Genomic DNA, 113,418 nt, shown 5'->3' on the forward strand with positions numbered 1-113,418 from the left:
AAGGGTTTTTGGTGAAAAAAGGGTGTAAGGAGGGTGGGGTTAGCTTATAGAGAGCTTATAGGAAGCTTATACGAATCTTGGACGATTGGTATAGGAAGGGTATATAAGTAATTGACTCATAGTACAATACAACAGTGCTAAAAATGGTAAAAACGGGGTTTCGAGGCGAAAGAAAGAGGAATAGGCAATAGGCCTTAGGCCATAGGCACTAGGGGGTATATGACGGAAAAGGGAAGGGATAATTAGAGAATTAGCTACATTGGGTGCTTATATCTTCATATTTAAAAAGTTGGGAATCACGGTGTCGGCGGCTTTAAGGACTTCGGGATTGCCGACTCCTATTACTTTCATTCCGGCACTTTTGGCGGCTTGTACGCCTGCGGGAGCGTCTTCGAATACGCAACAATCAGCAGGGGGAAGCCCTAAACCTTCGGCGGCTTTGAGGAATACTTCGGGGTCGGGTTTGGCTTTGCTTACCATTGTGCCATCGACAATAGCATCGAATAGGGGGAGAATGCCGGTGCGCTCCAACACTAAACGGGCATTACGGCTTGCAGAGCCCAAGGCTATCTTTTTGTGATGGGCTTTGAGGAGCTGTAAGAAGTTTAACACACCAGGGAGTAACTCGGAGCTATCGATACTACTGATTTGCTCTAAGTACAATTTGTTTTTGCGCAAGGCGGTATCGGTAAAGTCGGTTTCGGAGAGTGTTTTGCCTGCCCATTGAAGGATTTGGTGCAAGGAGACTTCGCGCCCGATGCCTTTCAGCTGTTCGTTATGCTGAGGAGTGAGCTCAAAATTGAATTCTTTGGCAATGGTTTTCCACGCGATATAGTGGTATTTTGCGGTGTCGACGAGCACACCATCTAAGTCGAAAATATATCCTTTCATTTTTTTAGTTACTTGTTACGTCGGTCTTCACCCCAGAGTAGTTTATAGCGCAGGGTGTTTATAAAACTGTCTCCGTCGAGGCGTATCATTTTCACGACAAAGGGAGCTTTACGGACTATAATGGAGTGTTTGTTAGCAATGGGCTTGATATGTGAGTCGAGCGACATTAAAAACTTCTTTTCTCTGCCTGACACAGTGAGTTTTACTTCGGTATCTTCGGGGATTACCAGTGGGCGTGCGTTGAGGTTGTGAGGGGCGATGGGGGTAATCACAAAGTTTTTGGCGGTAGGGAGTATTACAGGTCCGCCACAGCTAAGAGAGTAGCCTGTGGAGCCTGTGGGGGTGGAGATGATGAGCCCGTCAGCCCAATAGGAGGAGAGGAAATCGCCGTTGAGTTCAGTATCGATAGTAATCATAGAGGCGGTATCCTTACGAGTAAAGGTTATTTCGTTCAGAGCGAAGTTCACAGGGGCTACGGGTTCGCCTGTATCGGCATAAACGGCTTCGATAACAGAGCGTTCTACTACTTTGTAATTTCGTTCGCGGAGTTGTGTTAGTACGTTTTTCAGGTCGTCTTTATGGGCATTTGCCAAGAAGCCCAAGCGTCCTGCATTAATACCGAGAATGGGGATTTGCAGGTTTCGTACATAAGTAACCCCTTTGAGCAATGTGCCGTCGCCACCAATAGTGAGCATTACATCGTAAGAGGAGTTGAGGTCTTCGAAAGAAGCAAAAGATTTTGCTTTGAGGAATTGCTCGGAGCGATCGTTGAGGTCGCTGAGGATTTCGCGTTCTATAAACACCTTATCGGAGGGCAATAGAAGGGTAAAAAGCTCATTGAGAATGGCTTCGTTTTCCTCGGAGTACTGACGTATGTAAATAGCAATCTTCATTTTAAGCAGAAAACTAAGAATTTTTGGCAAAGATAGGGATAATTAGTGAATTAGCAAATACGAGAATTAGCGAATGGGGAGGAGCGGACTGTATAGGTAGGTAGAAGTTGTATAAAGAAATAATGAATGATGGTGAGGTAAAAGAAAAGAGCAAGATAGCGGAGGTTGTGATATGCGAATGCTATACTTTATCGGATGTCAATAAAAGAATGATAAATCTTTTACCACTTCTTTATTATTATTCTAAATAATATTTGTATCTTTGTCCCCAAAATTTTAAATCAATTCGTTTTAACAAACACATTTAATACATTTTATCGTATGAAAAATTATATCCAACATTCAGTAAAAGTGATGATAGCTATAGCGTTCATCGCTTTGGGCAGTGCTTGCAAGAAAAGCGATAGCCCAGAACCTCCAAAACCAGAAAATGGCAAAGTAACTATTGAAAACCCTGCTTTGGTAACTGCCTTAAAAGAACAAGGGTTCACTTTTGAAGGCAATACCCTTGTAGTAAACGACAAGGTGCGCACCACTACTTCTCTTAACCTCAGTGGCAAACAGCTCACCGATGTAAAAGGCTTGGAGGCGTTTCCTGCACTTAGCGAGGTAAACCTCAGCAACAACAAGTTTGCACAAACATTCGATTTTGGTACATTGCCTGCAACGGTAAAGAGTGTAAACCTCAGTGGTAATGAGCTGTACGACTTTAAGAACCTCGCTACTACCGACTATAGCGACAATGCCCAAGAGCCTTATAAACTGATTCGCAGTTTTGATAAGCTGGTATTGCCTGCAACCGCTAAGTACAATATGGACGTATTGCCTGCCTACGTAAAACTTGCGCCTAAGAGTGATGTACAGATGCTCAACGCACAGGGTACAGCTGAGAAATATACTACCTTGCGCGAGGTAGCAGACCCTGTGTTGTTGCAATATTTGAAAGCTAATTTTGCAAGTGTGTTTAGTGGTGATAAGATTGATATTAGCAAGAGTATAAAAGTAGATGAAAGAGCTAATGCTGTAAAAATATTAAAAGGTGAAGAAGGTTATAATGAGCCTGAATTTGCTAACCTTAAAAACTTAGAGGGGGTTGAGTATATTATAAATAGTCCTTTGTTTAGTGGAAGTGTAGAAGTATGGTTATTAGCCAATGAGAATTTCAACCTACCTAAGCTAAAAATATCAAAGAAAACAGCAAGTGTAAAACTTATTAATTTGACCACTTCTGTACTTGATTTATCAGAGGCAGAAAATTTATCCCAAATAGTTTCTATTGGTAATAAGGAAGTGAAAGACATAGATGTTTCTTCTACAAAAATAATGAAAAGAGGTACTATAGGGTATGACGGTTTTGCAGGTGATTATTTATTTTTTTCCAAATGTCCTAACTTAGAGAATATAGTATTCCCTAATCTTTCTAAAGGAGTTGTTACTCCTACTGTAGTTGGTCTTTTCGGGCTTTTAGAGCTTCCTAAACTAAAATCAGCTGTAGATATAAGTAAAATAGAAGCTGCGGGAATCATAGAATTAGCAGGACTTCCACTCGTTCCCAAAATCACTTATCCTAACGAAATTAAATACTTTTCATATGAAGAATTAGATGGAGAGGAACCCGAATTCCCAGGACAGTTAAATTTTGATATAGGCAGAGATATATTTGATAGAGCTGAGACCAAAGCGTTTATCAATAAATACCTTCCTAAAGAACGCTTGTACTTTTTTGGAGGAATAGGAGAATTTTCAAAAGATATAGAGTTTTATGACTATACTGCTACAGAAAATAAAAGTGGTAGGAATATTATCCGTAAAACAAAAGGGTATACTTTAAAAGATTTAGCGGAATCTAATAGAGCTAAAAGAAAAAAGTAGTAACTAAATCAATTTTATATGTATCATTTTTTTAAATCGGTAGCTTTTGTAGCTATCACAGGAATGGCATTAGTAGGATGCCAAAAAGAAGAGTTGAACATTGCTGATAATCCAGCCAATGGAGGGAACTCACAAAAAGCTAATACAGTGGCAGTGGTTAGCGAACGTGCCTCTGTTACATCTAACTTTACTGTAGATGGTGTAGTGGGAAATTACAAAGGAGAAATTAACCAAGTAAAAATGAATGGAGAAAACAAAGCCTCTGTTTCTGATAGAACGGTAAAAATCACCAAAAACAGTAATAATAAATTTAACTTAACTGTCGATGGTTTTAGTGTAGGAAAAATGCCTGCCAACTTATACATTAATGTTGAAGGTATTACCCTAAATAGTGATGGAACTTTTTCAGGGCGTTTTAACAAAGGAGTATCATTACTTCTTACAAATTATCCTGCCATCATCAATGGTAAATTCTTTAAGAGTGGTAATGATACCAAAATAGAGTTTACTTTGCAAAGTTACGGAAGATACTTGATTTTCAAAAAATTCACAGCTTCTGTACACTTTGACTCTTACTAAAAAGTAGTAACTTTAAGCCTAAGGAGAAGCGCTAACTTTCTCCTTAGGCATTTATTATCGAATTGATAGGATTGGGGGTAAATCAAAAAAAATCTTACCTTTGCAGGAGCTAAATAATTATTAATAACGTTATGGAAACTTCCTTTCTAAAAACCAAAGGAGGATATAGGCACTTGCGTTGCTACCAAGTAACGGAAGTTATTTACGATATTACTTTCTTCTTTACCAAGCATTTTCTAGAAAAAGGAGACCGTACTATTGACCAAATGGTGCAAGCTGCACGCTCTGGAAAACAAAATATTGCCGAAGGGAGTGAAGCAGCAAGTACTTCTTATGAAACACAAATTAAACTCACGAATGTTGCAAAAGCCAGTTTGGAGGAGCTCCTAATAGACTATGAAGATTACTTGCGCGTGCGCAATATTCCACAGTGGAATGCAGGACACCCTCGCTTTAACAAGATGCGAGCTTTTGCTCGTAGTGAACAAATATTCTCACAATACTGTTCACTACTTGATAAGTGTGGTGATGAAGAAATAGCAAACTTGTGTATTACTCTTATTCATCAGGCTACTTATATGCTCCGCCGATTGCTCGAAAAACAACAAGAAATATTCTTGAAAAAAGGAGGCATTAGGGAGCAAATGAGGAATGCAAGGCTAAGCTATAGAGCGGGAAGTTAAATCATAAATTATCGGATTAATCTGATAAGTCAGACAAATCGGATTGATCAGAAAAAATAACCTTACTATGAAAAAAATACTTTTATTATTTATAGGGCTTGCTATTTTGGCTTGCAAAAAAGAAGAACAAAATAAGCCTATTGAAAATACCGACCCTAAACTACAAACGGCTATCAATATCCTAAAAGGCGATATGGTATTAGGACAACACGTAAAAATGGCGGGTACGGACAGATCATTATTACCTTCGGGCGTACCTACCAAATTTACTTTTACTTGGGACGATGCCAGCAAACGCCTCAAAATGCACCTCGAAAAAATACAACCGGGCACTATGCCTTTTGCCGTAACAATGCATGCCTCCTTGGAGGCAATGGAACTCAGCTATTGGGACAAACAGGAATACGTAGGCAATTGGATAAAATTCTACGATAAAGCTGCCGTAACTACCCCTTATATACCTGACAATTACCAAGGTCCCACTATCACTAAAGAAGGGAGTACCATTGTTACGGGCTTCTTCAACGTAGATACACACGAGGTGTATTTCTTAATCCAGTACAATATGGTGAACGTAGTGGGCACGGTGTTTAAACAAAAAATTGACCGCTCTCGCTTAGCTCACTTTCAAGAAGAACTCGATGCCTACGAAGAGGCATTGGCTGAAACAAAATTAGACACAGGGACTAAATTCTACAATGATAACAACCAGAAAGCTATTACGCTTTTGGGTGCTACTCAAACTATTACGGCTAAGCTCACCTACGAGGGTAAAACTACAGAGGTAGCCTTGCCTATCACCTTTGTGTGGGACGGTAAAGAGCCTAACAATGTAACAGGGCGTATGCAACTATCGCTTGCCAAAACGGCAGTGAGTGGAGTGAACTTGCAATTGGGTTTCAGTGGCAAAGCGCGTTTTATAGATGTGCTTACTAAAAGTGAAGAAGCTATCTACGGACAAGGCAATACCGATAAAACCAAACTCAAAGCAGCGGAAGTAACCACTACCCTTTGGGATGCTACGGGTACACAAACGCTTAAAACTTCTGCTAAAGGCGAAGTGCGAATGATTGTGAATGTAGAGAAAAAAATAACCTCCTTCTCTTACCTTAACAAAGAATTGGGGCTTACCATTTATGCCAAAGAAGTAGCTATAAGACCTTAAGTTAATGAGAATCACTATATCCATTTTACTATTTCTATTAGGAGGAATCCTCTCAGCCCAACAGGTGCGTATGCGGGTGCTCGACAAGGGTACCCGCTTGCCTATAGCTGCTGCTGTGGTGAGTTATACCGAGCCTGCTTATAGTGATAAACTACAACACAGTATTGCCGATGACAATGGCATTGCCCTCCTGAAAAGGCGCAAGGGGGGTGTGCTGCATTACACGGTGCAGTCGCTGGGCTACACACTGCTAAAAGGTACGCTAAACGCAGAAAACGAGCTCACGGTATACCTCAGCGAGGAAACTACTCAATTGGCGGGCACTACGCTCACAGGTAGAACGACAGGTGCTACCGTGCGCCCCACCAAAGAAACACCTACGGTGGTGCAGGTCATTACGGGGCAGGAGTTAGTGAAAGCGGGGTATAGCAATATCCAGCAGGCGCTGATGCAGGAAACCCCTGGGATGAATATCCAAAAGGTGGGTTTCGGCAACGAGATAAGTATGCAGGGCTTGGATGCACGCCATATCCTCTTTTTGATGGACGGCGAGCGTATGACGGGTGAAATGGCAGGCAACCTTGATTATGAGCGCTTCAACCTGCACGCTGTGGAACGTATTGAGGTGATGAAAGGAGCATCGTCTACCCTCTACGGTTCAAGGGCAGCAGGAGCAGTCATCAACATTATCACCAAGAAAACGGATAAGCCTTTTGCTATTACGGTAGGTTCGCGACACGCCGAGATGAATGAGCGCAATTACCACAACCCTGAGCGGCGCGATTTTCTCTATATGTTTGAAAAGAATGCCGATAAGCCCAATCTGCAATCGTGGATATCGGCAGGGGCAAAGATAGGGAAGTTCACTACTCAGACAGATGTGTGGTTCAGCAGTCAGGATGCGTATTACCTTTACCAAAAAGAACCCGATCGCAAGTTGTATACCAAAGAAGCCAATCCGTTTCTCAGTAAAGATACCGTAGTGCAAGCCACCTTTTTGCGTCCGCCAATGGGTATTGAGGGGGTTGAGCACCTATCGGCTTCACAAAAACTGTATTACGACAGCAAAAACTTAAGCGTACAGCTATATGGCACGGGCTTTTTGATGAACTCGTATGATATGGTACAAGACCTCTATTTTTCGCAAACCAAAGACTTCACCGGAGGGCTAAAACTCTCCTACGGCCTTAAAAACTATTTCGCACTACACGGCACTCTCCATACGGACTTTTACGAGCGCTACAAGCGTCACGAACGCCGTGATGTAGATAAAAAGGTGTATGACTCTAAGATTATGCAACCGCGCCTCACGCTCACTTCGCAATACTTCAAAAAGCACGACCTCATTTTTGGGATTGACTATTTTCAAGACGACCTCACCAGCGACCGCTTTGCAGCCAATCGTATGCTCACACGAGGGTTGAAGGAATGGGAGTTCTTCTTTCAGGACACCTATACCATAAGTCCTAAGTGGCAAGTGGAAGCCGGATTGCGCACCAATTACAGTCTGCAATTTGGTACGATGGCACTGCCGAAAGTAGCCATAAAATTCTCGCCTACCGAAGCCCTTTCGTACCGCTTGAATTACGCCAAAGGCTATCGTTCGCCTTCTATTAAAGAGTTGTTTTTTAATTGGGATCACTTGGGAATGTTTCAAATTATAGGCAATGAGATGTTACAACCTGAGAAGAACCATTACTTTTCGGTAGGAGCTGAATATGCGGTGCCTAAATTCTTTATTTCGGGGAATGCCTTTATCAATCAGTTTCAGGATAAGATAGAGGGGGTGTGGAAAATCTACGAGTTTCAGTATAACTTTGAGTATATGAACCTCAGCCAGCAACGGCTCTTAGGCTTTGACCTGCTCACCCGCTGGAAAATAGTGCCCGCCCTTACGCTCAACGCTTCCTATTCGTATGTAGATGTAAGTAAAACAGAAGGCTTGCGCATCAACACTACCTCGCCTCACGCCGCTACCGCAGGGCTTGAATACAAATGGTATCGCGACAACTACGACCTATCGGCAAACCTGACGATGAGTATGATGGGTAAGAAAACTTTTGATGTGCAAGATCGCATCACGGTGCAGGAAGAAGTACCTTTATACGGTGGTGGCACGCAACGGCGCCCTGTGAGCAAAGAGGCGTATTTTCGTTGTGAATTACCTGCTTACGCACTCTTCAACTTTAATGTACAACAGCGCTTTTTGAAACATTACAAGCTGAACGTCGGGGCAAATAATATTTTCGATTATAAACCTTCAACCTTGGGCTCTGGCGTAACGATGTTCAACATTCCTGCTACTGCAGGGCGTAGGTTTTTTGTGCAGGTAGAGATCGATTTTTAAATTAGCAAATATGAAAAGAATCTTATATAGTGTGCTGATAGCTTTGTTGAGTACGGCTTGTGTGAAATATGAAGCTCTGCCTTTTACAGGCAAAGTGCTACCGCGTCGTTCGGGGTACATCAATAATGTCACCAACGATTGGATATACTATAACCTCCGTACAGGTGAGATATTCAATGCCTATCAAGTGAATGCCGATATTATAGAAGGCAATCAGAAAAATAGATTAGATTGGGATTTAGCATTCTGTGGTAATAAACTCCGCACCAATAGTGGCACCAGTGGCAACGGACACGGAGGAGCTGCCGATATGGGCTTTCAGGGGTATGACCGCTGGACGAGTGTTTCACAATTGCCTCACGACCTGCAATGGGTAGTAGATACCGACAACGTATCTATCACTATGTCACAACGCGAGTGGATAAGCTATACCGTAGCCCATAATATCACAGGTATCCCTTGGTTTGACCCCAATAAAGGCCCCCAACAAACCAAAACCAATGCTAATCCGTTACTCAATAAGGCATTGGTATTCTCAGGGCCACCCCCCTCTTATACCCCCTCGTTTCACACTTATATCATCCGCACAGCCGATGGGTTGCGCTATTTTAAGTTACAAGTAGTGAGTTGGTATGACGAGAGTATTGAAATAGGCGACACAGGGGGACGTATTAGTTTTTATTACGATGAGTTGAAGTAAGTTTGTTTGTGTAGTATTTCAATAGAAAGTAGTATATTTGCACTCGTGATTCGTTATACTAAAATAAATTAAATGGATTTTGAACGTATCAAAGAAAAGCTAGCTATCCTTGCTGATGCTGCCAAATACGACGTGTCTTGCTCGAGTAGTGGGAGCACTCGTAAGGCGGTGAAAGGTGAATTGGGCAACGCTGCGAACTTCGGTATCTGCCACTCGTTTACTGAGGACGGCAGGTGTATTTCTTTGCTCAAAATCTTACTTACGAACCACTGTATCTACGATTGTATTTATTGTGTGTCGCGACGCAGTAACGATATACAGCGCGCTGCTTTTAGTGTGCAGGAAGTGGTAGACCTTACTATTAATTTCTACCGACGGAATTACATCGAGGGGCTGTTTTTGAGTTCGGGAGTGTTCAAAGACCCTAATACTACGATGGAACGATTGGTGCGTGTGGCTAAGAAGTTGCGGACAGAAGAGCGCTTTAACGGTTATATTCACCTGAAAACAATACCTGGGGCAAGCGAAGAACTGATTCACGAAGCAGGACTTTATGCCGACCGTCTGTCCGTTAATCTTGAAATACCTACCAAAGAGGGGTTGAAACTGCTTGCGCCAGAGAAAGACCACCGGCAGATGCTTACCCCGATGCAACAGGTGAAAAACGAGTTGGCAATGCATTCGCTTGAGAAGAAGAAGTTTAAGCATACGCCTAAGTTTGCGCCTGCCGGACAGACCACCCAAATGATTATAGGCGCGACTGACGAAACCGACCATAAGATTATAAAGGTTGCCAGCTATATGTATGACAAGCTTGAAATGAAGCGAGTGTATTATTCAGGTTATGTGCCGGTATTGCAGGACAGTAGGTTACCGTCTATCCACAGCCAAGTGCCCATAGTGAGAGAAAACCGCCTATACCAAGCCGATTGGCTGATGCGTTACTACGGCTTTGCTCCTGATGAGATTTTAGATGCTCGGCAACCGTTCCTCGATTTGGAGATAGACCCTAAATTAGCGTGGGCATTGCGTCACCCTCATCTTTTTCCCGTAGATGTGAACACGGCTCCTCGTGAAATGCTCTTGCGCGTTCCAGGGGTGGGAGTACGGTCAGTACAGAAGATACTAGCGGCGCGTACTTTTCAGAAGCTCACGTATTACTCGCTCAAACAGATAGGAGTAACCTTAAACAGAGCAAAATACTTCATCACTTGTAGCGGGGCTACGCCGTTGGCAGGCAGTATGGAACCCGCCAAACTTCGCCATTTGCTTATCGCCAATAGCTACAACAAGCATAAGGAGCTTTTCGGTGGACAGTTGTCGTTATTTTGATTAATAATTCTGTGTAAGCGATGGGTTCTTCTCCATTACGTCCTTAGGAAACGGAACGATGTACATAGGCGAATTAGGAGGCAGGGTATAGGTGCGTTGCGGTACGGTGGTATTCACCAGAGGGAAGGTGCGTTGCAAGGTTTTGGCATAAGCACTCTCGGTGTTCAATCGTTTTAAATCGAAAAAGCGATTAAAGCCCATAGCGAGCTCTCTACGGCGCTCGTCGATGATGAGTTTTACGGTCTCCTCAGTAGTAGCAGGGGTAGCGAGGGTTGCACCACTGCCTTTTATGCGTTTGCTACGGAGGATATTTACGGTTTGCATCGCCCCACTGAGGTTGCCCAAGCGCGCTTTGCACTCGGCTAAAGTAAGGTACATCTCACCTGTTTTCATTCCTACGGTAGGGTAGAAGAACTTAGTGGCGAGCATATCCCAGTTGGCAGTACCCGAACCTTTATCGTTATAACGGTGGTTCTTATTGAAGAAGAGCTTGAAGCGCATATCGTTTTCGGTATCAAAAAGGTTGCAAAATTCAGGACTCACGGGGTAGATGTACCAAATATTCATTTCGGTATGTCCGTTCATATAGGCTAAGTTGAGTACTTCGGGGTTTTTATCTACCGTGATAGGGGTAGGACTTGCCTCATAAGCCACCATATCTATCAGTTGGTTGTTGTACGACAGACTTTTTTGGGCTGCCACTAACGCCTGCTGATATTCTCTTCTGAATAGGTGCACTCTGGCTTTCAAGGCATAGCCAAAAGCTAATGAGGGGTGATATACATTCACAGGGTGTTCTTGCAAAAGGGGCAATGCCGCCTCGATATCTTCTTGAATAAAGTCATACACTTCTTTTACGGTAGCTTTTTTAGGGTGAGCTTCTAAGTCGAATTCACGCATTAGGCACACGCCACCATCGGTAGCTGCTGTGGTAGGGTCGTAGCCTTTGGCGTAAACGTTTACCAGCATAAAATAATCAAAAGCTCTTAGCAAGCGGGCTTCGGCTTTGGCACGTGCTTTTAGCGAGGCATCGCCTTTGGCATTATCAACGGTAGTGATAATCATATTCCACCTACCTATATAGCTGTATACATTGTTATAAAAGGGAGACGAATCGATGTAATCGGCACGTGGGGCACTTTCTTCGTAATAGAAGTTGATGCTGTTCAAGTCGGGTGTCTTACCGATGATACTACTCTCCTTCACCCAATTGTCGTCTACCAGAGTGCGGAAGTTAAAAGGAGGGTAGTTTTTAGTGGGGAGTACTACCAAATCGTAGTATTCCTCGGCGGTGTTGATAATCTTTTCACCTTTGGGAGTGAGGTCGGTGTATTTGTCACAAGCGCTGAAAGTCAACGCTATGAATATTATTGTGCTTATGATTCTTTTCATTGTAAAATAATTAAGGTATACAAACTGCCTACTAGCTACGACTAACTGCCTGCCGTGCTACGGCCGACTAAAAACTAAATGATATACCGAAAAACGCTGCTGTTGCTACGGGCAGAGCGCGACTTCCAGAGTTGAGGTGATAGGTTTCGGGGTCTATATCGTCGCCAGCAACACACCAAGTGAGTAGGTTGTTGAGCTGAGCGGTGATTTTAGCTTCTTGTAAGCGCAATTTCTCGCAAATGTTTTTAGGAATATAACACGAAAATAACACATTGCGCCATTTGATATAATCGGCGTTTACCACGTGATTGTCGCCGAGTTGCCAAAGAGTATTCACCGTATTAGCAGTGCGTCTCAAAGTCGCTGGATAGTCGAACGACATACGGGGCATATCGGTGGGGTTCGCAGCTGTCCAACGTTGGGTAATATCGCGATGGGTTTCGCTTTCTTGATTGATGGAATAAGTGTCTTTGCGAAGTTTATGTCCACCCGCATATATAAACATCGTACCGAGCTCAAAAGCCTTATAGCGCAGTTGCAAGCTAAGAGCTCCGTTAAAGGTGGGGTTCATCGTTCCTAATCTTACGAGGGCATCTTCGTTTATGATATCTTTAATAGTGGGCACACCATTGGCGTCGAAAGTGGTATTAGGGTTGCCGTTTTCGTCTAAATAAATAGGGTAGCCATTGGTGGTTTCCTTGTACCGATAGGCATAAAGCGAGTTAAAGTCGTCTCCTTGTTTGTAATAACGCAAGGGGTTCCGAGCGTATTCCACAGCATTAGTAGGCTTGCTACTCACTTTCTCAATGGTATTTTTGTTGTAGGCAAAAGTAGTTCTTACAGTAAGTTGCAAATCTTTGGCTAACTCACGCGTAGCATTCAAACTCACTTCTATTCCTTTGTTCAGTAAAGCTCCGTTGTTGATGAGTCGTCTTTGAGCACCTACGGTAGGGTCGAGTTCGGTCAGTACCAACAGGTCGGAACTGTAACGACGATAAAGGTCGATGCTTCCTGAGAGCCAATACCACATACCGAAGTCAATACCTAAATTGGTGGTTTCAGTCTTTTCCCAACGTAATTTAGGGTTAGGTAAATCGGTATCGTTGAACTGTAAATACTGTTGGCTAGGGTAAGCGCCTCGCACATCGGTAAGCAAACGTCCGCGTAAGAAAGGGGTAGTAGTTTGGTCTACATTACCACTTACACCATAGGTAAGGCGCAGTTTTAGCAAGTTTACCACATTACCATAGAAGAAATCTTCGCGATGCAAATTCCAGCTACCGCCTACTGACCATAGGGGACGGTATTTGTACTTAGGGTCTGCCCCAAACATATCAGCTTGGTCTACGCGCACACTCCCTGTGAGGTTGTATTTCTGATGGTATGAATAGCCCAACGTGCTATAAAAAGAGATAAAGCGGTGTTTGGTTTCGCTTTGCTGATTACGGCTCAGCGATAGCGACTGCCTGCCGTAGAGATAGCTAGTAACACCAGGATTGTAGAGGTCTTTCCAGTTCAGGGTAGGGAAGGAGAGCGTTTGCTCGTCGTAACCATATTGCATTTCCTTAGTATTGCGCGGGGTGTAGTGCTGACGCATCTCGAAGCCCAATAGCGCTGTCACATTGTGTGCCTCCGCAAAAGTGCGATTGAAATCCAACTGCTGACGGAAGGTATAATGCTGTGTCTGCCCTTTCTCCTGTTCGTAATAACCGCCTTCGGGCAGTTCAGAAGAGAATTTTTGAGTAGTAGCGTCTTGTTTTACCAATTGGTTGTGGCGCAAACGCATATAATAAGTGTCTTTACCAAAGAAAGTTTCACTGTTGTGAGTGTTTAATTCATATTGAAAATAGCTTTGGTATTGCAAACCTTTGAGGATAGATACTTGCAGATTTGCAAACGGACGCAAACTGAGGTTGTACTGTTTTTGATGTTCTTGCGCTATCGATTCCAATAAATTGAAGCTATACGAGCGGAAAGCGTCGTTGCCCGCAATTTGTTCTAAAATATGTCCGTTTATGGGGGCTGCTAAATTAAAACCTGCATACGGATTCGTTCCCAACAGCCGAGTGTAACGTGGTTGCTTTAAGTAATCGGCATACAAATTCCGTACTTGTTCAGCCACGGCATCAACAGCGGTATATCTGCCGTTCACTCCTATGGTGCTTTTTAGCCAAGGTGTGAGCTGGTAAGTGTTTTTTAAGTAGAGGTTGAGAGCGCGGGTCTTTTCGGTAACGATGCGCTCATCGGTGTCTTCATATTGTAGCGAAGCGTAATTCTGACTGCGGTTATTACCACTTTCTACGCTTATATTGTAGCGTTTGCTGATGATAGGTTGCCACACATAACGCTTGAAGTCGCGAAGGTAATCGCGGTTGCGCCACTCGTTAAGCGTGCTGTTCACCTCTTGCTGGCTGAGTTTTCCTTTGGCTTGGTCGCGGTATAGCTGGAAGAGAGGCGAATAATACCTCACTGTTTGCCTGCCCCCAATTTCTCCGTAGGAAGCAAAAAGGTCATCTACATTGCCATTGCTATCAGCCAATTTGCTTTGGTAGAAAGCCGTTTCGAGGTCAATAAGGTCGGACGTCGAAGCGTAGCGCATACGGCTCATATTGGGTTTGAAAGTATAGAACAGGTCGGTATGCACGTTGATACGCAAACCATTCTGCAAGCCCTTTTTGGTAACAATCACAATCACCCCATTAGCAGCGCGCACCCCGTAGATAGCCGTCGCAGCAGCGTCTTTCAGTACCGTTACCGACTCGATATCTTTGGGGTTGATATCCTCTAATGGCGTATCGGTAGGGATATTGTCAATCACCACCAAAGGCGAATAGCCCACATTGCCCGAAAAAGTACCTACCCCGCGCAGTATAGGTACCTCTTTCCCTGTAAAAGGGTCTTTTGTAAAGCGCACACCTGCTATTTGTCCCTCAATAGCTTCTTGTACGGTTCTATTAAGCTGACGGTTGAGCTGGTCTGTCCTTATTTTGGTATAAGCCGAAGTAGTTTGCTCTTTGTGAAGATTTTGGTAGCCCGTAGCCACTACATCGGTAGAACTTAAAGTGATAATCTCCGGTTCCAAATGCACTTTTAAGAAAGGTTGTTCAGCCGAAACGGTAAATTCACGAGATTTCATACCTAAGTACGAAATCCTTATCACTTCTCCTGCTTTTGCAGAAATCCGAAATTCCCCTTTGATATCGGTAAGGGTTCCCATAGATAGCAGTATATTGTCGTTTTTAACCACTACTGCGGCACCTTCCAAAGGGTGGTTTGTCACATCGGTTACTTTGCCCGATACACTAATCATTTGGGCGAAAGCGCCCACAAAACAGCAGAGGAAGAACCCCCACGCTATTACATATTTTTTCATAAACGGTCTTATTGGTAAACAATACCTCTTATAAATATTTTATATACATTAATAAAGTCATCACTCTCGTCCCACTCCTCCCATAAGTCCAGCAGGTCAAGAAACTATCTTTCAATCGCTTTTCCACCACCACTTTCCCCCTCAGAGAGGGGGCTAGGGGGAGGTTTATACAATACCAAGAGGATATTTTCATCACATTTTCTTCGATATTCGCCTCTCGTTCATTCGTCATTAGTTCTCTTTTCCGTCGCTACATTCCCCCTCAGAGAGGGGGCAAGGGGGAGGTTTCTTTTGATTTTCCGTCCCCACACTTCCACTAAACTCCTCTCACAAATTTCCTAATCTCCAAATTTGCTAATTTGCTAATTCTCTTTCCCGTCACACTTCCTCCTAGTGCCTATGGCCTAAGTTCTATCACCTCTTCCCTTTTCTTTCGCCTCGAAACCCTGTTTTTAACATTTTTAGCGTTGTTGTATTATAGTAAAAATCAACTATTTATATACCCTTTCTATACCAATCGTCCAAGATTCGTATAAGCTTCCTATAAGCTCTCTATAAGCTAACCCCACCCATCTCATAGCCTTTTTTCATCAAAAACCCTTCCTCTCCTCTTCCGAACTTTTCCGTTTCCTTCCGAATCCTCCTATGCGTCACTTTTAGGGGTACACACTTTGCCAAAGTTTCAAACTTTGGCAAAGTTGAATAAACTGACAATATTTACTCATTTCCTAATTCTATAATTTTCTCCGCCTGTCGTGCTACAACCTCCCTAAACATTCTCTCATTTTCTCATTTGCTAATTTTCTCATTCTCTCATTTGCTAATTTTCTCATTCTCTCATTCCCCCGTCCGTATGCCCTCAAACACTTTTTTAACGGCGACAAAAGTAGTAAATAGAGTCGAACTACGCAAATTATTTTGAAAGAAACTAAATTACACTTCTGGTAAGTACTGCCAATAGCGTTTCGGCATATTCCTCATTTGGTATTTCGCATTCTTGCGCTCGGCTATGTTAATATGCTGAAAATAAGTCTTCCAAAGCGTTTGATAAGCATCAGCAGTAGCCGGAGTAAGCGCTCCAAAATGCTTATCCGCAGGAGTAAAAGGCAACACCTCGTGCAGATTGTAAATAAAGCCATAACCCCTTTCAGGGTCGTAAAGCACCCATTGTTGGTCAGAAAAACGCGTTTTGAAATGAGGAACAACCAGTGGCAACACGTCATACTCAGGTACTATTTTGGCAAAGTAAAGTTCGCCTACCTTTTTAAAGCGCACAAACTCTTTCATTCGGTGCACTTCACGTCCCACACTCTTAGCCGCTTTGTGTATAGAGGCAATAGCCCTATGGGCAAAGTTCTCCAACACTTTTCCCTCAGGGTATTTCACCATCAGCCTAATAGCCTCCAATAAGTAGTCTTCCATATGTGTTTCTTCCGATAAGAAAGCCCTTAGCACAATCGCTACCCCTTCTTTACCCCAACACTGTTCTATTTTGGTAAGTACCCGTTGCGCTTTCTTAGCATCGGTATACACCGTTTCCTCCTCGCCAAAAAGCAAAGGTGCAAACCGATGTCTCGCTACAATAGTCACCTCGTTGTAACGATACTCAAAAACAGCAAATACCGCTGTGAGGAACCCCTCAAAAGTACTGTCGTATACCAAATATTTCAAAGCCAAATACAGTTAAATACGCAAAAGCCCGCAAATATACTTCTTTTTTTATTTTAAAGAGAGAATATTACAAAAACATTCGTGTACAATCACCGTCCCCACATTCCTCCTTTGTAGCTTGTCCCCCTCGCCTTTGGAGAGGGGGAACGGGGGTGAGGACGTAATGCCTCACACCCCCTAGTGCCTAAGGCCTATGGCCTGTGGCCTCTCTCTCATTATATCCATTTCAAAAAATATTTATACCTTTGCACTACGCATTAATACTTTATTATGAAAGACGATTTGTTGTATCTTATTGCCTTAAAGAAAATCCCTCTCATAGGCGATATAACTGCCAAGAAACTCATCTCACACTTTGGAAGTGCTCAAAACGTATTCGCTCAACCCAAAAGTGCCTTAGAGAAGGTAGCAGGTATTGGCTCTAAGATTACTCAAAACATACTCAGTGCTCGGTGTTTGCACGAAGCAGAAACCGAATTGCAATTCACTCAAAAGCAAAACATCAGTATTATAACTTATACCGATGAACAGTATCCCTCCTCTCTCAAGCAATGTGTAGACAGCCCTATACTGTTTTACCAAAAAGGAAATATCCACTTGCAAAATAAACGACTGCTCAGTATTGTAGGCACTCGCAATATTACCAGCTATGGCACAGTTTTTTGCGAAAAACTCATCGAAGAACTCGCCTCGTTAGATGTGGTAATTGTCAGTGGGTATGCCTACGGAGTAGATATTACCGCCCATAAGGCAGCGATGAAACACCGCCTACAAACGGTGGCTTGTCTTGCCCACGGACTCAATACCATCTACCCCGCTGCTCATAGTAAGTATTGTGAGGCAATGGAAGAAAACGGCGGTTTCATCACCGATTTTAGTAGCCAGAGTCCGTTCGATAGAAAGAATTTCCTCAGCCGTAATCGCATTATCGCAGGGCTTTCACAGGCGACCGTAGTTGTTGAGTCCGGACTAAAAGGCGGTAGCTTAGTCACTGCCGATATAGCTTTTTCCTACAACCGCGAAGTATTTGCCGTGCCAGGGCGCACCACCGACCCGTATAGTATGGGGTGCAATGAACTGATACGCAACGGTAAAGCAACCCTACTCACCTCAGCCAAAGACCTCATTTACCAATTAGGTTGGGATACCCCAGCCCCAAAAGCCGTACAGCAAGAGCTCTTTGTATCTCTTTCCCCTGAGGAAGAAACTATTAGCGCATTTCTCAAAGCCAATGGCAAACAAAGTTTAGACGAGCTCGCCTTGGGTTGCCAAATGCCCATCTACCAACTCTCCAATCTCCTCTTTCAAATGGAAATCAAAGGAGTGATAAAACCCCTCCCAGGCAAGATGTTTGAAGCAATCTAATTACTAAATCCTAATCCCTTGAACAGAAAAATCATACATATCGATATGGACGCCTTCTATGCTTCGGTAGAACAACTCGACTACCCCGAACTGCGCGGAAAAGCAATTGCAGTAGGCGGAGGGGAACCGCGCGGTGTGGTAGCTACCGCCAGCTACGAGGCACGCAAGTTCGGGGTGCGCAGTGCTATCAGCGGGGCGCAAGCGCGCAAACTGTGTCCACATCTTATTTTTGTAAAACCTCGATTCGAGCGCTACAAGCAAATATCGATGCAAATACGCGCCATTTTCCACGAATATACTGATTTGGTCGAACCTCTTTCCCTTGATGAAGCTTACTTAGACGTGACCGTAAACAAAAAGGGCAACCCTTCGGCTACCCTTATCGCCCAAGAGATTCGCCAACGCATCTTCCAACAAACCGGACTCACGGCTTCGGCAGGCATTTCGGTAAATAAGTTTATCGCTAAAATCGCCAGCGACTACCGTAAGCCCAACGGACAAACCACCATCACCGAAGCCGAAGTGCAAGATTTTTTAGACAGACTCGATGTGCGCAAGTTCTACGGCATAGGTAAAGTAACAACCGAGAAGATGTACCAGCTGGGGATATTTAAAGGGAAGGACTTGCGCGAGAAATCATTGGAGTTCTTAGAGCGGAATTTTGGCAATAGTGGTCATTATTACTACGAACTCTCACGAGGCATTCACCGCAGTGAGGTACAACCTTTCAGAATACGCAAATCAGTAGGTGCAGAAGAAACTTTTGCCGAGAACCTCACCAGCGAGGTGTATATGCTACGCGAACTCGACCATATAGCCGAAGACGTAGTCCGTCGTCTCGACAAACAGCAGGTAGCCGGCAAAACCGTTACCCTGAAAATTAAATACAGTAACTTTACGGTGCAAACGCGCAGTAAAACCCTTAAAGATTTCATAAGTAGTAAAGACGACATACTCTTGCACATCAAAGAACTGCTCTATCAAGAACGCCCTGCCGAATCAGTACGACTCTTAGGTATCTCGCTTTCTCACCTCAACAACGAACCCGAAAAAGAAGAAGCAAAGAAGCCGATGTACATACAACTAAAACTAGAATTCCCAGATTGATAAGAAAGAGTTATCACTATACCTCTAACTTGTCCGATTTGCTCAATAAGTCTGACTTATCAAAAAAACATTTTTTCACTACTCATTTGCTAATTCTCTCACTTGTTAATTTCCCGCCCGTCGTGCTACGACTGCCTGTACGGCTCGTATCTAATTCTCTAATTTTCTAATTTCCTAATTATTTCATACCTTTGCGTCCTAAAATAAAATCATTTATGGAACAAACTTTACCCGCAGGACACCCCGTGCATACCTATATGCTTGAAGCTGAACTTATTTACTCACTTATGGACGAGTTGCTCAGCATAGACCCTCATACCGATTATCAGAAATTCTACAACGTGTTTAATCATTTGGCAACGGTAGAAAAACACTTTGCTCGCAAAGAAAACCAGCTCTTCCCTTTCTTGGAAAAACGCGGTTGGACGAATCCTTCACAGAATATGTGGTCTTTCCACGATACCATTCGCGATATCTTCCGTTTGGTACGCAAAAACTTAGAAGAAAAAGACCTTGATGCGGCGCAAACCAATGTGCGCTATATCGAAGATAACTTAGGTCGTTTGCTAAATGTAGAAGCGAATATCCTGTTCCCAAGCGCCTTGCAATTACTCACCGAAGAAGATTGGATTGAAATGCGCAAAGGCGAAGAGGAAATAGGTTGGATGCTGAAAGAAGAACCTGCCCCTTACCCTAATAGCAACCCCGGCGAACCGGTGTACGTACACCCTTCAATGGATACGGAACCCCGCACCGATGTCCAGTTTAGCGACGATGCTACGCATTACGACGAGGGTTATATGACGGTTGAACAGGTAAACCTCTTGCTCAAAACCCTCCCTATTGATATCACTTTTGTAGATGAACACGACCGCGTGATTTTCTACAACCGTGGCGAAGAACGCGTATTCCCTCGCAGCGCGGGTATTATAGGGCGCGAAGTGAAGTTCTGTCACCCGCCTAAGAGTGTGGGCACAGTGCTTAAAATCGTAGAGAACTTCAAAGCAGGTACTCAAAACGAAGCTAATTTCTGGTTCAATTATCGCGGTCGCCTTATCTATGTGCGTTATTTTGCAGTGCGCGATAAAGAAAAGAACTACAAAGGCGTGATTGAAATGTCACAAGATATTACCGATATTCAAAAAATAGAAGGCGAACGCCGTTTATTGGAGTGGGATAACTAATGAAAGACTTATTCGGACAAGCTATTTTAGATTATCAGCAAGGGCAATACACCGAAGATATCAAAACGGAAACTACCATTTCCGAAGAAGATGTATTGCCCTTGCCTTATTTGTTTCGTTCCTTTGAACAGATGCCTGCGTTAGAGCAAAAAGCCCTACAAATGGCAAAAGGAAAAGTATTGGAAGTAGGCTGTGGAGCAGGCTCTCACGGACTCTATTTGCAGAACAAACGCAAGCTTGAAGTACATTCTATCGACCTATCACCTAAGGCTATTGAAGCGTGCCTGTTGAGAGGTTTACGCAACGCCAAAGTGCAGAATGTATTGAAAACAACAGGGCAGTACGACACTATTCTCTTACTGATGAATGGCGCAGGTATGTGTGGACGATTGAAACAAATGGGTGCTTTTTATGCTCATCTGAAAACACTCTTAGCTCCACACGGACAAATCCTCACCGATTCTTCTGATATTATCTATATGTTCGATGAGAACCCCGATGGCAGTTATGATGTACCGCTCTATTTCGATTATTATGGAGAGGTAGATTATGTGGTGAAGTATAAAGGTCGAAAAGAAAAGCCCTTCCCCTGGATGTATGTAGATTACAACACTTTACAAAACGTAGCAATTTCAGTAGGCTTACAATGCGAACTCATCGCCGAAGGAGAGCATTTTGATTACCTTGCAAAATTAGCAAATTAGCAATCTGATACCTATCACCTGATGCCTGACCCCCTATCTATCACCTAATGTCAAGGTATTTATGCATTTGTAAAGAGGCTTTCCACTGAGGGTGAGCCATTACATAATCTACAATTTTAGGCATTACCTCAGTGCGTTTGCTCCACTCGGGTTGGAGGTAAAGTAAGCACTCAGGCGATACTTGTGTTGCCATTTCTTCGGCAAAAATAAAATCGTGATTGTTATAGATTACCATTTTGAGCTCATTAGCTTTTTGAAGAACGTCTCCTACGGGACGTTTTATTTTTTTAGGCGATAGGCATATCCAATCCCAAGTGCCTGATAACGGGTGTGCTCCTGAGGTCTCTATATGAGTGCGTGCACCTCCTGCTCTCAGCTTTTCGGTAAGTAAAGTTAAGTTCCACATCAGTGGTTCACCCCCTGTAATAATGATAGTTTTGGAGTGTGCTAAGGCTTCGGCTACAATGGTATCTACGGGTACTAAGGGGTGAGCTTCGGCTTGCCAACTTTCCTTTACATCACACCAATGACAGCCTACATCACAACCGCCTAAGCGAATGAAATAAGCGGCTGTGCCTTTGTAGAAACCTTCGCCTTGTAAGGTATAAAAAACCTCCATCAGGGGGAGGAGTTCCCCCTTTTGCAAGGCTATCTGTGTATCTTTGTTTAGCATTTATTATTCGTAATTAGCCACATCTAATATCCACGGGTCGGGGATTTCGGTGTTTTCGCGTACTTCTTCTACCTTTTTCATAGCTTCGTCATAGGTATTATAACGGGCTATATAAATGTAGTTCAGTACTTGGTCTTTATTGTAATACACTTGGGCATCATACCCCCATTTCTTCATTTCTTCTACCCGTTTGTTTACATTATTGAAGTTTAAGAAGACTCCCACTACTACATAATACCCCTGCTGAGTATCGGTGACTTTCAGTTTGCTTATTCTCGTTGAACGGTGTAATTGGGTAATCTCCTTCGGATTATTTTCTATCTCCAAAGCAGTAAGGAACAAATAATAGCGGTCGCGACTACGTGTATAACTCAAATCTAATGAATTGGTGTTGTTAGGAATCAGGTATTGATTGTCGTTTTTGATATCCATACGGAAGATATCAAAGCCTAAGGTGTTTTCGCTGTTAGGGGTGCGTGTTTTTACTATCTCATCGTTATTTGTAATAGCACTGCTAAAAAAGTTTTGATTAGGGCGCCATTTGCTTTCCAAAGAGGAGGTTTTACCGCTGGCAGGTACGCCAACAGCTACGTTATCACCTGCCATATTAAAGTCGCCTTCGAGGGCTACTCCCATAATACGCGTTTTAAAGTCGCCTGCCTCAGGGGTTTTAAATCCACTAAAAGTAAAGGTTTTGGAAGCCTCATTGGTAATAGCTGAAAAGCCATCGTAAGTAATGATTTTCTTTACATTGCTATCGGGGTTTTCGTATACTATTACTAACGCCCAGCCTGCTGCCGAACCGCCTTCAATTTGCCCCAAAGCAGCTTTTACATTGGCTACGGTATAATCGCCTTCTATTTTAGTTGCCGGAGCTAAAAGATTGGTGATATTGGCGTAATACACATAAGGCGCTGAGTTTTTTAGCTCATCGTCGGTGCGTCCGTCGTAAATGAGTTCACCAGCGATAGGGGTATAGGTATTGGTTTCGGGTATTTTCAGTAGTATACTACTGGCGTCTTCTCTATTGGAATCAACAGGGATATTTTTATTGCCTCTTAGGGTGCCCTTAGCATATGGATAGGTAGCCGACCAATACAAACCTGCATAAGCTACCTTTCCGCCTGTTCCTTCGTAAGAGAAATTGGCACTACTAGATGAAAACGTATTAGGGTCAGCATCGATATCGATGTATTGCATATCGAACTCGTCGTTGAGTTTAGCCTTCGGGCTACGGTCGTTATAAGGGTCGTTAGGGCTATTGCGTTTTTCTTTACGGTTAAGAATGTTATTCCCTATAATTTTGATATCCCCTTTGATAAAGGTTTCGTACCTAATGTTAAAATCGGTAGTAGATTGTGCTTTTAGGGAGAAAGCGAGTCCCACAGAAGCGAGCAATGTGATGATATGTTTCATAAACTTACTATTTTCTTGGCAATTCGGAGGGCTTCGGTGCCTTGTTCGAGAGTGACCATAGGGGTCGTATCGTTTACAATGGCATTGGCAAAGCTTTCGAGCTCGTCTAAGATAGCGTTGTTATTATGTATTTCGGGATATTCGAAATAGATTTGACGGCGCTCTCCTTCTGCATTTTGGAGTATCATATCGAAGTCACCAGGTACTTCTGGGGCGTCTTTCATCTTCACTACTTCTACTTTTTTCTCCAAAAAGTCTACGGATATATAAGCGTCTTTCTGGAAGAAACGGCTTTTGCGCATATTCTTCATAGAGATACGACTGGCAGTGATATTGGCTACACAACCGTTCTCAAACTCCAAGCGGGCATTAGTAATATCGGGGGAATGACTAATAACCATTGCACTACTTGCCGAAATGTGTTTTACCTTAGACTTTACGACGCTTAGGATTACATCGATATCGTGAATCATCAGGTCGAGCACTACGGGCACATCGGTACCACGAGGGTTAAACTCAGCTAAGCGGTGTGCCTCGATGAACATAGGGTTGTGAATTTGGTCGCGTACGGCAATAAAAGCCGGATTGAAGCGCTCTACGTGTCCTACTTGTCCTTTCACGTGGTGTTCTTTGGCAAGAGCGATAATCGCTTCGGCCTCTTCTACCGTAGTAGCGATAGGTTTTTCGATAAAGAGATGCTTGCCCGCTTTGATAATCTTTTCGGCACACATAAAATGGTTGAGGGTAGGGGTTACGACATCTACCATATCACATTCGGTGATGAGCGCATCTATACTATCGAAACGCTTGTAGCCAAACTCTTCGCTTACTTTTTTAGCGTTTGCTTCATCGGGGTCGTAGAATCCTACGAGTTCGTATTTTTCGGATTGGTTGAGCAATCGCAAATGTATCTTTCCTAAATGTCCTGCACCGAGGACGCCAGCTTTTAATTTTGTCATTTTAATATCCTATTTTGGCGCGTACCCTGCGCAAAGTTTCATCGGCTACACGGTGTGCTTTGGCAGCACCTTCTTTTAATATAGCATCGAGTTCGCTTAGATGCTCCATATAGTAAACGTAGCGCTCGCGTGGGGTCGCAAATTTTTCTAATATGAGTTCGTAAAGGGTTTGTTTGGCTTGACCGAAGCCATAACCTCCTGCGCGATAAGCTTCTTCCATCGTTAGTATTTGCTCAGGAGAAGCTAACAGGCGGTAGAGCCTCATCACGTTGCAAGTATTGGGGTCTTTGGGTGCTTCCAAAGGTGTACTATCGGTTTGGATTGCCATTATTTGCTTGCGGAGTTGTTTTTCGGGCAAGAAAATATTGATGAAATTGTTGCGTGACTTGCTCATCTTTTCGCCGTCGGTACCTGGTATAATCATTATTTTCTCCTCTATTTTAGCTTGTGGCAATACAAAGGTTTCGCCCATTTGGTGATTGAAACGAGAAGCTACATCGCGGGTAATTTCGAGGTGTTGTAACTGGTCTTTGCCCACAGGTACGACCTCAGCATCATACAAGAGTATGTCGGCTGCCATTAGCATAGGGTAAGTGAAGAGCCCAGCATTTACGTCTTGCAGGTAGTCCATTTTGTCTTTAAACGAATGGGCGAGGGTGAGGCGTTGGTAAGGGAAAAAACAAGCCAAGTACCACGAGAGTTCAGCGGTTTGGGGTATATCGCTCTGGCGGTAGAAGGTTACTTTATCAGTATCTAAACCGAAAGCTAACCAAGTGGCAGCAACGCTATAAGTGTTGGCGCGGAGTTGCGCACCGTCTTTTATTTGAGTAAGGGAGTGCATATCGGCGATGAACAGAAACGATTCGTTAGAAGGGTCTGATGCCATTTGCACTGCGGGGAGGATTGCTCCGAGGATATTTCCTAAGTGGGGAGTACCTGTACTTTGAATGCCTGTTAATACACGAGCCATTGTTTTATTAAAATAATAAGTTAAGAAAGTGCAAAGATAGGGAATAATTAGGAAATGAGAAAATTTGGGAATGAGGAAATGAGGTGAAGGCTACAAGAGAAGCGCCAGAGGAGAGAATTAACTTTGGCAAAGTTTTAAACTTTGCCAAAGTGTATACCGCAAAAATGACGTATAGGAGTTTTCGGAAGATATCGGAGAAGTTCGGAAGAGGAGAGGAAGAGGTTTTGGTGAAAAAAGGGTGTAAGAAGGGTGGGGGTAGCTTATAGAGAGCTTATAGGAAGCTTATACGAATCTTGGACGATTGGTATAGAAAGGGTATATAAGTAGTTGATTCATAATATAATACAACAAGGCTAAAAATGTTAAAAACGGGGTTTCGAGGCGAAAGAAAGAGGAATCCTCACCCCGTTCACATACTCTCCTATTCGGAGACTTCTCCCAAGGAGAGGGAGAATGTAGAGACAGTAAAGGGGAAGAAAAATTAGAGAATTAGCAAATTTGGAAATGAGAAAATGGGGTGGTGCGAGCCGCACGGGCAGTTAAATTAGTAAATTTAGAAATGAGAAAATGAGGTGGTGTGGGGTCTTAGGGCATAGGCAATAGGGGGGAGTGTGGTGGAAGATCAAAAGAAACCTCCCCCTTCTCACATACTCCGCTCTCGCGGACTTCCTCCAAAGGGGGAATGTAGTGACGGAAAAGGGAAGAAATGACGAGGGACGAATGACGAGTGACGAATGACAAGGGGAATATGAGGTTGTGGCACGAGACGCAGTATAACTTTGGTAAAGTGTAGGACAAAAAAATTCGCAAACCAATTCTGATAGGCTAAATAGGTTTGTTGTGATGTTCTAATTGTTCTACACGTTCGGTTAGGAACTGAACATTCGCTTCTAAATCGGCGATTTTTTGGTACTCAGGGATAGGGTCGAGGAACTCGAAAGAGAGGTGCATTTTACATTCCCATACTTCTTTAATATCTTCAGCTCTAACGGTAATATGCGGGTAGTCGCGATTATCGGATTTGCAATACAGACTACCATACTTTCTTATTTTGTTTAAAACCCGTTTTACAATCACTCCGTCGCGCTCTGTAACTACTACGCACACCCTGTTATCTGAGAGCCACTCCCAATTTTCGACGAATTGCCCTACCACATAACTGCCGTCTTGCAGGGTGGGGAACATAGAGAGTCCGTTTACTTGAAACATTCTGAAAGTGCCGTTTCGCATTTCGGGAAGGTTGTACATAGGGAGTTCTTTTATGTATTCGGGGTCTTCATAACCATTGAGATAGCCGGCTTGAGCGTATATAGGCACTAAGGGTATGGGGTTAAAAAGTTCGTCTTCTTCAACCACTACCACCTTGGGAGTTAAATCTCTTCCTTCTATTTTTAAAGGTTTGATAATTTCTACACGAGGAGTTTCGACAATCTCCTTGTTTTTTAACATAGGACCTTTACCTGTGAGCAACCATTCGTAATTTACTTCGAAAGTAGTAACAATTTTTTCTAAAACATTAAATTTAGGTTCTGTTCCAGCTATGTAATTTCTAATATTTGCCTCATTAACCCCTATTTTATTTGCAAAATCACTATTATTACCGTTGGAAAAATGGTCTACCAGTTCTTTTATACGAAAATTAATTGCACTCATAATCAATAATTTAAAAAATAATACGAAAAATAATTCGAAAAAAATTTGCGTATGTCGAAAATTTATTCGAATTTTGCACCGTAAAACAAAATGAATAGAATAATGAGCAAAAGTACAAAAATTTTATGGATAATCGACCTTATGGCAGTAGAAAAATTATTGTTGAGGGGAGGTTAGTTAAAAAATGTAGGACAGGAGGGAATTAGCAAATTAGCAGATTTGGAAATTAGAAATTGAAAACAAATTAGTTTCAGAATAAAAAAATCAGGGCTTCGCCTTGTAGAGTGGCAATTAAACGTAAGAAGACGTAAGAATTTTAAGGGATTATTAAAAAGAAATCCTGTAAAGTCGGCAAGTTAGTGTTGCTGAGAATGTGACGATTGATTATTAGGGTTATAAATTGAATTAATATTAAAAATTAAAAACAATGAGAATACATTTAAATGAAGTCAGTGACTATGAGTATGTACAGCGCAAGCTCCGCGAGCAAGCGGTTGTGTTGTTAGAAAAAGCCAAAAGTTATCATCAACCTGTGCGCTATTTGCCTAGAAGAGTTAGTGGGCATAAGGTGAACTGGTGGAGTGAACTGAAAAAATATGGACGGCTTGTAGTGAATAGGCAATAGGCCTCAGGCCTCAGGCATTAGGAATAGCGATGCAAAGGCAATAGGACTTAGGCCTTAGGCATTAGGGAAAGCGATGCAAAAGTGAATAGTAAAGTGAAAAATAACAAATAACAAAAAAAATTACAATGAATAGATTTTTAGAATATACCCAAGCGCTTGCTCTTGATAGTTTTTTGCAGGTGCTTACTTTTGAGGAACGACTACAAACCTCACAATACCGCGCAGGACGTACGGATGAGGTACCTGCTCGCGTGCAAGAACTACAAACGTGGGTGGAACAGAATGGTTGGCGTGCCCCCATCTTTAAATACGACGAAGAGCGACACCTGCTTTGGCTAGACGAGCAAAGGGAGTGGCAACCAGTAAGGAAACACCCGCTTTATAAGGTAAAAGATAAAAGGTAAAACTGGCGATGGGCTAAAGGTAGGGTAGGGGGGAGAATTTTAGAATTAGTAATACCAATGAAGGGTTGGATTAACAAATAGATTATGAACCTCTTTCTATTTACATTTAAAATTAACGATTAAAAAACAATACAAAAATGGCAAGAACAAAAAGAATAATCCCTACTGGGGTAACTAAAACACAAATGGAGAATGCTTTTTCTACTTATGCAAAGGCAGAGGCGCGAATGACTAAAATAAATGCGTTGATAGAGAAGCAAATTGCAGCTATACGCAATAAATACACGAATGAATTGGCGACTCTTAAAGAAATAAAAGACACCAATTTTGATGTGTTACAAGCCTATGCATTAGCAAATAAAGACAGTTTATTTATCAAGAAGAAATCACTTGACAGTTTGCACGGTACCATAGGGTTCCGCACAGGTACGCCGAAACTGAAAACGCTAAAAGGTTTTACGTGGAATACGGTAACAAACCTACTGAAAGAATTTTTGCCTGCTTATGTGCGTATAGCCGAAGAACCAGCTAAAGATAAGCTACTTGCCGAACGCAACAATGAGCAAATAGCTGATTTCTTTCCAAAAATAGGAGTTGTGGTGACTCAAGATGAGACTTTTTTTGTGGAAGTGAAGGGGGAGCTTAGGTAATAGGTCCCAGGCCTCAGGCAATAGGGAGTGAGATGCAAAGGTAAAAAAAACTTTGGTAGAGTTTAAAAAAGCTCTACCAAAGTTGGCAAAAAGTTTAACATTTAAAAAATGAAACATATGAAATGTGATAATAATACACAACAGCGCAAAGAACGCTTGCAAAAACGCAATGAAAAAGTGCGTCAACTTTTTGAAGAACTGAGTGCCAAGCACCCTCAGTGGAAGGTAGATGCTCTTGTAGAGGAGGTGGCGAACATTATGTTTTTATCACCTCGTACTATTGTAGCAATACTTTCTTTTCAGGGCGGTTATGCCGAAAGATAGTCCCCACAAAAGGGAGAACTATTACTCTATCAGCAGTGAGCCCTGAGGGGTAAGAGTTACGTTTTTCACGGGTATACCGTCGTACTCCAATTGCTTTTTTACCTCAATAAGCATTTCGGTATAAAGGTCGTCGGCGAGCATTTGGGCAATACCCACCCCCACTTCGGGGTGCTCTTTCCACTGTCCTTTTTCGGCAGTAAGAATAGCTTTTTGATGTTGGGGCTCAGATAAGCCTACTTGAAAATCACCTTCAGCAAGGTGCAAATCGTTTTTGATTAAGAGTAAATCTTTCATTTTACACATTTGTTATTTGTTGATGGTGCAAAGGTCGTACATATAGATGAGGTAAGGAAAAAGACGTTCAACGCTTGTACCAAATTAGTACAATGGTTGGTGAAAATAAGTACAAGGCTTGTTTGCCGATTTTCAGAACTGAAAAAACCGCCGGAATTTTGCACCGTAAAACAAACGATAGAAGTGCACTTACAATTAAAATAATGTATAACAAAAAAAATTAAAGAAATGGGAAAAAGTAAATCAAACTATGCCATTACAGGGCTTAGTGGTAAAGTAGGGAAAGTGTTTGTATTTCGCCAACGCGGAGGAGAAACTATTGTCGCTACCCCTCCTTCACACACCAAAGCTCCCAGTGCTTCTCAGAAAGCACAACAAGAGAGATTTATACGCGCTTCGGCATATGCCAAAAACGCTTTGCAAGACCCTTCGCTAAAAGAGGATTATACAGCAGAGGCTAAAAAGCGCAGGAATGTATCGGCTTATAATATGGCGATGACTGACTATTTGCGCGCTCCTAAAATTACCCATATAGACCATTCAGGCTATACAGGTAGTGCCACAGGAGAGAAAATAATGATAGAGGCGGGCGATGCTTTTAAGGTCGTAGCTGTGAAAGTGCGTATTGAAGACCACGATGCTACTCTTGTGGAAGAAGGTAGCGCCACTCTTGTACAGGGCAAATGGGTGTACACCACTACGGTTACTAATCCTTCGCTTACAGGTGATAAAATAATAGTAACCGCTACTGACCGCCCTGGTAACAATTCTAAAAAAGAGGAAAGCCTTTAACGATTGAGAGTTAATAGAGAACAGTTGTTTTTAACTATTTTGCCTTTTTATTAGTAGAGTTACAATTAAGGATATAATAAGGGAGGGGTAGGGGGACATTTATTAAATAATTAACAAAAACACATAATTAAAAAATGGGATTACCAAAAGTATTATTTAACATTGCCAAGGATGGTATGAACCGTACAGGCAATAACATTCAAAAAGTTACTGGTCTTATTATTACAGGCAGTGGAGTAGCCAGTAAGGTAGAACTCGGGAAATCGTACCAAGTATTTTCCTTAAACGAAGTCGTAGCATTGGGTATTTCGGAGGCTGAAAATGCTTTTGCTTACAAGCATATTAAAGCATTTTACGACCAAGCTCCTACGGGTACACCTCTGTGGGTAATGCTCGTATCGGACGCTACGACTATGACTGCAATGCTTGACAAAGACGGTGCTTTTGCTCCAACTCTCATAGCTGATGCCAAAGGTGCTATTAGGGTATTGGGTGTGGTGAAAAAAGCAACTGGTAGCGAAACTATTGCTGCCGGCTTAGACACTGATGTACAAACAGCCGTAGTGAAAGCACAAGCTATTGCTGAGCATTTTGAAAAGAAGTATATGCCTTTTAGAGTAGTGGTATCGGGCAATAGCTGGAACGGCAAAGTAGCTGACCTTACTAATTTCTCGGAAAACGAACTCAACAAAGTGGCTTGCTTTATCGGTAATGACGATAAGGAGAAAGAAGCATCAGTAGGTTTGTTCTTAGGAAAAATGAGTGCTATACCCGTACAGCGCAAAATTCACCGCGTGAAGGACGGTAGTGTATTGCCATTGGTGGCTTATTTTACTGACGGAACTACTATTGACAGCAAAGCTGACCAGTGGGACACCCTAGACGACAAAGGGTATATTTTCTTTCGCACCTTCGTAGGGCGTTCAGGCTACTATTTTTCAGGAGATAATACGCTTACCAAACCTACTGATGATTTTAAGAGTCTCAGCAGTGGATTGGTAATGGACAAGGCGTTACTTCTTGCTTATGGGGCTTTGGTAGAGGAATTAAGCGATGAGGTCTTGCTTTCAGAAGAGGGAAGCATTCACCCTGCTATTATCAAGAGTTGGCAGACCAAGTTGGAGAACACTTTGCAGAGCGAAATGGTTTCGAAAGGGGAGCTATCGGCAGTGAACATCAATATAGACCCTGAACAGAAGGTGTTGCAAACAGGTAAAGTGGTAGTAGGGCTAAAACTCCTCCCTGTGGGTTATGCTGATTTTATTGAGGTGAATATTGGTTTTACCACAAAGAAAGAAGAAAATTAGGTGTGAGGTCGTAGCACGACAGGTAGAGAATTAGCAAATTAGTCGTAGCACGACGGGCAGAGAATTAGCAAATTAGTCGTAGCACGACAGGCAGAAAATTAGCAAATTAGTCGTAGCACGACAGGCAGAAAATTAGCAAATAAATAAATTAGTAGATTAATAAATTAGAAAAAAATGGGAACATTTAGTAGTAAACAGTATGCGTGGAGCGATATTTCGATTGCCTTTGGAGGGCGTATTATTGCTGGGGTGACAGAAGTAGAATACACTGAGAAAAAAGAAAAATCGGCGCTTTACGGACGTGGGAGTAAACCTTTGAGCATTGTAAGAGGTAATCACAGTTTTGAAGGGAAGTTGAGCATTTGGCAAAGTGAATTGGAAGCAATGACGCGTGATGCCAAAAACAACGACATTTTGAACCTTAACTTCGACTTGGTTGTTGCTTACGTTCCCTCAGAAGGTGGACAAATAGTAACCGATATTCTCAAGAATGTGGAATTTACCGAAGTGAAAAAGGCAATGAAGCAGGGGGATAAAAATATGGTTGTAGAGCTTCCTATTATCTTCACTGATGTAAAACGCCAATCGTAAGTGTGAGCCACAGTCATAGCACGACAAGCGAGTGCGAGCCAGACAGGCGGGGAAATTAGAAAATTAGCAAATTGATAAAAAATGGACGTAACAAAAGAACAAATCAAACAATGGAAAGCGAAGTACAAGGAAGTATTTGTATTGCGAGTAGATGACAAAGTGGCATACTTGAGAACGCCTGACCGCGCTACCCTGAGTTATGCTTCGACATTGGCAACGAAAGACCCGATGAAGTTTAATGAGGCTATTCTTACCAACTGTTGGTTGGGAGGAGATGAAGAGATTAAGACTGATGATGCACTTTTCCTTTCGGCAAGCAGTAAGCTTGGCGAATTGATACAAATTAAGGAAGCTACCTTGGAAAAGCTTTAAGCAGTGCGGAAATTGACGAGCCTCGGGATTGGTTGCGTATTACCAATGCCTCACTGCGTTACTATATGCACATTGCCAATCCCGATGCCCTCAATGATACTGAGTGGGCTATGCGAGTGAAAGAGCTGGAATGGATTCGCCAAAAGGAGAGCGAATCGTACGGAGAATAAAAAAGTAAAGAAAAAAGTTTATAAATGGCAGAAAATCCAAAAAACACGATATCTTCTTTCTTTGATCAGACTAAAAGGTTAAAGGAAGTGGTTAATAACATTATAGACCCTATCTCGTCTTTACAGAAAATATTTAAGCAAGGTTTTACGGCAGACACCCAAAAGATGAGTCTGGCTACTTTTGTGCAAGGTAATATGCAAAAGGCACAAGAAATACATCAGAATCTCACACAATACAGTGGGCAAACGGCTTATGAAGTACCATCGCTTGTGAAGGCTCAAGAGAGTTTGATGGGAGCAGGGTTGGTTCCTGAAGGAGCATTAGGAATGCTCAAACAAATAGGAGATATTGCCTTGGGGGATAGCAAAAAGATAGAAACCTTGGCTACTGCCTTTGCCAAAGTGACCACACAAGGGAAGTTGCAAGAAGCGACACTCACACAGATGCAACAGGCAGGATTTAATCCTTTGCAAGTGATAAGTGAGCGGACGGGCGAGACTATGACCTCTCTGCAAGAGCGAATGGACAAAGGAGGAATTTCGGCAAGAGAGTTGGCTGAGGCTTTCCGATGGGCAACTGACGCACAAGGAGATTTTTATCAAGGAGCTGAGAATGTGAACAGCACACTACAAGGCAGGTTTACAGTTTTAATGGCTTCGATACAATCTATAGCTGTAAAAGTATATGAGGTTATAAGTCCGTTGCTGATTCCGTTGGTAGCACTTTCTACGATGGTATTTGGTGCTTTGAATGACGGATTGAGTTGGTTTATTCAAAAACTTCAAGAGGGAAACCCCATAATCCTTGGTATTGCAGGAGTGTTAGGAGTATTTATTACAGCTATCACATTGCATAACACTTATATGGCTATTGCTGCGGCGTGGCAGAACCGACTATCGTGGGCAGTGATTAAAACGAACTTAGCTTTTTTAGCTAATCCTGTTGTATTGATTATAGCAGGCATCGTGGCTCTTATTGCTATCATCACTTATTGTATTGTAGGCGTGAGCGGTTGGGGCAAAGCGTGGGATAACACTGTGCAAGGAATGAAATACTTGTGGGAAGCCTTTATTCTCACCTACAAAGCCCATTGGAATACGGCGGTCAATGCTTTTATGGCAGGTATAGACCTCTGTAAGTTGGCTTGGTATAAGTTTAAAGAGGCTGTAGGTTTGGGAGATAGTAAAGAGAACCAAGCGATGATAAGCCAAATACAAAACGACTTGCAAGAACGTGCTAAATCGGTAGCAGAAGGCTATAAAAAAGCAGGTGAGGCAGGAGCTAAAGCAAAAGAATATTTTGGTAAAGCGTGGAACTCTTTGGAGTTTAAGAGCCTTTCGAGTGTGAAAGACGGGCTAATGGGCAAGTTAGGCATAGGACAAACGGGACAAAAAACAAGTCCGTTAGCAACACCTATTGCCAGCACACCTTTTTCAGAGATGGGTAATAAAACCAAAGATAATATTGTAACAGGAGGTGCCCGTCAAACGCATATCAACATACAGATAGGCAACTTGGGCACGGATACCAAAGTGTACGTATCATCGGTACGGGAAGGAGTGGAAAACTTTGGGGTGCAACTGAAAGAAGAGCTTCTGAGAATTGTGAACAGTGTAAACCAAATGCAAACAGTGTAATTTATGGAATTTGATATAAAAGAACTCACCGCACGGGCTTTTTTGGACTATGTAGGTCCAGCATTTCCGCAGTGGTGGGCAAACAATAAGACAAAATTTGTACTGCCGAGTTTGTTTAACATTAGTGAGGCACGCAGTAATGGCAGTCAGTATTTTATGACGTTAAAAGTGGCTGATAAATCGGGGGACCAGACTGTTTTCCCCAATGAGCCTTTGGTGAGTTTTTCGCTTACTAAAACCATTGTAGAAACGGCAACGGTAGGCAAACAACGCAAAGGTAAGGTCAAGGAATATATCACTACTGAAGATTGGCAAATTACCATAAGAGGACTGTGTATAGACCCAGAAAATCCCGATCAATATCCTACGGCACAAGTACAAAGCCTTAACAAATTGTTTGAAAAGAATGAGAGTTTGGAGGTGATAGGCAATAAGCTCTTTACTCTTTTTGATATTCGTAACATCGTGCTCAAAGATATTAGCTTTGAGGAAATGGAAGGCAAAGAGGGTATACAGAAGTACACCATTAAAGCTGTATCGGATATGGACTTTTATGCGGAATTAGACGAGAAACGAACCCAACTTAACAAGATATACTAATGTTTGTATTACAAGCGATTATAAAGATAGGTGATTACACTTTTAGAGCAGTACACAACGTTAAAATCACCAAATCGGTAGACGAATTAGCGGACACCTGTACAATTGAACTGCCAACCCATTTTAAAGTAGCCAAAGGGGGCGAAAGCCTTTATACTGAAAAGGCTATCAAGGTGGGTGACAAAGTGAGCGTTACTCTTGCTTATGAGGGTGTGTATAGCGGAGTGGAGTTTGAAGGTTATGTAAAGAAGGTTAAACCGAGCGTTCCTGTAAGCATAGAGTGTGAAGACGCTATGTACTTACTTAGACGTAAAAATATCAGCAAATCGTGGCAAAAAACAACACTTAGAGAAGTATTGCAGGAAGTTGTGAAGGACACGCCTATTGTGCTGGCGGACAATATTCCAGAAATGCAGTTAGACCAGTGGATTATTCGCAATGCGAACGGTACGCAGGTATTGGAGAAGCTGAAAGAAGAGTTTAGGCTAAGCGTGTTTATCAATGATGAAGGCAAGCTGTACGCAGGACTTTCGGAGCTTACCAATATAGGGCAAACAGCACGCTATGACCTCAATTACAATATTGTTGCCAATGATTTGGAGTATAGGACTAAGGAGGAACGCAAACTGAAAGTACGTTACACTTATATCGACAAAAACAATAAAAAGAAGACAGTGGAAGAGGGTGATCCTGATGGTGAGCTAAGAACCTTTCATACTTCGGTAGTGAGTGAGGAACCTAAGCTACGAGAAATGGCAAGAGCCGAGATGGAAAGGCTGAAATATGATGGCTTTGACGGCTCTATAACGAGTTTCTTGGTCCCTTTTGCGACGAGGGGTATGCAAGCTCATATGATAGATAATGAATTGAAAGAGATAGACGAACGTTACTTTATTAAGAAAGTAGAAATTACCTTCGGACGTAATGGCGCACGTCGACAAGTAACCATAGGAGCAAAATTATGAGTATAGACAGAGAATTAGCAGAAGGGCTTAGGCAGATAGGAAGACGCAAAACACCTACCATAGCCGTAGAAGTGGTATCGGTAGACAAAGCACAAGGCACGTGTGAGGTGAAGGACGACGAGCTACAATATACCGTGCGCTTAGCTTCGGTGATTAACGATAATGCTGAGCGGTTTTATCTCTTCCCCAAGGAGGGGAGTAGTGTGTTGATAGCTTCGATTGGGGAAGATGAGAACCGCTACTACGTGGTGGCTTATAGTGAGATAGAGAGCGTGAGCTTACGTATAGAAGAAACACAGCTTACAATAGACAAAGCAGGCTTGCACTTGCAACGCGGGGAAGTGGATTTAAAAAGTCTTTTAAACGAGCTTCTAACGGAACTTAAAAACGCGGTGATACAAACACCTTCGGGTGTAGGAAATTTTTCTCCGAACAATGTGATGAAGTTTGAGAAGATTAATAATAAGATAAACAAATTATTACAGTAATCAGTAGTTAGTAGTCAGTTGCAAGTTCTTGCAACTGACTACTAAAAACTAAGCACTAAACTTATGGCATTAGATAAACAAGCACTAAAAGCAGGGATTATAAGCCTGCAACAAGAAATGCTTACTAAAACAGAAGCAGGAATGGAAGAATATGCCGAACGACTTGCCTCTCTCATTGAAGCTTATGTAAAGAGTGGAGAGGTAATAGTTCAAACGGGCATACCTGTACTGGCAGGCACTTATACAGGAGTTACTACTGGTATAGGAAAAGGAACGATTAATTAGTAGATTAGTAAATTATTATAATAACACAATGGGAATAATCATAGAAGGACTTAAAGAGCATTTTGTATCGTTTATAGGAATGGTACTATCGGGAGTAGCTGGTTGGTTCTTTGGTAGACCCAAGCAACGTATGGAACTACAGACCAGCGAACTTGAGAATGTGGATAAAGCCGTGAAAATCTATCGAGAAATGATAGAAGATTTAGGGGCTAAATACGCAAGTGCTATTGAGGAGCTCAAAAAAGCAAATCAGCGTATTAAAGATTTAGAAAACTCTGTTGAAGGGCTATTAACTGAATTAAAGAAATACAAGCAACTAAATGGAAAATCAAAAGAATAATGCAAGTAGTAGTTTTACATAATCAGAGTCTTTTAGACCTTGCTTTACAGCACACAGGAACTATTGAAAGCATCTTTGAATTGGCAATGCTCAACAATTTGAGTATTACCGATGATGTGTTAGCAGGAAAAGTATTAACAATACCTACAGAATCATTCACTAATAAAGATATTTTGACCTACTACATCGCAAAGAAGATACAGCCTGCAACTGCTTTTACGCAAGAGGACAAAAGAATAAGCGAACGCCAAGAAGGTATTAGCATATGGGCGATAAACTTAGATTTTGTCGTGAGTCACGACGGACAGTAATTATTCACTTTTCACTATTTACGGAATTATGGCACGTACAATACAAGAAATACAACAGATTATCTATAATGCGAAAGAGCGAGAAGAAGCTCTAAACGGACTTAACTCAAACTCAAGAGTAGCTATATGGCGACTGTGGGTTTATATTATCTCGGTAGCTATTTGGAGCTTAGAAAAGTTATTCGACTTACATAGGACAGATATTGATAAACGCCTTACTGAATTAAAACCTCATACTGCACGGTGGTATAGAAGTAAAGCACTTGCCTTTCAGTATGGTTTTGACCTCTTACCCGACAGCGATAAGTTTAACAACAAAGATAAGACAAAGGAACAGGTAGAGGCGAGTAAGATTATAAAATACTCGGCAGTGGTGGAGAGTAATGACGGTAGGTTGATAGTAAAGATAGCCACTGAAAACGGGGGACGATTACAGCCTATTACAGCAGATGAACAAAATGCCTTTAGCGGTTATTTATCAGAAATTAAAGATGCTGGAGTACGCACTACGGTTATTAATTATCTGCCTGATAAGCTTGTTCTGAACCTTGATGTGTATTACGACCCGTTAGTATTAGATAGTAATGGAAGCGATGTGCTTTACGGCAAACGCCCTATACAAGAAGCCATAGAGGGTTATCTTAAAAACTTACCTTTTAACGGTGAACTTATTGTAGCGCACCTTGTAGACGCTTTGCAACAAGCCAATGGGGTGAAAATACCCCACTTAAAAGAACTCAAAACAGCGTGGATAGACCCCGAGACCAAAGGCTATGGAGCATTACAAAACATAGGAGTTACCCAAATACCGCAAAGTGGTTACTTTGAGGTAGACTGGAATGCTTCACAAATAAAATACATCACAAAATGATATTTAATTTCAAAATAGAAAAATTGGTCATTCTACTTATACCTTCTTTTTTGCGAAAAGCAAGAATGGTAGGATGGATAAGAACGCTTAGTGCTCCTATCAGTCAGTTGTATTATGACTTTATTCAGAAGAGATATTTGGATATTAAGAAACTTGGACTGAATGGACAAGTGTGTTACTTACGCAAAGCGCTAAATGATGCATTCGACATTGAGCAACGGCGTATACGCATATGGGACGGCAATCAGTACAAAGGACAGTATCTTTATACTGAAGGAGAACAAAAACCGAAGTTTTTAGGGACTATGTATTTACATCGTGAGGTAGATTACAGCGATACAGGAGTAGACTTTATCGTAAAAATACCTTTGGAGATATGGGAGGCGAAGAAGATTCCTACAAGTGAAATAGGTAAGTACCGTTTCTTTGAGATAGAAGCCCTAATAGACTTTTACAAATTAGCGAGTAAACGATATATTATAGAAGTATAGAAATTATGAACAGTATTAATGTAAACCAAACGGGAGGTTTCCCACTAACTACCGATGTATTAAGTTATATGCAGAATGCTTATAAGATATTCAATGCAATGAGTGGTATTTCAGGAGATTTAATTATTCTTTCGGGGTGTGAAGTAGTAGGGAACACGGTGTCAGACGGAGTAGTAGCCATTGAAGGAGAAATATACCCTTTTCAGGGTACGACACTTGGCTCTCACGTATTCATTAAAGAAGTGAATACGTCTAAAATTTTTGAAGACGGCTCACAGAAAACAGTACTTGTGGAGAAAGTAGCTACTTTTGGCAGTAGTACAAAGAGTTATCCGTGGGAGAGCTTCAGACGAGTGTTAAGTAACAGACAAATAGAAGAGAAATCTTTTACAGAAGAAACCTCTTTGTTGAAACGCTTGGAGAAATTGGAGGAACGTGTAAAGAAAACAGTGCCCTTGGGGTTGGTGGCAATATGGGGAAAACCAGCTAACATTCCTTTACCAGAAGGTTGGCGAGAATATGAACCTTTACGAGGACGTATGGCTGTGGGCTATGATCCCAATGGTAACAGTAGCTACCGATTAGAACAAATATTATTTGCAGGAGGTGAATTGGAACATACCCTTACAGTTGCAGAAATGCCTAAACTGACGATACCTTATAAAGATATATATTATTCTGAAAATGGAGGGACAGTTTATATTCACGGGGGTATTGGTTCGGGAGATACTGATCACGATAATAGAGGATTAGAAATGGATAGAACAACGATATTTAGTGGAGGTGAAAAACCTCACAATAATATGCCTCCTTACCGAGTGATTCGTTTTATAGAATTTGTAGGATTTTAATTTTTAAACTAAACGATATGACAGCAATAGAAACATTAAAACAGTGGTTTTCTAACCTTAAAAAACCAACACAAGAGCAGTTTTGGGCTTGGTTGGATAGTTTTTGGCACAAGAGCGAAAAGATACCAATGGCAAGCGTAGAGGGCTTAGACAAACTCGTAGAAGGCACGGCTTCAGCTGAACAATTGAGTAATCACCTAAACGATACACAGGCACATAAGGTGTTATTTGATGAGGTGAAGAAACAAATACAAGACATTAACACCATTTTGCAGGTAGATGATGTGAGTCTTGATACCTTGCAGGAAATTGTAACCGAGTTAAAAAACCATCGCCAGCTCAGCGACCTTATCACCTCGAAAATAGATAAGGAAATCTTCGGCTTAGCCCTTGAAGTTACCGATAACACCATACTTAGCAAAGAACACGCGGGCAGAGTGCTTAGGTGTAACAACGACACCGACATAAACTTAGACTTTAGTACTTTCCCCGACAACGCTTTGTTATCGGTTGTTAAAGCAGGAAGCGCAAGCATTCTCTTCACAGGCAAAACCCTTGTAGGCGATAGTAGTATCACAGGCGCAAAAGGAAGTACCGCCAGCCTTGTAGTTTGTGGCACAGAAGTAATTAGCAATGTAAATAACAAGCAATGAATCCACAACTGTTTTACAACTTTGGTATAAAAGGAGCCTCTCAATTGAACGTGAAAGATGTTACCTTTACTGTTTCCCTATATTATGCGAACACCCAATTCTTTGATATTGACAGGTTAGCGTGTGTCTTATATTACGAGAACGAGCAAAAGAAAAGTAAAAATATTGAAATGAAGGTGCGCCTATTGTTGAAGGACGAGTTACAAGGTATCTATTCCTATGAATGCACCTTTGATAAGGATTGGGAGCTACCCAATACCTTTAACATTTCTAATATACAGTTCTTTACCTACAATAAGATACTCACTTCAGAAGACTATACACAAACCCTTATAAAATTTAAAAGTGACGATCTATTTTATGAGGTACAAACTGTATATGAAAGAGAGGAGCGAAAGATATGTAATTTCTTGTGCTCTGTACCTTCCTACCCTACCCCTTTTGAAGTGCGCAATTTGCACAACTCCTTATTTGATATTATATTAAGAAAGATAGACGTACCTGATGGTGCACTCTCTATCTCTATGTACGATACCCAGCAAGGCAATAATGTAGATACTTCCGACCGAATGTTTCATTTTTCAGACAATAGCGAAAGTTTTTTGTTTGAAATAGATACTAATGGCAAGTGGCATAATGACCTATCAGAGGAAGAGAAGAACAGAATAGCACGAGAACTTACTGTATTCAGGCTTCAATTGCACGCCTCTTATTCCTTAAGAATATCTAACGATAGATGGCGGATAGAAGGTTCATCAAGTATGTCATATGATGCTTACCTATATACCCAAGAAGCAACACCTTATCTTCCCTCCTCCTATGAACCCTATGAAAGAGTCCTGTTAGAGAATGTATGGATAGAAGAGAACCAGGTAAAATGTAATTTCTATGTACAACTCATCGATGAACAAACTCTTGACCAGACGGACCCTCGTGAAGTTGGAATAGTCATTAATATTATAAACTAATGAAAGAATTTATAACAAAATACAAGCCTTACGCCCTCGAGACTCAGCGTAAAACGGGAATATCACACCTATTCATACTGGCGCAATCGGCATTAGAGACGGGCTGGGGTAAGAATGTGCCCGGTAATATGATGTTCGGCGTGAAAGCTAGCAAGGATACACCTGCAAGCAAGAAGCAGTTAGTGCGTACTACGGAGGTACTTTCCGTGCCTATGGTAACAAAGGGATTTTTTCCTGAGATTATCAGCATTACTAAGCGTGCGGACGGCAAATATTTGTACGTGGTGAGGGATTGGTTTAGGAAGTATGATACCCCAGAAGAGAGTTTCACCGACCACGCTCAATTCTTCATCAAAAACGAACGCTATGCAAAGGCATTGTTAGTAAGAAGCAACCCGTATAAGTTTGCAGAGGAGGTTGCTAAAGCGGGTTACGCTACCGCTCCTAACTATGCGGATACTTTGAAAAAAGTGATTAAAATGATTGAACAAGCAAAATAACTATGTATGAAAAGAGTTTTATTATCAATGTTACTCCTTTTGTCAGTGATTGGTTGCAGAACCAAAAAAGTAGAAACCTACACACAAAGGCAAGTCCAGAAAGAGCACTTTATCACCAATAAAGATAGCTCCCAGCTCTTTGTTCAGGAGTCTTACAAGTCTGAATGGTCTGATCTGTCCGCCACGTCTTTCGAGCTTGAACTCGAAAACGACAAAGACAGCCTTGGCAAAGCTAAAGAACTCACCTATACCCGCACTCGGGACGGCAATAGTGAGACTATAAGGGTACGCAATGGCAAGGTGAAAATAAAAGCTATCAGAGCCCATTCTAAGAGCTTACAGCAGGCTGATACTACTCTTTATAAGCAATCCTACGCAAGTGCTCAAACTGAAGTTCGTAAGCACGAAATACAGCAAGCTGAGCAAATACGAAAACACTCCCAAAGTACACCATTAAGGTATATTTTTTGGTTGTTATTGCTCGTAGTCTTAGCTTATGTATATTGGAGATACAAGCGTTTTAAACAGAAGATTTAAAACTTAAGTAAAAAACGAGCTACTTCATTGCGAGGTAGCTCGTTTTTTTATCTGTATAACTTTATGTTATTTACCTATTGACCACACGGTGTAGCTATTGGCGGGTACTTGTATGGTTACATTGCCATCGCCATCGGTAACAAAAAATAAATGACTATTACCAGAGTAATCTATCAAGGTTTTGTTTTTCCAATGGGTGGTGATAGTACGCTTGGCAGGGAGAGTGCTGTTGTTGATAAAGAGCACTAAGCCCGGACTTTTCTCGTTGCCCAGACGTGAGGCTACATACTCCGTATTAGAAGCTAAGTGAAATTTCTCTTCGCCTACTGCCAAACTGCGGTTGATGAGCATTAGCTTTTGTAGCTTGGCTTTGAAAGCCTCATTTTCGTAATCGGAATAGAAAATACAAGGGTAGCCACTATGGGTAAGAATATAAGCATACGCCATTAGTTTTTTATCAGGCGCAATAGTATTGTCCGCTATTTTGTCTTTCTCGGTATCGTGATTAGCTGTAAAAGTAACAGCTTTCTCGGGGCGCAAGGTTCTAAGCATTGGGTGGGTATCGGTCATTAGTTCGTGCATATCTTTATTGCGGTCTAATGCCTTTTCGAGGGCATAAAAGCAGGCAAAGTCGAAAGCACTTGCACCGCTCTCGTCTACCCATTTTTTAAGCGTTTCGGGGTTGCCGTCCCACAATTCACCTACGGCAAAACCACCTACTGCTTTTAGCCAATCACGTACTACCCAAGCCCCAAAGCTCTTCACATAGTCGAAACGCCAACCGTCAAACTTCATTGTATTTTTGTAATACTTAGCCATTGAGTTATCTTTTTCCCAAAGTTCTTCACGCACATAGGGCACTTTATGCGAGAGGTCTTGTTCCCCGTAAAAGTCAGCTCCTTCGTCAGAAGTTGCATATTTATTAGGGTGAAAGCACTCATAGTTGCGGTTAAATCTTCCAGAAGCATTACCGTGCGTCTCGTCAAAAAGGGTGTAGGTTTCCTTATTGCGGTAAGGGTTCCACTCTTTGCCTCCGCCATTGTTATGCCCTATAACGATATCGGCAATTACTTGCAAGCCAGTTTCGTGGGCTTTGCTGATAAGGTTTTCGAGTTCAGCGCGTGAGCCGAAGCGGGTTTTTACAGTGCCGTGTTGGTTGTATTCCCCAAAATCGAAATAATCAGAAGGGTCGTAGCCCATAGAATAGCCGCCAGAAGCCCCTTTGGTGGCAGGTGGTAGCCAAATGCGGTCTACCCCATTGGCTTTCCAATCGGCGAGTTTTGGGGTAATGGTATTCCACCATTCTCCGCGGGGTTCTACGTCCCAATAGAAGGCTTGCATCATTACGCGATTGCCGTTGTCTATTTTAGTAAGGTCTAAGGGAACTGTATTTTGGGGTTTTGGGTCGTCATTGTTGCCTTTTTTATCGCAGGAAAAGGCCAGCAATCCTGCGAGAAGGTATATATAATATTTCATATTTTTGGTATTTAAATGATATAATACAGGCTGTCCGACACTGTCGGACAGCCTGTATTCTGTTATAATTTTTCTATCTTGTAAGTACCTTCTTTGGTTTTTACATCAAAAGAGAAAGAAACGTTGTAAGTGCCTGCATTCACTTTGATGTTATTTCCACCATCTTTAAGCTTACCACTAAGAGCGGTTGCTGGGTTATCAGTGCTATCAGCACCGAAGTTTGTACCCCATTGGTTATTTAAACGGATTTTAATTTCTCCATCCTTTAGACTAACATTTTTAGCTTCCCATTGGTTAAAAGCACCATTGTAAGACAACTTGATGTCTAAATCCTTATTTTCGTCCCAACCATTAGCACCGCTACCAACTATACCCCAAGAGTATTTTTCGATACTATAAGTAAGGGCTTTTTCGTTGAAAGTAATCTTATAAGTACCTGCTAAGACAGCAATATTAGTTCCTCCAGACACTAATTTACCGTTACTTCCACCGTAATTAAGATCCCACTTATTATCTTTACGGAATTTGATGTGACCTGCTTTTAAAGTAGCATAAGCTACTAATGCACCATCGTCACCTTTCCACATTTTAATATCTAATCCTTTATCTGGATCCCAACCGTTAGCACCATCACCAGCTATTCCCCAATCGCTTGGTTTGATTTCATCAAGGAAAGGGGTTACTTTCAATTTATGCTCGGAGGAAAAATTACGTTGGTCGCTGAGGACTAATCTTACCGCTACGGTAACTTCGGTCGTTGTTCCTGCTGTAATTTCTAAATCACTTATAAGATAGTCATTTAACTCTTTACCTGTGATAGCAAGAGGGGATTTCTCAACTGAAATAGATTTCTCCTTTTTTCCATCTTTTCTTACAAAATTAACGGTATATTTAGGAGCAAGGTTTATGTTGAGGTTTTTCGTTTCCCAAGAAACAGTAAGAGCTGTTTGAGAGGCGGTGCCCTGTGTAAGTACTACGTTGTCGGTAGATAGGGAAGCCTCTATTTTGGCATCGGCATTAAGGGTTGCCTTTTCTTCGTCTTTTTCGCAGGCTACCAATGAGATAAGCCCCATACATAGTGCTGCTGTTTTAAGTATATTTTTCATAGTATTCTCTTTTTAGTATCCTGTATTTTGAGTAAGGTTGTCATTAGCGGTGCGTGCATCTTGAGGAATAGGATATAAGTTTCTATAATCGGGCACTGCTACACCTGAAGCGGCACCTCCTTTGAAAGACCAAAGGTAAGAACCTCCTGTAAATTTACCATAACGAATAAGGTCGGTACGGCGCAATCCTTCCCAGTACAATTCACGAGCGCGTTCATCTAAGATAAAATCTAAGGTAAGGTTGCTATCGGCTATGTTGCCAGAGGCGTTACCATAAGCACGGCTACGCAATTGGTTGATATAACCTAAGGCAGTAGCTCTATCACCTCCTGTACCACCGCGTAGCACGGCTTCAGCATAAGTAAGATATACTTCGGCTAAGCGAATGAGCGGTAAATCGGTGTCGGGGAATTTCTTTTCGGGGTCTTTACCTGCGGCTCCTGTAGAGGTTATGTTCTTGAATTTAGTAATGGCATAACCTGACTTTGTAAAGTCTTTTAAGTCTGTGTTCTCATAGGTTTGTCCATCGGTATAGAACATCGCGCGTTTGTCTTTCCAAGCGGTAGGCTCGTTATTACTATTGCGTGCTGATACCTCAAATTTATTAACGAATTCTTTAGGAGCTGTAAGACCACTCCAACCGTCGTTAATACCCAAGGAAGAAGCATTCATATTTCCTCCGGTAGCTCCGTGTATAATGAAAGCTGTACCTCCATAGGTTTTGGTATTAAGCCCATCAAAACTTGCTAAAAATATAAACTCGTTTTGAGCGCCATTGCTGTTGTTATCAGCAAGGAACAACTCATCGTAAGCGGTACCATTGTTATTGGCATCGGTAGTGTTTAAGCTATAGGAAGAGGCAATTACCTTTTTAGCATAGGTAATACAATCGGTATATTTATCTTGTCCTATATACACTTTAGCGTTGAGGTATAAACGAGCGAGGAGCGCTTGAGCGGCTACCACATCTACACGTCCGTATTCATTAGCACGTGCGGCTTTTAGTTTGCCCTCTAAATCCTTTAGCTCACTTTCTACGAAGTTAAAGAGTTCGGCACGTGTGTTTTGAGCAGGTTTTAAATCTGCCTTAGAGGAGGTTACTAAAGGTGCTTTTCCAAAAGCATCCATTACGTTGTAATAAGCATAAGCACGGATAAAGCGCGCTTCGGCAATATAATAACCTACTTCGGGGTCAGAAGCTAAGGCTTGTGCGTTATCTATAAACGAGTTCGCAAAAGCAATTTGTTGCCCCAAGCGGTTGTAATAGGCATTGGTAAAGGTGTTAGCAGGTGTCCAACTCATATTGTGGAAGTCGGGCACACCAGCATCACTCCAGCGAATGATTGCCTCATCGGTACTGGCTACTTGTAAGTAGAATTGCATACGAGTGTATCCAGTAGAACCTTCATCGGCACCTGCTATATCGCCATCACCGCTAGGACCTTTTTGCCCAGTAAGCGATAATGAGGCATAAATTTTAGCTAAGGCACCTTTAGCTTCAGTAGCGTTTTTAAACACGTCTTTTTCAGTAAAGCTATCGGGGTCTATAGGCTCTTGGTCTAAATCTTTCATACAAGCACTAAGCGAAAGTGCTAATATTACCCCAAAGATACTATGTTTAATATATTTTTTCATACTCTATATTCATTAAAAATTAACATTCAAGCCCAATAAGTAAGTTTGAGGGCGAGGATAGAAGTTATTGTCTATACCACCATATACTTCTGGGTCTAAACCGCTGTATTTAGTAATAGTCAATACATTTTGCACCGTACCATAGAGGCGAATGTACATTTTATCGGTATGAGGGAAAGTATATCCCAAGGTGATATTGTCTAACTTGAAGAACGAAGCATTCTCTAAGTAGTAATCGCTTAACCACGATTGGTCGTTATGGCGTTGGAAATTACTATTCGCTTTAATATTGCGCAAGAAACCACTGTTAGCAGTAATTTCGCCGAATTGGTCTAAGCGTGATTGGGTGTTATTGTACACATAGTTACCGATATTTGCACGGGTAGTGATGTTTAAATCCCAATTCTTGTAGTTCAAATCGGTACCAAAGCCCATTGTCACAGGGGCAAAAGGTGATTTGTACAAGTAGCGGTCGCCTTCGTCTATTTTGCCATTACCGTTTCTATCTACAAAAGCATTTTCTATGGGTTTGCCTTGTGCGTCGTACACTTGTTGGTATACAAAGAAAGAGTAAGGGGTTTCACCTTCGCGGTGTAGTTGTACACGGTTACCAGTACCTCCTGAGATACCTCCAGTAGGCTGGTCGTCGGGCATACGGGTAATCTTATTTTCGTTGTAAGCTATGTTATAATTTACACTCCAACGAATATTCTTCTCAATATTACGGATAGGAGTTACGGTTAAACCAAGTTCAATACCTTTGTTTTCCATATCCCCTACATTGGCATTTACACGGTTTTTGAAGTTGGTAAAGGGGTCGATTGTGGTTTCGGCTATCAGGTCTTTGGTTTGTTTGCGATACACATCGAGGGTACCTGTGATGAGGTTGTCTAACAAGCCAAAATCAATACCAGCATTGAGGGTATTCCCCACTTCCCAACGTAGGTTTTTATTGGTTACCCCAGGTCGGTAAGTTTGATAGAAGCTATCTCCTAATTGGTAAGAAGCGCCATCTTGGCTTCGGGTGTAATTGGTAAGGAAGAGGTAGTCGCCCAAACCATTTACGTTCCCTACTTCACCGTAACCAAAACGCAGTTTGAGTTCGTTAAGAGTTTTGTTGTCTTTAAGGAAGTTCTCGTTGCTCACGTTCCAAGCCAAGGCTACTGAAGGGAAGTAACCCCAACGGTCGTCTGGGTTTAGTTTAGAAGATGCATCGGCACGAAGGGTAGCGGTAAGAAGGTAACGATTCTTATAGCTATAATTTGCACGACCAAAGAAAGACATCAATACGTTTCTGCTCTTGTTGATGTTAGGCACCTCTTTGTTATCACCTGGGTTAGTGAAGTAAGAGTAATCAGTAGAATTATCGTCAAACTCAAATGACTGATAAGAGTGTCCTATCATTAGCCCTATATTATGAGTTTCTTTGATGTCTTTCATATAGTTTATATAGGCATCAAACAGCTTGTTGGTAGCTTTATTAGTATAAGTAGTTTTAGCTCCGTCGAAATCAGGAGTAGAGGTAGGCATACGGCGGTCGGTTATTTTATCACCTTCCCCTTTACTGTAATCAATACCCACGTTTACACTAGCGGTAATATCTTTAAAGAAAGGAAAGGTATAATCTACTTTGGCATTCCCAATAAAACGATACACTTTAGAAGAATCGTCTAAAAACTTTAGCATTGCCATAGGGTTGTTAGGAGCTAAGTCGTAACGGCTACCATTATTAGGGTTCACCCAAGCGTGATAACCTCCGTATTTAGCGAGACCTCCAAACACTGACTGAGTAGGGTCGTACTCTACGGCTGCCCCAATAGCATCTTTATTAGCAAAACGGTTTTGCATATAAGTACCATTGGCATTCAATTCTAATTTCAATGATTTATCAAAGAAAGTAGGGTTCAAGCTAATTTTAGCATTGGTACGTTTGAAGTTATCGGTACGCAATATCCCATCGGCATACGAATGTCCTACTGACACACGGTAAGGCAAAGTTTTGTAAGCGCCGGAGAGCACCAAAGTACTATTGCTCATTGGAGCAGTTTGGTAGATTTCTTTTTGCCAATTAGTATCGGCATTTCCTAAGAGCGCTTCGGCAGCAGGGTTATTCAATCCTTTTACTGTTTGGCGGAATTGGTTAGCATTCATTACATCTACGTATTTGTTTACATCTTGTAGGGCGATGCTAGTATTGAAGCTAATCTTCAAATCTTGGTTTGCTTTTCCTTTTTTGGTGGTAATCATAATAACTCCATTGGCAGCACGTGAACCAAAGATAGCGGTAGACGAAGCGTCTTTTAGCACGGTCATACTCTCGATATCTTCGGGGTTGATAGAGTTGAAGATACTACGAGAACCACCCACGCCACCATCGTTCATTGGCACACCGTCAATTACAATTAGCGGGTTAGAAGTTAAGGACAAAGAGCCATTACCACGTATGCGGATAGTTTGTCCTTCACCAGGAGCACCACTAGCTGAGGTCATCTGTACCCCAGCTATTTTACCTTGGATAAGCTGGTCGGCATTTACGGCAGGAGCTTTGTTAAAGTCTTTGTCGGTTACTAAGTTTACAGAGCCTGTTAAGTCCTTTTTTCTTACAGCTCCATACCCGATAACTACTACGTCGCCGAGTTGTTGTACATCCTCTTGGAGAACGATGTTCATAGTACCTGCTTTAGCAGCTACTTCTCGGCTTTTATAGCCTACTGATGAGACCACAAGGGTAACCCCTTTGTCTACTTTTAACTCAAAATTACCGTCAAAATCGGCAGCAGTACCGTGAGAGGTACCTTTTACAAGCACACTGGCACCCATCAAAGGTTGTCCAGAGCCGTCTTTCACTGTTCCTTTTACAGTGATTTGCTGTGCATAACCAAAAGCTACGCACAAGAAAAACATTACTGTACAAAGTAGTTTGTTCATTTTTACTTTCATATATAATAAATTTTAGTTTCTCTCCCCGTTCCCCTCTCCCAAGGAGAGGGGACAATCTAAAAAGATTTTTACTTTTCAGAAAACGGAGTAATTTAAACATAAACCTCCCAAACTCCCTCCCCTTGGGGGAGGGCTGGGGTGAGGATTATTTCACTTCTTTAATGCTAATAGCATACCCTCCGCCTTGAGCAGCAGTGAGTTTTAGCTTTGTTTTAGCATTTACTTTTTGTTTGGTGATGGTATATGCCTTCGGGTTGGTTTTCCAGTTGGCATCTTTGGCATCGGCATAGATAGTAGCTTCATACTTCTTGCCTTTGTCTAAGAAGTTGAGCAGAAGCTCTGAGGTATGCCCGCCTTCGTGAGCGGTACAACCTACGTACCAATCGTTGCTGTGTTTATCTTTACGCGCAATGGTGATATAACGTCCTGGTTCAGCTTCAAGGTACACACTCTTTTGCCAATCTACGGGTACATCTTTAATGAATTGGAAAGCGTCCATATGCTTCTCGTAGTTCTCTGGCAAGTCGGCTGCCATTTGTAGCGGACTGTACATCGTTACATACAACGCTAATTGGCGTGCCAAGGTACTGCGTATCTGACTGTTATTATTAGGATTTACATACTTCATTTCGGTCTCGAAGATACCAGGAGTATAGTCCATAGGTCCTCCTTGCAAACGAGTGAAAGGCAAGATAGTGGTGTGGAATACTTTATTACCTCCAAAAGCCTCGTACTCAGTACCGCGAGCTGATTCGTTACCTATCATATTTGGGTAAGTACGGCAAATACCGGTAGGGCGTACGGCTTCGTGCGCATTCACCATTATTTTGTGTTTAGCAGCTTCTTTAATCGCATAGAGGTAGTGGTTAATAGTCGATTGGCTGTAGTGGTGTTCGCCCACAGGGAGGATATCGCCTACATATCCGCTTTTTACGGCATTGTAACCGTATTGGTTCATCAACTCGTAAGCGGCTTTCATATGGCGCTCGTAGTTGCGCGTAGAGCCCGAAGTTTCGTGGTGCATCATCAGTTTCACACCTTTAGAGTGTGCGTAGTCGTTCAGTGCTTTAAGGTCGAAGTCGGGGTAAGGAGTTATAAAGTCAAACACATAGTCCTTTTTGTGTCCAAACCAGTCTTCCCAACCTATATTCCAACCTTCCACAAGCACTTGGTCGAAGCCGTGTTTTGCTGCAAAATCGATGTATTTGCGCACTTCTTCGTTGGTAGCGCCGTGGGTACCATTAGGTTTGGTTTTGGTGTAATCCACCGTATTAAGGTCTACTGCAGGAAGGTCGTTGGTATAACTCCAAGAGTTTTTACCGGTAATCATTTCCCACCAAACGCCCACATACTTCACAGGTTTAATCCACGAAGTATCGGCAATAGCGCAAGGTTCATTGAGGTTGAGGATAAGGCGTGACGCCAAGATTTTACGAGCGTCATCACTCACCATAATAGTACGCCAAGGACTGTGACAAGGGGCTTGTAAATAGCCTTTAGCTCCCTGTGCATCGGGCGTGAGCCACGATTGGAAGACGAAAGTCTTGTCGTCTAAGTTCAGGTTCATTAGCGAGTAGTTCACCAAGGCAGCTTCGTGAAGATTGATATACAAGCCGTCTTTGGTTTTCATCATTAAGGAAGTTTGTACGCCGGTAGGTGAGAAAACAAACTGCGATACGTTGTCAGTCATCGCTTGTTTCATCAACCCGCGAATTTCTGAGAGTTTGCTTTCCGTATAGTCGTATTCTTGGGTATCGTAGTCCCCAGGAATCCACCAAGCGGTGTGGTCTCCAGTCATCGCAAACTGCGAAAGCTCTTCCTCTATTACAAAATAGGTGAGTTCTTTCTGTGAAGGGAACTCATAGCGGAATCCCACTCCTTCGTTGTACACGCGAAAACGAATGTTCATCTTTCGGTGAGTCTTCTCTTGTTGCAATTGCACGAGAAGCTCGTTGTAATGGTTGAGAATCTCGCTTTCTTCTCCCCATACAGGTTTCCACGTTTCCTTGAAAGTAGACTTTTTGGTGTCTACCACTTTAAAGTTTTTGGTTAACGGCTCAAATTCCTTGATTTTAGAGTCGTCCGAAGAGCTTTTTTCATTATAAAGAGGTGTCCCGTCCGCTTTTAATAAATGGGAGGAGACTACTTCTCTTATTTTAAAGCCCAAAGTACTTTCGTTGATCACTGCTTTGTTTTTGTAAGTCACCTTATACGAAGGCGTTCCATCAGCTTTCAGTGAAAAAGTGAGTACTACATTACCGTCAGGCGAGCTTTGTTGCTGTGCCATAGCGAGGTGCATAGCAAAAACGCTCATCAACAAGATCATCTTTCTCATCTTTTATTGCTTTATAAGTGTTAAAATTGGTACAAAGGTACAGAAGTTTTTCATATAAACAAATTTTTCTTTACTTTTTTTTAAGAAAAATTTATGATATATCATAAAGTCAATAAGTTAAACGAGTTGTCAGCTGTCGTATTTTTATCTTTTACTACTCACTTTTTACTTTTTTATACACTTTCATCAAGTTTTCAAACACTGCCTCGTCGGTAAAATGCTGAGCGTGTCGGTAACCCTCTTCTACCATTTGCCTGCGCAACTCCTCATCGGTAGTAATGCTTACAATGGCTTTACGTATCTCTTTTTCAGCGTTTTGTAAGTTCACATAAACCGAATGTGTTCCACCTGCTTCCGCAAAACAACTACCCTGCGAACTAATCACAGGGGTTTTGCTAAATAACGCTTCTATAATAGGAATACCAAAACCCTCAAAAATCGAAGGATAACAAAACACCTCAGCAAGCTGGTAGATAATAGCGAGGTCTTCCATAGGCACGTTACTCAGTGCTTGCACGCGGTCTTTAAGTTGGTGTGCTTCACAATACGCCTCTATTTGTTGGTAATAAGCCGTTTGCTTACCCACCAAAACTAACGAAATATCTCGCAGAGGTTCAATAGCTTTCACTATTTCAAGTGCGTTCTTGCGGGGCTCAATAGCGCCTACGTTCAATACAAATTTTTCGGGAAGATGATATTTTTTGCGTATAGTTTCCTTCTGCGTTTCGGTATATATATTCTTAAAAGCTCGGTGACAGCCTTGGTATACCACCGTTATTTTCTCTTCTGAAATGCCTAAATAGCTGATGATATCTTGTTTCGTCTGTTCACTAATAGCGATGATGTGTTCTGAATGTTGTGCGGCATACAAGAACTTGCGATAATGTATTTTTCTGTCGAAAAACGAATACAGTTCAGGATAACGCATAAAAATAAGGTCGTGAATAGTAACTACTGTAGGTATGTGTTTATAAATTCCCTTAGGAATTTCTCCTGAAAGTCCGTGATAAATATCAATAGGAAGTTGTTGGGCTATATCAGTGATTTTTACACTCCGCCATAATGATTTTAGCTTGCGCCAGAAGAAAGATTGTGGAGTGATTTCGGTGGTGTGTTCATCAATCACCACTCCCTGAATTTCTCGTTTTTGTGGGTTGAAGAGGTATAAATGCCCCACCTTGTGTTCTTGTAGTATGCGAATCAAATCCCGACTGTAATTCCCCAGTCCGCGTGTGTTATGGAAAGCCCGTTTAGCGTCAAAAGCGATGTTCATAGTTGCTCACTCTAATAATAAGGTAATATGAACTGCAAAGATAATAAATTAAAACAATACAAACAAAACAGTATTTAAAACCCTTTTACTTTCACCTTTCCTTCGCTCATCATTCATTGTAGACCCACTGTAGAGCCACTGTAGAGCCACTGTAGAGCCACTCATCGTTCGCCCTACCTTCATCTTACCTTCGCTTTACCTCCTGACAAACCTTGTCTTTCACCCTAATAACCATCACTACTTTTACTCACACCTAATTTATTTAATTCTCTAATTTCCTCATTCTCTCATTTCCTAATTACCCTCATATCAGTACGCCCTCTCTTTATTCCCTTCATAAAAGTTGATAAACGCCCTATTTACTACCCTATTGCCACCATTGGTGGGGTAATCACCCGTGAAATACCAATCGCCCAAATTCATAGGGCAAGCCTTATGCAGGTTGTCTACCGTTTGGAAGATTACTGCTACTTCTGAAGCGAAGTTCTTTGGCAAAAGCAAATCTCTTATCTTGTCCGAAATCTCTTCATCGCTGAAAGGAGCATACACTTCTTTTACGTAATTCACTACCTTGTCATCACTTAGCGCTACTTGGGTAAGACATTTTTCGTACACTTCTTTTATAATGTGATAAGTACCGTGTTGGTGGTGTAATGCCAATGCTGCTTGGAACGCTACAAGGTCTTCTAAACGCGCCATATCTATCCCATAACAATCGGGATAGCGTATTTGAGGTGCCGAAGAGACTATCACTATCTTTTTGGGCTCTAACCTGCCTAATATGCTCAAAATACTTTTTTTAAGGGTCGTACCCCGCACAATACTATCGTCTATAATTACCAAAGTGTCGCCTTTTTGTACCGAACCGTAGGTAATATCGTACACGTGCGCCACAAGGTCGTCTCTGCTACTGTCTTCGGTGATAAAGGTGCGCAACTTCACATCTTTAATCGCTACCTTTTCAGTGCGTACTTTTTCAGAGAGAATCCTAAGAATTTCACTTTCAGTGGCGCTTGCTAATTGTTTTGCTTTCTGCTCGTTGAGGTATTGTTCCGCTGCTTCTATAAGTCCCAAATACGATGTTTCAGCCGTGTTAGGAATATAAGCAAAAACCGTATCTTTCAAGTTGTGGTCGATAGCTTGGGCAATGCGAGGGAAGAGTAGCTTGCCCAACATCTTGCGTTCGCGGTAAATATCTTGGTCACTACCACGAGAGAAGTAAATGCGCTCAAACGAACAAGCTTTGCGTGTCCTTGGGGTAAGAATCTCTTTTACTGTCACCTCACCACTCTTCTTGATGATAATTGCATTCCCAGGCGGTAACTCGTGTACATTCTCGTATTTTACATTGAAGACCGTTTGTATAGCCGGACGTTCCGACGCTACCACTACCACTTCTTCATCTCGATAGTAAAACGCCGGACGAATACCCGCAGGGTCGCGGAGTACAAAAGCATCGCCGTTACCTATCATTCCTTCCATTGCATAACCACCGTCCCAATACTTAGCTGCACGCTTCAAGATGCGTTCTATATTCAGCCGTTCGGCAATAAAAGGCGACGCTTCCTGTTTGGTATAGCCCTCTTCTTTCAGTTGGAGATAGAGTTTTTCTACCTCATCGTCTAAGAAATGACCGATACCTTCCATTACAATCACAGTGTCGGTTTTGTCTTTGGGATGTTGTCCAAGGTGTACGAGGTTTTCGAAGAGCTCGTTTACATTGGTCATATTGAAGTTACCCGCCATAATGAGGTTGCGGTATATCCAGTTGTTTTCGCGCAAGAAAGGGTGCACATTCTCGATGCTGTTCTTGCCAAAGGTACCGTAGCGCACGTGCCCCATTATCACTTCGCCTATGTAGGGGAGTTCTCTTTTCTGCAAAGCCACATTGTCTTTCAGTGCAGTATTCGCCTTAAACCCCTCGTTGATACGCTGGTTGATGCGCGTAAAGATATCTTGCACCGGTTGTGCCTCGTTGGAACGAATCCTACTGATATAGCGTTCACCGGGTTGCATATTCAGCTTGATGCTCGCCACTCCTGCGCCATCTTGCCCACGGTTGTGTTGCTTCTCCAGCATCAAGTACATTTTATTGACGCCATAGAAGGCTGAACCGTATTTTTCTTTGTAATATTCCAAAGGTTTGAGCAAGCGGATAAGAGCAATCCCGCACTCGTGTTTGATAGTGTCACTCATTTACAAATAAGAAAAGGCGTTGCATAGGCACGCCTTTATATAGGTTTTAAAATTGATATACTACTTCTAATTTATGGTTGCTAAGAGCTCGCTTGGCTTTCTCTAAGTCCTCAGTAAAGCCCAAAATATAGCCTCCACCCCCCGAACCACATAGTTTTAAGAAATAATCGCCCGAGTCGATTCCCTGCTTCCAGAGCGTGTGAAATTCTTTCGGAATCATCGGTTTGAAGTGGTTCAGCACAATGCCCGATAGACTCTTGATATTCCCGAACAGCGATTTGAAGCGCCCCTTCAAAAAGTCATCTATACAAGCATCGGTATATTTGATAAACTCATCTTTGAGCATCTTCTGGAAAGCCTCGTTCTTCATATTCTCCACAAAGATGCGTACCATAGGAGCCGTTTCGCCTATCACACCACTGTCGAGCAAAAACACTGCGCCTTTTCCGTTAGGCGTTTGCGAGGGAATGCCCGTAGGTTCTATATGGTCCTGTGAATTGATAAGTATCGGCAAACTCAGGTAGCTGTTCAGTGGGTCTAAGCCCGAAGAAGTGCCGTGGAAGAACGATTCCATCTTGCCAAAAATCGCTTTGAGTTGCAATAGCTTTTCGCGAGTAAGGTTTTCCATTGCACTGATAGGCTCAATAGCATATTCGCTGTAAATAGCAGCTACCAAGGCGCCACTACTGCCCACGCCATAGCCTTGTGGGATACTGCTATCGAAGTACATACCCTCTGCTATATCAGCATTGAGCTTTTCAAGATTGAAGCGCACAATCGGGTTTTCTTCCTCCATAAGGTTTTGTAAGTAAGTAGCGAACTCCCGCAAAGCCTCATTCGATTTGCGAGCCTCTTCTTCTTTTCGCAGGTGTGGCTCACACTGTCCGTGCGACTCGCACTGCGGGTGTGGCTCGCACTTCTTCAGTGTCCCCTTATAAAAGTTATAGGGAATTGCCAAGCCTTTGGAGTTCTTGATAATGCCATACTCGCCAAAGAGGAGTATTTTAGAATAGAAAAGTTTCATTTTTTAGGTAAAGTCTGCGTTAGCAGGGTAGTATGAGTAATAAGAGACTGCAAAGGTACACTTTTTTCCAATATCTCACATACTTTTGGATATAAATGTTTTGTTAATCAACGTCAGTTCTATATATACAATACTGATTTACAGTTGTGTTTACATTGTAATCTGTGAAATCCAGCAACGCAGTTGCCAATTTGTACCCATCACATTTGTCAATTGTCAATTATCAATTGAAAGACTATCCGTTTAATCTGTGCCAGACATTCAGGCAACTTGTTGCCTATTTGTTTGATTTTTTTAAGATTTGTAAGATTTCTGTAGCGTAAGCTATACTTCCTTTACGTCCAACTCAATTCGTCCCTCGTCATTCGTCATTTTTTTTCCTTTTTCGTCATACTTCCCCTAGTGCCTATGGACTATTGCCTCCCACCTCCCCATTTTCTAATTTACTAATTTGCTAATTCTCTAATTATTTCTTCTCTTTTCCGTCATATATCCCCTAGTGCCTATGGCCTAAGGCCTATCACCTATTTCTCTTTCTTTCGCCTCGAAACCCCAATTTTAACATTTTTAGCACTGTTATATCGTGTTATAAGTCAATCACTTATATACCCTTTCTATACCAATCGTCCAAGATTCGTATAAGCTTCCTATAAGCTCTCTATAAGCTAACCCCACCCTCCTTACACCCTTTTTTCATCAAAACACCCCTTAACCTCCTTTTGGAAAATTCCGTTTTCTTCCGAACTCCTCAACCCTCCCCATTTGCTAATTCTCTCATTTTCTAATTTTCTAATTTTCCCGCCCCCACATACCCAGCTGTGAGCTCTCGCTGGCTTTGGCTCGCACCTTTGCCAAAGTTAATCGCTTATCACTTCCCCCCTAATGCCTATGGCCTAAGGCCTTTTCTAATTAAAAGTATATTTCAAAAAGTGTTTAGGTACTGAAAACTTTAATTTTTAGAATCAGAAAGATAAAAAAGTGAGGTTCAACGGCAGAAATTTTTAGAGCATTTATAACTTATAAAAATGTATTTGTCCTAACTTTATAACTATCAAAACGTTTACTAAAAATGTTAATAACTGTGTTGATAACTATTTTGTTTTTGTTGAAAACTTGTCACTTTATTCCGTATCTTTGCCCCAGCAACTAAGGAAAAAACACTTCCCCTTTTTAGGGAACTTATAAAAGCAACATTATTCAATGCGTTATAAATGAGTGATTTATATAAATCACTCAGCACTTTCTTTCTCTCTAACTAAAAGAAGAGGGTTAAAAATAAAGTTATTAGGCTATACTTGTATTATATAAACATTCCTAATACATCACATACTTGAAAATTGTTAATAAAATAGAGAAATTAGTGATCATTATCATTACAACTTGGAAGCTTAATGCTCGAGAAATTAAAATTTATATCTGAAATAATAATAAAATAAAAAATTATGTCTAAATTCACTAAGCTTACAGCTGAACAGCTTCAAACAAAGCGTAATTTCATCGAAAATTACCTACAATCTCACAATGCCGCTACGGGGTCTCTCTTCGATGCCAATGCCAATGTGGCACATAAAAACATCGCTACGATGGAGGCAGAACTCAATAAAGATATCAATATCCAAGTGAACCGTTCGCTCGTGTCTCACAAAATCGAACAGCTCTTTGGCAAAGAATTAGCCGATGAGTATATCCGTCAGATTGAGGAACACGAAATCTACGTGCACGACGAAACGAGCCTCAAACCTTATTGTGTGAGCGTTTCGATGTATCCTTTGCTCTTGGACGGGCTCGTAAAACTCGGCGGTGAAAGCAAAGCTCCGCAACACTTGGCAAGCTATTGCGGGTCGTTCGTGAACTTCCTCTTTTCCGTTTCCTCTCAGTTTGCAGGAGCGGTAGCAACGGTAGAGTTCCTAATGTACTTCGACCATTTTGCGCGCAAAGACTATGGCGACGATTACCTCAACACCCACCGTGAAGTGATAGAAAACGAACTGCAACACGTAGTATACGCTATCAATCAGCCTGCGGCAGCACGTGGTTATCAGTCGGTATTCTGGAATATATCGCTGTATGACCGTCCGTATTTCGATTCGATGTTCGGTACATTCGTTTACCCCGATGGTAGCAAACCTTCTTATGAGTCTTTAGACAAGCTCCAACAGTTCTTTATGCATTGGTTCAATATTGAGCGCACGAAAGCGATACTCACCTTCCCTGTGGTAACCGCAGCAATGCTCACTAAGGACAAACACGTGTACGACGAGCATTTTGCGCGCTTCTGTGCCAAAGAGCTCAGCGAAGGGAATGCCTTCTTTATATATCAATCAGATAACGCCGATTCATTAGCAAGTTGCTGTCGTTTGCGCAATGAAATCTCCGATAACACCTTTAGTTATTCACTCGGGGCAGGAGGTGTTTCTACCGGTAGTATTAATGTGATAACTATTAATATGAATCGCCTTTACCAAAAACACTTGTCGTTGGAACGCACCTTAGATAATATCCATAAATACCAAGTAGCTTATCGCGCTATTGTTCAGGATTACAAAGATGCGGGTATGTTACCGGTGTACGATGCGGGCTTCATCTCACTTGATAAACAATTCCTCACCGTTGGTATCAACGGAATGGTGGAAGCTGCCGAGTATTTAGGTATTCGCATTTCCGACAACCCCGACTATAAAGCATTCATCAACAAAAACCTCAAACTAATTTACGACAAAAACAAGGAAGCTAAAGCCAAATACGGCTTTATGTTCAATACCGAGTTTGTACCTGCCGAGAATTTAGGCGTGAAGAATGCTGCTTGGGACAAAGCCGATGGCTTGCAAGTGCCTCGCGATTGCTACAATTCGTATTTCTATATTGTGGAAGACAGCTCTCAAAACCTTATCGATAAGTTCTATTTGCACGGCAACGACTATATACAGTACTTAGACGGCGGTTCGGCTTACCACTGCAATCTCGAAGAATACACCACTGCCGAAGGTTTTTATAAGTTGCTAAATGTAGCTGCTAAAACGGGTTGTAACTACTTCTGCTTTAATATATGCGTAACCGTGTGCAACGATTGTGGTTATATTGATAAACACACGCACGACCACTGCACCCATTGTGGTTCTGAAAATATCGACCACGCGACACGGGTGATAGGCTATCTCAAACGCATCACTAATTTCTCTAAAGACCGACAAAAAGAAGCTAAAATACGTTACTATGGGAACGCTACGGTATAGCAGTTACGATATAGTCCTCCAAGAAGTACCCAACGAGATATCCCTGTGTTTTACCATCACAGGGTGTCCGTTGGCGTGTGAGGGTTGCCATTCCGAATATATTTGGGACGGTAGCAAAGGCTGTGCGCTCACCAACGAGGCATTAGAGAATTTGCTCAGCAAGTACGAAGATATGATAAGCTGTGTGCTCTTTATGGGAGGCGAGTGGCAAGTAGAGACCCTGCTCTCATTTATCTTCCAAGTGAAGTGCAAACGGCTGAAAGCAGCCCTCTATACAGGGCTTAATCTTAAACAAGTACAGCGCAAATACCCTGAATTGTTAGGGTGTTTAGACTACATCAAAACCGGCAAGTGGTTACCTAAACTCGGTGGCTTAGACAGCCCCACCACCAATCAAGAGTTTTTAAACCTGCAAACCGGAGAGGTGATGAACAAAGTGTTTTTAAAGGTAAAAGGAAAGAGCTAAAAGGGATTTATGTTTCATACTTTATTAAAGTTTATTATTAGCTAATTGACAAATTATTTCTATCTTTGCAAAAAAATATTAAGACTATGGGAGTAGCAAAAATTACATTCCAATCAGAAATACAAGCAGGAGATTTTCCTTTTATTAAAAGAATTTTGAAGAGTCTTAAAGCTACTAATACTAAGGTCGTCAAAGAAGAAAAAGATGAAAGTCTGATGACCAAGGAAGCTTTTTTTGCTAAAATAGACCGTGCAAGGGCTGGTAAAAAAATACAAATGAGTAGGGAAGAACTGAGAAAATTGATGTTTGACTAATGGAAAAAGAACAACCAACCTTTGAAATTATTTATTCAGAAGAATTTCTGAGTGATTTAAAAATCCTTAAGCAATCAGGTAATAAACAAGTGCTTAAAAAGATAGATGCTTTTTTAAATGAGATAGAAATTTCTCCCACTAAAGGCACAGGACAGACTGAGGCTCTTAAAGGATATGGTGAAAGGAGTATTTACTCCAAACGAATTAATGGAAAACATCGGTTTATATACGAAGTTTTTGAAGAGGAGAAAAAGGTAGAAGTACTTTCAGCTTTTGGGCATTATAATGACAAATAACACGTACAGCTATCTCCTCTTTTATTGTTGCTTGTGTGATGGGAGTGATAGACTACAAACATACGAAAGGCAAACAGGAAGTAATAAAAAAAGAACGACTTAATTAAGCCGTTCTTTTTTTATTACTTGTTTAACACTCTCCTTAGGGTAAGGGTGGCTAATACTAAATATACCAAACACAGTGCCCACATTCCCAGCCAATATGGCATAATGGTAGTGATATGAGCTCCCATCTGGGTAATAGATATAAAACCCTTGCTCCCTAAAGTAGTAGGTACAATATACGAAAAAACACTCAGCCATTCGGGCATCGCTACGGTAGGCCACGAAAAGCCAGTAAGCATCACCGCAGGCAAAGAGGTATACATAATGAGCATAATGGCGTCTTCACGTCGATGTAAAAAGTTCAACAAGCAAAGTCCCATAAATACAATCGACAGGATAAATGGTATCATAAAAACCATAGTGCTTAGTATCGTGCTACGTACAGGAATGCCAAACAATGGCATTATAATTCCTAAAATAATGAGTAATATCACCATTGAAAAGGCTAAATAAGTAGTAGCTTTCCCCATTACAATAGGCAAAGCTCCCCAAAAACTATCGGAGTTAGGATATATTTTTTTAAGTTTGTTGCCTTCTCGCATCGTTCCTCCTAACATACCTACGGCAGTGAGTATGGTAGTTTGAAAGATAATCACAAGTACTATGGGAATAAGGAAAGTAGCATAACCCAAAGAGGGATTGTATAAGCTCACTACTTGGGCACTCACAGGCATTGCCTCATCGTGCGCTTGAGTAGGGAGTTTGCCTTGTGCCGAAGTGCGTTTCACCTCAACCCCTGCATTCAGGTAAGTAGCCGACACTTTGGTGGCGGTGAGTACTTGCTTGTAATAAAGCATATAAGAAGCATCGGCATAGACTGATATAGTGGGTTGTTCTCCGCGTTGTAGGTCACGTGAAAAGCCGTTGGGAATAGTTACTATCCCGCGTATTTTTTCCTGCTGAAAGGCTTTCTGAGCTTCGGTGAGGTTGAGGTAACTGCTGTAAATAGCGGTCTGACTTGTGGCATCAATCATACGCAACAACTGACGGCTTTGCGCAGTATTATCCTCATCTACTACTCCAATAGGAAGCTCTTGCAAAGTCTCTTCGGAATAGAGATAAGTATAGATAAACGACACCGCAATCGCTACAATTACAAACGAAAAGAATACCGCTTTGTCGCGGAATATATATTTGGCTTCCCAAAGCATCGCACGAGTGAAGTCGGCTGAACTTTGATATATGTAACTTCTAAACTGTTTCATAACCTCCTGATTTTATCTTTTTTACAAACATAGGATAAGCCACTATAAGCAACAGTCCAAAGAGCAATAATGCCAGAAGCGGTTGCCACGTCATCTCTACGGGTATTCCTTTGATAGCGCGATTTACGTAGTATTTCATAAAATGAGCATACGGGAAGATTTGCGCCAAATACTGCAAACTCTTAGGCAACCCTTCCATAGGAAAAGTATATGCTGCAAAAGAGAAAGCAATGGCTGTAAAACCACTACCTACCGTAAGAGCGGTACGAAAATCGGGAAGCATCGACACAAAGGTAATCCCAATAATCTGATAGATTACCACTAAGGCAAAAGTAATAAGCACCACATTCAGCATTGGGATATGCAAAGGAGCCCCGATAAGCTCAAAGAGGAGGTAATTCATCCACCACGCTACAAAAAAGAGCACTAAGGTATAAGGCAAGAGTTTTCCCACAAGGGCTTTCAGCGGACTGCCTCCTGCTTGCTTGAGCCATTGTTTCCCTCGATGGTAGCGGAATTCTACTCCTAATACATACACCGTTACCATCATTACAATCATTTGGAGCATCATCGGCAAGAGTGAAATAAGTAGATAGTAAGCATAGTTAGAATAAGGATTGTACAAGGCGTGGTCGTCTACCCTTATGGGTTGGGCTTCGGCGCGTACCTTCTCGGTTTGTTGCCCTTTTTGCATTTTCTTCTTCATCACCAAGCCTGCTGAGAACATCCCTACGGTAGTTTGGAAATCCTTTTGGATAAGACTTGCCCCCAACATAAACTGACTATTGGTATAGCAAATCACTGATTGTTTTTCACCTTTGAATAGTTTCTGCTGAAAGTCGGCAGGGATAACGATAAAGCCCATTATCTGCTGTTGCTGGATAAGTCGTTGGGCTTCTTTTTCATCGGTGAGTTTGATTTTTAGGTCGATGTTAGGGGTAGCATCAAGCATACGCAAAAGGTTCTCGGACAGCTGACTTTGGTCGTAATTGATATACGCCATAGGCAGGTCGCGTGGTACTCCTTTGTAAAATACCGCCGCAAAGAACCCAAAGATTACAAAAGGGAACACCAAAACGTAAAACAGCCGTTTGGGTGATAGGAAAAGGTTCTTGCATTCTTTTTTAAATAAATACATAATTAATTTGTCAATTAGCTAATTAGTTAGATTTCTTCAGCGTCTTCTAAGTTTTCTATTAGGATAGGTTTTTCTTCTTCAAAGTGAAAAGAAACTCCATAAGGCTCGCAAAAGCTGAAACTACCTTCGGCAAAATGTAATATCCACTCTTTGTTGTCATAGAACAGGAACTGCGGACTTTCAAAAGGAACTTCTTGCAAGGGAACACTTAGCAATCGTTTTTCTTCTTCTGAAAGATGAAAGCCATCTGAGCATATCAGCAGTCGTTCTTGAAAATAAGAAAGTGCTTTGGCAACCAACTTATCTGCGCTGTCAAGGATTTGTTCAATAAAAGCAATAGTATCAGGTGCGATGGTTTTACTTTTGCTAAACATAGAAAAAGGTAGCTGTAAAGTTTCTTTGTAGAAATCACTTTCCCACTGGAATGAAGCCTCCCAAAAATAGTCGTCTCCCACTTTTTGTGAGAAAGTAAGAGTGCCAAACTTGGTGTTATAACTTGATATGTTCATTGCTTTAACCAATTAATTTCTTCTTTACTAAGGAGAAAATATTTATATACAAAGTTTTCGAAGGCTTCTTGTTCGCTATCAAAAGACTGTTCATCACAGAAGCAACGAGTATCGGCAAGGCATACCACCCATTGGTTTTCTCGTTGCAGAAAGCAAGTGTTGCCCACAGCTACATTTCCTTGCTCAAAAGTATTTGTTTTAAAATAACACTGAGCAGGGTTATAGTTCAAGGCTTCTAAAGCTTGTAACAACTCTTTGAATGTGGGAATAGGGAGTTGTTCTTTTATCTGGGCTAAAAGTTGTTGTCTTTTCTTCCTTTCTTGTTTGTTTTTCTTGGAAAACCAAATGAGTATAAACGCCCAAGCCAAAACAGCTATTGATAGAGGGGCAAGTATATTGTAATTCACAAGAGCATTCCACATAGGCTTTTAGGTTTATTCAGATATAATGAACAAAATTGAGACTATTCTGAGGGTGATTTTGTTATTGTCTTCTTGTTTTTATGAATGTTGTAATTCCTAATACAAAAAATAATACCAAAGAAAGTACCACAAAGATACATTTCATAAGAGAAAAATAGGGCGCTAAGGTCTCTATCCATAAGTTTTCAGGATAGTGTGTGAGCATTGTAATGGTACTAAAATTTTCTGAATAATCAAAAATACCTCCTATTATTGGGAAATATGATAAGAAAAGGAGCTTTCTTTGGTTGAGTTTTTCTAAAAAGAAACGTATCAGTTGATAGTAGGTAATAGCAAACAGACCGGGATATATCATATCCACAGGAATTTGTCGGTATAAATAGAAATGGCGACCTTCTTCACCTAAACGCCTAAATAGCTCTTGAATGTAAGTAGCATCATAAAACGGAGGCACATCTAAAATATCCATTCCTCCAGCCATTGCTTTAAGAGCTGGTACGGTTACCAACATCAAATAGGCATATACTGAAGTAGTAATGATAAAAAGTATCCAAAGTTTTTTCTTTTTCATTTCTAATTAATTTTTGTTGTTTTTCTAAATTATCACGGATATTCCCAATCCTAAGAAAGATTACGGAGTTTACACCCCTAACGCTTCTCTTTCCTTCTTTGGTATTTTGGCGAGTACTTGTTCATAAGAGTGCTGTACCATTTCTTTGATAAGGACTTCGGGAAGACTCTCTAAAAGGATGGTATTCCAATGTTTCTTATTCAGGTGATAGCCTGCTACAATCTTATCGGGGTATTGCTCGCGGAGTTCTATCGCACGCTCAGGTTCGCATTTGAGGCTAACACTCATAGGCACGCGGTTTAGGTTTATCAGTGCAAAGATACGATTTGCCATTCTGAAGACCAAAAAATTCTCCCCGAAAGGCATATCCTCCGTAGCGTGAGGCAAAGTTAAGCAAAAATCTCTAAAGGTTTCTATGTTCATTTCTTTCGAATGTTATATAATTCTCCGCCACTATCACTATCTTTATAAATCAAGACCCTATCGCCCCAAAGGTCTTTTATTTGTATTATTTTCCGTGAGCTTTTGGTGTTCCATTTAAATTGGATAGAGTCATTGCCTATCTTAAAAGTATAGTATTTATAGCCGTAAGGATAAAACCAAAATGCAAAATGATTTCCTCCGCCCTGATTCCCCAAAACTACCTGATCAAATGAGTACAAATTATTGGTGATTTTATTATCTACTAAATGCTTATAGCTTGGTGTTTGAGTATATTCTATTTCATAAAAAGTATTGTATTTATAATCTTCCGTAAAATATTCGCCTTTGCTTCCTATGCACACAATAGACGAGAAACCTACAGGAATTATTTTTTGTATTACACCTAATTGCTCGTCAATATATTGTCTGCCTATCTTTCTAATAGCTTCTAAATCATATTTTCCATTCTTATCTTTTGGAATAGAGTAGTTTTTAATAATACTATCGTGGCCTAAATACTGTAATTCCTTTACTTTTTCAGCTTTTGCCCAAGGATAAGTGTATTTATAGATAATATCCTTATATTTTTCGCCTATGACCTTGTCATAAAATGTTTTATTTCCCTGAAAAACACCTTTAGCATTTATCTTTTGTTTGATTTTAAAGTTTTTATCAAGTAAAAACCAATCGTATTCTTTGTTTAAATATATAAAATCGTCAGTTGGGTCGTAGATAATCCTATCAGAGCTCATAACATCTTCTTCAGTAAGTAGTGTATCTACTATAAAAAGATTTTTGTCAAAGCCGTTAAACTCAGGAATCTCAGGGTGCTTGTCTTTCCCTGGTACTTCATAACCGCAACTGCTATATAAAAATAGTATTGCTAATAAAATTACTGTTTTCATATGTGAATTATTGTTTTATTCTGGTTATCTTTCGCTGAAAGCTTAAACAGATTTCTTCTATTGATGTTTGCTTAGTATTAAACACGAACTAGAAGAATCGCACCAGTAGGGGATAAATCTATTAATGAGCCAATTGGCAAATTAGCTAATTGCCAAATTACTCTTCACCATTTTGTATTTCTTCCTTTCTCCTTCAACAGTGGCTACTACTTTAAAACCAAGTTTTGTATAAAGACCTTTAGCTATGGAGTTGTCATCAAATACATTTAGGCTAATAGAATGAACTCTTTTATCCTCAAAAAGCATTGCGATAAATAACTGCATTGCTGAGGTGCCTAATCCCTTTCCTGTAAGGGAAGGATTGATAAGAAATCTACCAATATGTACGTTGCTCCCTTCTACTCTTATTTGCTGAATCATCCCTATAAAACTACCCTCTACCTCAATACGATAACAATGAGACAAAGCATTGAGTGCTTCTATGGTAAGAGGATAAGGCAAAGCATCTCCCGCCCATTGTTGCAAGAAATAAGCATCTTTGCTATTTGTCCAGCGTATAATAGCTTGCTTATCTTTAGTTGATAATCCTTCAGTTATTCTCATTTTTCACTTACTAATACCGACATTCCGGGTCTTAAATCCTTTACTTTTTGAGTGGGGTAGGCTTTGATAGCGAAAGTTTTCTTGTCGAAGTCGCCTTTGCTTTTGGTGGCTGTCCAAGTAGCGAAATCGGCTTGTACGGCTATGTGTTTTACTTCCAACTCTATCTCCTGATTGCCCAAAGCGGGTACGATGCCTTTGAATTTAGTGCCTATCTTGAAATCTGCCATTTTATCTTCGCGTATGTTGAACACCACCCACTCGTCTTGGGTATCGATGAGGTTCATCACAGGGTAACCCGCATTCACGATTTCGCCTTCATTGGGGATAATGGTTTGTATCTCGGCATCGGCAGGGGCAAACACTTTAGCTCCATCTTTGTAAGCATTTACCTCAGTAATGACCCCTTGCGCTTGAGCTACAAGGGCTCGGGCAGCGGTTTTATCCTCTACACGAGCTCCGTTTTTCGCCATTTCGTATTGTGATTTGGCTGCTTCAGCTTGTTTTTGAAGGGCAACCATTTGGGTATAAGCCTCATCTTTCTTTTGGGCAGGCAATACCTTTTCATTATAGAGGTTGCTCACACGCTGATAGGTTTTTTCAGCGAGCTGGGCAGCCGCTTGGGCTTGTTGCCATACATTATATGCCCCTTGAATTTGTTCGCTGCGAGCACCGCGTTGTGCTTTGTCAGACTGAGCTTGTGCTGCCAAACGTGCTGCTTCGGCTTGAGAAAGTTTGGCATCGAGTTCAGTGCTTTCGAGTTCCAAAAGGAGGTCGCCTTTGTGCACTTGGTCGCCTTCCTGCTTGTAGATAGCTTTCACCCTACCAGGTACTTTTGGGGCAACGTTGATTTGTTTGGCTTCTACTTGTCCTTGCAAATATATAGGTTCGCGGTTACTAAAAAAGTAGATAGAGAGAATAAGAACTACTGCAAATACAGTGATTGTTACAATAAGACCGGTGATGTTTTTCTTTTTCATTGTTTATTTAGTTTAGCCCCCGTTCCCCCGAAGGGGGACAATCCATAAATAGGATAAAAACAAGGGTGTTATTATGGTTATTATTTTTGTAATGTATTAATTCTGATTGCGACTTCCTTCGAGGCACGAGCTACAAGCTCGCGCCAGCGTATGATTATCAGGGTAGTCAACTTTGCCAAAGTCTAAAACTTTGGCAAAGTATAGCAATATAAGAGGTAAGAGCATTTGTGTCGCTCTACCTTACTTGTTCGCTGAATTTATCGCTCATTCCGCAGGTTTCGAGGAGCTGGGCGAGGGTTTTGTCCATTTCAAAAAGGGCTTGGTAGCGTTTGATTTTAATAGAAGCCAAATAAAGGTTGGCATCGGCTACATCGGTGGAGGTGGAGAGACCTTCGGCAAAAGCTTTGTCGCGGGCACGTACGAGCTCTTCGGCAAAACGCAAACTCTCTTCTAAGCTGAGGTATTGTTCACGTTGCTTTTCAATCTCGGTGTACTGTTTTTTCACTAAGGTTTGTACGTCTTTTTCGGCTTGTGCAGTGATGAGCTCCACACTCTCACGCATTGCTTTGGCTTGGGCTATTTTGTTCTTGTCCTGTAAACCGTTGAAGAGATTCCACTGTAACCCTACACCCACTACCCAGTTATCGGGTTCGGTTAAGGGTAGATTTTCGCTCCACAAATACTTTTTGCCTACTACGGCTACATCGGGCAAATAAGCGGCTTGTTGCGCTTTTACGCTTTGGGTAGCCATTTGGGCTTTGAGCTTGGCTTGCACAATCATAGGGTAGTGCTCTTTGGCTTGCTGTTGGTAGTACTCGAGCGATTGGAGGGGTGCCACCTCAAAGAGTTCGGTGGTGAGGGCAGTGAGCGGTTGCTCGGTAGTGCCCATTACGCCATAGAGTGCTGTTTGTGCTAATTGTATGTCCTTTTCAGCAGCCATCACCTCACGCTCGGCATCGGTAACGGCTTTTTTAGCTTGCATTGTTTCTACGGAAGCTATCATTCCGTTCTTTTCGAGCTTTTGGGCATTTTCATAGTGATGTTGCGCTGTTTCAAACGACTGTTTTCTCACTTCCAACGCTTTTTGAGCTAACTGTACTTGAAAATAACGTTCCGCCAACTCACTGATGAGGGCATTTTCGGTTTTTTTGCTCTCTACGGTGGCTATTTCGGTGTTGAGCGCACTCACACGGTTGCCTACACGCACCTTTCCACCAGCAAAAAGCACCCATTTGGCATCGGCGCTTACTTTCCAAATGTCTTGTTTCTGAAACTCATAGCGCCAGTCTTGGGCAAAAAGTGGTTGTATTCTGCCAAGTAGGGGGGTAAGTAGCGGACGCATAGGGGCAGGCACTTGGGTTGCGAATCCCTGTAAGCCATTTTGTAAGGGCGCCTTATACTCGTTGAAGCTCAACGAAAGCGGGTCGGCGAGGTGCATATAGCTCGCGTTAAGGCTCAGTTGGGGCAGATAGAGCCCACGGAATGATTTGCGATTATAATCGGCTGCTTCGGTTTGTTTTTCGATGCCTTTGAGTTTTTGGTTGCCTGAACGCATCTGGTTAAGCGCTTCGTCGAATGAGAGCGATTGCGCTCGTAATGAAGCTGTTATCCCTATAACGAAGAGGCATAGTAAAGTATATTTTTTCATAAAAGAAAACTTTTTATTTCTATGGGGCAAAATTACGGCGATTTTTCCAGATGAACGACTCGTTTGTTTGCAAAGTTTTTAAGATAGATTAAAAAATAAAGCCTCTTAATTTATTTCTTCTCTATTTGACAGCCGTATGACTTTGTTTTATCAAAGGTTAAAATATATCGTTTTCCTTGGTAGGTGAATCTTACCCCTATTTGAGCTGTATTTTCAAAGGTTTCAGTGCGGGGTAAATCGGAAAGAGCTGTATCGCCTACTTGGATAATATGCATAAACAAGTCTTCTTTAGAAGACGTTTGTGGGCTCACTTCTATACGCCAATGTCCCAATTGTGGGTGATTGGCGGGAGGGAGATTCATATTATACCCGTAATCTTGTGGAGTGAGTTTGGGTAGAGGCCAGTTGCGTCCATCAGACCAGAAATCCTTTCCACTTCCACCTATTTTAGTAAGTGTAGCATTGGCAGGGAATAAAGTACGGCAAATCATCTTGCCTCCGTCGGAGGTTTCCGAGAACTCTCTGCTACCTTTCATCACAGGTTCGTTGATGGTGTGTATCAGCCACGTTTTGGGATAATTCTTGTCGGTAGCTGTTACCCTATCGAACACTACAAAAAGGTCGGGGTAGAAATATATAAATTCACGCACGACTAACGAGGCTTTTTGGCTGTTGTAGCTTTTAGTAGCATCGGAGGCGAGATATACATAATCGTCAGTGATACGCTTCTCTTTCAATACAGAGCCTAATATGTTGTTTTGTCCGCCATCGTTGGGGATAGGTTCGAACTTGTTTTCGGTAGAAGCCCCACCACCCCAGTATTCGGGCATTTTTTCATTGGGCATTCTGATGGTTACGCAGTTATGGGCTACTGTACGGGCGTAGTAATGCGACAGATGCCAGCCAGGTTCGGGGCGTGTGCCTGTATCTAACGCACGGTAACCTTTTTTGTAGATAGTGAAATGATTGTTATCGAAGTGCTTGTGGTAAGAGGTTTTGCCTCCGCTCACAAAAAGAGCATAAGTGTCGTTTTCGCCCGTTCCTGAACGCATAATGACTTCTCCCGTACCCTCGAAATACACGGCACCTTTACCCGAAGGTGTCGCTCCCTGAGTTCCTTGAGGATATTTTTGTAAGAACGGCATAAAGGGAAGTCGTTCTGTATAGTGTTTCTTATTGAATAAGCCTAACAGGCGTTGTATATTGGTAGAACTTCCATAAAGAGAGGCTATCTCTCTCAGGTGATAATTGATGTCTCTTTCGGGGAGCAAGCAATCGTAGTGATAACTGTCGCCAAAGCCAAACTCGCGATTGTTTGGTAAGCGATTCCAATCGATATAGTCCAAATATTTGAATACGTAGTTGAGCCTTTGAGAGAGGTCTACGCCTGTGGCTGCGCGATGACTGCGAATGAAATTGAAATCGGCGATAGGATAAGCACCTAACGAATAGCCTACACACCCTGTGACAGCCCCTCCGCTCATACCGATAATATCACGACGATATTCTGCCATTTTCATATTCAGAGCAAATCCTTTTTGAAACATATCCTCACAGCGTGCGTTATCAATACCGTCGTTGTGAAAAGTGATACCTATATACCACGGTAGGGCGTCTGTGCCATAAAATCCTGTATTGTATCCCCCTGTATTCTCCCGATTGCGCTCTGGGCGTAATCCTTTTCCGTGCCAAGCGATATCCATCATTACCTGATAAAGAGGTTTGCCTATTTGCTCGCGTTCTTTGGGGGTTAAGTAGTTGTAAATCCAATCATAAGCGCATAATGCATTGATTTGAGGAAACACATACCAATCAGCATTCAAGTTGTGACTTACCCGAAGGCGGTAATATTCAGTGATTTTTTGTAAGAATTTTTTGGTATAGTCGAGATATTTTGCTTCACCCGTTATCAAATATAATATGGCGACTTGCGATACTTTGGAGATTTTCAAACCGTTATCAGTACCATTCACCGCGGTAGGATTTTCAAAAGAGATAGGTTCATTTAAGAGCTTATCCACATCTCTTTTAGTTTCGGTATACGTATCCAGAGCCGAGCTTTGGGCAGCGTTTTTGATATTCGGAATATCTTCTTTAGTAATAAAAAGGCGTGGGTGTTCGGTGCGAACAACGCCTATTATTTCTTGCTCATCAGGGTCTGTATCTTTACGACACGATAGCATCGCTATTATCAGAGTCCATAGCATCATAAATACTGCTTTTTTCATAAGTAAAGAATGTTTTAGTTTATTTAATTGTTCTTGTTGCTTTGCTATATTTAAGGTGAGTTCGACGTAAGAAAAGTGTAGCTTACGCTACAGAAATCTTACAAATATTTACAAATCAAACAAAAGGGCAACGAGTTGCTTTTAGACACATACTCTGCTATGCCAGCTCGCAGACTACACACAGATTACACGGATTGCACGGATAGTCTTTCAATTGACAATTGACAAATGTGATGGGCACGAATTGGCAACTGCGTTGCTGAATTTCACAGATTATAATATAAACACAACTGTAAATCAGTATTATATATAGAACTGACGTTATTTAAGGTGAGTTCGACGTAAGAAAAGTGTAGCTTACGCTACAGAAATCTTACAAATATTTACAAATCAAACAAAAGGGCAACGAGTTGCTTTTAGACACATACTCTGCTATGCCAGCTCGCAGACTACACACAGATTACACGAGTTTGACTCGGATATTGTTTATAAAATGGAATGTGATTTGTTTCAACGATGCAAAGTTACGATGAAAAAACGAGATAAACAACTGTAGCAAGACAGGTGGGGGAAAAAATTAGAAAATGAGGAAATTAGCAAATGAGAGAATGAGAGAATTAGGTGCGAGTTTGAGTTAGAGGAATGAGGCTGTGCCTCAGAAATTAAACAAAAATTAAACAAAATCAAGGCTGCGCCTTGTAAACCAGCGGAGGTATTGTCAGTTTATTCAACTTTGGCAAAGGTGCGAGCCGCACAGGCAGTGTGAGCCACACGGGCAGATTAATTAGTAAATTAGAAAATGAGGAAATTAGAAAATGGGGAGGGTTGAGGAGTTCGGAAGAAAACGGAGATTTCTAAAAGGAGATTGAAGGGAGTTTTGATGAAAAAAGGGTGTAAGGAGGGTGGGGTTAGCTTATAGAGAGCTTATAGGAAGCTTATACGAATCTTGGACGATTGGTATAGAAAGGGTATATAAGTAATTGACTCATAACACAATGCAACAGTGCTAAAAATGTTAAAAAAGGGGTTTCGAGGCGAAGGAAAGAGAAAGTAATAAAGCTTTCACCTGCCCTCTATTTGAGAAAAGGAATATAGAGAGGTAAAAGTTAGGGAGGAAAAATATGAAAGTACGAAAAACTTTTTTTAAAATCAATATTGACTGGTGTTTATTATTTTTATATCTTTGTACCTTATTAAGGTTATACTTTGTATTTTTTAAAGGCTTAAGATATGAAAGCAAGAAATATTATAATCTTTATCTTAATTTGCATTGCGTTGTTTTTCTATGTAAACTTCTTTTATGCTATAGAAGTTCCTTATTTTAGCTATGAGGCGATGTCGAAAACATTTTCTGTGCTAATCTTCCCTTTTGTGGGAATGTTTGTGTTCTTTTGGTTTCAAAAAAAAGATTCTGAACATTCTTGAGAGTCCTCTTCCGCTACACTCTCAAAAAGGATTGATAATAAAAGTTATATTGACGTCGGTTAGACATAAAGTAGCCGGCGATAGCTGGGTATGTGAGAGGCTAGGCATCGGAAATCAAGGCTACGAATTACGAAATAGCTTTTTAAGACTTCGCTTGCAGATTAGAATTGGGGCAAAGTTTGAGACATTATCAAAATGAGAGGCACAAAGGAAGAAAAAAAGCGCCTAATATATGGTATTGCTTCAACGTATTTTGTGATTATATATAATATTATAAGTGTAAACAAATTGAAATAGAGATATGAAGACAAGTGTTATTTTATTTATAGCAGGTGTTGTGCTTATTGTTTTAGGAGCTCTTGCTAAGATATTGCATTGGGAAGTGCCTGTTAGCGGTTCTTTATTTATAGCATTAGGTTTTATACTGGAAATTACAGCTTTATGCTCACTTTTAGCGAGAAGCAGGAGAAGCAGATAGTCTTTCTTGATAGTTAGAGATTTTCTTTATAAAAGGAAGTAAAAAAGCACCAAAGGTAAGGAAGAATAGTTCTTCCTTACCTTTGGTGCTTATAGAAAACGGATTTTAGATTCTATTTTTTGCTATTTTGCTTGCCTAAATAATGGTCGAGAGCTACGGTCATTGAGGGGCTCTCAGGTGAGGGAGCTTTAATATCAATGATAAGACCGGCTTCTTCGGCGGCTTTTAGGGTCGCATCGCCATAGACGGCTATTTTGGTTTTCTTCTGTGAGAAATCGGGGAAACTTTTAAACAGCGCCTCTATTCCTGCGGGCGAAAAGAAAGTAAGAATGTCGTACTTATTTTCTTTAATGGCTGAAATATCGCAATATACAGTGCGATAGAACACTACGCGTTCCCATTTTATCTTGATGTCGTTTAAAGCTGCGGTAGCCTCTGGTTTAGGGGCATCGGAGCCAGGGAAGAGGAATTTCTCTTCTTTGTATTTTTTGAGGATAGGCAAAAGGTCAGCAAACTCTTTTTTACCTACGTATATTTTGCGTTTGCGATAGGTAATATACTTCTGCAAATAGTAAGCGATGGCTTCGGACTGACAGAAATACTTCATAGTTGTAGGCACCTTAAAGCGCATTTCTTCAGCAATACGAAAATAGTGGTCTACCGATTTACGACTGGTGAGGATAACGGCTGTAAAATTAGTAAGGTCAATCTTCTGCATTCTTACGTCCTTAGCGGTCATTCCTTCGACCTTAATAAAGGGCACAAAATCCACTTTTACCTTGTGGTTTTCAATAATTTGTGCATAAGGTGAGCTTTCGGCTTTCGGTTCTGGTTGCGAAACTAATATCGATTTTACCTTCATAAATGTTATTTCTTTACACCTCCTAGCGCCCTATTATGAAACAAATTGAGCCATTTTCTGTACTTCAATTAAGTATTTTGTTCCATAGATGAAAAAGATATAGGGTGCGATTTCGAGGGTGCAAAGATACAAAATAAAATAGAATAAATAGGGTTTTATTTCTTTTTGATTGTTTTTTATGATTTTAATCCACCCTAATACATTGATTACTAACAATATGGACACTAACACAAAAAGTAATAAAAATAGCTGATTTTTATTGGTGAAAGGGATATAAACTCCCAAAAAGAGGAGTATAACCATTACAATTGCGGCATAAGATGAATAAGAAACCCTAGTGAAGATGTAATCTCTTGCGAAATCATAAAGGTCGAATAGGCTACTAATCCATTGTTGTAAGAGGAGTTTTGTGATTAACAGTGAGAAGACTACAAGCACCAATTCCAGAAACATAAACTGAGAGTTGTAAAGTTCTGTGATGCCAAAATTCTTTAGCATAACATAGAAAAGAAGAGCTAAACACACACATTGCAAGAGAAAAAGCACTGTCATAAAGAGGTGCAATCGGCGTTCTTTTTTGCCGTAAATTACAATATATTTATTGTTAAACAGTAAGTTTTGATAATCGGCAAAGTGTTTAGGGTAGAATATACGCAGGAAAGCCACCAACCCAAAGATGAGTAGGAAGGCAGGAAATATCCACGAAAGATAAGACTGATGTAGTTCTAAGGCTTCCAAATACTGTATTTTATTATGGTTCGACTGTTGCTGGGTTCTCTTTTAAAGATTCTAAGGGTAGCTTTCCGATGCTGTCACGTTGTTTTTTGAGTTTTTCTTCTACCTTTTTCACTATACGGTCATAGTCTTTAGGCAGGGAGGCGTAATAAACCATATTTTGTGCGAGCGAAAGGCTGTCGAGCTGATATTTCTTGTAGATGAACTGTTGCGAATTGAATTGTAAAGAATCTAGCATTTGGGCTTGTGAAACCTTCATAGATTCTAAAACAGCCAAATCGTAGAGCAGACTTTCCATTTGCTTTTCGTCTAAAAACTTATCGGGTTTGGGTACGATGTTCTTTTTGCAGGCTACTACAATGAGTAGCAAAGCGAATATATAAATAATTTTTCTCATAGTCTTATCTGTTAAAAGTGATGCGTTGCCCCTGAGGCTCTGCAATTACCTTGCCATTGTGGTACACCTCTTTGCCATTTACGAAAGTACTCACTACAGCTGAGTGGAATTGTTGCCCTTCGAGCGGACTCCATCTACACTTGTAGAGCAGGTTATTTTTTTGTACCGTCCACTGTGTATCCATATCCACCAAAACAAGGTCGGCGTAATACCCTTCGCGTAAGAAACCGCGGTCTTTTACCTGAAAAAGGATTGCGGGATTATGACACATTTTCTCTACTATCTTTTTGATAGAAATGGTGCCTTTGTAGGCTTTTTCGAGCATTGCCACGAGCGAATGCTGTACCAAAGGCGCGCCTGAAGGGATATTCAGATAACCCTTGCGTTGTTTTTCTTCGAGGGTATGAGGCGCGTGATCAGTAGCAATCACATCGAGGCGGTCGTCTAAAAGGGCTTGCCACAGCGCAGAACGGTCATCGGCAGTTTTTACAGCAGGATTCCATTTAATGAAAGCTCCACGAGTAGTATAGTCTTCATCAGCAAACCACAAGTGATGTACACACACCTCAGCGGTGATTTTCTTGTCCTTTAGCGGAATATCATTGCGGAAGAGTTCGGTTTCTTTAGCCGTAGAGAGGTGGAACACGTGTAGGCGTGCACCCGTTTTTTCAGCCAAAGCAATGGCACGTGAAGAGGACAGATAGCAAGCCTCAGCACTGCGAATATGAGGGTGCATCGCAATAGGGATATCCTCGCCGTACAATTCTTGATAGTGGGCTAAGTTCTTTCGGATAGTCGCTTCATCTTCGCAATGGGCAGCAATTACTAAATCGACATTATTGAAAATAGCTTCTATGGTTTTCTCGTTGTCTACAAGCATATTCCCCGTAGAAGAGCCTAAGAAAAGTTTCACCCCTGCACAAGCACTTTTATCTAAGCGTTTCAATTCTTCGAGGTTGTCGTTTGTTCCTCCCAAGAAGAAAGAATAGTTAGCAAACGACGACTGTTTGGCAATGGCAAATTTCTCTTCCAAAAGCGGAATAGTTACCGTTTGGGGTACCGTGTTAGGTTGCTCAAAAAAGGTAGTTACACCCCCTGCTATCGCAGCACGGCTTTCGGTAGCGATAGTAGCTTTATGAGTAAGCCCAGGTTCGCGAAAGTGCACTTGATCGTCAATCACCCCAGGGAGGAGGTATTTGCCTTCGGCTTCCACCACCTCATAATTCCCTTTGGGAGTGATGTGGGTACCTATTTGGGCAATGCGGTCGCCCTCAATCAAGAGGTCGCCTTGAAAGAGGGTATTTTCATTTACGATGATTGCGTTTTTGATGAGGGTTTTCATTTCAATTATTCATTGTACACAAGGTGTTTATACGTTCCGCCAGCGAGGGCTTGGTGGTTTACATACGTAAATCCTAAACGGGTGTAGAGGCGTTCGGCAGCGGGGTTTTGTACATCCACGAGTAAGCCTAAGGGCTGAGTAGAGACCTTTTTGAGGTGGGCTACCAATTGTGAGCCTATGCCTTTGCCTTGAGCAGTAGGCAATACGCTAAGGGTATCTATATAAAGTTCACCTTTGGCGGTCTCGTCCTCTAAAACAATATCAATACCATAACTACTGCGAATGAGTTCTAGCACAGGGGTGCGCAAGGTGTGCAACTCCGCTCCATCATAGGCAATAACCGACCCTATTACAGTGTTGTTTTCCTCGTATACCCAAGCATTCTGGTAGGAATATTGATTACCTTCCTGCTCAAAGAGATTCTGGAGTAGTGCAATGGCATCTTCTCTATGTTCTTTGCCAATCATCTTATAGACGATTTCTTCCATTGCCTGAAACATCAGAGGGGCGACGGCAGAGGCATCGGTGGGGGTTGCGGGTCGTATCATCCGTTTAGAAATATCAGTTTTTGAATGAGAGGTTCCCCTAAACGTTCGTTGAGGTTATCAATAATCTTGCTCTTGCCATAACTGAGTTCGTTACTGAGTGCAGGCGAGGTAAGACGGACGTATAACGTACTGCCTTTTAGCTCTACTGAGGAAGTATACTTAGCGATTGCTTTGCCCATCAGTTCATTCCACAGTTCTGGTAACGAGGCTTTCTGTAGTCCGTACGTTAAATGATTTTGTTTGACAATTTGCTGAATGACCTCTGAAAGAGTATTTGTATTTCCGTCCATAAATGCAAAGGTACAAAATAATTGCGAATGACGAGTTACAAATGACGATTTTTTATTTTTCTCTTCTCATAAGACATTTAAAGTTCTAACTTTTTCAATTTCTCCCTTCTTCTAAATATTAGAATATCTCTCTGATGTTTAATTTTATATTACATTAAAAAACAATAAATTATATTCCCAAAAGAAAAAAAACCTTCCCTGAAATTTGCTCAGTAACATTATTCTTTGTAATTATGCATTAAAATTATAAAAACACCAACAAAAATGAAAAAAATAATAATAATTTTTACTATCACTTTAGCAGTGATATCTACTACTTACGCACAAGAAGTAGTAACAGAAACAACAGAAGAGGTGACCGCCAGCAGCACACAAGAACCTATTGTAGTACAAGAAAAAAATCCTCTCTCTAAACGCCTCTTTTTTGGTTTTAGAGGTGGCTTAAATGTATCGACTCTTTCTTTTTCAGAAGTGTATGGCGCTGTAAAGAATGATCAAAATACTTTTTCTCGCTATAATGCGGATCTAGGAATGGGTAGCAAAGCAGGGTTTCATATAGGAGTTTTGGCAGAATATAAAGTAAGTGATAAACTCTTTTTAGAAGGAGGAATTGCTTACTCTAAACAAGGAGCCAAGTGGAAGAAAATAACTATGACTTTTATTGGGACACCTCCGACTATTAACGGAACACAATTGCCTTATAGCATATCCGGAGACGTTAAAGATGCTTCTTTTATTCTTCATCAAATAAATATTCCTTTATGGTTAAAATATGATATCTCATATTTTCGCCCTAAAGTAGGTTTAAATTTTGGTTATGTTGCAAGTATCGCAAGCAAAATTTCACAAAACAATCTCTCTATGGCAATGTCAGAGGATTTAGATAACAGTTTTGACTTTGGAATGGGCTTTGGAATGGAATATAATGTGCCTTCTGGTATCTTCTTTGATATAAACTATATTATAGGGCTTTCAAACCTTAGCGATGCTGATAGTGTTACGCAAGTTAAGTTTAAAAACCGCGTCTTACAATTAGGTGTAGGATATAAGTTTTAATTCCTTACCATCGAAAACGGCATAGGTAAAGTAGTGTATCCAGTCGCCGGTGTTGATATAAGTGCTTCCCTCTCCTACTTTGATAGTCATTGGCAGGTGGCGGTGACCAAAAAGGAAATAGTCGTAATGTTGCGTCTCAAGTTTGCGTTTGCAATACTGTACCAACCATTCGTTATCTTCACCCAAGAAACGCACATCTTCATCACCTGAGATGAGCTTGTTTTTCACTGAGAGGTATTGCGCCAATCGCACACCTATATCGGGGTGTAACCAGCGGAAGAGCCACTTACAAAACGGATTAGTAAAGACTTTCTTCATCCGCTTGTAGCCTTTATCACCGGGACCTAAACCATCGCCGTGTCCTATCAAGAAGCGTTTACCATTACATTCCACTTCTAGCGGGTGACGGTATACGGGAATGTTCAATTCGGTTTGGAAATAATCGTCCATCCACAAATCGTGGTTGCCTACGAAAAAGTAGATAGGGATACCACTATCTCGCAGTTCAGCGAGCTTGCCCAAAGTGCGCACAAAGCCTTTGGGGACAACCTTTTTGTACTCAAACCAAAAGTCGAAAAGGTCGCCTAAAAGGAATATTGCCCCTGCATCGGCTTTGATAGTATCAAGCCATTGCACAAACTTTGCTTCTCGAGGTTTGCTTTCGACAGCAGTGGGTGCTCCGAGGTGATTATCGGAGGCGAAGTATATCTTTTTATTTTCAGCTAATTCTATGGATAACATTATTTTTTAGGTTATCATTTATACAAAAAGTCCATTTCGTATCAATGAGCAATATGATATGGCAAAAAACGGCGTTTTTTTTCCACGTTATACCATACGTGGCAAAAAAAGACGTTTTTTTGCTACGTTATACTTTTTCTCTTTGAAGAACTTTTATCAACAAATCATTGATATAATAGTTTGACTTCCCTACTTTCAACTTGCTGAGTAACCCCATTTCGGCAATAGTATCTAAATAATGCTGAGCAGTGCGTCTAGCTATATTCAAATCTTCTTGCAAAAACTCTATCTTAGTATATGGATTTTTAAAAAGGTTGTTGAGCAAATCCTGACCGTATATCTTGGGTAACTCACTACGCAAGCGCTGCTTGGTTTGTTGCATTAAAGCTTTGATATTTTGTACGAGTTCTATAGTTTCAATAGCGGTTACTTCTACTCCTTTGAGTAAATACAAAATAAGCGTTTCCCAATCGCCATTAGTTCTTACTCCTTGCAAAGCTTTGTAATAATCAGTTTTATGCTGAATGATATACCGACTGAGGTAAAGTACGGGCAGGTCGAGCAAACCTTGTAATACCAAATACAAAATATTGATGATACGCCCTGTACGACCATTGCCATCATAGAAAGGGTGAATACTCTCAAACTGATAATGAATAATCGCCATTTTAGTAAGCGGATCAAGCTCCGAAAATTCAGGGTCGTTGATAAACCTTTCGAGGTTTGCCATTAAGTTGAGTATCTCTTCCTTATTTTGCGGAGGCGTATACACCACTTCGTTGTGATTGTTAATAAGCTTAGTGCCGGCTTGGGTTCTGAAACCTGCCTTGTTAGCTTCGAGTTGTTCTTGAATGAGCAATATATGTTTGTTTAGCAATATCCTCTCATTGCGCACAATCTCAAACCCCATTTTTAGACCTTTGGCATAATTTAGTACCTCTTTGCTAGCAGGATGGGTATCAATCATAATATTTTCCTTATAAAGGTTGTCGTGGGTAGTAACAATATTTTCAATCTCACTACTGCTTTTCGCTTCTTGTAAGGAAAGGGTATTGATGAGAATTTGCTCATTAGGTATCGTTTTTACTACTCCTTTCAGTTCAGCTAAATGCCTATGTGATAGCGTGAGCTGTTTGAGTATCTCACGGGTCTCAATTTCTGGTGGAGGTGGTAATAAGGGTAATGTAAAATCTGTTTCCATTATCAAACATTCATCAGTTCAGTGAGGTCTTTTTGTAAGAACTCGGTATCGATATACACTTCTTTAGGGTCTTGAGGGTTGTAATACACATTGATATAGCCTTGTACATTGAGCTTTACTTGCGCTACACTGGCATCTATATCGGCAACAGTAGTTTGATATACTTTTACAGGAGTGCTACTTTTATCGTAACACCTTATATAACTAAGCTTCAATTTTTCTTCTCCTAATCGCAATTTACTGAATAACATTGTCTCAGTGAGAAGCATTGTTTCCTCGAAATCAGTTTTCATACGATTGTCTTCTACGGCTTGCAAATCGAAGGTTGTATTTTCATTCATCACATCGCAATGGTCAGCATCAATACGCTTCTCTCGCCAGTGTTTACGAATATAGTTTGGTGTATTCCTGTTTAAGGTCTTTTGAGTAAACGAATTGCGCAAACGTTTCTTGACGTTTGTTTTGTAAAACCAAAAGATAATGCTTAATATAATTATTAGTACAAGTGCCATAGTTTACATATTTGTGTTATGAATTTTTTTAAAAGATTAATTGCCATTAGCCCCTACAACAGAACGTAAAAGCAACTGATTGTCGATATAATCAAATTATCCAAAGGAGCGAGCCACACAGGCAAAAACTTTGGCAAAATGTATAACGCCTTACTTTCCTCTTAATTATCTGAGGCGAACCATTCGGCATAGGAGCTTTCAGTTTCGCATAGGCGTACTGAAAAGAGCTCGACTCCGGCGGGTAGTTGGTAGGCGATGCGTCGAGCAAAGTCGGTTACGAGGTTCTCGCTGGTGGGCTGATAGGGCACGGTGATGATGCGATGACCTTTGGCGCGCAGTTCTTCGGCTAATGCCTTGTGAGGTGAATGTTCGTTGAAGACCATAGCGTGGTCGAACGCTTCGATGATTTGCTCCTGCACGATGCGTTTGAGGTCGCCGAAGTCTATTACCATACCGTTTTTCACGTTATGGGGGTCGGTAATAGGTTCGCCTATGACAGTTACGTAGAGCTTATAGCTGTGCCCGTGCAGGTTTTTGCATTTGCCATCGTAGCCGTAAAGCGCGTGTCCTGCTTCAAAATCGAATTTTTTAGTAATGCGAATCATAACAATGAACAATTAATATTTCAGTTGATAAGTAGTGTTTTGATGTATGTTATAGGTTCGTATTATTTTAATCTCTGAGATTTTCTTTTCACCACCTTGCTGTTTATAATTAATATAATAATCAATCACTTTGTCTACTGGTAGATGAATAGGTTTGTTGTTTTTATCTTTTTGTACGATTGTTTGGCTACTAATTCTCACTACATATTTTTCGTTGTTTTTTAGGAGTTCTTGAAAGGTATATCTCTTTTCTATCCCGTTTTGTATACGACTGATAAGCGCTTGTAAAGAGTTCCATTTCTGAGTAGTATATTCTCCAGATATTCTTGATTCACCTTCAATACGTCCGTTTGTAATAGCTTCTTCTTTTATAGTTTTGACTGTACCATCAGCATTAAACTCATAGCTATATTTACTTATAAAATCTGAAGGCAACCCATTTTGCTGATAAGTAGTTTGTTGAAGGAGATTTTTAGTGCCTTTCCCCCTCGGAATGAATATTTGTTTAAGAAAATAATCTTTATATCCGGTTACATCGTGTATTTCCAAAAGACCTAAGAAAAAATTGTTTTTATTAAGATTTTGCGTATAAGATAGGGTACATTCTGTAAGAGCGTCATAAATTTTAAGGTTTATTTTGGTACAGTTATCATCTTTCCAAGAGTATTGATTTTTACCTGCTTGAAGCAATTGTTGCTTTTCATTATAACGAATATCGAAGTCTGTGATATTTCCGTCATTGTTTAGTGATAGTTCTTTTACCCCTTGTTCGTCATCAAAATTAGATAAAGTAATTTTGTTTGCACTATATGCTGCTGTAACAGTAGTAGCTGTTCCTTCGGTAATATCATTTGTTTTTAGTGTTATAAGCCTTCCTTGGGTATCATACTGATAAGATACCACAATTTCTTTCGCTGTAAAGAAATATGTACCTAACTGAGTATCGTTCAGAAAATCTTCACCTTCACTATAGTCATTATAGTTATTGCTAAGGTCAAAATCGACATAGGAAAAACGCACTTCAGAAATTTTTGGCACTTGTATTTCTTCTTTGGGTTTATCCTTTTTAGGTTCATCATCATCTTTATTTCCACAGCTTATCAGAGCGAGTGAAGCAAATAATAAAATTGTTTTAAAAATGTTTTTCATTGTATAGTTTTTTGTATTAAAGTGCAAAGGTATGAAATAATTAGGAAATTAGAAAATTTGGAAATGAGAGAATTAGCAAATGGGGAGGGTTGAGGAGTCCGGAAGAAAACGAAATTTTACAAAAAGAGGCTGAAGGGAATTTTGGCGAGAAAAGGCTTTTAGGAGGGTGGGGTTAGCTTATAGAGAGCTTATAGGAAGCTTATACGAATCTTGGACGATTGGTATAGAAAGGGTATATAAAAAGTTGACTCATAGTATAATACAGCGATACAAAAAATGGTAAAAACGGGGTTTTGAGGCGAAAGAAAGAGGAAGAGGTGCTAGGCCTAAGGCCATAGGCAATAGGGGGGAGTATGACGGAAAAGGAAATTAATGACGAATGACGAGGGACGAATGACAGGGTGATGTGAAGCATAGCGCGATGGTAGATTAACTTTAGTAAAGTGTAAGGAATAAAGGCATTGAGAAATTGGTAATTTGAGAAATTATTAGTATTTTTGCATCTATTAAAATCACATTTATTAAATATCAATAAGTAATGAGAAGGGTATTTTTGTTTTGGCTATTAGCTTCCTCTTTTGTTCAAGGGCAGACTTCTATTTGTATAGGTGAACAATTATCGGTTTCTTCTAAAGTGTTAGGTGAAACGCGTACTATAAGTGTGTATTTGCCTGATTCGTATTACGACTCTACTTTAAAAAAGACAAACTATCCTGTGGTGTATCTGCTTGATGCAGAAACAAACTTCAACTATTTTACTACTTTGATGGGAAAATTGGCTCAGGGAATCCCTAATGTACCTGAAATGATTGTCATTGGAATTGAAAACACACAGCGCGAAAGGGATTTTGGGAGCGATAGTGACCGTTTTTGGCAGTTTATGGCTGATGAGCTTATTCCTTTGGTTAAAAAGCAATACAGATGTAGTGATTTTCGTATTTTAGTAGGTCACTCATTGAGCGGATTGGCGGTGGTTTCAGCTCTTAACAAACATACAGAGTTGTTTAATGCTTATATTGCACACGACCCAAGTTTGTGGTGGGGGAAAAACGATGGAGAACGGTTGTTCGAAGCGAATAAAGGAAAGGATTTTAAACATCGGATATTCTATTTATCGTATTCGGGGAAGAAGGTGCGCAACAATGGACGCAGTAGGCATCGGGAGGCGATAGAGGCGGTGCAAGCAATGGCGACAAAGGGAGATTTTAAGAATTTGGAGACTTATTTTGTTGAATACCCTAACGAGAATCACGGCACAATACAAGTGGTAGGAAATATGGATTTGATGCGGAGGCTTTTTGCAGAGATGTTCATCGACCGCAACGATATTGAGGAGAATCCAGCAGTTATCCAACAGCGGTATGAGGCGCTTTCTAAAAGGTTACATTATAAGTTTGTGCCGAGTGAGAAGTATTTGAGAAATACCGAGAAATGGCTGAAGAAAGTAAAAAGTGAAAAGTAAAAATAGAAAAGGTGCTTAGAGAGATTGTTTTCCAAGCACCTTTTTGTTTTGTTATTTAAAGCGACCGATAGCGTTAATGAAAGAAGCACCTTTTACAGTGAGACCTTTGGTGGCTACATTGGTAGCAGGATCAATTACATAGATAGCAGGGTCACTGTTTTTTACATTTACTGGTAGATAGACTTTACCATTATAGACAGCAAGCTCTACGGGGTTTGACGTCATATTGGCAAAATCAGAGAGAGCTGGCAGTCCGGTTACCCAGTTGAAGGATTTAGCTTCCATATCTACAATAGCAAAGCGGTTTACATCTACTCCATTGAGGGCAGCTTTTGAAGCATCATTAAAGAACTCAAGCAAGAACTTATTACCGGTGATATGCCATACACGACGAAAGATTCCGTTACCGGATACTGCTGAAATATCAAAGAAATAAGAACTATCAAAGTCGGTAGCGCCTTGTTTGATACGCAAAGCACCTGCAGGTTTTGTTGAAGCAACATCGGGGGTTTGAGGAGCTTTTACTTTAGGAGGATTCTTAGCAATTGCTCCTGAGAACACATATACATCGCCATTATCGGCTTTACCCATTTCTAACAAATATTGAGATTTGAAACGACCTGCGCTATAGCTGAGCTTATCGCTTTTATAGCTACGTTTGAGGTTCAAGTCTTTATCGAGTACTCCTACATACACTACATCAGGATTGTGGATTTTACCGGTACTTGAACCTTGAGCTACTTGTACATCTTTGTAATCAGAAACTATCATACCGCTGAAGAACTCACCGTTACCATTGTCTAAGATACCAGCAAACGACACAATTTCTTGAGTAGAAGAGGAGGTGTTCATCTCAGGAAGGAGATTTGCTGTATGGATAGTTTTGGTAAAAGCTTTGGTATAATTGTTGGCATTGCGAAAGTTGAAGGTTGCGCCGTCCTTTTTGCCTTCGTATTCTTGTCCGCCTACTACAGTTATCCAATAATCACTGAAGAAACCGAAAGTAGTGGCACGTTCGGCTACGTCAAAATCAGTAAGGTGTTTTACACCTTGAGCTGTTTTTTCGTAAGAAATACCGATACCAGCTCCTTTAAAGCCATAAGATAGACCTACTGCTGTGTTCTTGTTGAACTGCCAGAAATAGCCATTGGCTTCTTTGAATTGTTCTTGGTTAGCAGAAAGAGGGAGTTCCCCATTTTCTACGTTTTTAGCGACCAATAGATAACGAGTTTTATTTTGATCACCTCCAGCATCGATGAAGAAGTTAGCTTCCTCGGCAGAAGGAGGAGGAACTGGAGTATTATCGTCTTTTTTGCAAGACGTAAGGGCTACGAAGCTAACTAATGAGCCTACAAGTAGCGTTTTTTTGAATGTTTGAAAATTGATATACATATATTTAGAAATTAGTTGTTAGAAATTAGGGGTTAGTAGAATCGGTAGGAGAGTTTGGCATAGAAAGCGCGACCGGCTTTTTGGAGGCTGTAGTTATCGTACAACAATTCATCGGTGATATTTTTGGCTTCTACGGAAAGACTTAACCGTTTGTTAGGAGTGTAGTAGGTAAGACTCACGTCGTGTGAAAGTTGGCGAGGGACTTTAATTTTTGTTCCTTCGCTTTGCCACGAGGTAAAAAACTCTTCGGTGAAAAAGAGATTATAGTTTAGTGATAGTCTGTCGCGTTTAGCAATCAGGCTTTCTATATTACAAGTAGCATCGGCGTTGCCAAATAGATAAGGCATATTGGGCAAACGGTCGTTATAGATAGCAGAAGGGCGACCTGTTTCAGTAAATTCTTCTTTGTTGCGCAAGTTCATATAAGACAAGTTGCCACCTACTGAAAATGCATCTTTATAGAAGAAATAGCGTAGGGTAGCATCGACTCCCATATTGAGTACCTTACCGTGATTTCGGCTTCCTGCGGAGCCTTCATTAGCTCCTGCACTGATAATACTTCTGATGATATAATCTTTGATATAACGATAGGCAAAACCCACTTCTACTAAGAATGAATGCACTTTGAACGCAGGTTGATAAGACAGATTTACATTCAGGTTATTGCTATTTTCGGGTTTGAGCTTATAGTTGCCAATCTCTAAATCGCCATCGCCAAAAAGTTCAGTATCAGTAGGTAGACGGAAGCTTTTTTCATAAGAAAGTTTGGCTTGTAGAGGCTTTAAGAGCTGATAAGTAGTCGCCCCACCATAACCCCAAGCCTGAGTGTGATGAGTTTCCTCTTCATATACCGCGCGACTTCCATATCCAGTAACAATCACTGGACCTGTTACAGCTGTATTGTAATATTTACCGAAAGCTAATATATTCCAACGCTCGGAAGGGGTAAACTTATATGATAATCCAGAGATATTTTTTTCATTGACACGCCTCATAAAATCGGAATCGAGGGTATAGTTGGTAATGAGCATATTTTTGTTACGCCGAATGTAATTACTGAAGGTGTGTGTGAGTTGAAAGGAGTGTTTTTCATTGAGTTGATAGTCTAAGTGTGAAGTAATATATCCTGTTTTACCTTCAAAAATGGTATTCTGAAGTTGCGATTCACCACGAGTAACCATTGGTTCATACTCACCCGTCCAGCTATAACGGCGAGCTTCTTCATCTACATTCTGAGTGGTGGTAAAATCATAACGTCCTGTAAGGAAGAAAGAGAGACCTTTGAGGATATTCTTTTTCTCATATTCTACTGAAGATGAATAGTTATGAGATTTGCGGTACTTACCTCCAAATACTTTTTGCATTAGGTTGGCATTTTGGAGTTGTTTATTCTCTTGACTATAATTGAGTGCAAAAGAAAGTTTATCAGCCCATTTTTCATCGAAGATATTCACGCGACCTATGATAGCCTCGTTGTGATAACGGTCGTGAAAGCGTTTGAACCAACGTTTTTCTTTGGAGTAAGAGCCTGTTTGGAGGTCGAGATATTCAGTAAATACTTTATAGCTGTTATCGGAGTAATTTTGGTAAGCATTGAGTTCTACACTGATGTTATCGGTGAGGAATTGCCCGAGGTTTAAGGTACTTTTATGGGTGTTGAAAGAACCAAAAGTATAGGATAGATTGCCGTAGTTGTATCGGCTTTTGCGCGTTACTACATTTATAGCGCCCCCAAGAGCATCGGCACCAAAAGTAACAGGCACCACACCTTTGTAAATTTCGATACGTTCGATAAGTTCAGCGGGAATATTGTTAATGCGAAAAGAGGCATTAGCTTCGTTCATAGGCACCCCATCGATAAAGATACGCACGTGACGACCGGTAAAGCCATTAAGATTGATTGCTGTCTCTGCCCCAACCCCGCCAGTTTCGCGCATCTTCACCCCCGATACACGAGCAAGCATATCGGCAGCATTGCTGTTGAGATTGCGGAGCTGTTGAGCTTCGATAGCAACCACGTTGTAAGCTGCTTTTTGCACTTGCTTGATAGGTGATTGCCCTGTGAGCACAACCTCACTGAGTTGCGTAACTTCTTCTTCAACAGGTTGAGAGAAGAGTTGAGTTGCACAAAAAGAAGTGAGTAAAAGGATTATATTTTTAGGTGATAAAGACATTAATATTATTTCTGATGAGAAAAAAAGAGGGTGCAAAGATAGTAAATAAAATGGAATGATTCTAAAAAAAATAGGAAATATTTAATGTTAATAATCTCAGAAGTGCTAATAATCAACCTTTATGAAGTTTCAAACTTTGGCAAAGTGTGTATTGTTAAAAGTGATACATTAGGAGTTTTCAGATTTTTAGGAAAATCTCGCAGGGACTAGGGGTTTTCGGAGGAAAGTTTGGAAGAGAGCAGAGAGCTAAGGAGGTTCGGAAGAAAACGGAGAAGTTCGGAAGAGGGTTGAGGGGAATTTTGGTGAAAAAAGGGTGTAAGGAGGGTGGGGTTAGCTTATAGAGAGCTTATAGGAAGCTTATACGAATCTTGGACGATTGGTATAGAAAGGGTATATAAGTAGTTAATAATGAGGAGTTAAGAGTTAAGTAAAAAAGGTAGTTTTGAGGGTAATAAATCGAAAGAAAAAAGAAGAGAAATAGGTGAATTAGTCAATAAAAAAGCGCGATGTTTATTATTTTAAACATCGCGCTTTTCTTATCACTTTGTCAAAATCTAGGGATATTGGTAAAGTGTTTAACAGCTTGTCGTGCTACGACCGACTAACGACTATTCTTGTTGTTACTTCGTCAAAGGCTATTTCTTCACCCTCTGGCAGACTCTCTACAAAAGTGATGCTATCAGTAAGGGTTTCGTTCTTGATATAGGCTTCGTTAGCAGTAACGGCTGCTTGTAGGGCAGGGTGCGCTTGAAGGCGTATTTGTATGCGGTCAGTGATGTCGTAATCGTTGTCCTTGCGGATATTCTGAATGCGGTTCACCAACTCACGAGCGATACCTTCTTGGCGCAGTTCAGGGGTGATGTGAATATCTAAAGCTACCAACAGACTACCAGCGGTGGCTACCAACCAGCCTTCTATATCTTGAGTGCTGATTTCTACATCGTCCAAACTCAAAGTAACCGTTTTGTCGAGCAGTTGCAAGCTGTACGTTTGTACTTTTTCAAACTGTGCTATTTCCTGCTGACCAAATTCTTGTACCGCTGTGGCTATAGCTTTCATATCCTTGCCAAACTTAGGTCCTAAGGTCTTGAAGTTTGGCTTGATTTGTTTTACCAATATACCTGATGCATCTTCCAAGAGTTCTATTTCCTTCACATTCACCTCGTGCTTAATGAGGTTTGCTACCGCTTCTATTTCAGCGCGCTCGGTAGCGTTGGCTATCGGTATCATTATCTTTTGCAATGGCTGACGCACCTTGATGCTTTCTTTCTTGCGCAACGATAGTACTAAGGACGAAATGGTCTGCGCTTTCTGCATCTTGCTTTCAAGAGACTTATCGATGTAGCTTTCATTAGCTACGGGGAAATCGGTGAGGTGTACACTCTCTTTGTTTTCTTTACCGGTAACGCTTACCAAATCTTTGTACAATCTATCGGCATAGAAAGGTGCTACAGGCGCCATCAGTTTGGCGATGGTTACTAAGCAGGTGTAAAGGGTTTGGTAAGCGGCTATCTTATCGGTTTCATATTCTCCTTTCCAGAAACGGCGACGTGAGAGGCGCACATACCAGTTGCTGAGGTTTTCTTGTACAAAATCCGAGATAGCACGCGTAGCACGGGTAGGCTCATAATCGGCATAGAGGGCATCTACTTCTTTGATGAGCGTATTGAGTTCCGAAAGTATCCAGCGGTCTATTTCAGGGCGTTCAGCCAGTGGTATATCGACTTCTGCATAAGTGAAGCTATCGGTATTAGCATAGAGTGCAAAAAATGAATAGGTGTTGTAGAGCGTACCGAAGAATTTACGGCGTACTTCAGCTACCCCTTCCAAGTCGAATTTGAGGTTGTCCCAAGGGTTAGCGTTAGAAATCATATACCAGCGAGTGGCATCGGCGCCATACTCGGCTATGGTAGTGAATGGGTCTACCGCATTGCCCAAGCGTTTCGACATCTTTTGTCCGTTCTTGTCGAGCACCAAACCGTTAGACACTACGTTTTTGTACGCCACGCTGTTGAATACCGAAGTAGCAATCGCGTGAAGTGTATAGAACCAACCGCGTGTTTGGTCTACCCCCTCCGCTATAAAGTCGGCTGGGTAAGCGGTGTGATTATCGATATAGTCTTTGTTTTCAAAAGGATAGTGCCATTGTGCATACGGCATAGACCCTGAGTCGAACCATACGTCGATAAGGTCGGTTTCACGGTGCATAGGTTTGCCTGAAGGCGACACGAGCACTATGTTATCAACGATATTTTTGTGCAAATCAACCTTGTCATAATTGCTTTCGGAGTTATCGCCTACTACAAAATCTTTATAAGGGTCAGCTGTCATTACGCCCGCTGCAATAGCTTTTTGTATTTCGGCTTTTAGTTCTTCTACCGAACCGATGCAGATTTCCTCTTGCTTATCGGTTGTACGCCAGATAGGTAACGGGATCCCCCAATAGCGTGAACGCGAAAGATTCCAGTCGTTAGCATTTTTAAGCCAGTTGCCAAAACGCCCTTCACCGGTAGCCTTAGGTTTCCAGTTGATGGTTTCATTGAGCTCAAACATACGGTCTTTGAAGTCAGTAACCTTTATAAACCACGAGTCGAGCGGGTAGTACAATACAGGTTTATCAGTACGCCAGCAGTGTGGATAGCTGTGTACGTATTTTTCTACTTTGAAAGCTTTGTTTTCTTCTTTGAGGAGAATTGCCAAGCTCACATCCCACGATTTTTCAGGTGCTTCTCCTGCATCGTAATACTCATTTTTAATGTATTTACCTGCAAAAGCCTCAGGAATATTGTGTCCTTCAATAAATTTCCCTTGCAAATCTACTAACGGAATAAAGTTGCCATACGCGTCTTTTACGAGCATTGGAGGCACTCCATATTCTTTAGCTACACGGGCGTCATCAGCACCAAAAGTAGGGGCGATATGCACGATACCTGTACCATCATCGGTGGTAACAAAGTCGCCTGCAATTACGCGGAAAGCTTGGTCAGCATTCTCGGCAGGAGCGCACCAAGGAATGAGTTGCTCATAAGTAGTACCCACGAGGTCTGCGCCTTTGCATTCTCCTAATACTTGGTAAGGAATAGTCTTGCTTTCAGGCGTATAAGCTGCTAAGGCTTCTGCATCGCCCTCTACAAACTTTTTGCCGAATTGTTTTGCCAAAAGCGGTTTGCCAATAATGATAGTAATAGGCTCAAAAGTATATTGATTGAATGTTTTTACGAGTACATACTCAATCTCTTTGCCCACGGCAAGTGCGGTGTTAGAAGGCAATGTCCAAGGAGTGGTTGTCCAAGCAAGGATATGAATAGGTTCTTTTATACTTTCAAAGTGTTTAGCCAACTTTTCTGGGAACTGACGCACTTTAAATTGCGCCACAACGGTAGTATCGCTCACATCGCGGTAACAACCTGGTTGGTTGAGCTCGTGCGACGACAAGCCTGTTCCTGCCTTAGGCGAATAAGGCTGAATGGTATAGCCTTTGTATAACAATCCTTTATTGTAGAGTTGTTTCAAAAGCCACCATACGCTTTCCATATACTTAGGTTTATAGGTGATGTAAGGATCTTCCATATCCACCCAGTAGCCTATTTTCTCGGTAAGGTCATTCCAGATATCGGTATAGCGCATCACGGCTTCTTTGCAAGCCTTGTTATAGTCCTCTACGCTTATTTTTTTGCCTATATCTTCTTTGGTAATGCCGAGTTCTTTCTCTACACCAAGTTCTACGGGCAAGCCGTGGGTATCCCATCCTGCTTTGCGTTTTACTTGAAATCCTTTCTGAGTTTTATAGCGGCAGAAAATATCCTTAATAGAGCGCGCCATCACGTGGTGAATACCAGGTACGCCATTGGCAGATGGCGGTCCTTCAAAAAACACGAACGGAATAGCGCCCTCGCGTGAGGCGATACTCTGCTCAAAGATGTTGGCGGCTTTCCAGAAAGCCAATATTTCTTCTGCTATCTTAGTAAGGTCTAAGTGTTTGTACTCGTTGAATTTCATATAAAACAATAATTAATGATGAATGGTCAATGGTTAATATTGGCGCAAAAGTAGAAAAAAAGTTTCAAAGTACCAAGTTACTCTTCTAATCAGGGTTGTCAGGTACTTTATAGCGACTCTTCACATCCACCAACATCGTCCAAACATCTACGCCTCCTATTTTGGTTTGGTGAATTTGCTCAAAACCGTGTTTTTGGTAGAAAGATACATTTGTTTCGGTATTAGTAACCAAACTAAGTTGGCTACCTCCTTCACGCGCTACTAAAGGCAAAACGGCTTCGTCTAAAAATCTACCTCCTATGTGTTTACCTTGCCACGCGGGACTCACTACAAAACTCTCTAAATACCATCTGTTTTCAGAAGTTTGTTTTTTGGCGTGCTCGCTGCTCTTGTCTAAGAAAGGTAAAAAGTATTGAGTAGGTTTGGCATAACGCCAAAGTGCAAAAGCTCCTGAGCGTAGGTAATCCCAAAGGGTAATACGAGTGCATCGCAACGATTGCATCACTGCGACGGCTATAATTTCGTTGTTTTCTTCGGCTATCAAGCAATAACCCTTACGGATATTACTCATCACTTGTACATAATGCAATTTGTTCAGATAGTCTATATACTTACTATCGGTAGTAAAAAAAGAGTTGAGCACCTCACGATACATATTGTAGTTAGCAAAAGCATCGGTGAGCACAGTGGCTACTTTGCGGGCATCGGCGGGAGAGGCAAGACGGTAGTTCATAAGTGGACGATTTGTAGATGAAAGTACAAAGATACAATATTTTTGTTAATGCACCAATTGTTCTCAGCTCTACCTCTACTATAAAAAACTTTGCCAAAGGCTCTTGTCCTTTGGCAAAGCATATAAAAATAACAGCATCTAATTTCTATGTTCTATTTTCTAACTTCTACTGAAATCTTTCCTTTTAGCGTTTTACTTTTTGCCTCAATAGTAATTTCGCCTGCTTTTTCACCTGCTTGTACCATCATCACTAATTTTCCGTTGAAAAGGTGCATTTTAGGCAAGTGAAATGGGTCGGTGCAAGTAGCATCGCCATTGGCTGCTGCTTTATAAAAGCCTGCTCCTTTCACGCTGAAGGTTACTAAATCATTCACTGTTGGGCATAAATTACCGTCCTTATCTACCGCTTCTACGGTGATGAAAGCGAGGTCTTTACTATTAGGGGTGAGCACTGTTTTGTGTTCACTGCTAAGACGCAAGGCATAAGGCTTACCAGCAGTACGTATTTCTTTTTCGGCTACTGCCTTACCATTGGCATCGTAAGCTACTACTTTCACAGTACCAGGTTCGTATTTAGTATCCATCCACATTAGGCGGTAACGTTTCTGGCGTTCTAAATCTGAAGGATTGCCGTCTTTTTCTTCCTCTTCTAATTTTATAGAGAGGTCTTTAGTGCGTTTGCCTTGACTTTTGCCATTGATAAACAATTCGGCAGAAGGATAATTAGTATAAACGAATATAGGAGTTACTTCACCTTCGCGCCCTTCCCAATTCCAATTAGGGAGGATATGTAAGGTTTCGGCTTCCTTATTCCAATGCGAGCGGTAGAGATAGAAGCGGTCTTTGGGTAGCCCAGCCAAATCTACTGCCCCAAAATAGGAACTATGTGAAGGCCATTCTACATAGTAAGGAGTAGGTTCGCCGAGATAGTCGAAACCTGTCCAGATGAACTCTCCTATGGTATAAGGCAAATCCTCTTGATGTATCCAGTCGTCTTCGGGCAAGTTCGACCAACCGCAGTGTTCTACATCATAAGAAGAAGACTGCATATCGGGGTATTTAGCCATTGATTTGCGCTCTACGGGGAATTTATACACCCCGCGCGAACTCACTGTTGATGCTGTTTCACTACCCAAAATAAGCTGTTGTGGCAACTTGCGGTAAGCTTCTTTGTACTTAAATGGGCGGTAGTTAAAGCCTATTAGCTGCATCGTTGCTGCCATATTGTTTTTAAGCACATCGTGAGGTCTATCCATACCATTGCTCACAGGGCGGGTAGTATCGTATTTTTTGATGATATCTTGCAAATAGCGCGCTACTTGCGAGCCACTTTCTACACTCTGTTCTTCCACCTCATTACCGATGAACCACATCAGCACGCTGGGGTTGTTGCGGTAGTGTTTTACAAGGTTCGTAAGGTCTTTTTCAGCCCAGTCTTTGAAGTACAAGTGATAACCGTTTTCTACTTTGGGGATAGCCCATTCGTCGAAACTCTCTACGGCGAGTAGCATACCCATTTCATCGGCAGCGCGCACATATTCAGGCGCGGGCATATTGTGCGAAGTGCGGATAGCATTCACTCCCATATCCTGCATAATGCGTATTTGTCGACGTATAGCACTCTCATTTACCGCCCCGCCCAGCGGACCTAAATCGTGGTGCATACACACCCCTTGTATTTTGATTTTGCGTCCGTTGAGGTACAGACCATCGTTAGGTTTGAGTTCGATAGAGCGCACCCCAAAGGTAGTGGTCACCTCATCTTTTACAGTATTACCTTCATAGAGTTTGGTAACCGCTTTATAGAGGTACGGCTTGCCGATGTCCCACAAACGGGGATTATCAATATACAATTCTGCTGAAATCTTATCGGTAGTGTAAGGCGTTCCTTTGGTATTGGTATACGCTACTCTTTCACCTCGTTCGTCGAAAATAACAGTCTCTGCTGTGATAGCCGTCTTTTTATCAGCTACAAACTCAGTATTTACTACTACTTTGGCGAAGTTATTTGTTATTTCGGGGGTAGTAATTTGTACGCCCCAAATAGGGATATGCGTTTTGTTTTTAGTGATGATATGCACATTGCGGTACAATCCAGCTCCTGGGTACCAACGCGACATCTGGGTAAGGTTGTTGAGTCGCACTGCCAAAGTGTTGTTATTAGCTTTTACGTAAGGAGTGATATCCAAGAAGAAAGTGTTGTAGCCATTGTGCCATTCACCCGCTTTTTGTCCGTTTACAAACACTTCGGGGTTACTCATCGCCCCGTCGAACTGTACAAACACTTGCTTATCGGACGTAAGTTCAGGCACGTTGAACTGCGTGCGGTACCAGCCTACGCCTACAAAAGGCAAGCCTCCTGTGCGCCCCGTATGCTCAATAGCCGCTTTTTGTCCGTCCTGCTTGATGGCAGTGCGCTGGATATCGTTTTCCATATCAAAAGGACCATAAATAGCCCAATCGTGAGGTACGGTTACGCGTTGCCATTTGGCATCGTTGTAGTTAGTTTGCGAGAACACTGGTTTGTCCTCACGGGTAAATTTCCACCCTTTTTCGAGCGTTTGCTGTTGTTGCGCCCAGCTTGTAGCGACAACGCCTAATAAAAGTAAAAGGTTGATTTTGTTCATTATTATAGGTTATTTCTTATAGTGATTTAATATACTATTTATCTTTATTTGTTCTTTTTGTTTTATATAGTTTTCCATAAAATTCCAATCAGGACTCCCTTTTTCATTAACAGGAAGAAGAATCTTTGTTCTATTTAATCTTCCTAAAGTAGCTCCATTACTACCCCAAGAGAATTTTTGCATTTGTAACTTCAATAAAGGAATTATAAATAAAGCAATATATTTGTTTAGATAAGGATTTCTTAGAATTTGAATATTTTGTCCAGTATAAAAGGGATTTTCTTGATAAAAAACAGTCTGAGTATCCAAGCCGATAGTAATAACATTTCCTTCATCTGCTTGATATATTGCTTTTTGCTTATTTACAAACATTTGGATACCATTATCAATGTTACTACGAGTAATGTATGGGGTATTTCCTTCTATTATGGAAAGTTTTTTTTTGTCTATACCACTTTTTGTAGCTTTGATATCAAAAACCCCATCTTCACCACCTATAAAAAATGATTTCCATTGTTTGTCTTTCAAATTTTGGTCTATAATGGTAATGTTAAGATTTTTATGAGTGTAATATGTGGTTAAAAGCTTTTTAAAAGTAAATTCCTTTTGCTTTATATAATTTTCCATAAAAAGCCAATCTGGGAGAGATTCATTATTTATGGGTAGTAACATTTTTTGTCTCCTTAATATAGAAGTAGATAATTGATAACCATAATGATATTTAAAAGCGAACTTCTTTATTATGGGTATTAAAAATTTTGCTGAATAAGAATTTAAATTGTATCCTTTTGGAGAAATACCATGTATTTTCATATCAAGACTTGAAAGGTTTTTTTGGTAAAATACACTCCCTAAAAAAGAGATACTAATGAAATTTTCAAAAGTTCTAAATTTATTACTTTCTACTCTATTAGTAAAAAGAGCTACTCCATTATTAATATCAGTAGCTGTTATTCTAGGAATATTACCTCCCTGCATTTCTTCTTTATTAAGTAAAGCTCCTGTAAAGATATAAAAAATATCACTTACTTTAAAGGATTTCCACTTTCTATTGTTTAAATTTAACGCTTCTTTCATAGTTTATTTTTTTCTTCAAAAAGATAAGCTCGCCCATGAGTGATCATATTCACTTCAAAAGTAAGGTAATCAGCTATTACTTTTTCAAAATCATCATCTACAGGTAGTTCATCATTGAAATAGTAAAAAGAATGTAACCATTCATCATCAGCCTCAATGGTAGTTTCTACACAGAATTTTGTCTCTGCCTCTTGCCTATCAAACCATACGTCAAGCAAATGCTGTTTTTTGTCTTTTGCCGATTGAGTTGCAATAAGTCCTATATGTTTTTGAACTTCAAAACCATCATTTTCAAAATTAATAAACTTAACTATTTTATTTTTATAGTGAGGTATTCCAGCTGTAAAAATTGCAATACAAGGGTTAGTACCTACCCCATAAAACGTATTTCTATTAAGAGTAATAACTCCTTCTAAAGTATGCTTTTTGAGAATATTTTTTTTAATTTCTTTCTCTTCTTTTGTTTTTCCTGTCACAGCCGATTGAGGAATAATTACAATAGCTTTTCCCTCGATAGTTAAAGAGTCTAATAAATGTTCCGTAAAAGCTATTTCATACAAGGTTGGATTTGTTTTTGAACCTTGTGAATAAGGTGGGTTCATCATTCCTATATTACAACCTTTTAATTGTAGTTGATGAGCATTTTGTTTTAAAAAATCTTCTTGTTCTAAATTACTTTTTCCATCCCCTCGTAAAATCATATTAGTGGTAGCAATAGTAAACATATAAGGTTGCATCTCTAATCCATGTAATTGTTGTTTTTTGATATTAGCCTGTAATTGTACATCTTGAGTTTGTTGCAACATATAGTGCATTGCTGAAATGAGAAAACCCGCCGTACCACAACAGGGATCAAGCACTGTGTCAGTGGATTTCAGTTGAATGAGTTCGCAAAAAAGTTCTGTAATGTGCTTAGGAGTAAGAACAATACCTAAAGATTGGGCATCACCACTTGAATAGGACATAAATTCGCTATAAAATCTTCCTATATAATCTTCAGCTGAAGAAATATATTTCATGTTATGATAAACATTAGAATCTAAAAATTCTGTATAGTGTTTTAAGGGTGTCTTACCTAAAGAGGTATTTATTTCGTTAATGGCTTTAGTGTCCTTAATAATCGTAAATTGGCTTAGCAATTTGTCTTTTTTTACTAATGGGGAAACTCGAGCTCTATCCAAGTTAGTTGCGATAGCATCATATATTTTTTCTCCATCAGTTTTCATACTATCCCCTGTAAGGGTATTAATTGAAAAACTGCCAAATTTTACTTCATTGAGAGCAAGGAGAATACCTGATACAATCAAAGGTTTGTCTTTATCTTGAATACTACCATAATCTCTCAAATCTTTATGTAATACTTTAGCATCTTTAAGAATTTCTTCTGTAGTTTTTTCTTGTGTAGTTTTTTCTTTTACAACACTTTGAATATAATATTCTTCAATGTTTTTTTCATTGAATAATGTAAAAGTTTCCACATCTTCTAATTCTTTATATTCTCCTCGTTCATTTATAAAAATAGGAGTTATTCGATGTCTTTTTTCATCACCTGAAATTCCAAAAGCTAAGATTTTTTTATATGAGGTATTCTTGATAAGATGCAAGCCATAGTGCAAAGCCCCGTTCAAAGCATAGTTAATGGTTCCATTTATATCTTGAGCAATAAGATTATTCTCATTTCGTTTTACATGTAAAGTAGTGTCCTTTTTATCTTCTATTACAAGTAAAAAATCTTTTACTGTAGCAATATATTCAGGACTGCCTTTTTCTCCATTTTTTTTCTTGGAGGCAGTTTTTAGAGCCTTATCTATCTCTAGTATGGAACTTCCTTGTGCTGTAGGTGTAATACCAGCTTCTTTAAGTAAATCATATACCCACAAATCAGTATTTGCTTCTATTTTCTTAGACATTTTCTTATTATTTTTTTTGGCAAAGATAAATCATAAAAACTATTTTTCCTAATTAAATTAATTCCTATTTCTTCACTTTCCGAAGCTTCTTAAAAAACGCTTCTTCCCGCTCGGCTATGGTATATAATTGCTGTGAGAGAGCGTTATACACATCGACTTGGGTGCTACGGTTTTTGTATACGCGGGCTATGGCTACCGCAAAATCACGCCACGCATCGCCTATATCGGTAATTTCTTTGGAGAGCTCTAATAAGGCATCGTTTTTCAGGAGTTTGCCTGCTTCTTGCAAAAAAGCACCGTAGATAAACCTAAATCCAGCACCCCCAGTACCTATCTCTTCCTGCATACGTATCAGCTGAGCAAGGTAATGATTAGTAGTCTTCGCACCTTTCTTGCGGTGCCATTTCAGTATATCCTTGCTGAGTTTCTTAATCCCTGCTACGCCCACTATCGGCACAGGAGCGAGCATTGTACTGCACGTCTGCTTGATACCCTTCCAAATCGCCTTTTCCAACTGAAACTCTTTGGGCAAATGGGTAGGGTAGTAGAGGTGTCCTTTGGGTGCCAATACCCCATTGGCAAAACGCACTTTGCTGAGTTTCTCAGGCGTAAGGGTCGTAGTATAAGGAATCACAGGGTCGCTGATAAGGTACTTGCCGTCTTCTTTGCCATAAACCACTAAGTTGTGAGCGTTAAAATGAAAGCGGTACTCATCGGGAAAATAAGGTAGGTTGAACACCCCCACTTGCAAGCCCGTAGGGATACCCTTGGCAAGATTGTCATCGAGGGCTTGTTGTGCCTTTTCAGCAGAAGAGAATTTTTGGCGTTTCACCTTAAATCCTAAACGTTTGGCTACTTTGCTGAAAATATGTCCCGGCATTGTGCGGTAACTAATAGCAGGTGCTTCGTTCACTCTTATCCAAGGAAAGTAGAAGAACAACAGTCCCGACCCAATCCCAAAGACCATCGGTTCACTCAGTTCCACTCCATTGAAGTGCAACAAGTTAGAAGCTACTCCATTTTCACAGTGCGCCGACTGTTTATGTTCAAAATCTATTGTCATATTCAGTAATAAAGCGCAAAGGTAGCGTATAATTAGCAAATGAGCAAATTTCACAATTTGCGAAAGCGCACAAATGTAAGAAAATTATCAGTGTGAATCAAGGTTTTGAGAAATGATGGTCTCTGATTTACAATTTCATAGTCGTTTTCCCGTCCCCATATTCCCCCTCTTTGAGGTAGCCAGCAATAACTGTGTATGTGCCTCGCGACAGCTGGGTATGTGTAAGGAGGGAGTTTTCTTTTGATTTTCCGTCACACTCCCCCCTAGTGCCTATGGCCTAAGGCCTATTGCCTCTTCCTCTTTCTTTCGCCTCGAAACCCCCTTTTTAACATTTTTAGCACTGTTGTATCATATTATGAACCAACCACTTATATACCCTTTCTATACCAATCGTCCAAGATTCGTATAAGCTTCCTATAAGCTCTCTATAAGCTAACCCCACCCATCTTATAGCTCATTTTTTACCTCTCTCCTAAATCACTCCTTCCGAATCTCTCCGTTTCCTTCCGAATCCTTCAGGTAACCCCAGCACATCGCCTTTGCGGTATACACTTTGCCAAAGTTAATCGCCCGTAGCTTTTCCGTCACCGCATTCTTCCTTTGAAAGAAATCCGCAAGGTTGGGTGTTTATACAACAATAATGACCGTCGCTTCTCCCCCTAATGCCTATGGCCTATGGCCTAAGGCTTTTGCTAATAAAAAATTATTTTGTACCTTTGCCCTTATATTTACATTTAATTAAAACAGTATTAAAATGAAAAACATATTTATTATTTTATGTGTGATGAGCATTAGCATAGCCTGCTCTCAGCAAGAAAAGGAAGACCCCTCAACAAAAGATAATAACGATTATTTAAAAAAAGGAGGGTGGAAATTAGTTTGGGAAGACGATTTCAACCGCGACGATATCTTTGTCACCAAAATATGGTCAAAAATATGGCGTTGCGATAAAGCTGATTGGTGCAAAACAATGAGTCAAGACGCTAGCTTGTTCGAGATAAAGAATGGCAATCTTATCCTCTTAGGCAAGCCCAGTACAGACCCCGCCAAAGACAAGTCTAAATATATCACCGGGGGTGTTTCTACCAAGGACAAAAAATACTTCGAAAAAGGACGCTTAGAAATCCGTTGTAAGCTCGAAGCCACTCAAGGAGCCTGGCCTGCTATCTGGATGACACCCGATGCTCCTTGGCCTACGGGTGGTGAGATAGACATCGTCGAACGACTCAATTACGAGCCTTTTGTACACCATACGGTACACTCCACTTACACCCAAGCGGGCAAAAAAGACCCTACCAAGCGCACCCCTAAAAGCACCGCTACAGCTCCTATCAACCCCGATGATTATAATATCTATGCCGTAGAGCTCGACACCGATGAATTGCGCTTTTATGTAAACGGCAAACAAACTTTTAGTTATGCACGTGTGCCCGAGAAAGAAAGTGAAGGGCAATTCCCCTTTGCTCGCCCCTATATGTTGCGCATCGATATGCAATTAGGCGGTAGCTGGGTAGGCGAAGTAAAACCTTTTACCAAACCGGTAAGAATGTACGTAGATTGGGTGCGTTTTTATCAGAAATAATAATCCCAAATAAAAAAAATAACATTTTTATTTTGGTAGTTCTGAAAATAATAGTAATTTTACGCCCCAATTTTAATAAATACTATAATTTTTATGGAAGAAGGAAACATCAGAGTGCGCTATTCCGATAAGGAATTAGAAGAATTTAAAGCACTTATAGAAGAAAAAATCAAAAAAGCACAAACCGATTTAGAGCTTATCAAGAGTTCATATATGAACAGTGCCACTAATGGTACCGACGATACATCTCCCACTTTCAAAGCCTTTGAAGAAGGCTCTAAGGTAACCAGCAAAGAGGAAAATACCGCATTGGCTATTCGTCAAGAAAAGTTTATACGCGACCTCAAGAATGCACTTATCCGTATCGAAAACAAAACCTATGGCATCTGTCGTGTAACAGGTAAACTCATCGATAAACGTCGTCTTATGGCAGTACCTCACGCTACTCTTAGCATCGAGGCTAAAAATATGCAATAGCCATACCCCAAAAATGACGCTCACCGAGTACCTACACCAAGAAACTCAAATCAACACCGAGACACTTGCTTTTATCAATAGCCTATTTGAGCAACAAGAGTACAAAAAATACCACTTGTTGCTCAAAGAAGGCTCCCATTCCAAACAATTGTTTTATGTTGAAAAGGGACTCTTGCGCCTGTTTTATAACAAAGAAGATAAAGACATTACCCACACCTTCCTTTTGGAACAAATGTTTTATTTTCCCGTAGAAAATATCTATTTCTCCCAGCCTTCGCTCTTCTCTTTAGAAACGCTGGAAGACAGTGTAGTATGGGTAGCCTCTTTCCCCGAAGTAGAACGCGTAATAAACGAACACCAAGAACTCGAACGCCTAATGCGATTTCTATTAGTGTCAGCTATCAAATCGCTTACTGAACGCCTACATACTATAAAATTCCAAACTGCCCAAGAGCGGTATGACCTTCTCTTGCACACTTATCCTCAAATACTTCTGCGTGCCCCCTTAGGGCACATAGCTTCTCTATTAGGTATTACTCAACAAACCCTCAGCGTTATTCGTGGAGCAACTCGCACAGGTGATAAAGGGGTAAAATAATTTGCTATTTCAAAAAATAGTTGTATATTGCGCCCATCAAACAGTGTAATAATACCCTATTTGTCTATGCAAACAAAAGAAAAATATCAATTAGAAGTTACCGTAAACGCCTCTCCGCAATTGCTCTATCAATACATCTCTACCCCAGCAGGTCTCGCTTCGTGGTACGCCGACGATGTGCGCGCTAATGAAGAAATCTACACTTTTGTATGGAATGGAGTAGAAGAAGCTGCTCAGATATTGCGCAAAAAGTTGGACGACCATATTCGTTTCCATTGGGAAGACGATAACGACGCTTCTACTTATTTCGAAATCAAAATCAATGTGAATGATATGACTCAAGAAGTCTCCCTTATCATTACTGATTTTGCCCTCCCTAATGAAATAGAAGAAGCCAAACAGCTTTGGGAGCTCCAAATAAACGACCTTAAAGCTAAAATAGGAGCAAGCTAAATATGAAACTCAATTATAACGGTAACCTCATTACCGATAGCGATACCGTCTTAACTATTAAAAACCGTGCTTTCCTCTACGGCGATGGCGTGTTCGATACTTGCAAATACAGCTACCAAAAACTAATCTTTTGGGAAGAACACTACCTGCGCCTAATGGCAAGTATGCGTATCTTGCGTATGGATATCCCTATGGTATTCTCTATGGAGTACCTCGAAGAGGAAATCCTTACACTTATTAAAGCCAATAGTCTCGAAAATAATCCGGTACGAGTGCGTATTACTGTTTTCCGTAAAGATGGTGGTAAGTATACGCCCATTACCAATGAGGTAGATTATATCATAGAAACCGAAGTGATGAACAATCCTTTCTATGTACTCAACGAAGAACCCTACGAGGTAGAACTCTTTAAAGACTTTTTTGTACAACCCGACCTCTTAGCAAATGTAAAGCACATTAATCGCACGGTGAACGTGTTAGGCAGTATCTTTGCCGAAGAAAACGACTATCAGAATTGCATCTTGCTCAACAGCAACAAGAGTATTGCAGGAATGCTCAACGGCAACCTGTTTGTAGTGCAAGGAAATGCCTTAAAAACGCCCCCACTAACCGATGGAGCACTCAGTGGTATTACCCGCAAGATGCTTATCAAAACCCTTAATAAAACCGAAGACTACGAGGTGATAGAGACCTCTATTTCACCTTTTGAACTTCAAAAAGCCGACGAGCTGTTCTTTACCAATAGTCTTGTAGGGATTCAGCCCATCAGTCAGTATCGTAAAAAAGCATATCCTTGTACTACTGCCAAAAGCCTTATCGGTAAACTGAATACTAGTGCCCGATTTGGAGTGGTATAAGTGTGAGCCACACGGGCAATTAAAAAGAGGTGAATAAATTATGAATGTTGAGATTAAAAAACTTAAGGAGAAAAAAATATTGGTTGCCATTAGTGGCGGTATCGATAGCGTAGTACTCGCACATTTACTGTACTCTCACGGTATAGAACTGCTTTTAGCACACTGCAACTTTCAATTGCGCGGAACAGAAAGTGACGGCGATGAGGCTTTTGTACGCACTTTTGCTGCGGAACTTGGCGTTCCTTTAGAAGTAAAGCGTTTTGATACACATCAATATGCGAGTTCTCATCAGTTGAATACTCAGTTGGCTGCTCGCGAATTGCGCTATCAGTGGTTCGATGAGCTGGCAAGCACCCATTTCTGCGATGCTATCGCTACGGCTCATCACGCTAATGATAACCTCGAAACCTTCTTTATTAACCTTTCCAGAGGTAGTGGTTTAGAGGGGCTTTTAGGCATTCCAGAAGAAAAAGATACTATCATACGTCCGTTATTGCAATTCTCTCGTCAGCAGATATACGAATATGCGCAAGCAAAACGCCTTAAATGGCGTGAAGACAGCAGTAATGAAACAAATAAATACGTGCGCAATGTAATTCGACACGATATAATACCGAAATTAGCATTAGTACACCCTAATTACTTAGAGAATTTTAATCAAACGCAGGAATACTTACACCAATCAGCGCGATTTATAGACTTTTATATAGAAAAACTCAAAGAAACTTGTTTTGAAGGACATAATCCTATACAAATAAACATAGAAAAACTACAAGCTGTTCCTGAATTGGACTTTGTTTTACATAAACTCTTCTACCCTTATGGATTTGGCAATGTAAAAGACCTCAAAAACCTATTGCTGAATGCCGAAGCGGGTAAACAAGTACTTTCGCCTACCCATATCCTCATAAAAGACAACACTTGTCTTTGGTTAAAGCCCAATGAAGCAAAACGCAGTTTAAGTTTGCTGATTTCGGAAGATATGGCTGAGGTATACGACCCCGTTCATCTTCGTTTTGAATTTATAGAGGGCAAGGTGAAAGTGAAAAATCCAATCCCTACTGAAATATATGTAGATGCCGACAAATTGCAATACCCACTTATGTTGCGCTATAAGAAAGAAGGCGATGTGTTTTATCCTTTTGGAATGAACAGCGAGAAGAAGCTCAGCAAGTTCTTTACCGATGAGAAATACACCCAAATAGAGCGCGAAGAGCAAGTGCTTTTATGCAGTGGTGAGGATATTGTGTGGGTAGTAGGCAAACGCTTAGACGACCGTTTTAAAATTACCAAAGATACCAAAAGAGCAGTAAAAATTAGCAAATTAGAGAATTAGGAAATTAAAAAATGGTGACGGAAAGTCGAAGGTAATGTGGCGGGAACTATTCTTTCGGGTGGGGTTTTCTTAAAGAAAATATAAAGCTATGACAGCTATAATACTCTATTTGACCTCATATAAAATAATTTTATTTCGTTTATTTTGCTATTTCATTTTTTTGTTGTACCTTTGGCACATATTTTAAAGAAATCAACCTCATAGTATTATGTTAAGGAAATTATATCTCTATGTGCTATTGTTCGTATCGGTTTCGGCGTTTTCGCAAGTGAAAGTGGAAGGAACAGTGATAGATGAACTAAGCAGCAAGCCTTTGCAAGGGGTAAAAGTGCGTGTAAGCACTTCTCCGCGCGAAGCAGTTACCAATAGTAAAGGTAAGTATACGCTTCAATTGCCAGAAGGGGAACACTTGCTACTCTTCTCCCTTAGTGGTTATAGCAGTGCTGAGCAACTCATTTCATTAGGAGACACTCATCCTTACACCGTGCCTACGGTTTCCCTCTCGGGCGACTATCAGCAGGAAGCTGAGCAATTGGCAGTGATTACTGAAAGCGAACTAGAAGACGACGAAAGTGGTGCTGATGCGATGTCGGGACTTTTGCAAAGTTCACAAGACGTGTTTATGCGTAGGGCGGCTTTCGATTTCAGTTCGGTGTTCTTCAAACCTCGTGGTTATGACTCCAAAGACGTAACGGTGCTCATTAACGGTATCCCGATGAACCGACTTGAAAACGGTCGTGCCCAATGGGCGAATTGGGGAGGGCTTAACGACATTACGCGCAACCAAGAAATGAGTAACGGATTGGTAAAATCCGACTATACTTTTGGGGGATTGATGGGGTCTAACTACATCAATATACGTCCGTCGCTTAATCGTGCAGGGCTTCGCGTAACGACTTCAGCCAGCAACCGCAGTTATACTGGTAGACTGATGGCTACTTACAACTCCGGTGTACAGCGCAACGGATTGGCGTATATGGTTTCGGCTTCACGCAGGTTTGCGCCTCAGGGTAGTTGGGTAGACGGTACGCTCTACAACGCTTATGCTTTTGCAGCAGGAATAGAATATCAGCTTAATAACCATAGTAGCTTTAACCTTATAGGAATGTTTTCTCCAGTGAAGCGCGGTAAGACCTCGCCACTAACTCGTGAGGTACTCGATTTGATGGGCTACCAATACAATCCTTTTTGGGGTAAACAAAATGGCGACAAGCGCAATTCGCGTAACCGTATCGTTTCAGAGCCTATTTTCGTTTTCTCTTATAACTATTTGAAAAACGACACGCGCCTGAATGTGGACTTAGGCTATCAGTTTGGCGAAATAGGTAATACGCGTATTAGTTATTCGAATGCTCAAAATCCTGAGCCTAATTACTATAAACTTCTGCCAAGTTATTACTTAAACCAAAACCCTTCTGACCCCACGATGGCAGCCTTACAGAAAGACTATTTCTTAACGCATTCCCAACTGGACTGGGAAGAGCTTTATCGGGCGAACTACAACACTACCGATAAGCGCAGTGCTTTTATTGTGAGCAATGATATCAATCGCGAACGCACGTTCTCAGCCAATGTGAACTTTTCTACGCCTATTCACGAAAACATCAAATGGACATCGGGTGTAGTGTACCGCAATGTTTCTTCGGATAACTTTGCTGAAGTAGACGATTTGCTTGGCGGTGATTACTTTATGAACTACGATTACTTTGAAGGGAAGCCTTACAATGCCGATGAAACAGATATGAAGAAAAAGGAAGGCGACAAATGGAATTACTTTTATGCGCTTAAAAGCAATGTAGCCGAAGTTTTCTCGCAGTTTGAATTTACGTTTAAAAACGTCGAGTTATTTATAGCAGGACGTTACCATTATACTGATATCCAACGCGAAGGTAAGTTCAACTATCCTCTCTATGCTGATTCTTACGGAAAGGGTGCTATGCAAGTGCAAAACGGAATGAGTACCAAAGCTGGACTTACCTACGCACTTACCGGTCGCCATTTGTTACAAGCGAACGTGGGCTATTTTAATACACCACAATCAGTGCGCAATATCTATGCAAATGTGCGCAATTCTAATCGCTTGTTGCCTAATATCAAGAACGAATTGGCTTACACTGCCGATGCGAGTTATATTTTGCGTATGCCTTACCTAAAAGGACGCCTTACAGGGTTCTTTACCGAGATAGAGAATACTGCGGAAACAAACTTCTTCTATACTGAAACGGCTCTTACTGATGAAATAGACAGAGACTTTGTGGCTCAAACGGTAGAAGGCATCAAGAAGCGCCATTTTGGGTTGGAGTTTGGAGCGGAAGCACAACTTATACCTACTCTTAAACTTACGGCTGTAGCTTCGGTAGGACAATATACTTACATCAATAATCCGTCGCTTTACATTTCATCAGGAGAGGTGAACAAAGCTATTGATGAGGTAACGATGAAGAATTACCACGTGCCCAGCGGTCCGCAACAAGCCTATTCATTAGGTTTGGAATATCGCCACCCTAAGTATTGGTGGGTAGGAGCAACGGCTAATTTCTTGGCACAAAACTACGTATCGTTATCGGCTTTGAACCGCACTTCGCAGTTCTTTATAGACCCAACCACGAAAGCGCCTTTTACTAATATTGATACTGACTTAGCTCGGAAGCTTCTCAAACAAGAACGTTTAGACGATGTATTCTTGGTAAATCTTGTGGGTGGTAAGTCGTGGAGACTCAACAAAACCTATGTAAGCCTAATGGTGAGCGTGAATAACTTGTTTGACACTCAATTCCTTTCAGGAGGTTTTGAGCAATCGCGTACTGCCAATTATGGCAAGATGGTACAGGACAACGCACAAGGCGTGCCTTCGTTTGGCAATCGTTACTTTGTGGGTTACGGACGTACTTATATGGTGAACTTAGCGGTGAGCCTTTAGTGCGAGCCGCACAGGCAGTTAACAAGGTAAAAGGTAAAGTTTTAAAAGTAGCCTTGCCTACTTAGTGGGCAATTGTAGAGTAAGAACAAAACAAAACGTTGTTCATTTGAACATTAATAAATATAATGAATAAAAAATCTATTTTCAGAAGAGGGGCTTTAGCGCTCCTTGTAGTAACTACTGTATTAGTAAGTTGCTCTAAAGACAACAATTCAAACCCTGACCCCAACAATCCTAAAGGGACACCCTATATGATTTTTACCACTGATAAAAAGGTGGGGAGCGAAATAACACTGACAATAAACGCCAAAGAAGCGGATAAAAAAGATGTGTGGGTAGACTTAAACAACAATGGTGTGTACGACAGCGGTACTGATGTTCGCCTAAGTGCTACTACAGCAAAGTATAAGCTACAGGGCAATACTGTGAGAGTTTACGGTAAGGTAACGACTTTCTATTGTAATGATAATGAAGTGACTTCGTTAGATGTAACTCGCAATACCGTATTGGAGACATTGGATATGAGCCATAATAAAATAAAAGAAGTAAACTTGCACAATAACACTGAGCTTGCTTATTTGAAAGTATCGGCTTTGCCTCTTGAAGGGTTAGATCTTACCACTAATAAAAAGCTGAAAGAATTACGCTTTAACCTTACCTTTTCGGGCGAAAAACTCAAGAGAGTTGTGAGCACTATGCACGAAAACGGCGGGGGCACTGTTTATATGAACCCAAGAGTTAAAGACAATCCAGAAGAGCAAGCTACAATGCAAACGTTGAGAAACAAGAAATGGACTATAGGACATTGCGAATAAGCAAACCTTAAAATAAAACAAAACACTGATAACTGTAAACTTATAGCCATATGAAACTAAACCTATTAAAACCAGTGGCGATAGCCCTACTTACGGCATTCGCTATTACATCGTGTGTAAAGGACGACGATTATGATATTCCCGATCCTAACGGGAAAAAGCCACTGCCTGACTATAGCGGTCAAGTAGTAAGTTTTGCTAACGTACTCACGAAAGTAACTGCCTCAGTGGCTACCTATACTGCTGATGAAGCTATTGAGGGGTATGTAATATCTAGCGATGAAGGAGGTAACTTCTACAAGAAAATCTACATACAGAACGCTGATAAGAATCAAGGACTTTCAGTAGCGATTGACAAAAAAGGTCTTTATACCGAGTTCCCCATAGGAGCTAAAGTACAATTGCGCTTGAAAGGCCTTGCCACTCAGCTTAACAACAGTGCTATAGAGGTAGGTTATGGCACTTATACTGCCAAAAGCGGAAGAGTGAGTGTAGGCACAATGGCTGAGGCGATTTATAAAAAGCACTTGTTTGACACAGGTGAACGCAAGACTGTTGCCGAATTAGCCAAAGTGAGTAACTCTATACAAGAAGTATCTACCGAAGCACACGTAGACCAGCTCATTACCCTTAAAGGGGTACATTTTCCTACTGATGCCGTAGGTAAAACACTATTTGTAATTCCAGATGCCAATGCAAAAGATAAAAATGGCACTAATTACAAGCTTACCGATGCTAATGGGAAGACTATTATCTTCAGAACTAGCAGTTATGCTGAGTTTAAAGACGAAAAAGTGCCTGCCGGTGAAGTGGAAGTAACAGGAGTGCTTACCAAATTCAACAAAGAGTACCAATTTATGATAAGTAATTATGCTGATTTGGTAGTAAAAGGAGGTACTTCTACCAGTACACAAACTGGTACACAAACCTCTACGACTGTTGAGACCTTAGAAGCGAGCAATGCTACTGTAGCTGATTATGTAGTAGGCAAAACCGTAAAACTACACGGTACGACAGTAGTAAAAAGCGGAAGAACCTACATTGTTTTCAAAGATGGGACTGAAATACAAGTATTTTCAGCTAAGGGCGTAACTATTTCAGATGCAGCTAAAGAAAAATTGGCAACAGAAGGTTATGAAATAAACGTTACAGGAGTCTTTACTGATTATGCCCTTAAAAATGGTACTGTTGTAAAAGAAATACTGTACAGCAAAGAAAGTGATATAGAATTTATAAAAGCACCTGCTGCGATTACTTACGTAGATGTAGACGCTACAACCGCTACTCTTGCCAGTGATTACCAAGTGGGTAAGCACGTAAATTTAAAGAATGCCACTCTAAAAGTTGAAGGTGGAAAATCTTACGTTGTTTTCTCTGATGGTAATAAAATACAGTTGTACTCTCCTAATCTCAAATCTTTTAGTAAAGACGCTCAAACTAAATTGGGTACTGACGGACAAAAGCTCACTTCAATTAAAGGAAAATTTGAAGATTATAGTGTAAATGGAAATACCGTACATCAATTGGTTTATGCTGTGGAAGGTGATATTGTATTTGGTGATACCCCAGTAGTACAGCTTCCTGAGCTAAATGCAGCTACCGCTACTGTTGCTGATTTCAATAAATATAAAGACAAAAAAGTGAAATTAGAAGGTGTCATTACAATAAAAGACAGTAGTACTTTCTTTGAATTCAAAGATAAAACAGAAGTACAAGTGTATGCTACTAGTACTGTATTTAAAGCGTTATCCAAAAAAACTAAAGCCAAACTGAAAACAGCAGATACCAAACTTATTGTTACAGGCACTCTAGGAGAATATACCAAGGATAATGTAATTATTAAGCAAATTAAATACGAAAAAGAAGCCGATTTAGACTTCCAGTAGAAAAGAAGTTTTTTGGATTTATTCAAGAAGAGTGAGCCTTTTTGAAGGCTCACTCTTTTTTTGTCTTTGCTATTTCGCTCGAAAACATATTTCTTTCGTAATATTTGCATATTAAATAAAAAGCACTATCTTTGCCCTCAAAAGAAAATAAAAAAGAAACCTATGGCTTTATTTCTTAGCGTACTTCCGATAGTGCTACTCATCTATTTGATGGTTAAAAAGAACGCACTTCCCTCGTATATAGCACTCCCGCTTATTGCAGGATTGGTGTATGTGTTGCACCTAACTTATTTTGAAGGCTCTTTTGTAGCCGTAAATGCTAACTTTATTAAGGCTATCATATCGGTAGCTACGCCTATTACGGTAATATTTGGGGCGGTGCTCTTCAACCGAATGATGGAGATGACAGGGGCAATGAATGTGTTGCGCCGTTGGTTAGGCAACATCAGTCCGAATCCTGTGGCACAGCTGATGATTATAGGCTGGGCTTTTGCCTTTATGATTGAAGGAGCCAGTGGTTTTGGTACGCCTGCGGCTATCGCAGCACCTTTATTGGTAGGATTAGGCTTCAAGCCGTTGCAAGTTGCCATTCTCACACTTATTATGAACTCGGTACCGGTATCGTTTGGAGCGGTGGGTACCCCTACGTGGTTTGGTTTTGGTACGCTTATCGGTAATGGAGCTATTTCCGACTCCGAGCTTTCCGACATAGGTAAGATTACGGCTATTGTGCATCTGTTTGCTGCTTTTGTAATTCCTGTGATGGCACTCAAGGTAATTGTATCTTGGCAACAGATACGCCGAAACATAGTTTTTATACTCATTAGTATTCTCTCGTGCACGGTGCCTTACGTGGTTATTGCGTGGTTCAATTACGAGTTCCCCGCTTTGGTAGGAGGGGCTATTGGGCTCTTTATCTCGGTGGGCATTGCAAGCAAAGGAATAGGACTATCTAAAACTGATAACCGTGAAGTACATCACGAGAAGGTAAAATCTTCAGAACTCATCAAAGCCCTTTTTCCTACGGCTTCACTCATTATCATTTTAGCACTTACCCGCATTAAACAACTTCCACTAAAAGCACTTTTGAATGATACAACTGAGTGGTTTACTATAAAATTGGGTTATCTGGGCGATTTTGAGGTTACTAAAGGACTCATTTTTTCGCTGAACAATATTTTTGCTACGGGCGAAAATGAAAGCTACAAACTGCTCTACGTGCCTGCACTCATTCCGTTTGTAGTTACAGTACTCATTTCCATTCCGTTGTTCTCGCTGAAATGGAAGCAAACCAAAGAGCTTTTTTCGGCTAGTTTTGTGCAGATACAGAAACCTTTCTTGGCTTTGGTGGGTGCGCTTATTATGGTAAATGTAATGCTGATGGGAGGAGAAAACTCTATGGTGCAAATTATCGGTCGCGGATTGGCACAAGCCACAGGCAGTCACTGGACGATCTTCTCAGCGTATTTAGGAGCGGTAGGTTCTTTCTTTTCGGGCTCTAACACCGTATCGAACCTTACTTTTGGAGCCGTGCAATACTCGGTTGCTAATACCACAGGACTTTCGGTGCCTCTGATACTCGCTTTACAATCGGTAGGCGGAGCGATGGGTAATATGGTATGTATCAACAATATTATTGCGGTATGTTCGGTATTAGGCATTGATAAAGCCGAAGGGAAAATAATGAAAATTACCGTTGTACCTATGATGATATATGGAGTGATAGCTGCGCTGGTAGCGTATCTCATTATTCCGCTAATATTCTGATAGGTAAAGGGATATTGCTATAATTTATAACAAAGCTCTTTTGTTCTTAATTTTTTAGATGTATATTTTTAGTAGTCTATCGCGCTACTACTCCATAAGTGAGTTTCTTGTAGCTCATATCTATCCTTTTTTCTTATATAGGATAGGAGACTTAAGTCTTGGGTATTCTTAGAGTTTTCTACGATTTTTTAAGGACAAATAAAGAAATATTGAAAAATTATAAATCTTATAATCAACCACTTACCAAATTATTAAAAACTTTTTTGAAAAAAAATGTATAAAAATTTTGTAGGTAATAATAAAAGGTGTACCTTTGCACCCGCAAAAGAGGAGAGTAGTGCCTTTGGAGCGGAAAAAACAACACGTACCTTGACATAATGTTGTACAGCACAAAGAAGATTTAAAGGATTGAGTGAAACCTGAAGTCAATAACTTGAAGATCGGTTAGAAGATATAAAAGAATTTAACGATGAAGAGTTTGATCCTGGCTCAGGATGAACGCTAGCGGCAGGCCTAACACATGCAAGTCGAGGGGGAAGTTACTTTCGGGTAACAGAGACCGGCGTACGGGTGCGTAACGCGTATACAATCTGCCTTTCACTGGGGGATAGCCCGAAGAAATTTGGATTAATACCCCATAGTATAGTAGTGTGGCATCACACAACTATTAAAGCCTTGGTGGTGAAAGATGAGTATGCGTTCTATTAGCTAGTTGGAGAGGTAACGGCTCCCCAAGGCGATGATAGATAGGGGTTCTGAGAGGGATGTCCCCCACACTGGTACTGAGATACGGACCAGACTCCTACGGGAGGCAGCAGTGAGGAATATTGGACAATGGTCGGAAGACTGATCCAGCCATGCCGCGTGCAGGATGAAGGTCTTATGGATTGTAAACTGCTTTTGTAAGGGAAGAATAAGGACTACGTGTAGTTTGATGACGGTACCTTACGAATAAGCATCGGCTAACTCCGTGCCAGCAGCCGCGGTAATACGGAGGATGCGAGCGTTATCCGGAATCATTGGGTTTAAAGGGTCTGTAGGCGGGCTAATAAGTCAGAGGTGAAAGCGCTCAGCTCAACTGAGCAACTGCCTTTGAAACTGTTGGTCTTGAATGGTTGTGAAGTAGTTGGAATGTGTAGTGTAGCGGTGAAATGCTTAGATATTACACAGAACACCGATAGCGAAGGCATATTACTAACAATTAATTGACGCTGATGGACGAAAGCGTGGGGAGCGAACAGGATTAGATACCCTGGTAGTCCACGCTGTAAACGATGGATACTAGCTGTTTGGTTTAAGGATTGAGTGGCTAAGCGAAAGTGATAAGTATCCCACCTGGGGAGTACGTTCGCAAGAATGAAACTCAAAGGAATTGACGGGGGCCCGCACAAGCGGTGGAGCATGTGGTTTAATTCGATGATACGCGAGGAACCTTACCAAGGTTTAAATGGGGACTGACAGGGGTAGAGATACCTTTTTCTTCGGACAGTTTTCAAGGTGCTGCATGGTTGTCGTCAGCTCGTGCCGTGAGGTGTCAGGTTAAGTCCTATAACGAGCGCAACCCCTGCCATTAGTTGCTAACGAGTAGAGTCGAGCCCTCTAATGGGACTGCCGGTGCAAACCGAGAGGAAGGTGGGGATGACGTCAAATCATCACGGCCCTTACATCTTGGGCTACACACGTGCTACAATGGCCGTTACAGAGAGCAGCCACTGCGTGAGCAGGCGCGAATCTATAAAGACGGTCACAGTTCGGATCGGAGTCTGCAACTCGACTCCGTGAAGCTGGAATCGCTAGTAATCGGATATCAGCCATGATCCGGTGAATACGTTCCCGGGCCTTGTACACACCGCCCGTCAAGCCATGGAAGCTGGGAGTACCTGAAGACGGTTACCGCGAGGAGCTGTTTAGGGTAAAACTAGTGACTGGGGCTAAGTCGTAACAAGGTAGCCGTACCGGAAGGTG

At 41.0% G+C, this 113,418-nt stretch carries 101 protein-coding genes and 1 rRNA gene; 52 read left to right on the forward strand and 50 right to left on the reverse strand.

Features of this window, described 5'->3' with window-relative positions; translation table 11 throughout:
- Positions 1-267 precede the first annotated feature (267 nt).
- The gene (gene pgmB / locus ACSQ7D_RS04360; RefSeq protein WP_009418959.1) at positions 268-891 is read right to left on the reverse strand and encodes a beta-phosphoglucomutase; all 624 of its coding nucleotides are present in this window, start codon (positions 889-891) and stop codon (positions 268-270) included.
- Positions 892-899: 8 nt separating this feature from the next.
- On the reverse strand, positions 900-1,784 hold the full coding sequence (locus ACSQ7D_RS04365) for an NAD kinase (RefSeq protein ID WP_002674060.1): 885 nt from the start codon (positions 1,782-1,784) through the stop codon (positions 900-902).
- A 321-nt stretch (positions 1,785-2,105) separates the two neighbouring features.
- Here ACSQ7D_RS04365 and ACSQ7D_RS04370 point away from each other — a divergent pair, with 321 nt between their 5' ends.
- From ACSQ7D_RS04370 to ACSQ7D_RS04400, 7 genes are all read left to right on the forward strand, one after another.
- Complete coding sequence (locus tag ACSQ7D_RS04370) at positions 2,106-3,656, forward strand: hypothetical protein (protein WP_437135498.1); 1,551 nt, start codon at positions 2,106-2,108, stop codon at positions 3,654-3,656.
- An 18-nt stretch (positions 3,657-3,674) separates the two neighbouring features.
- Positions 3,675-4,235, forward strand: a complete 561-nt coding sequence (locus ACSQ7D_RS04375; RefSeq protein ID WP_437135499.1) for a calycin-like domain-containing protein — start codon at positions 3,675-3,677, stop codon at positions 4,233-4,235.
- Positions 4,236-4,366: 131 nt separating this feature from the next.
- Positions 4,367-4,918: a four helix bundle suffix domain-containing protein gene (locus ACSQ7D_RS04380; RefSeq protein WP_009418963.1), complete on the forward strand. Its 552-nt coding sequence runs from the start codon at positions 4,367-4,369 to the stop codon at positions 4,916-4,918.
- Positions 4,919-4,985: 67 nt separating this feature from the next.
- Positions 4,986-6,083 carry a DUF4903 family protein gene (locus tag ACSQ7D_RS04385; RefSeq protein ID WP_437135500.1) on the forward strand — a complete coding sequence of 366 codons (1,098 nt, stop codon included), beginning with the start codon at positions 4,986-4,988 and terminating at the stop codon, positions 6,081-6,083.
- A gap of 4 nt (positions 6,084-6,087) precedes the next feature.
- Positions 6,088-8,430, forward strand: a complete 2,343-nt coding sequence (locus tag ACSQ7D_RS04390) for a TonB-dependent receptor plug domain-containing protein (protein WP_437135501.1) — start codon at positions 6,088-6,090, stop codon at positions 8,428-8,430.
- Between the two features lie 10 nt (positions 8,431-8,440).
- Complete coding sequence (locus ACSQ7D_RS04395) at positions 8,441-9,130, forward strand: HmuY family protein (protein ID WP_437135502.1); 690 nt, start codon at positions 8,441-8,443, stop codon at positions 9,128-9,130.
- 72 nt (positions 9,131-9,202) lie between these two features.
- Positions 9,203-10,462, forward strand: coding sequence for a putative DNA modification/repair radical SAM protein (locus ACSQ7D_RS04400; protein ID WP_437135503.1), 1,260 nt, complete (start codon positions 9,203-9,205; stop codon positions 10,460-10,462).
- Here the strand turns inward: ACSQ7D_RS04400 and ACSQ7D_RS04405 are convergent, their stop codons facing one another.
- The 3 genes from ACSQ7D_RS04405 to ACSQ7D_RS04415 form a co-directional block, all read right to left on the reverse strand.
- A complete protein-coding gene (locus ACSQ7D_RS04405; protein ID WP_437135504.1) occupies positions 10,463-11,854 on the reverse strand; it encodes a RagB/SusD family nutrient uptake outer membrane protein in 1,392 nt (463 codons plus the stop codon).
- A gap of 67 nt (positions 11,855-11,921) precedes the next feature.
- Positions 11,922-15,227 (reverse strand): SusC/RagA family TonB-linked outer membrane protein, encoded by a 3,306-nt coding sequence (locus tag ACSQ7D_RS04410; RefSeq protein WP_437135505.1) that lies wholly within the window; start codon positions 15,225-15,227, stop codon positions 11,922-11,924.
- Positions 15,228-16,160: 933 nt separating this feature from the next.
- Positions 16,161-16,904 carry a TIGR03915 family putative DNA repair protein gene (locus ACSQ7D_RS04415; protein WP_437135506.1) on the reverse strand — a complete coding sequence of 248 codons (744 nt, stop codon included), beginning with the start codon at positions 16,902-16,904 and terminating at the stop codon, positions 16,161-16,163.
- Between the two features lie 264 nt (positions 16,905-17,168).
- Between ACSQ7D_RS04415 and dprA the strand changes: the two genes are divergently transcribed.
- From dprA to ACSQ7D_RS04435, 4 genes are all read left to right on the forward strand, one after another.
- The gene (gene dprA, locus ACSQ7D_RS04420; protein WP_437135507.1) at positions 17,169-18,263 is read left to right on the forward strand and encodes a DNA-processing protein DprA; all 1,095 of its coding nucleotides are present in this window, start codon (positions 17,169-17,171) and stop codon (positions 18,261-18,263) included.
- Between the two features lie 18 nt (positions 18,264-18,281).
- On the forward strand, positions 18,282-19,370 hold the full coding sequence (dinB, locus tag ACSQ7D_RS04425) for a DNA polymerase IV (protein ID WP_437135508.1): 1,089 nt from the start codon (positions 18,282-18,284) through the stop codon (positions 19,368-19,370).
- A 215-nt stretch (positions 19,371-19,585) separates the two neighbouring features.
- Complete coding sequence (locus ACSQ7D_RS04430; RefSeq protein ID WP_437135509.1) at positions 19,586-20,554, forward strand: DUF438 domain-containing protein; 969 nt, start codon at positions 19,586-19,588, stop codon at positions 20,552-20,554.
- Positions 20,554-21,258, forward strand: a complete 705-nt coding sequence (locus ACSQ7D_RS04435) for a class I SAM-dependent methyltransferase (protein ID WP_437135510.1) — start codon at positions 20,554-20,556, stop codon at positions 21,256-21,258. The genes ACSQ7D_RS04430 and ACSQ7D_RS04435 overlap by 1 nt, the downstream gene beginning before the upstream one ends.
- A gap of 40 nt (positions 21,259-21,298) precedes the next feature.
- Here the strand turns inward: ACSQ7D_RS04435 and ACSQ7D_RS04440 are convergent, their stop codons facing one another.
- The 5 genes from ACSQ7D_RS04440 to ACSQ7D_RS04460 all read right to left on the reverse strand — a co-directional run bounded on the left by ACSQ7D_RS04440 (position 21,299) and on the right by ACSQ7D_RS04460 (position 26,929).
- A complete protein-coding gene (locus ACSQ7D_RS04440) occupies positions 21,299-21,931 on the reverse strand; it encodes a 7-carboxy-7-deazaguanine synthase QueE (protein WP_437135511.1) in 633 nt (210 codons plus the stop codon).
- 3 nt (positions 21,932-21,934) lie between these two features.
- On the reverse strand, positions 21,935-23,347 hold the full coding sequence (locus ACSQ7D_RS04445; RefSeq protein WP_437135512.1) for an SPOR domain-containing protein: 1,413 nt from the start codon (positions 23,345-23,347) through the stop codon (positions 21,935-21,937).
- Positions 23,344-24,306 carry a Gfo/Idh/MocA family protein gene (locus ACSQ7D_RS04450; RefSeq protein WP_437135513.1) on the reverse strand — a complete coding sequence of 321 codons (963 nt, stop codon included), beginning with the start codon at positions 24,304-24,306 and terminating at the stop codon, positions 23,344-23,346. Before ACSQ7D_RS04450 ends, ACSQ7D_RS04445 begins: the two co-directional genes overlap by 4 nt.
- Before the next feature lies 1 nt (position 24,307).
- Positions 24,308-25,276 (reverse strand): tryptophan--tRNA ligase, encoded by a 969-nt coding sequence (trpS, locus tag ACSQ7D_RS04455; RefSeq protein ID WP_437135514.1) that lies wholly within the window; start codon positions 25,274-25,276, stop codon positions 24,308-24,310.
- 825 nt (positions 25,277-26,101) lie between these two features.
- The gene (locus ACSQ7D_RS04460) at positions 26,102-26,929 is read right to left on the reverse strand and encodes a S24 family peptidase (protein ID WP_437135515.1); all 828 of its coding nucleotides are present in this window, start codon (positions 26,927-26,929) and stop codon (positions 26,102-26,104) included.
- 427 nt (positions 26,930-27,356) lie between these two features.
- On the opposite strand from ACSQ7D_RS04460, the gene ACSQ7D_RS04465 reads away from it, so the two are divergent.
- From ACSQ7D_RS04465 to ACSQ7D_RS04480, 4 genes are all read left to right on the forward strand, one after another.
- Complete coding sequence (locus ACSQ7D_RS04465) at positions 27,357-27,554, forward strand: hypothetical protein (protein WP_002674087.1); 198 nt, start codon at positions 27,357-27,359, stop codon at positions 27,552-27,554.
- Between the two features lie 125 nt (positions 27,555-27,679).
- The gene (locus ACSQ7D_RS04470) at positions 27,680-27,958 is read left to right on the forward strand and encodes a hypothetical protein (RefSeq protein ID WP_289013542.1); all 279 of its coding nucleotides are present in this window, start codon (positions 27,680-27,682) and stop codon (positions 27,956-27,958) included.
- A gap of 137 nt (positions 27,959-28,095) precedes the next feature.
- On the forward strand, positions 28,096-28,608 hold the full coding sequence (locus ACSQ7D_RS04475; protein WP_264860047.1) for a host-nuclease inhibitor Gam family protein: 513 nt from the start codon (positions 28,096-28,098) through the stop codon (positions 28,606-28,608).
- 117 nt (positions 28,609-28,725) lie between these two features.
- On the forward strand, positions 28,726-28,932 hold the full coding sequence (locus ACSQ7D_RS04480) for a hypothetical protein (protein WP_437135561.1): 207 nt from the start codon (positions 28,726-28,728) through the stop codon (positions 28,930-28,932).
- Between the two features lie 21 nt (positions 28,933-28,953).
- Here the strand turns inward: ACSQ7D_RS04480 and ACSQ7D_RS04485 are convergent, their stop codons facing one another.
- Positions 28,954-29,226 carry a hypothetical protein gene (locus ACSQ7D_RS04485; RefSeq protein WP_009418684.1) on the reverse strand — a complete coding sequence of 91 codons (273 nt, stop codon included), beginning with the start codon at positions 29,224-29,226 and terminating at the stop codon, positions 28,954-28,956.
- 228 nt (positions 29,227-29,454) lie between these two features.
- Here ACSQ7D_RS04485 and ACSQ7D_RS04490 point away from each other — a divergent pair, with 228 nt between their 5' ends.
- From ACSQ7D_RS04490 to ACSQ7D_RS04580, 19 genes are all read left to right on the forward strand, one after another.
- Entirely contained in the window at positions 29,455-30,018 is a 564-nt protein-coding gene (locus ACSQ7D_RS04490; RefSeq protein ID WP_009421186.1) for a hypothetical protein, read from the forward strand.
- Positions 30,019-30,152: 134 nt separating this feature from the next.
- Positions 30,153-31,325, forward strand: coding sequence for a DUF2586 family protein (locus tag ACSQ7D_RS04495; RefSeq protein WP_437135516.1), 1,173 nt, complete (start codon positions 30,153-30,155; stop codon positions 31,323-31,325).
- 174 nt (positions 31,326-31,499) lie between these two features.
- On the forward strand, positions 31,500-31,916 hold the full coding sequence (locus tag ACSQ7D_RS04500) for a hypothetical protein (RefSeq protein ID WP_009411049.1): 417 nt from the start codon (positions 31,500-31,502) through the stop codon (positions 31,914-31,916).
- 81 nt (positions 31,917-31,997) lie between these two features.
- Entirely contained in the window at positions 31,998-32,288 is a 291-nt protein-coding gene (locus ACSQ7D_RS04505) for a hypothetical protein (RefSeq protein WP_009411050.1), read from the forward strand.
- A 32-nt stretch (positions 32,289-32,320) separates the two neighbouring features.
- Entirely contained in the window at positions 32,321-32,458 is a 138-nt protein-coding gene (locus ACSQ7D_RS04510; RefSeq protein ID WP_002674103.1) for a hypothetical protein, read from the forward strand.
- Positions 32,459-32,482: 24 nt separating this feature from the next.
- Positions 32,483-34,096: a tape measure protein gene (locus ACSQ7D_RS04515; RefSeq protein WP_437135517.1), complete on the forward strand. Its 1,614-nt coding sequence runs from the start codon at positions 32,483-32,485 to the stop codon at positions 34,094-34,096.
- A 3-nt stretch (positions 34,097-34,099) separates the two neighbouring features.
- Positions 34,100-34,696 carry a DUF6046 domain-containing protein gene (locus tag ACSQ7D_RS04520; RefSeq protein WP_437135518.1) on the forward strand — a complete coding sequence of 199 codons (597 nt, stop codon included), beginning with the start codon at positions 34,100-34,102 and terminating at the stop codon, positions 34,694-34,696.
- Positions 34,696-35,661, forward strand: a complete 966-nt coding sequence (locus tag ACSQ7D_RS04525) for a late control protein (RefSeq protein WP_437135519.1) — start codon at positions 34,696-34,698, stop codon at positions 35,659-35,661. The genes ACSQ7D_RS04520 and ACSQ7D_RS04525 overlap by 1 nt, the downstream gene beginning before the upstream one ends.
- Complete coding sequence (locus tag ACSQ7D_RS04530; protein WP_437135520.1) at positions 35,658-36,149, forward strand: hypothetical protein; 492 nt, start codon at positions 35,658-35,660, stop codon at positions 36,147-36,149. Before ACSQ7D_RS04525 ends, ACSQ7D_RS04530 begins: the two co-directional genes overlap by 4 nt.
- 63 nt (positions 36,150-36,212) lie before the next feature.
- A complete protein-coding gene (locus ACSQ7D_RS04535; RefSeq protein ID WP_308765840.1) occupies positions 36,213-36,434 on the forward strand; it encodes a hypothetical protein in 222 nt (73 codons plus the stop codon).
- A 28-nt stretch (positions 36,435-36,462) separates the two neighbouring features.
- Positions 36,463-36,774, forward strand: coding sequence for a hypothetical protein (locus ACSQ7D_RS04540; protein WP_009411055.1), 312 nt, complete (start codon positions 36,463-36,465; stop codon positions 36,772-36,774).
- A complete protein-coding gene (locus tag ACSQ7D_RS04545) occupies positions 36,774-37,085 on the forward strand; it encodes a hypothetical protein (RefSeq protein WP_015781913.1) in 312 nt (103 codons plus the stop codon). Before ACSQ7D_RS04540 ends, ACSQ7D_RS04545 begins: the two co-directional genes overlap by 1 nt.
- 28 nt (positions 37,086-37,113) lie before the next feature.
- Positions 37,114-37,956, forward strand: coding sequence for a hypothetical protein (locus ACSQ7D_RS04550; protein ID WP_015781912.1), 843 nt, complete (start codon positions 37,114-37,116; stop codon positions 37,954-37,956).
- Positions 37,953-38,447 carry a hypothetical protein gene (locus ACSQ7D_RS04555; RefSeq protein ID WP_015781911.1) on the forward strand — a complete coding sequence of 165 codons (495 nt, stop codon included), beginning with the start codon at positions 37,953-37,955 and terminating at the stop codon, positions 38,445-38,447. The genes ACSQ7D_RS04550 and ACSQ7D_RS04555 overlap by 4 nt, the downstream gene beginning before the upstream one ends.
- A 5-nt stretch (positions 38,448-38,452) precedes the next feature.
- Positions 38,453-39,298, forward strand: coding sequence for a hypothetical protein (locus tag ACSQ7D_RS04560; protein WP_009418576.1), 846 nt, complete (start codon positions 38,453-38,455; stop codon positions 39,296-39,298).
- 17 nt (positions 39,299-39,315) lie between these two features.
- Complete coding sequence (locus ACSQ7D_RS04565) at positions 39,316-39,951, forward strand: hypothetical protein (RefSeq protein WP_437135521.1); 636 nt, start codon at positions 39,316-39,318, stop codon at positions 39,949-39,951.
- A complete protein-coding gene (locus ACSQ7D_RS04570; protein ID WP_437135522.1) occupies positions 39,948-40,919 on the forward strand; it encodes a hypothetical protein in 972 nt (323 codons plus the stop codon). The genes ACSQ7D_RS04565 and ACSQ7D_RS04570 overlap by 4 nt, the downstream gene beginning before the upstream one ends.
- Positions 40,919-41,419: a glycoside hydrolase family 73 protein gene (locus ACSQ7D_RS04575; protein WP_437135523.1), complete on the forward strand. Its 501-nt coding sequence runs from the start codon at positions 40,919-40,921 to the stop codon at positions 41,417-41,419. The genes ACSQ7D_RS04570 and ACSQ7D_RS04575 overlap by 1 nt, the downstream gene beginning before the upstream one ends.
- Positions 41,420-41,425: 6 nt before the next feature.
- Entirely contained in the window at positions 41,426-41,956 is a 531-nt protein-coding gene (locus ACSQ7D_RS04580) for a hypothetical protein (protein ID WP_437135524.1), read from the forward strand.
- A gap of 66 nt (positions 41,957-42,022) precedes the next feature.
- On the opposite strand, the gene ACSQ7D_RS04585 is transcribed toward ACSQ7D_RS04580, so the two are convergent.
- The 9 genes from ACSQ7D_RS04585 to ACSQ7D_RS04625 form a co-directional block, all read right to left on the reverse strand.
- Positions 42,023-43,432: an alpha-amylase gene (locus ACSQ7D_RS04585; RefSeq protein ID WP_437135525.1), complete on the reverse strand. Its 1,410-nt coding sequence runs from the start codon at positions 43,430-43,432 to the stop codon at positions 42,023-42,025.
- A 62-nt stretch (positions 43,433-43,494) separates the two neighbouring features.
- The gene (locus ACSQ7D_RS04590) at positions 43,495-44,538 is read right to left on the reverse strand and encodes a SusE domain-containing protein (RefSeq protein WP_437135526.1); all 1,044 of its coding nucleotides are present in this window, start codon (positions 44,536-44,538) and stop codon (positions 43,495-43,497) included.
- Between the two features lie 12 nt (positions 44,539-44,550).
- Positions 44,551-46,173 carry a RagB/SusD family nutrient uptake outer membrane protein gene (locus ACSQ7D_RS04595; RefSeq protein ID WP_437135527.1) on the reverse strand — a complete coding sequence of 541 codons (1,623 nt, stop codon included), beginning with the start codon at positions 46,171-46,173 and terminating at the stop codon, positions 44,551-44,553.
- Between the two features lie 12 nt (positions 46,174-46,185).
- Positions 46,186-49,113, reverse strand: a complete 2,928-nt coding sequence (locus tag ACSQ7D_RS04600; RefSeq protein ID WP_437135528.1) for a SusC/RagA family TonB-linked outer membrane protein — start codon at positions 49,111-49,113, stop codon at positions 46,186-46,188.
- A gap of 145 nt (positions 49,114-49,258) precedes the next feature.
- Positions 49,259-51,448 (reverse strand): glycoside hydrolase family 97 protein, encoded by a 2,190-nt coding sequence (locus tag ACSQ7D_RS04605; protein WP_437135529.1) that lies wholly within the window; start codon positions 51,446-51,448, stop codon positions 49,259-49,261.
- A gap of 154 nt (positions 51,449-51,602) precedes the next feature.
- The gene (locus tag ACSQ7D_RS04610) at positions 51,603-52,721 is read right to left on the reverse strand and encodes a glycosyltransferase family 4 protein (RefSeq protein WP_437135530.1); all 1,119 of its coding nucleotides are present in this window, start codon (positions 52,719-52,721) and stop codon (positions 51,603-51,605) included.
- Positions 52,722-52,769: 48 nt separating this feature from the next.
- Complete coding sequence (locus ACSQ7D_RS04615) at positions 52,770-52,904, reverse strand: hypothetical protein (RefSeq protein WP_437135531.1); 135 nt, start codon at positions 52,902-52,904, stop codon at positions 52,770-52,772.
- Between the two features lie 126 nt (positions 52,905-53,030).
- On the reverse strand, positions 53,031-54,917 hold the full coding sequence (locus ACSQ7D_RS04620; RefSeq protein ID WP_437135532.1) for an amidophosphoribosyltransferase: 1,887 nt from the start codon (positions 54,915-54,917) through the stop codon (positions 53,031-53,033).
- Positions 54,918-54,963: 46 nt separating this feature from the next.
- The gene (locus ACSQ7D_RS04625) at positions 54,964-55,941 is read right to left on the reverse strand and encodes a mevalonate kinase family protein (RefSeq protein ID WP_437135533.1); all 978 of its coding nucleotides are present in this window, start codon (positions 55,939-55,941) and stop codon (positions 54,964-54,966) included.
- Positions 55,942-57,383: 1,442 nt separating this feature from the next.
- On the opposite strand from ACSQ7D_RS04625, the gene nrdD reads away from it, so the two are divergent.
- The 4 genes from nrdD to ACSQ7D_RS04645 all read left to right on the forward strand — a co-directional run bounded on the left by nrdD (position 57,384) and on the right by ACSQ7D_RS04645 (position 60,250).
- The gene (nrdD, locus tag ACSQ7D_RS04630; protein WP_009750577.1) at positions 57,384-59,174 is read left to right on the forward strand and encodes an anaerobic ribonucleoside-triphosphate reductase; all 1,791 of its coding nucleotides are present in this window, start codon (positions 57,384-57,386) and stop codon (positions 59,172-59,174) included.
- Positions 59,155-59,640 carry an anaerobic ribonucleoside-triphosphate reductase activating protein gene (nrdG, locus tag ACSQ7D_RS04635; protein ID WP_437135534.1) on the forward strand — a complete coding sequence of 162 codons (486 nt, stop codon included), beginning with the start codon at positions 59,155-59,157 and terminating at the stop codon, positions 59,638-59,640. Before nrdD ends, nrdG begins: the two co-directional genes overlap by 20 nt.
- 86 nt (positions 59,641-59,726) lie before the next feature.
- Positions 59,727-59,954 carry a hypothetical protein gene (locus ACSQ7D_RS04640; RefSeq protein WP_009419591.1) on the forward strand — a complete coding sequence of 76 codons (228 nt, stop codon included), beginning with the start codon at positions 59,727-59,729 and terminating at the stop codon, positions 59,952-59,954.
- Complete coding sequence (locus ACSQ7D_RS04645; protein ID WP_128091253.1) at positions 59,954-60,250, forward strand: Txe/YoeB family addiction module toxin; 297 nt, start codon at positions 59,954-59,956, stop codon at positions 60,248-60,250. The genes ACSQ7D_RS04640 and ACSQ7D_RS04645 overlap by 1 nt, the downstream gene beginning before the upstream one ends.
- Before the next feature lie 122 nt (positions 60,251-60,372).
- Here the strand turns inward: ACSQ7D_RS04645 and ACSQ7D_RS04650 are convergent, their stop codons facing one another.
- From ACSQ7D_RS04650 to ACSQ7D_RS04700, 11 genes are all read right to left on the reverse strand, one after another.
- Complete coding sequence (locus ACSQ7D_RS04650; RefSeq protein ID WP_437135535.1) at positions 60,373-61,560, reverse strand: ABC transporter permease; 1,188 nt, start codon at positions 61,558-61,560, stop codon at positions 60,373-60,375.
- Complete coding sequence (locus tag ACSQ7D_RS04655; RefSeq protein WP_437135536.1) at positions 61,547-62,698, reverse strand: ABC transporter permease; 1,152 nt, start codon at positions 62,696-62,698, stop codon at positions 61,547-61,549. Before ACSQ7D_RS04655 ends, ACSQ7D_RS04650 begins: the two co-directional genes overlap by 14 nt.
- Positions 62,699-62,724: 26 nt before the next feature.
- A complete protein-coding gene (locus ACSQ7D_RS04660; protein ID WP_278589185.1) occupies positions 62,725-63,207 on the reverse strand; it encodes a hypothetical protein in 483 nt (160 codons plus the stop codon).
- Complete coding sequence (locus tag ACSQ7D_RS04665) at positions 63,204-63,629, reverse strand: hypothetical protein (RefSeq protein ID WP_278589186.1); 426 nt, start codon at positions 63,627-63,629, stop codon at positions 63,204-63,206. Before ACSQ7D_RS04665 ends, ACSQ7D_RS04660 begins: the two co-directional genes overlap by 4 nt.
- 61 nt (positions 63,630-63,690) lie before the next feature.
- Positions 63,691-64,200: a hypothetical protein gene (locus tag ACSQ7D_RS04670; protein WP_278589188.1), complete on the reverse strand. Its 510-nt coding sequence runs from the start codon at positions 64,198-64,200 to the stop codon at positions 63,691-63,693.
- Positions 64,201-64,269: 69 nt separating this feature from the next.
- Positions 64,270-64,623 carry an MmcQ/YjbR family DNA-binding protein gene (locus ACSQ7D_RS04675; protein ID WP_278589190.1) on the reverse strand — a complete coding sequence of 118 codons (354 nt, stop codon included), beginning with the start codon at positions 64,621-64,623 and terminating at the stop codon, positions 64,270-64,272.
- Entirely contained in the window at positions 64,620-65,528 is a 909-nt protein-coding gene (locus ACSQ7D_RS04680; protein WP_278589192.1) for a hypothetical protein, read from the reverse strand. The genes ACSQ7D_RS04675 and ACSQ7D_RS04680 overlap by 4 nt, the downstream gene beginning before the upstream one ends.
- 141 nt (positions 65,529-65,669) lie before the next feature.
- Positions 65,670-66,131 carry a GNAT family N-acetyltransferase gene (locus ACSQ7D_RS04685; RefSeq protein WP_278589193.1) on the reverse strand — a complete coding sequence of 154 codons (462 nt, stop codon included), beginning with the start codon at positions 66,129-66,131 and terminating at the stop codon, positions 65,670-65,672.
- Positions 66,128-67,108 (reverse strand): HlyD family secretion protein, encoded by a 981-nt coding sequence (locus ACSQ7D_RS04690; protein ID WP_437135537.1) that lies wholly within the window; start codon positions 67,106-67,108, stop codon positions 66,128-66,130. The genes ACSQ7D_RS04685 and ACSQ7D_RS04690 overlap by 4 nt, the downstream gene beginning before the upstream one ends.
- Positions 67,109-67,343: 235 nt before the next feature.
- Positions 67,344-68,756 carry a TolC family protein gene (locus tag ACSQ7D_RS04695; protein ID WP_437135538.1) on the reverse strand — a complete coding sequence of 471 codons (1,413 nt, stop codon included), beginning with the start codon at positions 68,754-68,756 and terminating at the stop codon, positions 67,344-67,346.
- Between the two features lie 110 nt (positions 68,757-68,866).
- Complete coding sequence (locus tag ACSQ7D_RS04700; protein ID WP_437135539.1) at positions 68,867-70,984, reverse strand: heparinase II/III domain-containing protein; 2,118 nt, start codon at positions 70,982-70,984, stop codon at positions 68,867-68,869.
- A 1,726-nt stretch (positions 70,985-72,710) separates the two neighbouring features.
- Between ACSQ7D_RS04700 and ACSQ7D_RS04705 the strand changes: the two genes are divergently transcribed.
- Positions 72,711-72,887, forward strand: a complete 177-nt coding sequence (locus tag ACSQ7D_RS04705; protein WP_009410956.1) for a hypothetical protein — start codon at positions 72,711-72,713, stop codon at positions 72,885-72,887.
- A 112-nt stretch (positions 72,888-72,999) separates the two neighbouring features.
- Here ACSQ7D_RS04705 and ACSQ7D_RS04710 read toward each other — a convergent pair whose 3' ends face one another.
- Genes ACSQ7D_RS04710 through ACSQ7D_RS04735 form a run of 6 tightly spaced genes read right to left on the reverse strand, consistent with a single transcriptional unit; the run spans position 73,000 to position 77,061 of the window.
- The gene (locus ACSQ7D_RS04710) at positions 73,000-73,749 is read right to left on the reverse strand and encodes a uroporphyrinogen-III synthase (protein WP_009410955.1); all 750 of its coding nucleotides are present in this window, start codon (positions 73,747-73,749) and stop codon (positions 73,000-73,002) included.
- A 33-nt stretch (positions 73,750-73,782) separates the two neighbouring features.
- Positions 73,783-74,487: a DUF4271 domain-containing protein gene (locus tag ACSQ7D_RS04715; RefSeq protein ID WP_437135540.1), complete on the reverse strand. Its 705-nt coding sequence runs from the start codon at positions 74,485-74,487 to the stop codon at positions 73,783-73,785.
- A 13-nt stretch (positions 74,488-74,500) separates the two neighbouring features.
- Entirely contained in the window at positions 74,501-74,881 is a 381-nt protein-coding gene (locus ACSQ7D_RS04720; protein ID WP_111972248.1) for a DUF4296 domain-containing protein, read from the reverse strand.
- Positions 74,882-74,885: 4 nt separating this feature from the next.
- Complete coding sequence (locus tag ACSQ7D_RS04725; RefSeq protein ID WP_437135541.1) at positions 74,886-76,223, reverse strand: dihydroorotase; 1,338 nt, start codon at positions 76,221-76,223, stop codon at positions 74,886-74,888.
- Between the two features lie 5 nt (positions 76,224-76,228).
- Positions 76,229-76,771 carry an N-acetyltransferase family protein gene (locus ACSQ7D_RS04730; RefSeq protein WP_437135542.1) on the reverse strand — a complete coding sequence of 181 codons (543 nt, stop codon included), beginning with the start codon at positions 76,769-76,771 and terminating at the stop codon, positions 76,229-76,231.
- A complete protein-coding gene (locus tag ACSQ7D_RS04735; RefSeq protein ID WP_009418589.1) occupies positions 76,768-77,061 on the reverse strand; it encodes a DUF721 domain-containing protein in 294 nt (97 codons plus the stop codon). The genes ACSQ7D_RS04730 and ACSQ7D_RS04735 overlap by 4 nt, the downstream gene beginning before the upstream one ends.
- A 264-nt stretch (positions 77,062-77,325) precedes the next feature.
- Between ACSQ7D_RS04735 and ACSQ7D_RS04740 the strand changes: the two genes are divergently transcribed.
- Positions 77,326-78,117, forward strand: coding sequence for a porin family protein (locus tag ACSQ7D_RS04740; protein ID WP_111972251.1), 792 nt, complete (start codon positions 77,326-77,328; stop codon positions 78,115-78,117).
- Here ACSQ7D_RS04740 and ACSQ7D_RS04745 read toward each other — a convergent pair.
- The 5 genes from ACSQ7D_RS04745 to ACSQ7D_RS04765 all read right to left on the reverse strand — a co-directional run bounded on the left by ACSQ7D_RS04745 (position 78,094) and on the right by ACSQ7D_RS04765 (position 82,325).
- Entirely contained in the window at positions 78,094-78,858 is a 765-nt protein-coding gene (locus ACSQ7D_RS04745) for a UDP-2,3-diacylglucosamine diphosphatase (protein ID WP_437135543.1), read from the reverse strand. The genes ACSQ7D_RS04740 and ACSQ7D_RS04745 overlap by 24 nt on opposite strands.
- Before the next feature lie 127 nt (positions 78,859-78,985).
- Positions 78,986-80,059 carry a Fic family protein gene (locus ACSQ7D_RS04750; protein ID WP_437135544.1) on the reverse strand — a complete coding sequence of 358 codons (1,074 nt, stop codon included), beginning with the start codon at positions 80,057-80,059 and terminating at the stop codon, positions 78,986-78,988.
- Between the two features lie 2 nt (positions 80,060-80,061).
- The gene (locus tag ACSQ7D_RS04755; RefSeq protein WP_437135545.1) at positions 80,062-80,571 is read right to left on the reverse strand and encodes a hypothetical protein; all 510 of its coding nucleotides are present in this window, start codon (positions 80,569-80,571) and stop codon (positions 80,062-80,064) included.
- Positions 80,572-80,732: 161 nt separating this feature from the next.
- Positions 80,733-81,176, reverse strand: a complete 444-nt coding sequence (locus ACSQ7D_RS04760) for a 6-pyruvoyl trahydropterin synthase family protein (RefSeq protein ID WP_009410945.1) — start codon at positions 81,174-81,176, stop codon at positions 80,733-80,735.
- Between the two features lie 12 nt (positions 81,177-81,188).
- On the reverse strand, positions 81,189-82,325 hold the full coding sequence (locus tag ACSQ7D_RS04765) for a hypothetical protein (RefSeq protein WP_437135546.1): 1,137 nt from the start codon (positions 82,323-82,325) through the stop codon (positions 81,189-81,191).
- A gap of 538 nt (positions 82,326-82,863) precedes the next feature.
- Between ACSQ7D_RS04765 and ACSQ7D_RS04770 the strand changes: the two genes are divergently transcribed.
- Positions 82,864-83,787 (forward strand): alpha/beta hydrolase, encoded by a 924-nt coding sequence (locus tag ACSQ7D_RS04770; protein ID WP_437135547.1) that lies wholly within the window; start codon positions 82,864-82,866, stop codon positions 83,785-83,787.
- 51 nt (positions 83,788-83,838) lie between these two features.
- Here ACSQ7D_RS04770 and ACSQ7D_RS04775 read toward each other — a convergent pair whose 3' ends face one another.
- The 8 genes from ACSQ7D_RS04775 to ACSQ7D_RS04810 form a co-directional block, all read right to left on the reverse strand.
- Positions 83,839-85,179 (reverse strand): DUF4374 domain-containing protein, encoded by a 1,341-nt coding sequence (locus ACSQ7D_RS04775; RefSeq protein WP_437135548.1) that lies wholly within the window; start codon positions 85,177-85,179, stop codon positions 83,839-83,841.
- 32 nt (positions 85,180-85,211) lie between these two features.
- Positions 85,212-87,353, reverse strand: a complete 2,142-nt coding sequence (locus tag ACSQ7D_RS04780) for a TonB-dependent receptor (protein WP_437135549.1) — start codon at positions 87,351-87,353, stop codon at positions 85,212-85,214.
- Between the two features lie 591 nt (positions 87,354-87,944).
- The gene (ileS, locus tag ACSQ7D_RS04785) at positions 87,945-91,352 is read right to left on the reverse strand and encodes an isoleucine--tRNA ligase (RefSeq protein ID WP_437135550.1); all 3,408 of its coding nucleotides are present in this window, start codon (positions 91,350-91,352) and stop codon (positions 87,945-87,947) included.
- An 85-nt stretch (positions 91,353-91,437) separates the two neighbouring features.
- Positions 91,438-92,085 carry a GNAT family N-acetyltransferase gene (locus ACSQ7D_RS04790; protein WP_437135551.1) on the reverse strand — a complete coding sequence of 216 codons (648 nt, stop codon included), beginning with the start codon at positions 92,083-92,085 and terminating at the stop codon, positions 91,438-91,440.
- Between the two features lie 152 nt (positions 92,086-92,237).
- Positions 92,238-94,712 (reverse strand): DUF4982 domain-containing protein, encoded by a 2,475-nt coding sequence (locus ACSQ7D_RS04795; protein ID WP_437135552.1) that lies wholly within the window; start codon positions 94,710-94,712, stop codon positions 92,238-92,240.
- A 9-nt stretch (positions 94,713-94,721) separates the two neighbouring features.
- Positions 94,722-95,789, reverse strand: a complete 1,068-nt coding sequence (locus ACSQ7D_RS04800) for a restriction endonuclease subunit S (protein ID WP_009418586.1) — start codon at positions 95,787-95,789, stop codon at positions 94,722-94,724.
- Complete coding sequence (locus ACSQ7D_RS04805; RefSeq protein ID WP_009418598.1) at positions 95,786-97,699, reverse strand: HsdM family class I SAM-dependent methyltransferase; 1,914 nt, start codon at positions 97,697-97,699, stop codon at positions 95,786-95,788. The genes ACSQ7D_RS04800 and ACSQ7D_RS04805 overlap by 4 nt, the downstream gene beginning before the upstream one ends.
- A 64-nt stretch (positions 97,700-97,763) precedes the next feature.
- Complete coding sequence (locus ACSQ7D_RS04810; protein WP_437135553.1) at positions 97,764-98,762, reverse strand: BtrH N-terminal domain-containing protein; 999 nt, start codon at positions 98,760-98,762, stop codon at positions 97,764-97,766.
- Between the two features lie 754 nt (positions 98,763-99,516).
- Between ACSQ7D_RS04810 and ACSQ7D_RS04815 the strand changes: the two genes are divergently transcribed.
- From ACSQ7D_RS04815 to ACSQ7D_RS04865, 11 genes are all read left to right on the forward strand, one after another.
- The gene (locus tag ACSQ7D_RS04815) at positions 99,517-100,344 is read left to right on the forward strand and encodes a glycoside hydrolase family 16 protein (protein WP_437135554.1); all 828 of its coding nucleotides are present in this window, start codon (positions 99,517-99,519) and stop codon (positions 100,342-100,344) included.
- A 93-nt stretch (positions 100,345-100,437) separates the two neighbouring features.
- Positions 100,438-100,821: a TraR/DksA family transcriptional regulator gene (locus tag ACSQ7D_RS04820; protein WP_002673934.1), complete on the forward strand. Its 384-nt coding sequence runs from the start codon at positions 100,438-100,440 to the stop codon at positions 100,819-100,821.
- A gap of 13 nt (positions 100,822-100,834) precedes the next feature.
- The gene (locus ACSQ7D_RS04825; RefSeq protein WP_002673935.1) at positions 100,835-101,419 is read left to right on the forward strand and encodes a Crp/Fnr family transcriptional regulator; all 585 of its coding nucleotides are present in this window, start codon (positions 100,835-100,837) and stop codon (positions 101,417-101,419) included.
- Between the two features lie 66 nt (positions 101,420-101,485).
- Complete coding sequence (locus tag ACSQ7D_RS04830) at positions 101,486-101,872, forward strand: START-like domain-containing protein (protein ID WP_002673936.1); 387 nt, start codon at positions 101,486-101,488, stop codon at positions 101,870-101,872.
- A gap of 2 nt (positions 101,873-101,874) precedes the next feature.
- Positions 101,875-102,729, forward strand: a complete 855-nt coding sequence (locus tag ACSQ7D_RS04835; protein ID WP_437135555.1) for an aminotransferase class IV — start codon at positions 101,875-101,877, stop codon at positions 102,727-102,729.
- A gap of 40 nt (positions 102,730-102,769) precedes the next feature.
- Positions 102,770-104,065, forward strand: coding sequence for a tRNA lysidine(34) synthetase TilS (gene tilS, locus ACSQ7D_RS04840; protein ID WP_437135556.1), 1,296 nt, complete (start codon positions 102,770-102,772; stop codon positions 104,063-104,065).
- Between the two features lie 208 nt (positions 104,066-104,273).
- Complete coding sequence (locus ACSQ7D_RS04845) at positions 104,274-106,985, forward strand: carboxypeptidase-like regulatory domain-containing protein (RefSeq protein WP_437135557.1); 2,712 nt, start codon at positions 104,274-104,276, stop codon at positions 106,983-106,985.
- 125 nt (positions 106,986-107,110) lie between these two features.
- Positions 107,111-107,800, forward strand: a complete 690-nt coding sequence (locus ACSQ7D_RS04850; protein ID WP_437135558.1) for a hypothetical protein — start codon at positions 107,111-107,113, stop codon at positions 107,798-107,800.
- 50 nt (positions 107,801-107,850) lie between these two features.
- Positions 107,851-109,686, forward strand: coding sequence for a DUF5689 domain-containing protein (locus tag ACSQ7D_RS04855; protein ID WP_437135559.1), 1,836 nt, complete (start codon positions 107,851-107,853; stop codon positions 109,684-109,686).
- Between the two features lie 162 nt (positions 109,687-109,848).
- Positions 109,849-111,453: an L-lactate permease gene (locus ACSQ7D_RS04860; protein ID WP_437135560.1), complete on the forward strand. Its 1,605-nt coding sequence runs from the start codon at positions 109,849-109,851 to the stop codon at positions 111,451-111,453.
- Between the two features lie 466 nt (positions 111,454-111,919).
- A 16S ribosomal RNA gene (locus ACSQ7D_RS04865) occupies positions 111,920-113,418 on the forward strand; the annotation flags it as partial.

Source organism: Capnocytophaga sp. G1920 (assembly GCF_051417515.1).

What these genes read in the sequence shown, in the direction of transcription:
- pgmB (WP_009418959.1), bottom strand. Translation starts at nt 891, where the DNA reads ATGAAAGGATATATTTTCGACTTAGATGGTGTGCTCGTCGACACCGCA.
- ACSQ7D_RS04365 (WP_002674060.1), bottom strand. Translation starts at nt 1,784, where the DNA reads ATGAAGATTGCTATTTACATACGTCAGTACTCCGAGGAAAACGAAGCC.
- ACSQ7D_RS04370 (WP_437135498.1), top strand. Translation starts at nt 2,106, where the DNA reads ATGAAAAATTATATCCAACATTCAGTAAAAGTGATGATAGCTATAGCG.
- ACSQ7D_RS04375 (WP_437135499.1), top strand. Translation starts at nt 3,675, where the DNA reads ATGTATCATTTTTTTAAATCGGTAGCTTTTGTAGCTATCACAGGAATG.
- ACSQ7D_RS04380 (WP_009418963.1), top strand. Translation starts at nt 4,367, where the DNA reads ATGGAAACTTCCTTTCTAAAAACCAAAGGAGGATATAGGCACTTGCGT.
- ACSQ7D_RS04385 (WP_437135500.1), top strand. Translation starts at nt 4,986, where the DNA reads ATGAAAAAAATACTTTTATTATTTATAGGGCTTGCTATTTTGGCTTGC.
- ACSQ7D_RS04390 (WP_437135501.1), top strand. Translation starts at nt 6,088, where the DNA reads ATGAGAATCACTATATCCATTTTACTATTTCTATTAGGAGGAATCCTC.
- ACSQ7D_RS04395 (WP_437135502.1), top strand. Translation starts at nt 8,441, where the DNA reads ATGAAAAGAATCTTATATAGTGTGCTGATAGCTTTGTTGAGTACGGCT.
- ACSQ7D_RS04400 (WP_437135503.1), top strand. Translation starts at nt 9,203, where the DNA reads ATGGATTTTGAACGTATCAAAGAAAAGCTAGCTATCCTTGCTGATGCT.
- ACSQ7D_RS04405 (WP_437135504.1), bottom strand. Translation starts at nt 11,854, where the DNA reads ATGAAAAGAATCATAAGCACAATAATATTCATAGCGTTGACTTTCAGC.
- ACSQ7D_RS04410 (WP_437135505.1), bottom strand. Translation starts at nt 15,227, where the DNA reads ATGAAAAAATATGTAATAGCGTGGGGGTTCTTCCTCTGCTGTTTTGTG.
- dprA (WP_437135507.1), top strand. Translation starts at nt 17,169, where the DNA reads ATGAAAGACGATTTGTTGTATCTTATTGCCTTAAAGAAAATCCCTCTC.
- ACSQ7D_RS04430 (WP_437135509.1), top strand. Translation starts at nt 19,586, where the DNA reads ATGGAACAAACTTTACCCGCAGGACACCCCGTGCATACCTATATGCTT.
- ACSQ7D_RS04435 (WP_437135510.1), top strand. Translation starts at nt 20,554, where the DNA reads ATGAAAGACTTATTCGGACAAGCTATTTTAGATTATCAGCAAGGGCAA.
- ACSQ7D_RS04440 (WP_437135511.1), bottom strand. Translation starts at nt 21,931, where the DNA reads ATGCTAAACAAAGATACACAGATAGCCTTGCAAAAGGGGGAACTCCTC.
- ACSQ7D_RS04445 (WP_437135512.1), bottom strand. Translation starts at nt 23,347, where the DNA reads ATGAAACATATCATCACATTGCTCGCTTCTGTGGGACTCGCTTTCTCC.
- ACSQ7D_RS04450 (WP_437135513.1), bottom strand. Translation starts at nt 24,306, where the DNA reads ATGACAAAATTAAAAGCTGGCGTCCTCGGTGCAGGACATTTAGGAAAG.
- trpS (WP_437135514.1), bottom strand. Translation starts at nt 25,276, where the DNA reads ATGGCTCGTGTATTAACAGGCATTCAAAGTACAGGTACTCCCCACTTA.
- ACSQ7D_RS04460 (WP_437135515.1), bottom strand. Translation starts at nt 26,929, where the DNA reads ATGAGTGCAATTAATTTTCGTATAAAAGAACTGGTAGACCATTTTTCC.
- ACSQ7D_RS04465 (WP_002674087.1), top strand. Translation starts at nt 27,357, where the DNA reads ATGAGAATACATTTAAATGAAGTCAGTGACTATGAGTATGTACAGCGC.
- ACSQ7D_RS04470 (WP_289013542.1), top strand. Translation starts at nt 27,680, where the DNA reads ATGAATAGATTTTTAGAATATACCCAAGCGCTTGCTCTTGATAGTTTT.
- ACSQ7D_RS04475 (WP_264860047.1), top strand. Translation starts at nt 28,096, where the DNA reads ATGGCAAGAACAAAAAGAATAATCCCTACTGGGGTAACTAAAACACAA.
- ACSQ7D_RS04480 (WP_437135561.1), top strand. Translation starts at nt 28,726, where the DNA reads ATGAAATGTGATAATAATACACAACAGCGCAAAGAACGCTTGCAAAAA.
- ACSQ7D_RS04485 (WP_009418684.1), bottom strand. Translation starts at nt 29,226, where the DNA reads ATGAAAGATTTACTCTTAATCAAAAACGATTTGCACCTTGCTGAAGGT.
- ACSQ7D_RS04490 (WP_009421186.1), top strand. Translation starts at nt 29,455, where the DNA reads ATGGGAAAAAGTAAATCAAACTATGCCATTACAGGGCTTAGTGGTAAA.
- ACSQ7D_RS04495 (WP_437135516.1), top strand. Translation starts at nt 30,153, where the DNA reads ATGGGATTACCAAAAGTATTATTTAACATTGCCAAGGATGGTATGAAC.
- ACSQ7D_RS04500 (WP_009411049.1), top strand. Translation starts at nt 31,500, where the DNA reads ATGGGAACATTTAGTAGTAAACAGTATGCGTGGAGCGATATTTCGATT.
- ACSQ7D_RS04505 (WP_009411050.1), top strand. Translation starts at nt 31,998, where the DNA reads ATGGACGTAACAAAAGAACAAATCAAACAATGGAAAGCGAAGTACAAG.
- ACSQ7D_RS04515 (WP_437135517.1), top strand. Translation starts at nt 32,483, where the DNA reads ATGGCAGAAAATCCAAAAAACACGATATCTTCTTTCTTTGATCAGACT.
- ACSQ7D_RS04520 (WP_437135518.1), top strand. Translation starts at nt 34,100, where the DNA reads ATGGAATTTGATATAAAAGAACTCACCGCACGGGCTTTTTTGGACTAT.
- ACSQ7D_RS04525 (WP_437135519.1), top strand. Translation starts at nt 34,696, where the DNA reads ATGTTTGTATTACAAGCGATTATAAAGATAGGTGATTACACTTTTAGA.
- ACSQ7D_RS04530 (WP_437135520.1), top strand. Translation starts at nt 35,658, where the DNA reads ATGAGTATAGACAGAGAATTAGCAGAAGGGCTTAGGCAGATAGGAAGA.
- ACSQ7D_RS04535 (WP_308765840.1), top strand. Translation starts at nt 36,213, where the DNA reads ATGGCATTAGATAAACAAGCACTAAAAGCAGGGATTATAAGCCTGCAA.
- ACSQ7D_RS04540 (WP_009411055.1), top strand. Translation starts at nt 36,463, where the DNA reads ATGGGAATAATCATAGAAGGACTTAAAGAGCATTTTGTATCGTTTATA.
- ACSQ7D_RS04545 (WP_015781913.1), top strand. Translation starts at nt 36,774, where the DNA reads ATGCAAGTAGTAGTTTTACATAATCAGAGTCTTTTAGACCTTGCTTTA.
- ACSQ7D_RS04550 (WP_015781912.1), top strand. Translation starts at nt 37,114, where the DNA reads ATGGCACGTACAATACAAGAAATACAACAGATTATCTATAATGCGAAA.
- ACSQ7D_RS04555 (WP_015781911.1), top strand. Translation starts at nt 37,953, where the DNA reads ATGATATTTAATTTCAAAATAGAAAAATTGGTCATTCTACTTATACCT.
- ACSQ7D_RS04560 (WP_009418576.1), top strand. Translation starts at nt 38,453, where the DNA reads ATGAACAGTATTAATGTAAACCAAACGGGAGGTTTCCCACTAACTACC.
- ACSQ7D_RS04565 (WP_437135521.1), top strand. Translation starts at nt 39,316, where the DNA reads ATGACAGCAATAGAAACATTAAAACAGTGGTTTTCTAACCTTAAAAAA.
- ACSQ7D_RS04570 (WP_437135522.1), top strand. Translation starts at nt 39,948, where the DNA reads ATGAATCCACAACTGTTTTACAACTTTGGTATAAAAGGAGCCTCTCAA.
- ACSQ7D_RS04575 (WP_437135523.1), top strand. Translation starts at nt 40,919, where the DNA reads ATGAAAGAATTTATAACAAAATACAAGCCTTACGCCCTCGAGACTCAG.
- ACSQ7D_RS04580 (WP_437135524.1), top strand. Translation starts at nt 41,426, where the DNA reads ATGAAAAGAGTTTTATTATCAATGTTACTCCTTTTGTCAGTGATTGGT.
- ACSQ7D_RS04585 (WP_437135525.1), bottom strand. Translation starts at nt 43,432, where the DNA reads ATGAAATATTATATATACCTTCTCGCAGGATTGCTGGCCTTTTCCTGC.
- ACSQ7D_RS04590 (WP_437135526.1), bottom strand. Translation starts at nt 44,538, where the DNA reads ATGAAAAATATACTTAAAACAGCAGCACTATGTATGGGGCTTATCTCA.
- ACSQ7D_RS04595 (WP_437135527.1), bottom strand. Translation starts at nt 46,173, where the DNA reads ATGAAAAAATATATTAAACATAGTATCTTTGGGGTAATATTAGCACTT.
- ACSQ7D_RS04600 (WP_437135528.1), bottom strand. Translation starts at nt 49,113, where the DNA reads ATGAAAGTAAAAATGAACAAACTACTTTGTACAGTAATGTTTTTCTTG.
- ACSQ7D_RS04605 (WP_437135529.1), bottom strand. Translation starts at nt 51,448, where the DNA reads ATGAGAAAGATGATCTTGTTGATGAGCGTTTTTGCTATGCACCTCGCT.
- ACSQ7D_RS04610 (WP_437135530.1), bottom strand. Translation starts at nt 52,721, where the DNA reads ATGAACATCGCTTTTGACGCTAAACGGGCTTTCCATAACACACGCGGA.
- ACSQ7D_RS04615 (WP_437135531.1), bottom strand. Translation starts at nt 52,904, where the DNA reads ATGAAGGTAGGGCGAACGATGAGTGGCTCTACAGTGGCTCTACAGTGG.
- ACSQ7D_RS04620 (WP_437135532.1), bottom strand. Translation starts at nt 54,917, where the DNA reads ATGAGTGACACTATCAAACACGAGTGCGGGATTGCTCTTATCCGCTTG.
- ACSQ7D_RS04625 (WP_437135533.1), bottom strand. Translation starts at nt 55,941, where the DNA reads ATGAAACTTTTCTATTCTAAAATACTCCTCTTTGGCGAGTATGGCATT.
- nrdD (WP_009750577.1), top strand. Translation starts at nt 57,384, where the DNA reads ATGTCTAAATTCACTAAGCTTACAGCTGAACAGCTTCAAACAAAGCGT.
- nrdG (WP_437135534.1), top strand. Translation starts at nt 59,155, where the DNA reads ATGGGAACGCTACGGTATAGCAGTTACGATATAGTCCTCCAAGAAGTA.
- ACSQ7D_RS04640 (WP_009419591.1), top strand. Translation starts at nt 59,727, where the DNA reads ATGGGAGTAGCAAAAATTACATTCCAATCAGAAATACAAGCAGGAGAT.
- ACSQ7D_RS04645 (WP_128091253.1), top strand. Translation starts at nt 59,954, where the DNA reads ATGGAAAAAGAACAACCAACCTTTGAAATTATTTATTCAGAAGAATTT.
- ACSQ7D_RS04650 (WP_437135535.1), bottom strand. Translation starts at nt 61,560, where the DNA reads ATGAAACAGTTTAGAAGTTACATATATCAAAGTTCAGCCGACTTCACT.
- ACSQ7D_RS04655 (WP_437135536.1), bottom strand. Translation starts at nt 62,698, where the DNA reads ATGTATTTATTTAAAAAAGAATGCAAGAACCTTTTCCTATCACCCAAA.
- ACSQ7D_RS04660 (WP_278589185.1), bottom strand. Translation starts at nt 63,207, where the DNA reads ATGAACATATCAAGTTATAACACCAAGTTTGGCACTCTTACTTTCTCA.
- ACSQ7D_RS04665 (WP_278589186.1), bottom strand. Translation starts at nt 63,629, where the DNA reads ATGTGGAATGCTCTTGTGAATTACAATATACTTGCCCCTCTATCAATA.
- ACSQ7D_RS04670 (WP_278589188.1), bottom strand. Translation starts at nt 64,200, where the DNA reads ATGAAAAAGAAAAAACTTTGGATACTTTTTATCATTACTACTTCAGTA.
- ACSQ7D_RS04675 (WP_278589190.1), bottom strand. Translation starts at nt 64,623, where the DNA reads ATGAACATAGAAACCTTTAGAGATTTTTGCTTAACTTTGCCTCACGCT.
- ACSQ7D_RS04680 (WP_278589192.1), bottom strand. Translation starts at nt 65,528, where the DNA reads ATGAAAACAGTAATTTTATTAGCAATACTATTTTTATATAGCAGTTGC.
- ACSQ7D_RS04685 (WP_278589193.1), bottom strand. Translation starts at nt 66,131, where the DNA reads ATGAGAATAACTGAAGGATTATCAACTAAAGATAAGCAAGCTATTATA.
- ACSQ7D_RS04690 (WP_437135537.1), bottom strand. Translation starts at nt 67,108, where the DNA reads ATGAAAAAGAAAAACATCACCGGTCTTATTGTAACAATCACTGTATTT.
- ACSQ7D_RS04695 (WP_437135538.1), bottom strand. Translation starts at nt 68,756, where the DNA reads ATGAAAAAATATACTTTACTATGCCTCTTCGTTATAGGGATAACAGCT.
- ACSQ7D_RS04700 (WP_437135539.1), bottom strand. Translation starts at nt 70,984, where the DNA reads ATGAAAAAAGCAGTATTTATGATGCTATGGACTCTGATAATAGCGATG.
- ACSQ7D_RS04705 (WP_009410956.1), top strand. Translation starts at nt 72,711, where the DNA reads ATGAAGACAAGTGTTATTTTATTTATAGCAGGTGTTGTGCTTATTGTT.
- ACSQ7D_RS04710 (WP_009410955.1), bottom strand. Translation starts at nt 73,749, where the DNA reads ATGAAGGTAAAATCGATATTAGTTTCGCAACCAGAACCGAAAGCCGAA.
- ACSQ7D_RS04720 (WP_111972248.1), bottom strand. Translation starts at nt 74,881, where the DNA reads ATGAGAAAAATTATTTATATATTCGCTTTGCTACTCATTGTAGTAGCC.
- ACSQ7D_RS04725 (WP_437135541.1), bottom strand. Translation starts at nt 76,223, where the DNA reads ATGAAAACCCTCATCAAAAACGCAATCATCGTAAATGAAAATACCCTC.
- ACSQ7D_RS04730 (WP_437135542.1), bottom strand. Translation starts at nt 76,771, where the DNA reads ATGATACGACCCGCAACCCCCACCGATGCCTCTGCCGTCGCCCCTCTG.
- ACSQ7D_RS04735 (WP_009418589.1), bottom strand. Translation starts at nt 77,061, where the DNA reads ATGGACGGAAATACAAATACTCTTTCAGAGGTCATTCAGCAAATTGTC.
- ACSQ7D_RS04740 (WP_111972251.1), top strand. Translation starts at nt 77,326, where the DNA reads ATGAAAAAAATAATAATAATTTTTACTATCACTTTAGCAGTGATATCT.
- ACSQ7D_RS04745 (WP_437135543.1), bottom strand. Translation starts at nt 78,858, where the DNA reads ATGTTATCCATAGAATTAGCTGAAAATAAAAAGATATACTTCGCCTCC.
- ACSQ7D_RS04750 (WP_437135544.1), bottom strand. Translation starts at nt 80,059, where the DNA reads ATGGAAACAGATTTTACATTACCCTTATTACCACCTCCACCAGAAATT.
- ACSQ7D_RS04755 (WP_437135545.1), bottom strand. Translation starts at nt 80,571, where the DNA reads ATGGCACTTGTACTAATAATTATATTAAGCATTATCTTTTGGTTTTAC.
- ACSQ7D_RS04760 (WP_009410945.1), bottom strand. Translation starts at nt 81,176, where the DNA reads ATGATTCGCATTACTAAAAAATTCGATTTTGAAGCAGGACACGCGCTT.
- ACSQ7D_RS04765 (WP_437135546.1), bottom strand. Translation starts at nt 82,325, where the DNA reads ATGAAAAACATTTTTAAAACAATTTTATTATTTGCTTCACTCGCTCTG.
- ACSQ7D_RS04770 (WP_437135547.1), top strand. Translation starts at nt 82,864, where the DNA reads ATGAGAAGGGTATTTTTGTTTTGGCTATTAGCTTCCTCTTTTGTTCAA.
- ACSQ7D_RS04775 (WP_437135548.1), bottom strand. Translation starts at nt 85,179, where the DNA reads ATGTATATCAATTTTCAAACATTCAAAAAAACGCTACTTGTAGGCTCA.
- ACSQ7D_RS04780 (WP_437135549.1), bottom strand. Translation starts at nt 87,353, where the DNA reads ATGTCTTTATCACCTAAAAATATAATCCTTTTACTCACTTCTTTTTGT.
- ileS (WP_437135550.1), bottom strand. Translation starts at nt 91,352, where the DNA reads ATGAAATTCAACGAGTACAAACACTTAGACCTTACTAAGATAGCAGAA.
- ACSQ7D_RS04790 (WP_437135551.1), bottom strand. Translation starts at nt 92,085, where the DNA reads ATGAACTACCGTCTTGCCTCTCCCGCCGATGCCCGCAAAGTAGCCACT.
- ACSQ7D_RS04795 (WP_437135552.1), bottom strand. Translation starts at nt 94,712, where the DNA reads ATGAACAAAATCAACCTTTTACTTTTATTAGGCGTTGTCGCTACAAGC.
- ACSQ7D_RS04800 (WP_009418586.1), bottom strand. Translation starts at nt 95,789, where the DNA reads ATGAAAGAAGCGTTAAATTTAAACAATAGAAAGTGGAAATCCTTTAAA.
- ACSQ7D_RS04805 (WP_009418598.1), bottom strand. Translation starts at nt 97,699, where the DNA reads ATGTCTAAGAAAATAGAAGCAAATACTGATTTGTGGGTATATGATTTA.
- ACSQ7D_RS04810 (WP_437135553.1), bottom strand. Translation starts at nt 98,762, where the DNA reads ATGACAATAGATTTTGAACATAAACAGTCGGCGCACTGTGAAAATGGA.
- ACSQ7D_RS04815 (WP_437135554.1), top strand. Translation starts at nt 99,517, where the DNA reads ATGAAAAACATATTTATTATTTTATGTGTGATGAGCATTAGCATAGCC.
- ACSQ7D_RS04820 (WP_002673934.1), top strand. Translation starts at nt 100,438, where the DNA reads ATGGAAGAAGGAAACATCAGAGTGCGCTATTCCGATAAGGAATTAGAA.
- ACSQ7D_RS04825 (WP_002673935.1), top strand. Translation starts at nt 100,835, where the DNA reads ATGACGCTCACCGAGTACCTACACCAAGAAACTCAAATCAACACCGAG.
- ACSQ7D_RS04830 (WP_002673936.1), top strand. Translation starts at nt 101,486, where the DNA reads ATGCAAACAAAAGAAAAATATCAATTAGAAGTTACCGTAAACGCCTCT.
- ACSQ7D_RS04835 (WP_437135555.1), top strand. Translation starts at nt 101,875, where the DNA reads ATGAAACTCAATTATAACGGTAACCTCATTACCGATAGCGATACCGTC.
- tilS (WP_437135556.1), top strand. Translation starts at nt 102,770, where the DNA reads ATGAATGTTGAGATTAAAAAACTTAAGGAGAAAAAAATATTGGTTGCC.
- ACSQ7D_RS04845 (WP_437135557.1), top strand. Translation starts at nt 104,274, where the DNA reads ATGTTAAGGAAATTATATCTCTATGTGCTATTGTTCGTATCGGTTTCG.
- ACSQ7D_RS04850 (WP_437135558.1), top strand. Translation starts at nt 107,111, where the DNA reads ATGAATAAAAAATCTATTTTCAGAAGAGGGGCTTTAGCGCTCCTTGTA.
- ACSQ7D_RS04855 (WP_437135559.1), top strand. Translation starts at nt 107,851, where the DNA reads ATGAAACTAAACCTATTAAAACCAGTGGCGATAGCCCTACTTACGGCA.
- ACSQ7D_RS04860 (WP_437135560.1), top strand. Translation starts at nt 109,849, where the DNA reads ATGGCTTTATTTCTTAGCGTACTTCCGATAGTGCTACTCATCTATTTG.